Raw genomic sequence first — 115,343 nt, 5'->3', positions numbered from 1 at the left:
GGTTGAACCCGGTGAATTCGTTGGCATCATGGGGGCGTCTGGTTCAGGGAAGACGACCTTGTTGAACATTCTCAGTACGCTTGACCGCCCAACTTCTGGTGCTGTTCGCATTAAAGGCGAAGATGTGACTAAGTTAAAAGGCAATGCACTTTCGGATTTTCGGGCCAAGAAAATCGGCTTCATTTTCCAGGACTTCAATTTATTGGAGAACCTGACAGGCCGGGAAAATATTGCCTTGCCGCTGGCGCTACAGAATGTCAGTGCCAAAAAGCAACAGGCAGCGGTTGATCAAATTGCGGCAACGCTTGGCATTGCCGCGGTGTTGGATCATTATCCGACCGAGTTATCCGGCGGCCAAAAGCAACGGGTGGCCGCGGCACGGGCCTTGGTTCAACAACCGGACATTTTGTTTGGGGATGAACCGACAGGCGCCTTGGACTCCAAAGCAGCGCGCGAGTTGCTAGACACAATGGATGATTTAAATAAGAATCACGGGGTTTCGATTTTACTCGTGACGCATGATCCGTTTTCAGCGAGTTATGCAAGTCGGATTCTTTTCATTAAAGACGGGCAAATCGGATCTGAGTTGGTGCATGGGGATAAGAGCCAAGAAGCGTTCTATCAGGAAATCCTGGAAACACTTGGCACATTTCAAAAATAAGGAGCGGCATCTATGTTAAGCAAACTTGCACTTGGCGGCTTAAAGAACCGCTTCCGCGACTATGCGGTGCTATTTTCTGGACTGGTGATTGCCAGTGCCGTCTTTTATATGTTCATGGCGCTGGCAACGAACACCAGCTTCTTAAAACAAAATTCGCCGATTAGCTACACGCCGTTTATTTTTGGCTTTGGGGCAGTGTTGCTGGCGATCATTACGTTTGTCTATATTGTTTACGCCAACAGTTTCCTGCTGAGCATGCGGCAGCGCGATTATGCGATGTTTATGATGCTCGGGGCAAAAGGGCGTAAAATCGGACAGCTCATTTTTCTTGAAACAGTTGCGATTGGGATTTTCGCAACGTTTGCGGGCGTTTTAATTGGGTTAGTCGGCACCAATTTTATTGGTAAATGGTTGATTAATGCCCTGCACGCCCAAGCAACCGGCTTCTCAGCTATCTGGGTACCGGCGATTTTATGGACGTTCGGATTCTTCGTTGTCTTGTTCATTTTATCGGCGATTTACAATACGGCTAAGTTGCTAAAAATGCCGATGATGCGGCTATTGCGGCAAGCGCAAACGCCGAATCGGGTTAAACAGAAGAAGATCTTTTTCGCTTTGCAAATCGTATTAGGCTTAATTTTACTGGCGATTGGCTATTACTGTATGGGTAATGCGCTTCATATTGGCATTAAAGCCATCCCGACTGCATTGGTTACCATCGTGATGGGGACATATTTCTTATTCAACGCTGTCTTTGTGGCCTTGATTGCCTTGTTGAAGCGCAACCATTCCTTTGCTTCCAAACAGCTGCACACTTTTACATTGTCGCAATTGAGTTTTCGGATTCGCGACTATACACGGATCCTGTCCGTTGTATCCATTTTGGTAGCCTTGGCATTAGGGGCGATCACTGTTGGACTAGGGTTTACCCACGATATTCCGGTGCTGGCAAGTCAATACACCGCTTATGATTTGACGGTTGCATCACCAAATGCCCAAACGCAAGCTGAGATCAAAAAGCTGCAAGGCGTCACGGAGAAGCAGCAGTATACGCTCAAGTCAGATGCCAAAACGGTTTATATCAGCCAGCGTGCACTTGACGCTCATCCGTTAAAGGTTCAGATCCGTGATCAGAGTAGGAGTGGCAAGTTGCGCTCGGTCACGTTAACAAGCCGCAACTTTAACAAAATCGCAACGCAATACTCAGGCGCTATTGGGATCTTTATTGGTAATAACCGCGGAAAACAAATGCGGGTTGCAGATGACGCGACCTTTGCCAAACTCGGGAATGCCGAAACATTGACGACATTTAGAGTCAAAAACTTCAACCAAAATTATGACACCATTGAAAAGATTATAAACTTGCAAAATAAACAGTATCCCAAGCTGTGGGGACATGAAAGCGATCAGAAATTCGTGTCGTATTCCATTCTCAATGGGATGTACTCTGGCCTTGCCTTTATGGGCTTCTTCTTAGGGCTGTCGTTCTTGGCAATGTTGGCTTCGACCTTGATGTTTAAGATTTTATCCGGCGCTAACTACGACAAGCGCCGCTACCTGATGTTGCAGAAAATCGGCGCACGTCCCCAGGTGCTACGTCGCTCCATTCGGCAAGAAATCGGCGTGCTCTTCCTTCTACCAGGTATCGTCGGCATGATCCATGTTTTGTTCGGATTACAATTGTTCAAAATGATTCTGCAGGCACCTTATGACAACCTAATCGTGCCGTTCGGCGTATTCATCGTACTTTATGGTTTATACTATCTGATCACCACTTGGATGTATCAGAGTATCGTGATCAACAAGGATCTGGCTACTAAAGGTTAAAACTGAGACTTGGTCCCAATCAGTCAGATCAACTATTAAGGGCGTTAGTTTTCGACTTAGGAAAACTAGCGCCCTTTTCGCGGTGTCTTTCACTTAATGATAGCTTTATCGCAAGCGTTGCGTTGATGTTCAGCGACTTTTGACGGCATGCCGTTGATCGGTTGTTATCAGTGTTTCCATAAACTTCAAAACGCCTTGTTCTTCGTTACTTGTCGTCGTGGCATCAGCGATAGCGGCCACACGCGGATCGGCATTGGCCATGGCCACACCTAAACCGACTTCTTGCAGCATCTCCAAGTCATTACCGCCGTCACCGAAGGCACACATTTCGGACAAGTCAATCCCAAGCTTTTGCCCAAGCAGCGCAAGCCCTTGCGCTTTGTTCACGTTTGGACGAATCAAATCAATGTCGCCGTGACCGCTGCTAGTCGGGGTCGCAACGCCAGCCAGCGCACTGCGCAATTCAGCAACAATCGCATCTGTACGCTCCGGTGGACAGCCGATGGAGAACTTAAGGATTTTGTCGTCGAGTTCATGGTAGTCATGTAGTAACGTCAGCTTAGGATAATATTTTCGCATGATTGCCAAATGACCTGGATCCATGGTGTCCAGTGTGTAGGCGCCGGCTTGACCACTGACGGAGATTTTTAAATCAGGAATCTGTTCAAGGTGCGTTAGGATCGGATGGATAATCGAGGGAGCAAAGGCATTCAGGGCATAAATGTGGTTGACATCGCGAATGTAGGCCCCATTTTCCGCGACAAAAATGGTTTCGGGATAGTCTTTAAAGAAAGACCGTAACTGAAAGTACTGGTTGCCGCTTGCGATGACCCAATAAATGTGGCGTGCTTGCAGCTGGTGATAGAGTCGGTCGAACCAGTTGCGATCGTAGCTCATGTCATCCCGCAAGAAAGTGCCATCCATGTCGGTTGCGATTAGTTTAATCATCATCAATCCTCCGTCAGTCTTGTGCGTTGATTCCGGCAGGTGACCGTTATCAACGTTGTTAACCAGCCATTTATCATTGAAAGTTGTTGTAGTTCTGCGTTGATACTTCTATGACAATAGTACCTTATTTGCCGATGATTAAGCTAGAGCCGACTTAACTCGGAAAGGCGGCTGATAAACAATCGCATTATTCATTAACCACTTTTTCAACTAAATAAAATTTGCAAATTTGTAATAGACTATATTCAAATTAGATAGGCACAGGCAAAACTAAACGCCGTCTGGATTGCGCCCTTTTTCCTTAACCGACTGCAACATATACCTATCTTCCCCAACGGCCTGCTTAGCGCCTTGTTGCCAAAGCCGCCCATTGACGTGATGCATCAATATCTTGGCAGTCTGATGATCCACCAGCACTGTGTGTTCATGCTGCGGATCGTCAGCTAACGGTGCGTGACCTGCGCTGATCCGCGCCAGTTGTTCCGTCACATCCATCAAAAGCCGACTGCCTGCCAAAATTTCCGAAAAATGCGCGGCATGATAAGTCGTCGGTAAAGTCATTTTCATATTCCCGCAAAATTTGACGGTAATGATCTGCTTGCCTCCGCGACGCTGAATGGCATGGTCAACTAGGTGATGGGAAGCAACCCAAATGACACTGCGATGATCAGGCGCAGATAACGGAATAAACGCATAGCCGGGACCGGCAAGCATCTTCGGCAACTTTTCAGCGTTACCATGATATAATTTCGTCACGATAACTTGATGTACCGATTGCGAATAAATAGATTCGTCTTCGTGATAACGGACAAAGCTTAAAGAGGTATTCGGCAACAGATAGTTGGCAGTTGCTGTTAGCGCCAGCATTTTCCCGGACAGAAAATTGGCTGGCAAGGGAAGAATCGCAATAATTTCCCTTAGCGGCAACTGTACGCCATCCGAAACCAAAGCCTCCGCGGCAAGTCGTTTAACGAAACATTCATGTTCTTCATTTATGGCTTCGTCCATAGAGCGTTATGTATAGCTTGAATATTATCGTAAACGTTTTCAAAAAGAAAGCCAAACGACTTACCGAGTTAACATATTGGTCCGCTTTAGAACGCTATCCATAGGAAAACTATTTGACGCGCGGCATTATCCGATTACTGCCACCTCAAGACAATCAAGCCAAGTTGGTGGTGATCAAGTTATGTATAGGTTGATCCAGCGTGAGCGGTAAACGTGAGACATCAAGTTAGGCGGTGGATAGTTGATCAGGCACAATGATCTTAGGATCGTTGTGTTTTTGTTCGCCGATCGATTTCCGTGACGCAGATGATGCCGTTAAAATTATCCGACTTAAAAATAAACAGTCGTAACCTCTCGCAGTCATTGAACTGACAAGTAGGTTACGGCTGTTTTATGATTTCCAATCACTAATGTTCAGGCAAAATGCTCTAAACGGTTAAAGGCAAGTACATGATCCGATCCATGTAATGCGGTCGGTGGAAGAACCAGCCTTCTTCACGATAAGCCTTTGCGCCACTTTCGAAGATAAGGAGCAACTCATTTTGATCAGGGTTAAAGCTGATTTCCTCAACTGAGTTCGGGACATTGATCATTTTATCGCCAGCTTTTGGGGATTTAAAATCTAACTTTTCCCACCCTTTATCCACGGCCATTCGGATCCAGATTTTGCCTGGCGCACTGCCGTTTGACTGGCTAAACAACGTCACGCCATCTTTGGCAATGGCAACGCCTTGCAGTCGATCCCACGCAGGATTGTAAGAGTTGATGATTTTCTTTTTGATGAGGGTTTTGAAAAGAATGTCTAACATTTGGGTCGTGCTTTTATGTTGCGTCTGCGGGGCGAGGTCGGTGACGATCTTGTCAAACTGTTTTTGTGTGATCGCATTTGGCAGGTTCTCGTCATTCAATGGCAAGGCAATCAGCGAGCGGCCAGTGGTTTTTTTGCCGTACTTCACCAAGACCAATTGATGGTTGTAAAGGGTCATGGCCGAGGTGCGGTTAGCCAGGTGGAATGGAATCCGCGTCGAGGCCAGCGGTGCCTGGTTGACTTGCGGCTGATAGGCGTCAATTTCGCGTTGTGCGGCATAACTGATCCCGGCACCGCCTGCTTTCGAATTGTCATCCGACCAAAGCAAACGCTGCTTGTCGAGATCGTAAGTAATCCCGCCGACATGTGCCTTGGAGCGCAAAATAAGCGTCTTATTGTAACGACCGGTTTTGGCATCAATTTCGATAATAATGGAGTTTAGCCGATGATCACCATCATACATGCTGACATAGAGCGCTTTTTTAGACTGAGTAACCCCTTGTGGCACCCAGTTAGTTCCAAAGGCCGCTTGCCGGGTTTTGTTGTCGATTGACCACGCGCCTCGCAACCCCGGGATCACCGCCATCTTCGTCTTCTTTGCCAAGTGCACACTAGACGACGGTTGCCGAATTTCGGTAATTCGTTTTTGTGCTTCACTTTCAGACTGCAAAGGCCGTGGATCCGCCTCCCATTTTTTGACGTCGGCAGGTTGATCAACCAGTTGCTGATAATGATAGTGGTCAATTAGCCACCACCCGCCGATAGCAAGCACTGCCACGCTCACAAGGGTTCCGATTGTCACCCAAATCCATTTTTTCAAAACACTCCGCTCCTCAGCTTTAAGATTGCTAATAAACATCTTTATTTATTGATGCCATAGTGGCGAAATCAAGTCAAACATTTTGCTGTAGCAGCACTTCGCCTTGATTTTTAGTTAATGGTTAGGATCAAATGTATTGAATAAATTTTTCCGAAAATGATTTTATTGTTCTGGAAAAGACTGATTGATAGTTGATGTTGGTTGTTCCGAGCTTTTTGCTAGAACCTCACAATTCCTCTGTGCCATAATGAAGTTGTTGTTGCAAACTATGTGCCAAACACAAGGAGGAATGATTGATGTCTGATGTTAAGTACCCGCAAACCATTGACCAGCTTAACCAATTGATTGCGGATTTGATGCAGCTTCAAACAAATGTGCAACAGATTCACTGGTATATGCGCGGGCATAACTTCTTTCGTCTTCACCCATTGATGGATGATTACAAAGATCAACTAGCCGAAGCGTTGGATGCAATTGCAGAGCGGCTCATTGCTTTAGGCGGCTCACCGTATGCGACCACCCATGAGTTTATCGAACATACTGGGTTGCCTGATGAAAAGGTGGCGTTTGGCCAGTACACGCTGGTGGAGTTAATGCAACGTCTCGTTAAGCAGTTTAAGTATTTGGCTGACCAGTATCAGAAAGCCATTGAAATCACCGATCAAGAGCGCGACTTTCCAACTCAAGACATGATCAACGGGTACAAAGAAGAAACGGACAAAAACATTTGGATGTTAAATGCCTACTTGGGAAAAGGCCCGCTGGATGACTAATTTGCCATAGCGGCTTTTGATAGTGACGACATAAAAACGCCGGCATGCGTTCCACACGTTTATGGTGGAAGGTATGTCGGCGTTTGACGTTATGTGGTTTTATTGGCGTAAATCTGGTTGAATTTGACGAATAGAAAACAGCTAACCATGGCAGAAACGCGCAAGGGTTAAATTGTTAACGCTCCCTGTTTCGGCATAATCCGATCCAGTGTCCATTGCATGGTTTGGCGCCGCTGTCCAGTCAACAGCCAAACGGTCAGCCCGATCATGACAACTTCCACAATGGCTTGGAATAAATAAACCGTTATTGATCCGGTGATTGAAGCTTCGGTGTTGCTGACAACCATGCTAAGAATATCGACCGCCGCGTGGACAAGCATCGGGATACTAAAGGAGCCAACGTAAAGATAAACGGCGGCGATAAACCAGCCGAAGACAACGGCAAACTGAATCTGCGAAAGTGTATCAAACCAATTTTGTTCCCCCAAAACATTAATCAGGTGGGAAGCACCAAACAACAGACCACTTATGAAGATGCTGCCCGATAATGCCAACCGATGTCTGCCCAACCAGACTAGCAGCAAAGTTAAGACCATATAACGGTACTCCCATTCCTCAGCAATACCCGGTTCAAGTCCTTGAGCAAACCAGTTAAAGGTTAGAGGGTTTGAATGCCAAGACCAGATGAACAGGCTTTGAAACGAATCGTTCGTGCTAAAAGCATTCCAGAGCGTAAAGTAAATAATAAAGACAACCAGAATAATCAAGACACTGGCTTGCATATTCGGGTTGAACCGCCAGCTTGGGAGCGGCAGGCCCCACTGATGCATCGCGATGGCGCCGACTAGCACTGAAACAATCGCTGCCAAAACGCCTGCTTCAGCAAAGCTCCAAAGCGGCGAAGCAAAAGCTGATTTAGTCAAGCCTTCAGTAAAAGTTGTTCCTGCGTAAATAACCATAAACGCAACCAGCATCGTGGTGATAACCCGCGTCAAATAATGCTGGTCCGGCGTGAATAGAACTTTTGCAAATGGAACATGAGCCAGTAAAATCAGCACCGCGATCAGAATCAAACTTAAATTGCCTGGCAAAACCCGCAAGAATTGCTGACCGCTGTAGAAAACAATAAGCGGATACACAATAAGTTGAATCAAAACAGCCAGCAGCTTGAGTAAGCGACTGATCCAGTGCTTGGGTGCCGAAATGGCGCTGACCAGTAACAAGCCACCTTCGATAATGGTTAAGACAAGCGCCCATAACCAGAACTGTGTGCCTTGGGCCGCTAGTAAATAACCGGCTGTTAATATAAGTCCCTGGACAAAGTACCACCAAAACCAGGGGGAACTGTATGCTTTCATGTGATTAAATACCTCCTGTTGTTGTTGGTATAAATGGTAGCACAAGTCTGTAGAAGAACGGTAAAATTAGGCATTGAATTCTTTATATTAAACATAGCGCCATGTGTTAGTAACCGTGTCGAAGCGTCATATTTATTAAAATATTTAACTACTTTTTGATCTTTGAATGCCTTGCTAGATCAAGAAGACGGTGCCAAATTAGCCAAGAACTTCAGTGCCGACTATCATTATAAAATATTGAATATAATAACTTTATTAAACGTTATTTTTGGGTTATGATGTAGGCTGTTACAACATATTTTGGAGGAGGGCTAAGATGATACATTACGGCCTTATCGGTACTAACCAGGCAACCGACGATTTTGTCCAGGCGGCGAGTATGACAAAGAAGTGGGAGCTTGGCGCTTTGTATGCTAATGATGTTGATCAGGCTGACAAATACGCTAATAAGTATGGTGCAAACCAAACTTTCTTCGACCTTGCTGACTTTTTTAAAAATGGCAATTTCGACACGGTTTTCATTGCTTCTCCTAATGCTGAACATTTTAGCCAGATTAAGCAAGCGATCGAGGCCGACAAGAATGTCATTGTGCAGCCACCAGCGTTAACCAATCCAGCTGAGTTCTCGGAAGTCGAGAAACTTTTGCTGGATCATCCCCGTGTCTTATTTTTTGAGGGAGCCTACCCAATTCATATGCCGAATTTCAAAAACATTGAAGCGGCTGTTGGCAAGATGGCTATGGTTCAAGGCGCAACTTTCGTGTCAATGCGTGAACGGCCGGCATACGATGCTATTTTAGAGGGCGGCAAACCTGAAGGATTTACTTTGGAATCCTATGGGGGCGCTTTACAGCAACAGGGGATTTATGCAGTTTATGCTGCATTAAAGCTGTTTGGTCGGCCAAGCTCAGCAACGTATTTTGCCACCGCTGTTGAAACTGGCGTTGATGGTGCGGGTGTTGCCTTTTTGCAATATGACCATTTTTACGTAACGCTTCACTTCGGATTTATCACCGATTCATATATGCCAACGGAAATTAACGGTCATCATGAGCTTATTCAGGTTGATGATCTAACCGAAATCCATCTGGTTCAGCATTATGACGCGCAAAAGAAAATTACCCCGCTGATGACGGCGGATTATACGTATCATTTTACTGGCGAGCTGTTAGACTTCACCGAGATTTTGGAACACCCATTTAAAGCCGAAAACCGAAAGCAATACGGGGAATGGTTGCAACTGGCAGAGGATGTCAATAACTTGGTGTATCATTTACGCAAAATGGTTGGCATCAAGTTTCCCACTGATTAGTAACGGTGCGCCATTTCGATGTTTTAACATTTGTGGATGGCAAAGATGAATGGCCCCCGCGTGACAAGTTTATTTATAATGTTGGGGTTCATGATTTTGCTGATAGTGTGGATATGTTATATTAAGTTTGTGCTATATGAGAATAGCTATTGTTATATCGTAATGTTTGGCTTGGGGAACGGATGAAAATTGAAGGATCCTAAATAGTTGAGCATATGTCGCTTTGTCTATATTATTGTGGGATGGTGAAGAACAAAATGATTTTTTTTCTAGATGAATATCTGTTACAGAAAAACTCGAGCGTTGAGCATGCAGCAATCAAACGTTTGGCGCTGTTCAAACGATTCAAACAACCGGCAGTCATTTTGACCCGTGACTTTGACCGTTTGAGCGTCCGCACCCTTAAAAAGATGAATATTGCGTCAACGGATGTGTTGAATATGTTTGATTACTTTCAGCATATTCCGAGTGATATGCCGGAAAAATCGGTATTGAATGATGAAATGAATTTGCCGACGCTTGACGAGGTGTCAGTTGATGCTAATCAAAGCCAGGTGACAGATGGTGATCGGCTTCGACGCCAAGTGGGTTACATACCAGAGACATATGGGCGCGTCTTTTACCAGAATTATTTGGATGATCAAGGCAATGAAGTTGAACGCGATTTATGGGATGCCCGAGGCTTTAGATCTGCTACACAGTATTTTGGCCGTGATGGTCTGCTGACGTTTGAACGATACTATGATTTGCATGGCAAGTCGGTTATTGAGATTTATTACCTAGGTAACAAGGCGGACAACATGCGGCCTTCGCGAGTCGTCTTGAAAGGCGAGAGCATTTTGAAGGATCGTGAGTTTGATGATCTGGATGGCTTATTTACGTATTTCTTAGATGAATTGGCGGATGCAGATCCGGGCGAGACAATCTTCATCAGTGATCGTCCGGGTGTCGGCGTATTACCACTGAAGAATATGCAGCAACCTGCCAAAAAGTTTATTTATATTCCAATTAATCACGTCATGAACAATGGCAATCCGCAAACAGATCCTTTAGATGGATTCCTGAAGCCTGCATTTGCTGATCCGACCAAGACCGATGGCTTCATCGTTCAGACACCAAGTCAAAGGGATGCCATTGCGAAACGGTTCCCAACTGCTAAAGTGACGGCTATTCCGGCGGTAACAGTCGATCCAAATGAGTTGCCGCACGACGCATCGAAAGCTACGACCAGCCCTGACAATAAGAAATTGATGTATGTTGGTCGCATAGCTGAAGAACGGCAGCTTGATCAGATGATCCGAGCATTGGATCTGGTTAACAATAAGGTTGCTGGCGTCGAACTGGATCTCTATGGTTATGGTGATCCTGACTATCAAAAGAAGCTTGAAAATTTGGCTAAGGATCTGAAAGTCGATAAGCAGGTTCATTTCAAAGATTACGTGACGGATTTGGATGAGCGTTATGGTCAATACACGATGTTGCTGAATACTGCTGCTACTGATGGGGGTCCCCTGTCTATGCTGGAAGCTCAGGCGCATGGTCTGCCGGTTATCAGTTATCGTTTTCACTACGGTCCCAGCGATGAGATTGCCAATAAAGAAGACGGTTATTTGGTTGCCAAAAATGATTTGGCGATCATGGCTAATCTCATTGTTGATTTATTGCAGCAGCCGGAGAAACGGGCGGAATTTGGCAAAAAAGCACTTGAAAATGTCAGCCAACGTTTAGATGAAGCCAAGGTTTACAAACAATGGCAGCAGGTTTTAGGTCTGTAATGGAGGTCAGGTCATGTATTATTTTTTAAATGAAAACATGCAGTTCGCTAAATCAGGCATTGAAGGTGCGGAAATTCAGCGACTAAACTTATTCAATCAGCATCAGGTGCCGGCAAAGATCGTCACCCGTGTTTTTGCTATGAATTTGCACGATGTGACTGCTGATGCCAAGATCAGTGATGATCACTTCGTTAATCTGTTTGATTATTTCTGTGGCACAACCAACGTTGAAAAGAAAGTGACAACGGTTGACGATGTTGTTCCTATCGGTGACAATATCACCCAGAAGTCGGAGAACAACAAGATTACTTATCTGAAGAACAACAAACTTTATCAAATTGCGTATTTACGTCAAGGTGCAGCTAATCCGCGTGAAATCAGTAATGTTCAGTATTTTGATGCAACGGGTCGCACCATCAAAATGAGCTGGTGGGATTCACGGGGCATCCTTTGCTTAAACCAATACTTTGATAACGCGGGGAATATTTTTCAGGAACATTATCTAGATTTAGATGGCAATGTTAAAATTGAAAAATTGCATTATCTCAATCGGGCAAATAAGGATAAGTTTTCCTATAAGCTAGACGATTTTGAGGGCGTAGATTATCTGTTTGACGGCATACATGATTTAACGCGGTTTTTCTACGACCAGCTGAACAAAGTCGACGGCGGATACAATGTGTTTATTAGCGATCGGACCACTGAAACAGGTTGGGGGCTGCGGCATATGGAGACGCCGGCATTTAAAGTGTTCCATCTGCATAACAATCACTTGGCTGATGACAAAGATATCATGCATGATCGGTTGAACAACTTCTATGCAAGTTCATTAAACAACTTGGACAGGTGGGATGGCATTATTGCGCCATCTGCGCAACAAACCAAAGATGTGGCAGCACGCTGGGGAACTAAACCGCCAATTTTTACGATTCGGGTTGCATTTGTTAGGGCTGCGGATGTTGAAGCCAATAAAGTACCTTTTACACAACGCGAAAATAATCTGATTGTGCACGTTGCACGCTTGGCCACAGAAAAACAACAAGACAGTTCTATCAAAGCATTCGCAAAGGTACTCAAGGTCATTCCTGATGCTAAGCTTGAGTTGTGGGGTTATTCTAATGGCGATATGGGGGACAAGATGCGCGCGTTGGTCAAGAAAATGCATCTGGAGGATAGCGTTCTCTTCAAAGGATATACCAGTAATATTGCCGAGGTTTATAACCGCGCACAAGTCGGACTGTTACCATCCAGAGCTGAAGGCTTTCCGTTAACGTTGATCGAAGCTCAGTCGCATGGGTTACCCATGATCGCAAACGATATTCATTATGGGCCGGCAGACATTCTCGAAGATGGTAAAAGCGGCATTCTGACTAAAAACGGCGATATTGATGGCTTGGCAGACGCCATCATTGATTTGCTTACGCATAAGGACAAGCTGGCAGCCTTCAGTGAGGAAGCTTATCAAAATGCGTTGCGCTTTACGGACGATAATACGTTTGAACAATGGCAGACGCTGTTCGACTACGCTGCGAAAAAGCGTGCGAAAGTGTTGGCAGCAGAAGCACTATAATTTCAAAATTTAGGAACCCTTAGAATTGAATTGTTAACGTATGGAAGAGATGGCGATGACCATCTCTTTTTTTACCTTAAAATTTGAGGCGAATGAGTAAGCAACTAGAATTCGAAAGCAGCTAGATTGAATGCATCAAGAATTCCAGATAGTCAAAAAGTTGGAAAAATAACATTCAGTTAAGATTCTGATATTTTAGATTTTGAAATATTAATAATTATAAAATAGTGGCGTTAATGGATTTTTTAAGAATCTTTGAGAGCTCAAAAAATCGTAAAAGGTTCATAAATGGCCAATAAAAGGCTGCTATTGTCAACTTTTGGCAATATTTTTTAAAGTAAATAACACGTTGTCAAAATACTAAAAAATCTTTTTATAACATTGGAGTTGTGATGGTATGAAAAATGTTATAACATGTGAATGTGTCAAAATAACAGGCATAATATCTGGGGGTGATCGTAATTACAGGCAAATGAATAGTGACTTGCCTGTCATCAAATTTTAAGCGAAACCACAAATGCAATCATCAAGCTGTCTGACGTATACCAGCTCTTGGGTGGGTTGCTGTGGGCTTGCTGATCGCCAAATGCTAGCAATATTGGTCATTCTAGAACGCCAATACCTGACTAGCCTTTTTCGGATTTTAAAACATCACGTAAGACTAATGGTGGTCGGCCGGCTTAAGTCGGTATTTCAGCAGCTTTTGTAAAAAATGGTAAATCGAACTTGAGACTCGATTTTGCCACTGGACCACAGATTTATGCGACATCGTTTTCACATTTTTAATCAAGAATGTGGTCAATGGTGTCCCAATTTTTTAATTAAGTGGGGCGAGCAAATGGAAAAGTTCAATAAAAAGCAGAGGCTCGTAAAGAAAAATACGAACTTCAAAATGTATAAGGCGGGGAAGCGTTGGGTATTTGCTTATAGTATCCTTGCGTTCTTAGCCGGCGGTGCTGGCGTCGCTATTTCTGAATCGGCGCCGGTTCATGCGGACTCGAATGTTGAGCAGTCCATTGCGGCAGCGGCGGCACTCAGCAATACTTCGACGCCAACATCATCTGTTGCACAACAATCAGCAGCTTCCAGCGCGCAGAGTCGTGCGCCGCAAAGTGCGGTTGCCCAACAGAGTCAGGCTAATGATGCTGCAATTCAGGCAAGCGTTCAGGTAGCTTCCCAGGCACAAGCGGCTGCACCAAGTTCAGCAGCTGCTACCAATGTGCAGACACAAAGTACGGCGTCACAGGTGCAAACAGCAACGACTCCGGCATCTGCGTCGGCTTCATCAGCAGCTGCAAGTTCAGCAACTGCAAACCCAGCAGCCGCAAGCTCGGTTACGCTGGCTTCGGGGTCTGTCGCGAGTGATAGCGGTGATTTTCCCAAATCGCTGACCATGGATCAAAATGGCGATAAGTCTGTTTTGATGACTGCCAACAACTTGACGATTCATGCGGGGGACGCAGCTTTCAAGAGCGCCTTTCCTGACAATGCGGTCGCGAGTGCTGCAACACAAGGCGAACAACTTGTAACCTTTGACTTAGGTAATGGGGTGACGCTCAGTGCAAGCTTAGCGGAAGGTGTCATTGACTATTCACAGACAACCGATGTCGGGGATGGCGCGTTTCATGGACCATTTGCGGCGATCACGCCTTTACCTAAGATCAGCACAGAGCTTGCCAAGCAAGTTGGTCGTCCAGAGACAGATGCCAATATTCCAGTATGGAACAGTGTTGAAGACTACAACAAGCCGGGTACGTATGCAGTTGTTTATACCGTTCAAGCTGCACAGGCAACCGGTGCGACAGAATTTGTCGGAGCCTTTACTGGGTATTTCTTTATTCGGGTTATCCCAGCTGCAGACACAACGAAACCAACGTCTGATGCTTCTACAGCAAGCACTTCAGCAAGCCAAGCAACGGTGACGGCAAATTCCGCCGCTGATATTGCAAGCACGGCAAGTACAGCTGCCAGTTCTGCGTACGCCTATACCTCTGGTGCTGCATCAAGACATCCAGATAACAAGGACCTAGCAGATCTCAATAGTGTTGCGTCTGCTGCTAACACTAAGACAGCAGGGCTTGCGTCAGCAGCAGCTAGTGACGCTGCAGGCGCTAAGGGACTGGCTACTTCGGTTGCGGATGCAAATAAGGCGGTTGAGAGTGCAGTTGCTCAAGTAGACGCGGCCAATAAAGCCGGCGACTATGATGCTGCTGGTTCGTATGCTAACGAAGCAGCAAAAGCAGCAAGTAACGCCTCGTCACTTGCTGCCAAAGCAAACGAACAAGCTGCAAAAGCTTTGCAAGAAGCTAATGATGCATCTGATGCCGCCAAGGTTGCAACCGATGCTATGAACAAAGCTAAGACAATTGCCGCAGCTGCAGATGCAAAAGATTTTGCAAGTAATGCTAAGAAATCTGCAGAAGCGGCATCGGATTCAGCAAGTCAAGCAAGCACTGACGCTAAAAAGTATCCTTCCGATACCTTGATTTCTAATGCGGCAAGTACCGCATCTTCTGCAGCGGCTAAAGCGTCTGATGCTGCAACTCAAGCGTCTGATGCAGCAAAGAATGGCAATGAATCTGCTGCTTCCAATGCAGCGAGTGACGCGGCGAGCGACGCAAAAATTGCTTCTGATGCAGCTGCCACGGCTCATAGCCAGGCAAATGCCAATGAGGCGCGAGGCTATGCTGACAATGCTAAAGCTTCTGCAAATCAAGCCTCGACATCTGCAAGTCAGGCAGATGATTTTGCCAAAAAGTATCCTTCTGATGCGAAGGTTTCCGCGGCTGCTGCCAAAGCAGACACCGCTGCCAAGGTAGCTTCTGATGCAGCTAAGGCTGCTGATGAAGCCGCTTCAAAGACCGATCCGCATACTGCATTCAGTCAGGCTGCTATTGCTTCCCAAGCGGCCGCAACTGCATCTGATGCAGCGGCTGAAGCGGCAAAAGCAGCGTCTGCAGCATCAGATGCGAACAGCAGTGCTGCCGTTACCGATGCCGGAAAATTTGCAGATGCAGCTAAGAAGTCTGCAGATGATGCTGCTACCTCCGCTAAGCAGGCAGGATCAACGAAAGATAAGTATCCAAGCGATCCACTGATTGTTCATGCTGCGGATACCGCAAGCAGTGCTGCAGCTAAAGCTTCCGATGCTGCTACAGCGGCCGCAACCGCCGCCAAGAACGGCAACGTTTCCGGAGCATCTGACGCGGCTAATCAGGCTGCTGGATTTGCAAAAGATGCTTCCGATGCTGCAAGCTTGGCTACAAGTGAAGCTAATGTGGTGCGAGCAAAAGAATTGGCTGGTCAGGCAAAGAATTCTGCTGACCAAGCCGCGGCCTCTGCGACTAAAGCAGAAGGTTATGCAAAACAATATCCTTCCGATGCTGCAATTTCTAAAGCCACAAGTACTGCGACCTCTGCCGCCGCTGTTGCATCCACTGCAGCAAGTGATGCAGCAAACGCCGCAAAGAGTGGTGATGTGCCAACCGCACTTGAGAAGGCTTATGAGGCTGCCAATGCTGCTCAGGTAGCTAGTGCAGCTGCCAGTGACGCTGCGAAGGCAGCTACTGCATACGGTGACGGTGGCAATGATAGTGGCGGCAGCACTTCTAATTCGCAGGCAGGTATCTATGCCGATGCTGCTCGAAAAGCTGCCAATGCCGCATCTGATTCTGCAAAACAGGCGGAAGCAAATCACAACAAGTACCCTTCTGATAGCACTGTCTCTACTGCAGCAAGCACAGCAAGTTCAGCGGCTGCCGACGCTGCAAAAGCAGCTGATGCTGCAAGTGATGCTGCCAAAACGGGGGATGTTGCAAAAGCAAGTAATGCCGCAAGTACAGCAGAAAGTGATGCGCGCATTGCTTCCGATGCTGCTAACACAGCGGCTAAAGCTGCAGAAGCTGCAAGTCAGGCTGCTTCTAAGGCTGCCAGTGATGCTGCCAAAGCAGCGGCAAATGATGCTGCCAAGGCCAGTGACGCAGCCAAGAATGCTTCAAACGATGCCGCTAACAACAAGTCTGATGCCAATATCCAAAGTGATGCAGACAAAGCAAGCGCGGCAGCAAGCCAAGCAAGCACTGCAGCAGCCAAAGCAAGTGATGCCGCAAGCAAAGGCGATAGTTCTACGGCTTCAAAAGCGGCTGCGGACGCTTCGAACGCTGCCAAGACAGCAAACGACGCAGCCAGTGATGCTGCATCGCGTGCTGCAAGCAATGCTGCAAAGGCCGCAGCCGATGATGCCGCAAAGGCAAGCGACGCGGCAAAGAGTGCAGCCAGTGATGCTGCCAACAATAAGTCTGATGCCAATATCCAAAGTGATGCGGATACGGCAAGCACAGCAGCTAGTGCCGCAAATTCAGCAGCTGCAAAGGCAAGTGATGCCGCAAGCAAGGGTGACAGTGCAACTGCCTCAAAAGCGGCCGCGGATGCTTCAAACGCCGCCAAGACGGCACGTGACGCAGCCAGTGACGCTGCATCACGCGCAGCAGCCAATGCGGCGAAGGCAGCGGCAGATGATGCTGCCAAAGCCAGCGACGCAGCTAAGAAGGCTGCGAGTGACGCTGCAGGCAACAAGTCTGATGCCAATATCCAAAGTGATGCAGACAAAGCAAGCGCGGCAGCAAGCCAAGCAAGCACTGCAGCAGCCAAAGCAAGTGATGCCGCAAGCAAGGGCGATAGTTCTACGGCTTCAAAAGCGGCTGCAGACGCTTCGAATGCTGCCAAGACAGCAAGCGACGCAGCTAGCGATGCTGCATCACGCGCGGCAAACAATGCAGCAAAAGCAGCGGCAGATGATGCAGCCAAAGCTAGCGATGCAGCTAAGAAAGCTGCGAGTGACGCTGCGAACAACCCGTCTGATGCCAATATCCAAAGTGACGCGGACAAAGCAAATGCAGCAGCAAGCCAGGCAAGTACAGCAGCAGCCAAGGCAAGTGACGCTGCAAGCAAAGGTGACAGTTCCACGGCTGGCAAAGCAGCCAATGACGCTTTAAACGCTGCAAAGACAGCGAATGAAGCCGCAAGTGATGCTGCATCACGCGCAGCGAACAATGCAGCAAAAGCAGCGGCAGATGATGCAGCCAAAGCTAGCGATGCGGCCAAGAAGGCTGCGAGTGACGCTGCGAACAACCCGTCTGATGCCAATATCCAAAGTGACGCGGACAAGGCAAATGCCGCGGCAAGCCAGGCAAGTACAGCAGCTGCCAAGGCGAGTGACGCTGCAAGCAAAGGCGTTAGTTCTACGGCTTCAAAAGCGGCCACGGATGCTTCGAATGCTGCCAAGGCAGCGACTGACGCGGCTAGTGATGCTGCATCACGTGCAGCAAGCAATGCCGCTAAAGCTGCAGCCGATGACGCAGCCAAAGCGAGTGATGCTGCTGCCAGTGCCGCTTCAAATGCTTTTGATAATCCGTCAGATGCCAATATCCAAAACGATGCAAATAACGCAAGCGCTGCAGCAAGCACAGCAAGTTCAGCAGCTGCCAAAGCGAGTGATGCCGCTCGTAATGGCGATAGTTCGACAGCTGCTAAAGCGGCCACGGACGCTTCAAACGCAGCTAATGCTGCAGTGAAGGCTGCGAGTGACGCTGCATCGCGTGCGGCAAACAATGCCGCATCCGATGCTCACAAATCGGCTGACGCAGCCTCTGATTCAGCGAGTCAGGCAAGCGACTTTGCAAATAATTATCCTGACAATGCTGCTGTTTCAAATGCTGCCAAGAAAGCGGCTGATGCCGCAGCCGATGCTGCAAAAGCAGCTAAAGATGCTGACAGTGCTGCCAAGAACCATGATGCAGCTAGTGCTTCTGAAGCGGCCAAACGCGCAGCAAATGCTGCCGCGAAAGCAGCAAATGCTGCAAACGACGCAGCAAAAGCAGCACAACGAGCTTCTGAAGCAGCTTCTCAGGCAGCTACAGAATATGCTGATGATGCGCATAGTTCAGCAAACGATGCCGCAGCCGCTGCAAGCCAGGCAAGCGATTACGCCAACAAGTATCCTGATGATGCGGCTGTTTCAACTGCTTACAAGAAAGCTTCTGATGCTGCGACCGATGCCGCCAAAGCTGCTCAAGCAGCTGACAAGGCAGCTAAGAGTGGTAATGTTTCAGACGCATCTGATGCAGCAAGTCGTGCAGCGGACGATGCGTTGAAAGCATCCAATGCCGCAAACGACGCGGCCAAGGCTGGCGCAAAAGCCTCTGAAGCAGCATTGAATGCTGCAAAAGGTTACGCGGATAATGCACACAGTTCAGCGAATGATGCTTCCGACTCAGCAACTCAGGCTAATGATTATGCAAGCAAGTATCCTGACGATTCTGCTGTTTCAAATGCTGCCAAGAAAGCATCTGACGCTGCAGCTGATGCGGCCAAGGCTGCTCAAGCCGCTGACACAGCTGCCAAGAGTGGCAATGTGGCGGAAGCATCCGATGCAGCAAGTCGTGCCGCGGCTGATGCTGTGAAGGCATCTAATGCTGCAAGCGATGCAGCCAAGGCAGCCGCCAAAGCTTCTGAAGCAGCATTGAACGCGGCAAAAGGTTACGCGGATAATGCACACAGTTCAGCGAATAATGCTTCCGACTCGGCAAACCAAGCTAATGATTATGCAAGCGAGTATCCTGACGATTCTGCTGTTTCAAATGCTGCCAAGAAAGCATCTGACGCTGCAGCTGATGCGGCCAAGGCTGCTCAAGCCGCTGACACAGCTGCCAAGAGTGGCAATGTGGCGGAAGCATCCGATGCAGCAAGTCGTGCCGCGGATGATGCTTTGAAGGCTTCTAATGCGGCAAATGATGCAGCCAAGGCAGCCGCCAAAGCTTCTGAAGCAGCATCGAACGCAGCAAAAGGTTATGCAACCGATGCTCATAGTTCTGCAGATAAAGCAGCAGATTCAGCAAAACAGGCTGCCAACTACGCGAATGAGTATCCTCAAGATTCGGATGTTTCAACCGCGTATAAGAAAGCTTCAGACGCAGCGACCGATGCCGCCAAAGCTGCTCAAGATGCTGACGTGGCTGCTAAGAGTGGCAACGTTGCTGATGCGTCGAACGCGGCAAGTCGTGCAGCAGATGATGCTGTAAGGGCTTCCAATGCAGCAAATGATGCGGCCAAGGCAGCAGCCAAGGCCTCTCAAGCTGCATTGAACGCGGCTAAGGATTACGCAGCTAACGCCCACAGTTTTGCAAATCAGGCATCTGATTCAGCAAATCAGACAAGTGATTACGCTAATAAGTACCCTGATAATGCAGTTATTGCTGATGCGCTCAAGCAGGCGTCCGCTGCCGCCGCTGATGCTGCCAAAGCGGCACAAGATGCTGATACAGCTGCCAAGACTGGCGATGTATCAGCTGCCTCAAACGCAGCAAGTCGTGCTGAAGCCGATGCTGTGAAAGCAGCCAATGCGGCAAAGGATGCCGCGAAGGCCGCTTCGTCAGCCGGCGATACTGGCACAAGCACAGCCGCAAATGGTTATGCCGATGCTGCAAATAAGTCTGCTAAAGATGCAGCTGATTCTGCTAAGCAAACTGGTTCATATGCAAATGAATATCCAAATGACAAGACGATTGCGGACGCAAACAAGACTGCTTCCGATGCTGCCAGTCATGCGGCTGATGCTGCCAAAACTGCTGAACAAGCAGCTAAAGCAGGCGATGCAAGCAAGGCTAGTGATGCAGCGAATGTAGCAGCTAGTGATGCCAAGACGGCAAGTGATGCGGCACGGACAGCTGCTCAGGAGGCAGCTAACAATGCTGCCAAAGCTGCCGCCAACGATGCCGCGAAAGCAAGCGATGCCGCGAAGAATGCTGCAAATGATGCGAAGAACAACCCTTCTGATGCGGCCATCAATAGTGACGCCGCTAAAGCGAGTGATGCCGCCTCAAACGCAGCAGATGCTGCCGCTAAAGCGAGTGATGCAGCATCTAAGGGTGACGCATCTGCAGCTTCTCAAGCAGCAAGTGACGCAGCTCAGGCAGCAAGTACAGCAACCGACGCGGCGAATGACGCCGCCTCTAAAGCTGCTAGCAATGCTGCTGCGGCGCAAGATTATGCTGGCGCAGCAGCCAAGGCTGCAGAAACTGCTAAACAGTCCGCGGCCTTGGCCTCTGATGCAGCAGCATCCACTGCCGCTATTGCAAAGAATGATCCGAATAATAAGCAAATCGCATACTTGAATACTGATGCATCGACAGCTAGTTCAAATGCTGCATCTTATGCAACAGATGCCGCGACCAATGCAAATTCAGCCAAAATTGCTCAGTCCTTAGCTGGCGTCTTTAAAGAAGCTGGCAAGGCTGATGAAGCTGCTAAGTACACAGCAGCTGCTAAGCGGTACGCCGATGCTGCGATTGCTGATGCTAACAATGCTGCAAATGCGGCAAGTCGTGCTGAAGCTGATCGCGATCTTGCTAAGGATCTGGCTACTCAAGCTAACAATGGTGCACTTCCTGATACTAATGGCAATGGTAGTGGTACGAATAGCGGTGGCAATAATGCCAATGGTAACGGGAATGGTACAAATGGTTCCGGTAGTAATAGCAATGGTTCTACTAGTGGCAACGGTTCGAACGGTAGTGGTAACAACGGTCAAGGAACTGATACTAATGGTACGGGCACAGGCGCTGATGCTAATCACAACGGTGGCAATGGTTCTACTAGTGGCAACGGTTCGAACGGTAATGGTAACAACGGCCAAGGGACTGGTACTAACGGTACAGGTACCGGCGCTGATGCTAATCACAACGGTAGCAATGGCACTAATAATGGCAACGGTTCGAACAGTAATGGTAACAATAGCCAAGGGACTGGTACGAATGGTTCAGGTGCTAATACGACCAACAATGGTGGTAATGGAACCAATGGTACTGGGACTGGCCTGAACGGCAATGGCACGAATGGCAACGGTTCAACGATCGGTGCCAGTGGTGTGGGTACATTGCCAGCAACTGGCGGTACGAGTGGATCAACCACGAACAAAGGAAATCAGTTTAGCAAGGGTTCTACTAGTGGCGACCATTCATTACCACAAACAGGCGAAGACGAAACTGCAGGTGCTATTGCATTAGCCGGTGTTGGCTTGATGGCTGCATTATCTCTTTACGGTGCAACACGTCACCGTCGTCATGAAGCGTAATGTAGTCTGAATTTGCTTGAATGAACTAAGAGCAAACAATGAAAAAGTGGGGCCGAATCATATGAAGAAAAATTTACAAAGACAAAGGGGGAACGAAAAAGCGCAGATTAAAAATACGCATTTTCGTTCTTGGAAAAAAGGCAAGAAGTGGTTATTCGCTTCTTCGCTGGTGGTTTCAATTATCGGCGCGGGTGCCTTAGAATCAGGGAAAACAGTTAAGGCCGACGTCACAACCGACACGATTCAAGTGGCACAGCAAGTCGACCAGGCTGCAGCAAGTGCTAAAGCTGCTTCATCGGCGGCTGTCCAAAGTGAGGCTTCAGCGGAGACAACTAAAAACGTTGAGCAGCCTTCTGCGCCATCAGTGGCAACAGAGACAGTCAAAGCAGTGGAAAGTTCTGCAGCAGCGCCAGTCGCAACTTCGACACAGGCGCCGAGTGCAGCAGCTTCACAAGCTACTGTTGCAACGGCTGCAACACCTGCACCTGCAAACAGTGGCGCAGCAACCACGACCAATGCGGCATCCTCCGCTGCTGCGGTTGCCGCTACAAAGGCAGGAATGGACTTTGCAGCATCAATTGATGCCACAACAGCAAGTTCCAGTGCACCAACATCGCAACAATTTGCTGATCTCTTATCATCAGCGGCATCTTACGCGAAAACACCGGCTGGCAGTGCTGCTTTTGCCCAGCTTGGCGATAAACTCAAGAGCGCGGCAAGTCTTTTGAGTGAAGCTGGCTCGTTGGCGAATGATCCTGCTGTTTTGGCTTTTAAGAAACAACTTTCAGATGCAGCTGCTGATCCTGCCAAGCAACGGGCATTGATTGCTGAATTTAACACAACGTCGCAAGGCAAGGCGTTAAATTCGTTAGCAGCCGTCAAAGCATCGTTGGAATCATTGGCAAATAAGCCTGAAGCAAAAGCAATGCTGAACTCATTGTCATCGAGTATTTCGGCGGCATCTGCTAATGCTACAAAAAAAGCAGCCGCTAATTCTGCCGCGGTAGCTGAGTTCATGAAAACCGACGCAGGTCAGAAACTCCTCGATGAAGCTAAATTAGCAGCCGATTCAGGTGCTGCCCAAAGCTCTGCGGCTGTGACAGCTTATCTACAGACCGCTGATGGCAAAGCATTATTGGAAACCTTGAAGTCGTATGCGGACATTCCTGAATTTGCTGCATTTAGCAAGGCTATGACGGCGGCAGAAAAGGCTTCCGATGCGACAGCGATTCAATCCTTAGCTGCATCGTTCTTTGCAACAGATATTGGTAAGGCTTTTGCTGATGATTTGCAGAAATACGAAGCCAAGGATTCTTACAAGGCGATGACCAAGCAAATTAATGACGCACAAGATGCTGTTGCCAATGAGCTGAAATCATCTATCTCGAAGGCAAGCATGTCAACCTCGCTCGCCGGATTTGATTTAGGCAGCATTACAAGTGGCATTACCGGAACGATCTGGAACGTGGTTTCATGGTTGGCAACGAATATTAACCCAGTGCGACTTGTTCCGGATCTGACGGGACTTGGTGAAATCGGTAAGTTTATTGAATCGTTGGTTGGTGGTGCAATTGGTAGTACGTTCTATGGCACAATCGCAACGGCTGTAGGGGGCTTTGGTGCTTATCTGGTTGCGGGGATTCCCGGGACCATTCTGAACTCAATCCTTGGATTAATTCCGATCGTTGGGATGGTTGCCAATCCAAGTACGGCCGGTGACCTTGGTTGGGCTCCTGGTATCACGGGCTGGCTAACCGGGTTGATTGGTGCTCCACTTGGTGCTTATTATGGGGCCACCTCAGGGCCAGGATTAGCTGATAAAGATGGCAATCTTGATACTGTTGTCAGCGGGACAGCCTTAGGATCTGCCATCGGTGCACTTGTCGGTGAAACTTTAGGCGACTGGATTATCTCATTCCCTATCGGCACGCTTGTTGACGGGATTGCAGGTTTCATCGGTGGTGTTATCGGTGTTATCGGCCTTGGGATTATTGTTGATCCAATCATGTTCTTTGTAGTTGGTTGGGTCACTGCCTTGACGGATACGATTGCAACGCTGGTTGGGACACCAATCGGATCGGTTATAGGCGGTGCCATTGGTGGTGGAATCGGTGCGGTCGCAAGCCTACTTGGTTTGAATCTTCATTTGCCAAACCTTCAGTTGTTGATCAAGGATGTCGGCTCATTGCCAGGAATCTCTGATTTGATCAACACGGTCCAAAGTCTTGCTTCTAAGGCTGGCAAGTTGAAGACGAAGGACATTAAGTTGTTCCGTGGTGCACGCTTTAATCCTTTTGATGCGATTGTCAGCGCTCAGGATGGTAATGGTAAGGATATTTCAAAATCTAACATCAAGGTTGAAGGAAATATCTATACTAATTTGCCAGGTAAGTTTTATGTTAAGTACTCCTTCGTTAATGAAATGAACGATAACGAGGTTGTTACCGGTTACGCGACAGTCACGGTCGCCTAGGTGATATTTATGCAAGAAGAATTGAAACTAAAACCAATCTCGCTGCCAGTTGGATTGCGGTTTGATCCAAGCGATGTCGTTGTAAACGCTACGTATTCAGATGGTGCCAACGTGCCATCAGCTAAGCTTGAATACGAAGGTCAGGTTTGGCCTACTAATCCAGGTTTCTATCCTGTTAAAGTTGCATTTTATGACGAGGTATCTGGTAAGAGAGTTGAAGAAAAGACAATTGTCACAGTCCACGAAGTTGAGTAAGAAAGTTTTTATGTGAACAGTCACATCAGTTCACTGAAGGCGGGAAAGAAGTTAATCCGAGCTTTTGGGTTGACTTCTTTTTTTAAGTTTCAGTGCAAAAGATCATGAATCGAACAAGGAGACTGTTTTTGCGGTTATGAGCGAACTGCTTAAACGTTGACGCTGACAATTATGGAGAAGGAGATTAGATAATGGGGAATCATAGCGGGCAAAGGTGGCTTAATCAACAAACCAAGATCACCCGGTTTAGAAGATGGAAATCTGGGAAAAAGTGGTTGTATGCTTCAAGTGTGATTGTAACTTTTGCAAGCGGGGCGTTTTTGGCGGATGCAGTCATGACAAATCACGTCAATGCAGATACACAATCAGATATAGAAACAGCTATTAAAGTGACGGATCAGGTTCAGAAAACGGCTACTCAAGCTGATAATTTACAGAACTCTGAAGTGACAAGGGACAAGAATGCTGGTTTTCAAGTAACTCGCGAGCAAAATAATCAACCAACTGTTGACAACCAAGAAAAAACAACAGTATCGCCGCAGCAAGAGACACAACAAGTTTCGACAACAAAAGAGGCATCACAGGCAAGTGCACCTGTCTCGCAGCAAAAGAATGAAACGGTTGCAACAACGACAGAAGAGCCGGTTGTTCACTTAGCTTCCACAACTTCCGAAAACGATCCAAGTCGCAGTGCACAAAACGTTTCGCAGCCTGCCGCCACCGCCGAATTAACTAAAAACGATAAATATACTGAAGAAGGGTCTTCGTTGAGCGCTGAACTTCAAAGTATCGCTGAAAGTGAAACTAAGACTAGTTCTAGCTTCACTGAAGGTTCCACATCAATCACTTCTAACGCAACCAGCGATGAAGTAGAAAAAAATCAAGAAGCTAGGGTTCGTCAAGCCATCAATGCCAGTCTTCACATCGACCAGTACGTATCCAGTATCAATCAGGGTCAGGATGAAGCAAAGTTAGAAGAAGTCACATCATCATCAGTTGCTGATCACGCGTCAGCAATCATACTGGGCGCAACGAGTACGTCAGCGGCGCAACCGTGGCTTACGGCTCCGGACCTGAGTCAACTGGTTAAGCAAATTAGTGACGTCTACAATTTGACACTTGGAGATGCGGTTAAGTGGGCCATCAAAAATGGCGTTAACGGTGCTCTAGATGGGCTTTCCGCAATCGTTTCCGGGTTGCGGTCCGTAGCAGGATCGCTGCCAATTGTTAATGTGATTTTGCCACTTGCCAGTGGTGCAATCAAAGCTGCTCAAGATGCAGTTACTGTTGCTAATTCACTTGGCATTGACCCAACCGGTTTGGTTTCCGGCGCGCTAAACCTTGGCATTAACACGATTGGTAAAGCGATTCAAGGTGTGATCTCACCAGTATTAAAAGCCATTCCATTTATTGGTCAGAATCTGGCAAACTCCATTAACCCACTTTTAGATACTGCGACGAATCTAGGACCAGCTTCGATCGTCAAGGCGGTGGCGGGGGTTGTTGGACTTTCAGGTGTTTTGACCGGCGTTTCAAACATCACGGCCACAGTTGCACCAACAATCATTAACGCACTGCAAGGCGTTTTGAATATCAGTGTGTCAGTGGTCAATGGGATTGCTTCGTTTGCCGGATCGGCAATGACGATGTTTAAAGATGTTCTTGGCGGCATCATGGCACCGATTCAATGGGTGATTAACCAAGTGAAAACAACGATCCAAGGATTGTTTCCGGGTTCATCCAGTACCGGTGCAGCGACAAATAACAATAATGGCAAGGACCATCAAAATGGTGACTCAAAGACGCCTGCCCCTAAAACCCCTGACGCCACCGATAGTGACAGTACAGACACATCGAAGAGCACCACGCTAACACCATACATTAATCTTTTCGATATGAGCATTCCCTTGGGCACGCGTTGGAATCCAACTAAAATGTTAATAGCTGCTGTCAATTCCACCGGGAAAGCGGTTAGCTTGTCAGACATCAGAATTGATGGTACGGTTCCGGTAACATTACCAGGAATTTATTTTCAACGTTTCGAATTTACCGATCCCGACGGCACTATCGTTACCAAAATGGGAAAAGTCAGAGTGGGAGGTAAAGAATCGTACACCATCCCTTCTGACAGTGCCACACTTGCTAGTATAAAGAATGCTATCCAATCCTTACCGCACTCTGACAGCAACCCTGCCTCCAGATTCACTTCCACCACTAACTATCCGAGCAAAGAAGCAGTTTATCTTGCCGTTAATCCGGACTTTAAGCCGGACGCCAAAGAAATCGCCGGTGAATTTCTACAATATGTGAATCAGTTGCGCACGTCAAATGGCCAGAAACCGCTGAGTTATTCAGCCAGTGAAGAGGCTTTTGCCACTAAGCGGGTTCAAGAGATTATGACGAACTTTAGTCACGATGGTTCTCACGGATCGACTGAAGATATTGGTGCCAGCAAGGGGATTATCGAGGGCATGCACTCTAATCAGGAAATTGCCTATTATCTGGTCATGGATTGGTATGATGAATCGGATAATCCGGAGCCAATTGGCGATGGGCATTATGGACATCGGGCAAATTTGCTGTATGGCGGTCCGACGATGGGGTTGGCATTTACCCAATCACCGAGCGAAAAAAATCAGTACAGCTATTATTACGCTTTTGAAGCCCCAACCTACAGTGATAAAAGTCTGTATGATAAAGCTTTGGCAATGGCCAATGCGAAAACTAATCCCCAGACGGTGCCGCTTCCAGACATAACTTTTGTTTATGTTGACTCGCCGAAATTTGCAAGCCTTCAAGCACAATTGAAGCAGTTGCAAGCTGAACAAAAAGCGATCGCACCGAATGCTGACCCTGCGATTAAAACCGTGGCGGTCGCGTAATTTGGCTATTTGCTGCAAAAAATTAACGTTGCGAGATAATCTCACACGTCATTGCTTTAAAAGTTACTGACAATGAAACGTGTGAACCGATTTTAGAAAGGAAGATGAAGATGGGCCTATTTGCTAAGAAAAAAACGTCAGATCAGGATGATCTTCTCGGTGCGTTGGAGAAGCAATTGCGTAGGGCTGGGGATGACGGTCTCGCAGGCCTTGCGGAGTTGTTGCCTCGAACGGACGCCAACGGTTTACAGACAGGGATCGCAGGGACAGCGACAGCCAGTGAATTAGAGCCATCCGGTAACGCGGAACAAGCTCAGGCGGATGACGTTCCTGAAAAGTCTGAAGTAGTGAAAAGCAAAAACTGGACGATGAACATTTCCAAAGGTGCGCAACTGAGCTTTGCTAACGACCAGTTAACACTTTATGTTGATTCTGAACAATCTGCGAGCAGTCAATCGGCTTCAGCGGCTGATGCTAATGATACTGCGGATTTGAAAGTAACTGCTACTGAAAAAGAGAGAAAAGAAGGCGAGGCGTCAACTCCGGCAGCAGGCATGGCCTTTAAACCGGACAATGTGATTGACATTGATCATTTCAATCATAAAAGTCTCTCTGAAGCTGATGCGCAAGCTTCCGATGCTGCGGCCATTGCATCAGCAGGTGATACTCGTACCGAGATAGCCGCAACCGCCTCATCGGATCCGGCAAAAACAACACAACAACTTCAGGATGGGGAGAATGGCTCGACGCCGGAAATGAATGTAGCCAAGTCAGCTTCACAAGCCGCAGTTGAAAAAGTTATTGAAGTCTCATCAGAAAAGAATGAAGAATTGAGTTCAACAGCAAACTCAACCCATTCACAGGCTCCAACTGAGGGTAACGCTGGCGCATCTGTACCTAACCAACAGATGACACAAGTTTCGGAGAATCAGCCGAGTGTTGAGCACGTCACTACTGAAAAGCCAAAGGTATCTGACCAAACTTCCGACTCAACTGAAGTGCATAGTGCCACAGGTCGCAGCTCAGAGACAGAGACCGCTGTGATGGTCGCCATCAAAGCACTTCAACAACAAAGCCAAATGAACCAAGAACAAATAGCGGCTCTATCCACAAAACTTACGCAACACTTGGATGCTTCCGCTGAATTCGAGCGCACACATAGCAAGACGGTCAATAAACTCAGTGAGATTTTAATCAACCTGATTGTGACTAAGAACGAGCTGGAAAACACCAAAAAGGATTTAAATGATACTAATGAAGCGCTTGGCAAGATTCGCGAGCAGGTCAGACAAACCCATGAAGAGGTGCTTGATCGCCAAAAAGTTCAAAGCGAAAGCCAACAAGCGTTTGTGACTGAATTGCAGGCCAAACTCCAAGAGGCACAAAAGTCGATCAAGGCATTAACCGACAAGTATGCAGAAAGTCAAGAGCAAACAAAGATATTGCAAGATAAGGTCAACAATCTGCGTTTTGAAAATTTGCAGTTACAACATCAGATTGAGGACAGTAAAATGATTCAAGCTGAATAAACGATCTTTTCGGTCAGTACCAGAAGAGACAACAATAAGAACCCAGCGCGGCAAGCTCATCCAAGTGAGCGCCAGCGCTGGGTTCTTATTACGACCGGCTTGCAGCCGAGTCCTTTTTCTATGGAATTTTTGGTTAATGATCAATCAGCGGGCATCGAAAGTTGAACCGGTAATGGTGCCTGATTGAGAACATTAACATAAAGTGGCAGCTTGGCCTTTTTGGCTAAGGCACTTTGTGTCGTGACGTTGTTGGTGATAAAGGCCTGTTGCTTGTGATCGGCCATCCAGCGAGTAAAGTCGTCCGTGTCAACAACGGCTTCATCGACAAATGGCACTAACTTGACGCCGGATTTGGCGGTCAAATCACGGTAGGCTTTGGACTTGAAGTTGCCGATCATAGCGCCTTCCTGCGGGAATGACTTTTGTAGCCACCAAACGTTGAGAGCCGTAAGGGAGTCGAAAGAGTTGATTTGCAGACCGGCCTCGTTGAAGACACTAATGTCGCTTAACTTCTGACCTTCATAAGTTGCTGAAACGACGAGCAAACCGTCACGACGGTAGAACTCTTTGCGTGTGATCCCGTTGGCAACGTCATAGAATGTGTTGGCCGATAGCACACCATTCTTACGGAAGAAACTTTCTTTCGTGAGTTTGTCACCTTGGCGATAGGCAATCTTCGCAATGAGCTTGGTCGGCTTCTTTTGGGCGTCGAGTTGATAGGTGACAAGCATGTTGGTTTGACCATCCGGCATGGTGATGGTTTCGGCCGTGTGGTTTTCATTCCATTGGCGATTTTTGATATTAGCAGGTAACGTTGCGGCATTCTCGGCGCCCTCGCCAGCATTTTGCAATTGATAAAGGCAGTTGATGATTTGGATTTCATCCGGATTGAAGTTGTTAGCCGTTGACCAGGCATCGATGGTCGGAACCAAATCGATGTTGAAATAGGTCGTGAAAATACCGACCTGTTTCTTTGGCATTGATTGTAACATGTCACTTAATGGGGCCAGCGCTTCAAAATCATGTGCAGAGAACGAATCAATATCCAGAATTAATGGTGCATAATCAGCTTCACCCAAAGCATGAACCGGCTCCGAGAAGTTCAACCATGCGGTGATGCCATCACTGAGCGTATGCAACTGGTCATGCAAACGTTTTGACTCGTCTGTTAAATCGGCCTGTTGATGCTCAAGTTTGTCTAATTGGGCTTTGTCGTCAGCCTGATCACTGGCCATTTTAGCCTTTAATGTATCAAGCTTGCGTTGCGCATTGGTGATGGCTTGGCCATTGGCATTTTGTTCGCTATTGATTTTGGTGATTTCATCTTTAGCTTGGTTAATTTCATTGATAATATCTTCAAGCTGCTTCTTCAAGCTGAGCTGCGTTGCGGTTAGCTTTTTTTCACCGGCCTTAATGTCATCGATTTGCTTACGATGAGCATCGGCAAAGGCGAGGACTTTTTCCGGATCTTTGATGTCGGAAAAAGCGGCCATGATTGCCTCTTCATCCTGCTTGAATTTCTTACCCTGCTCAAGGGTCATTTGCGCTTGCTTTTCTAGAGATCGGCGTTGGCGGTTGAGATCGTCAAGGATGCCTTGCTTGGACTTGAGTTGGCTCGCAATTTTATTGGCTTGGTTTTGCAAATCGCTAATTGTATTTTGCGCAGGAACTAACTCACTACCATCATTTTGGGCCATGCGTTTTTGCATGACTTTGATGTCGCGTTGTGTTTGGGCCAACGTCAACTTGTTTTGGGTTAGGGCTGCCTGCAAATCGGCACGTTTAGCAAACATATTCGTTTGAAGCGTTCGCCGTGCCTCATTGTATGTAGAAATTGCTTGTTTCAAGGTGTTCTTGGCATTGTCAATTTTAGCCGAACTGGCGGTGATGTTTGTTGCTTCGGTTTTTGGAGCCGAACTTGGTACCTCTCCTGATTTGCGCTCGCTCTGTGTTGGTTTTGCCATCGCCGGTTTGCTAGCCTCTGGTGACTTAGCTGACATCGTTGACTTTGCAGAAGTTGCCACACTGGTGCGTGAAGCGGCTGACGATGATTGCGAGCCTGTGTGCATGTTAGAGGTTGATGTTGAGGCAGATTGCGTTAGTGACGAAGATGTCGACTTGGCAGTAGTCGTCGTTGTGGTAGACGCAGTCGCAGAACGCAAATTGGCAACCGGACGATCCGTCACTGCGGTTTTCGTCCCGGTTTCCGGAAGCACACGCGGTTTGGAGGCAGCTTCTGGTTTGGACTTAACAGATGATGCAGACGAAAACAGACCAGTATAGCTATCTCCTGTCGCCGCGCTCGAGTTTTGTTCGCTTTCCTGTTGGAGCTTGTTTGGCTGATTGCGCAAAAACTGGATCCGCCCTTTTTTCCCAAAGATACTCATTTTTAAACCACCCCATAAATTAAGTTTTCTATTTCTACTAAACAATTGAAGCATTATTTCTCACCTGCTAATTGTCTTGTTCTTTGTGCCAGTCCGGCATCGTTTTCGCCCAGATTGCTGATTCCAGTTGACACATTACCTAATCTCAATCGTATTATAAGGCATAATTGCATGACCGATGCACGTATTATTAAACTTGTTGTCTTTAATCTCCAGAGGTTCTGGCGAAACATTAGCATCAAGCAACAACATTGTCTGACTAACCGACGTGATGACGATCAGCCAAATAAAACCGTTCATTTAAGTACAATTAAATAATGAGAAACAGGCAAAATCCCATGTGCTTATTTTACAGCAAAGAGCCAATTTAAAAAAGAATTTTATTGTTGAATATTAATTATCCTAAAATTGAAAATTCTTTTCGACTTTTTGATCTTGACTGACGTTTCAAGAGATATCCAATCCAAAAGTGGGTGTAGAAGTGCGTTCTGAATCACGACCATGTTATAATTATTAGTGTCGTTGACTTTTGTCATTTACTATGGAAGATGCAAAATATTTCTTTGTTCATAAGCATTAAAAGGTTGCCAAATAATGAGTACATAAGTGACTTTTGGCGTTTTTGTTTGTGACAGTGACATTGTTTTGGCCATGCGCGTCTGGTTTGTTTCACCAAAGAACACTCATTAAATGAAGGTAGGGTGCAGTCATGGGCTGGTTGTCGAATAGATCAAAAAAGAAACAGGAAACAACGAATGCGACTGAAAAAACGAATGATTTCATAATAAGCGATGATAAGCAAGACTTTTTTTACTTAGAGACTTTGCCAGAAGATATGTCACAGCAGCTGTGGGCAAAGATTGCAACGGTGATGAATTATTTTAAAAATAAAGGGTTGGCCCCAGCGATCATTGATGGCGGGTTCGGTTTTGGCAAAGTTTCCCGGTTCATGCGTTATCGTGACAAAGAAAAGCTGTTTTTACCGCCAACGTCATACCATAATTTTTATACATCCTTACACCAACGCGGCAGTGTCAGTCGCGCAACGGCCACATTTGGTAGTGAATTCACCAAGGAACTGACGCCTAAGCAAACTTTGGGCAGTCATGTGACGCGTTATGTCGATCAAGATGGGCAAACTGCGATTAAAGTCGAACGTGATGACCAGGAGCGGGTGCAGGTTGTTAGTTATTTTCGCGATGGTAAGTTGCGTCGCGAAGATAGCTACGATCACCAAGGGCGCTTGATGATGACTGAACGTTTCGCTGAAATGCCGAATATCCATCGGCAAAATGCAACAGATCCGTTTTTTGTGACGACTTCGGTGCACCGTATGCTGGTTGACATGAGCGGGCGTCCGGTCATTGTGGCATTGCCGACTTTTAATCAATTTTGGGTAGAGTCGGAAAGTGGGGAGCCAATTAAGGCATTAGATGATCAGGATGAACTAATGGTTTGGTGGTTGTTGCAAAACTTTCAGCATACAAAACGTAAACTTTATATCGATGCTGACAGTGACCTGTTTGCGCAACTTATTGACGAGCCGGCCATGCATCCGCATTTGGTGCCAATTGTTTATGACAAACCTGACACTGCGCTGCTGGCGAATGTGAAGGTACAGGCGTATTTAATCAGTCAGCAATTTGTCGATCAACCGGATGTTAAGAGGTTGGCAGGCGAGGTGTTGCCGATCTTGAGTTGGCATGAATATATGCCTCATTGAGCGGGTTGGTATCGGTAGAATGAATGCGGAGGAGAATCATGGTTTATTTTTTAACATATCGATTTGAAGGCGATACACCTAGTGGTAAAGAGCAGGTACAACGACTCCAATTATTTGCGGATCACCAATTGCCGGCAAGTATCATTGTCGTGAGCGCGCAAGAAGATCTGGATGAGCAGGTTCAAAAGGCCCATTTACAGTCGGATCAGGTTATGTCACTGATTGATGCTTTGCGTGGCGTTGATACTAGTGAAGGGAAACCACTTTACACGATTGGCGACATTATGAAGCTGAACGATTATCAAACCAAGACGGTCGACCACCATTTACAATTTTTGAATGGTGACCATCTGATGTATGATGTCACAGCTTTTGACGATGAAGCTGAGTTGACCGCACAGCGGATTCATACCATTACGTTCTTTGGCGCTAACAACCGTAAAAGTTATGCCGAGGTTTATGATCGTCAAGGCAATAAGGTGAAAACCGTGTATTTTCAAGCGAATGGGCAAGTGCGACTAGCCGTGTATTTTTATGCGAATGGAATGCCACTTTTGTTTTGTCAATATGATGGTAACGGCATTTTGCAACATCTGACCGTGTTGGACTTGGCTGGACAATCAGCTGAGTTTACGGATTGGACGTCGTTTGCCAAATACTGCTTAGCACATGTGATGAAGCAACATCCGGGTAAACTATTAGTGGATCAACCAAGCCGCGTTTTTCCCATGTTAGGACAAGAAATGATGACTGATTCTGTGCCAGTTGTCAGAACCGAAGATGATGTTAGCGTCGTCAAGCAAGCCGAGCAGTCAAACGGCGGTCGTGCTACTTTTGGACAATTAATTGCTGATCCTCATGCGTCCTTTGCGTCGTCTTTAACCCAATATGCAAAAGTTGTGCCCATTGCGGCAGCAGTGAGCCAGCAGTCCGCCGTTCCTGAGGTGAAGCCATGGGCACAGCGCTTGCCAGGCCGAGTGGCGATGGAGCTGGACAATCAAAACTTGGCGATTTTTGAACAGCTACTGAGCACGTTAGCAATGGTTAGGGTCAAAGAAAATCAAGTGAAGCTTGATCTTTTCGTCAAGCATCAAGATCAAGCGCTGGTTCAGCAATTACAAGAAAGAATTGAGACGCTTGGATTATCTTCGCTTCTAGATATTCAAACCCAATCATTAGCAGATTCAGGCGATTTGGCGCGGGTCTTGGCATTTATCGTGGCAGATCTAGGCAACTTGGGGGATGCTGATTTGTTGAGCTCGCTCACTTATGGCACGCCGGTCATCACGTTTGCAAAAACTGCCGATCAGATGCTGAATGGCGCAACCAATGGCGAGCTGGGAATTGTCAAGCCGAGTGAGCAAGTGCTTGACGCGGCGACTGATATATTGAAATTATTGACGGATCAAACTTGGTGGCAGGAAGTCAGTGATCATGCGCTTGCAGCGGCCAAACCATTGCAGGGCTTGACTGGCTGGGAGCTATGGAAAATGGTATTGTAGCCATTGACATGGTGAAATTATCAGGCATGCAGAAATGACAACGCATTGGAGGAATGGAACGTGCGAAAATTAATGAGCTTATTGGTCTTAATGGTGACGATTGTCGGCATTGCTGGCTGTCAGTCAAAATCGTCGGATTCGTCGGCAAAAAAATCTTCGACGATGGTCACAACCAATAAGTTTGACCAAAAGGCACTTCAGAAACGCTACACCAAGATCTCGGATACTGTGATCCAAACCTTAACCAAAATCACGGTGAAAGACGACCAAAAAGATATTATGGCGTCGGCTAAAAAAGGCGTTGACGATTTAGATAAAATTACCTTGGAATTGCAGAACAATCAGCCCGCGTCGGGGATTGGCACAAAAAATACCAATGGTGACTTAACCAAAGCGCTGATTACATACAGCCAAACCGCCACCGATGCCTTGAAGAGCCTGCAAGGGAATGATTCCAATGCTTTTCAGTCGGACGTCAAGAACTTCTTCAGTCAAGCTGCCAGCATCGGCAAGCAGTACTTTAACGGCCAATTGCCGGTCTCCATTCAAAACTTTTCCCAGAATCGCCAGGCCGTTACAACGATTCCAAGCAAATAAGGGGCTTCTACAGAGATATGATTAGAAGCTAAATTTGAGTTTGATCGGAAGATGGCGCTATTTAAAAAGTTCCTATTTTGCGACATTGACTTTCCGTAACTTTGACACTAGTATAAAAGCAATTTAATCCTTCAAAAATGCAGAGAAGAGTAACGGCGATGCAGGTGTGCAGCGAGTCCGGGAGATGGGAAAGGATAACCGAGCGAGCCGTGAAGATGAGCTTTGCGATATTGTTAGCTTGTTGACGCAGGCTAGCCGGTCGGAACCGTTAACTTTCCGGACCTCACAATGGGTGCTGCAGCGGCATTCTATTGCGGCGTCGTTGAGGCATTGCTTGTGAAGGTAATGTAAATTTGGGTGGTACCACGTGACAGCACTCGTCCCTTTGATAATAGGGGATGGGTGCTTTTTTGTGTGAGCGTGAGCCGGCGCGGTTAGAAGTCGGAGTGTAAGTGGCCTTGGGCGTGATGGCCCGGGCTTAGGCCATTGCGACCAAGGTTCTTACACGCAGACTTCTGCGCCGGGGAGCGCGTTATAGAACACAAAATTAACAGTTAACCGTCCTCCCAATCTGCGCAAATATTCCCACAACGCAAAAAGAAAGAGGCCATTCATATGAACTTTATCGTAGATCCAAGAGTACTAGCACTTGGTGTCAAAATCCGCGGCGTTGAATTAACTGGCGTGGATAACCACGCGTATCCGCAGGCGCTAAAAGAAATGATTGCTAACGAGATTAGACAAGTCCTGACGACGTTGGATCGCGACCAAATTAAAACGGATCCGGTCATTCAAGGCTTTTGGGATTTGCATCGCGCGGTGCATTTGCCAAAACGCAATAACACGCCGGCACCGGCAACGTTGCTGAAGCTCATCCTGAAACGTGGTGAGTTGGCACCGATTAACCCGGTCGTTGACTTATATAATTTGATTTCGATTCAAAGCCATTTAGCGCTTGGCGCCCACGATGTTGACCGCATAGATGGCAATGTCAATTTGCGACTCACGACTGGCACAGAGAAATTCATCCCCATCGGTGCAAATGGTCAACCCGAGCCCGTCAAGGCAGGCGAATATGCTTACATTGATGACAGCAACGAAATCATTTGCCACTTGGAGACGCGCCAGGTGGAAAAGACAAAGGTGACCGCAGAAACAAATCATCTGTACTACATTGTGCAAGGCAATCAACAGACTAGCCAAGAGTTTGTGGATCAAACGGCTGAACGGGTCATTGCTTTGACGACCAAGTATCTTGGTGGGCAGGGGAAGTTGCTGAATTAATTGTGGCAGTGACCGGTTTGCTGATAGAACCTCTTGTTAAAATTGACGGCATAAACTAAAAAAGCTGAACAGTGGCAAAAAGTCGCGCCGGCTGACCGAGGCTTTCTGTCACTATTCAGCTTTTCTTTTCTACTCCAGGACTTCATATTCCTTTAAAAATCTTCTTCGCGACACCACACGCTGATTCGTTGCGTCCAAAAAATCGCCTGTATACCCATATGCGTAGACGCCAAATCCAGCATCAGTGTCATTGGCGGTAAAGTTTATTTTCTTAATAATTGGCGGTCTCAATGCTGCCATCAGAATGCGAACGCGGTTGTCTAACCAATAGATTTGATTTTTGGCTAAAGCATCCTTTACCCAATCAGGACGTTCACTGGTTTGACTGATCTCCCAAACAGAGGCCGGTTTGCCTTTATAGAGGACTCTTATGATTGTCACCATCCTTGCTGATCAAGTGAAAAAAGTGGTGGACTCGGGGTAACTAAATTAACCCACGTCACGATAACATCCCACCTCTTCGGTAGCAACAGATTTCTTCAGCAGAACCCAAATATCGACAACTAATCCTCTGATGAAGACCCAATCGCAATCGTGCGGGAGCATTCCTTGGCCACCAACGGATCATGGGTCACGATAATGACAGTTTTTCCTAGCCGATTAATGTTCTTGAGTTCGTTTAAGATGAGGCTGCGATTGTCGCCGTCCAGTGAGCCGGTTGGTTCGTCGGCAAGGATGAGCTTGCTGGGTTTGATGAGGCAGCGGGCGACAGCAACGCGTTGTTGTTCGCCACCGGACAATTCGAATATTTTGCGGTCAGCGTAGCCACTCAGCCCGACCGTTTGAAGCGCATCGTCAATTTGTTTTTGCCGTTGCGCTTTATTTAGCTTGAGGTATTTCTGGGCGATTGCCAGGTTTTGCCCGACTGTTTCATCATCGATGAGGGCAAAGTTCTGGAAGATATAGCTTATTTTCTCGCGGATGGTGCGATTAGCTTGGCGGCTGTTGGGCTTAATATTCTTGACACCATCGAATTCGTAGGTGCCTGAGGAAAAATCGTCAATCAACCCGATGATGTTCAGTAAGGTTGACTTGCCTGAACCACTTGGCCCCATGATGGCAACCATCTCACCTGTATCAATGTGGAGATTGAGGTTATCAAAAATTGTTTTAGAAGCGAACGTTTTGGTGACATTGGTCAAGTCGATCATGGCTTATTCCCCCTTCAGAACCTGGACGATATTTTTATTTTCTTCGTGATAGAGCATGGCGAAAGACACGAGTAGATCACAAGCAGCCAAAATGAGGCCAACAATGATGGCGAGCGCTGATTTCTGAAGCATAAATGCGACGATGATTTGCGTCACGTACATTAGAAGAAGGAAGCCGATAATCTGTTGGTAGCGATCAACCAACTTGATGCCTAGCACGCGCAGAACCGATAATTTGAACTTGTGCGTTTCGAAGTACAAAAAACTGGCAAAGGCAGAGACGATAAGCGAGATCAGGAAGGTGATGATCAGCAGACCGGCTGAAATCTGTAAGCCTAGGCGCGAAGAATCGGTTTCGTTGTTTAAGATCGAGCCGATAGTGGCAAAGCGCAGTTCGATGCCGCCAAGCTTTTGCACGTTTGTCATGGCCTTGAGTCTTTGCCGGTTTTGTTTAGTGTTCGTGATTCTAAGCGGGTTTGAAACGTCTGCAGTTAGCAATTGATTTTGGCTCTTGTAATCGAGCTTTTTCGGGTCGATCACTTCATAAATGGGATCCGAAGTGGCGTGCCATTTGCCATCACTGGAGAAGTATTTAGCCTTTTCACTGGTCGGCGTGTAGTACTGGATAGTGACTTTTAACTGGCTAGGCGTCGTTTTCTTTTGTTCAGCTTCGGACAGTCGATCGTAGGCGAGTAGCTGACTCAAAAGCTTGATATGCCGATCATTTTTGCGAGATATTGGGGCTAAAAACTGGTTAGACAAATGCTTTTTAGTAGAAAGATTGAGTGAACGCAGGGCATTTTGATTTACCCGAACAACTTGATAGGCGTCTTGTAGTTTGAAGGTACTTGCTGCGGGGTACCTAGTCAAATTTCGCCGCGGATACACAGTGCCTCCGGATATGAATTCCGCGCCAAGTTGCGTGTTCAATTGCGAGAAAACGGCGCCGAGCTTGGCTTCGTTTTTGCCGTTGTTCAGCTCGAAGTTTTTCAGTGCTTCGCCTTCAAATCCTAATGAGTTAATGGTGAGTTTTTTCCCGACTTCAGCTACCTGATTGTAGCGTTTCGTTGCGGCGACAATGTCTTTGATGTTGGCCAGACTGCCAATCAAGAGAACAGTGGTCAAAATAATCATCACGGCTTTCAAAATGGCAAGGAGGCCCGTGCCGAGTTTGAAGCTAATCGCATTTTTAAGAAATCGGACGACCTTAATACTGCGGATCAGTACGAGGACAATAAGAATGGCAATTACAAAAATCAATAGAACAGCTGTCTGGGAGGCGCCCAACAATGTCCAGAAACCTTTGGGAAAATAGTCAAAGTAAAAGTAGCAAGCCGTCAGCACTAGCAAGCTTGATACAAGTGTCGTGATGATTGGCAGTTGATAGAGTTGAAGCAAAATATCGCGAGTTGACAGACCGACAATCTTCCAAACGCCAATCGGTTTGATTCGGCCCATGGCTAAGGCGAGCATGCCTAATAAAGACAGCAGCGCCAAAACACCAAAAGCAATCGCGTACATTAACAAGTCACGATTAACATATTCTTTTTCAGATTGTGTTTTTGGTGTCAGCAACTCTGACTCGGGAACGTCGAAAAATACCGCAAATTCCTTGGTGATGGCATCTTTGGAAGCGCCAGTGGCGGGGATGATAGTGTAAATACCGTTGGCCGATTTGTCACCGTTCTTAAAATATGCTGCCATGCTTTGGAGGCGAATGTTGATGCTTTTTCCGAAAACCGGAATATGCGGCTGACCTTTAGAAGAAGCAGTCTGGGTATAAGTGGCATTGGGCTTTTCGAAAAGCTTAACGGGTTGAGGATTCTGGAAGAAGTTGGTGTAAGGGAAACTTGACTGATCAACAACGGCGGATTTTAAAACAGTTTGGTTCGGAAAGTCAGTTCGCACAATTGAGGCTTGCTGTCTTTTGGCCAATTGCTCGAAAAAGCTTAGCGTTGCTTGGGAGCTTTTAGTGGCGTTGGCCAGATAGACCTTAAATGAAGTCGCCGTTGACTCAATGTTTTCGACCCGGATCTGATCGTTAGTCTGGAAAATATTAATAACGAATAAAGACGCCAGTAAAACCATGAATGAAAGAAAAACACTGGCAATCCGTTTCATGAACGTGCTCCCCCTTAAATGCAGTTTGACGCTGCCATAAACGCAAGTTCGAAGTATAGCGATCACCCTGATTACCCCAACAGCAAGACATTTTCCTTAGTGTACTTCAGGTTTTATGAAAGCGTCTACAAAAACGAACTGTCACAAAATCTTTTGGCTCTTCGTGATTTAGCAAAACGGCTTTTAAGGGATAAAACCGTTATTTTCGTTTCCCTCAACCCGCTCATTTACTGGCCCAACGCCGTTTCCCGCCCGAAAAGACATTTTTTCATGACGGTTTGGTCATAAACTCTTCAAATTGACTTAAGTCAGCTTTAAGTCGCTGCCCGTAGTATGAACACCATCAACTTAAAGGAGATGGCGCTGATGCAAGAAGTAACGACACTGACGCAACAGCCAAAAAGGCGGACGAGACGATCCGTGAATTGGTTGAAGGTACTGCCATGGATCGTGCCACTGGCGGTGCTGATTGGCTGGCAGGCTGCAGTCAGTTTTAACTGGGTCACCAGTTCATTGATCCCGGCTCCGACGACCGTTATCCAAGATGGCATCACGTTGTGGCAAAACGGTGAATTGCCAAAGAACATTGCGATTAGCCTATATCGGGCCACGGCCGGTTTTGCCATCGGCGGCAGTGTCGGCTTTGTGCTTGGCCTCATCAACGGCTTGGTCAAACCGATCCGCGCGCTGCTGGATAGTCCCATTCAGATGTTGCGCAATATCCCTCATCTGTCATTGATTCCTTTGATGATTATTCTGATGGGGATTGGCGAACCCGCTAAGATCGCGTTGGTGGCGATCGGGGTCATGTTCCCGATGTATATCAATACGTATCAAGGGATTACCGGCGCTGACCCGGAGCTACTGGAAATGGGCCGAGCTTATGGACTTTCCAGACGGGCATTGTTCACCCGCGTGATTTTCCCGGGCGCCTTGGCCAACATTCTGATGGGTGTTCGCTACGCACTTGGTGTCATGTGGACGACCCTGATTGTTGCCGAGACGATTTCGGCCACTTCCGGTTTAGGATACATGGCCACCAACGCCCAAGAATTTATGCGCATGGATACGGTTCTACTTTGTATTTTGATTTACGCCTTGCTAGGAAAACTTTCTGATGTGATTGCTAAGAATCTGGAACGACTTTTCCTCAGCTGGCGACAAGGAGGCGTTGACGCATGACCAACCCAATTGTGAAACTGCAACATGTGGAAAAAGTATACGGTGACAAAACCGTCCTGAACGATATTCAGCTCAACTTGTACCCGGGTGAGTTCCTGGCCTTGGTTGGGATGAGCGGCGGCGGAAAAAGCACGATTTTACGCTTGATCGCTGGGCTTGAAGCGCCGACAGCCGGTCACCTAAGTCGTGAAAAAGGCTTAGTGATGCGGGTGATGTTTCAAAATGACCGCCTGTTACCGTGGCTGACCAATCTGGATAATGTCTCGTTTAAGAATCGGGATCCGGAGGTCATCAGCGAGGCGAAAAGTCTCTTGCATGCAGTTGGCTTAACCGATAAAAGCACCGGTTATCCGGCCCAGCTTTCCGGCGGGCAGAAACAACGGCTGGCGTTGGCCCGGGCGTTATTGGCTAAGCCGCAATTGTTGCTCCTCGATGAACCGTTGGGCGCGTTAGATGCGTTGACGCGGCAACGGATGCAGGATCTCATCTTGAAAATTTTTACCGAGCAAAAGCTGAGTACGTTGCTCATCACCCATGATGTCAACGAAGCAGCCCGCATGGCGGATCGGATTATTGTCGTCAGAGATGGCCAGTTGGTCGCCGAAACGACCGGGGCCCGCGGGCAGTCGCCTGAAGTAGTGGCCCAAACCGCTGCCCAGGTATTGCAAGCAATCCTGTCAGAAGAGCCGGTGACCTCATGAAAGAGCCAGTATTAACCGTTACTGCTGCCAAGCCTGCTAAGAAACATCGTTACCTATATGAAATTGACTTGATGCGACTGATTTTCATTGCCGGGGTCTTGTTGAATCATACGACAACCGCGTTTGAGCATCAGCTGTCATCTGGATTCGCAAGCACCGCCTTACTTGCTACGCACTTGATGATCCACTTCACGCGGATGGGCTTCATGTTCATGACCGGACTGGTTCTGACCATGGTTTACTATTCGCGGAAACGTAATTGGCCGTTGTTCTTCAAAAAACGGTTCACAACTGTCGGCATTCCCTATGTTTTGTGGAATACGTTGCTGATGATCGGATCCATCTTGCTTGGTATTGGCGGTTTTACCATTGCCAACTTCTGGCCGGACTATCTCAGCGCTATCCTGCATGGCGATCAGTTCTACCTATATTACGTCTTAGTCACGTTGCAACTGTATCTGTTGTTTCCGGCGATGCTTTGGCTGTTTAAAAAGACAGAAGGACATCACGGCGCTTTGTCACTGGCCAGTTTTGGCTTACAACTGCTGATCGTGGCCGGGATTAAATACGGCCTGCCTCACATCGATACCAGTGGTTGGCTATGGTGGTTCCGCGCTTATGGCGTCAATGTCTTTACGTATCAATTCTTCTTCATTGCCGGCGGTCTTTTCAGCTTACATGCTAAGGCGGTCAAGGCTTGGTTGTTGGATCATCAGCCACTCATCGGCATCAGCACATTGATACTCAGTTTTGGCACGATTGGGCTTTATGTCGTTAATAAACAGATTTTAGGCATGACCCATAGCGCCGCCGTTTCACCGCATCAACCCTACATGTTGGTCTACGACGTGATGATGATTGCCTTTGTGGCGCTGCTTGGCCAAAAGTATGCTAGCTGGCATGCCAAGCAGCCCGCACACTGGTTCGCCCGCTTAGTTGGTAATGGCGCCCAAGTTTCTTTTGGGGTCTATCTTTGCCAAACGATCGCACTGTCGTTATTAAGCGGGGTGCTGGGATTGATGCATCTTAGCAATCTGACCCTGATGTTACTGTTGCCGCTTGGTTATCTAGGTATTCTCGGCGTCTCTTTTGGGATCGCCTGGTTCTGTTACAAAGTTTCACCGTTTGGATGGTTAATAGGCCGTCCGCAATCGTTGTCGTTATCTGCGAAAGGAGTCCTGCATCATGAGCAAGCTCACCGATCAGTTATCTCAGAATCTCATCAATCATCGTGATTATCCCTTAGTTAAGTCCGTTGCTGCCAATACGTGGTACACGGGGCGCGACTTAGAAGAAGATGTTGCTGCCTTACGCGAGCAATTTGCCGAACAGAAAATCGGCGCTGGGGACCAGGTTTTGATCGTCTTGCCGAATTCACCGGTCTTCCTGCCGCTTAATCAGGCGCTTTGGGAAATTGGTGCGGTCGCCCATCCGATCGCGGCTAAAACGCCGGTACCGGAATTGCTTGACGAGTGGACCACTTATCACTATCAAGCGGTCATCACCCTGCCAGCCTTGGGAGAAGCCATGGAAGCACCCTTGATCCCATGGGCGCGGGTTCGCTTGCATACTATGCCGGAATTGGCGATTCTAACCGATGCAGGCCAGCTGGCTTATCGCATCAACGCCCCGCAAATGGCGCCGCGCGAAGATGATCTGGCCTTAATTCTGAACACCTCAGGCACCACCGGTAAACCGAAACGTGTCGGGCTGACACACCGAATGTTGGTTAACGCCGCCCACTATGACATTATGAGCCACGCACTAACGCCAGATGACACGGCAATGGTCGTGATGCCGATGTTTCATATCAATGCGCAGGTGATTTCGGTTTTGGCCACCCGACTATCCGGTGGTAAGTTGGTCATTGCGCCTAAGTTTTCGGCAAGTGCCTTTTGGCCAACTATCGAAGACAATCACGTGACCTGGGTGTCGGTGGTTCCGACGATCATTTCGATTCTGCTCATGAACCAAAATGCCTTAAAAGCGTATCACGACAATATCCATTTGCGGTTTGTCCGCAGTTCTTCTTTCGCCTTGCCAGAAGACAAACTTGTGGCGTTTCAATCGCGGTTTCACACGCAGGTTTTGGAAGGTTACGGCATGACGGAAACAGCCAGCCAGAGCACGCTAAATCCGATTCAGGCACCCAAAATCGGGTCAGCAGGCAAACCAGTTGGCACGGACCTCCGTATTAGATTGGCAGATGGCACGTTAACCAAAAAACCATTTGTCGAAGGCGAGATTGTCCTTCGCGGCGACCACGTGATTCACGATTATCTCGAGCCGCATCCTGATTCATTTGCCGATGGCTGGTTCTTGACCGGCGATATTGGCTATCTGGATCAAGACGGTTACCTGTTTGTCAAAGGCCGCCGCAAAGAGATGATCAATCGTGGCGGTGAAAAGGTGGCACCAGCCAAAGTCGAGAATGTGCTTAATGAATTGGATTGGATCGCACAAGTGGCAGTCATTGGGTTACCGGACAATCTGTACGGAGAGGCCGTCACGGCTGTGGTCATTCGGCAGGATCCAACTGCTGATCCGCAACAAGCCAAGGCTGACTTACTCGATTTTGCCCGCCACCACCTTGCTGCTTACGAATGTCCGACCGAAGTCGTGTTTGTTAAAGCTTTTCCAGTGAATACTACTGGCAAGGTTTTGCGACCGAAACTACGCGACCAACTCATGCGAGGCGGGAAACTTTATGAAGCGTAAATTTCGATTCATTTTACTGTTAGTCGGTCTCTTTGCGTGGTTCAGCGTTGCCGTGTATGGCTATACCCAAACTACCACGGCTTCGACCAATCAGGAAACCGTCACGATTGGCTACCAAAAAGCCGACCCGGTGGACATCTCCCGTCAGCGCGGCGAACTAGCCAAGAAATTGAAGGCAAAAGGCTATCAAGTGGTCTTCAAGGAATTCTCGGATGGCGCGGCACTGATGACCGCTCTTAAAAGCGGCGCCATTGACTACGCGCGAGTCGGCGATACGCCACCGGTCACGGCTAAGGCATCCGGTACCGACATCGCTTTGATTGCCGCAGGGGCCACGAAAGAATACGGCAGCGGCATTCTGGTTGGCAAAAATAGCGGCATCACCAGTCTCAAGCAACTCAAAGGCAAGACGATTGCTTATCAAAAAGGCACTGCTGCCCAGTACCTGATCATCCAGGCGCTCAAGAAAGCCGGACTATCAACCAGCGATGTCAAGTTGGTGAATATGGATCAGAGTTCGGCGTCGGTTGCTTTTGCTAAAGGCAGTGTGGATGCCTGGGTCACCTGGGATCCGTACACGGCAACCGCGCAAGTAAACAACAATGCCAAGTTGCTGACCAACGGCACCGGCCTGTCCAAAAACCGGGACTTCCTGATTTCGACGCAAAGCTATGCCAAGAATCACACGTCATTAAGCAAGTTGCTGACCACAGCGTTGAATGACGACATGACGTGGGCGAATGCGCACCATACCCAACTGATTGCCATGCTAAGCAAGACCCTCAAGCTTTCAGATGCGGTGATCCAAAAGATGGTCGAACGGCGAACCTATTCCATGACCCTGATTAACGGCAACAGCACGATTGTGGCTGAAGAAAACGCCATTGCTAAGGCGCTGTATCAAGCTGGCGTTGTCACTAAAGAAGTGGATATGAAAACAACGTTAGTCGACGAATAGACCTAATAAGTGAAAGTTTACGATAAATCGCTAAGTATCACTAAGCGGTCAATCCCTTTGGTATGAAGGAGTTGGCCGTTTTTTCGTGCTTATAACTGTCAAAGAGTTTGGGCCTTTTTCGCTTAGCTTTCTTGCATATGATATTATATGACGTATAATATAGGCGACGATGTAATAAGGAAGGAGGTTGGGTTCATGAGTATGCCGCTCAGTGCGGAACTATTAGATGGCATTGTGCTCGCCGTGTTGCAACAATCCGATGCATACGGATACGCACTGACCCAACAAATACAAGCGGTGATCAGCATTTCCCCTTCCACGTTGTACCCAGTGTTGCGCCGGTTAAAAGCTCAAGGTGCGTTAACGACATACGATCAGCCATACGAAGGGCGCAATCGTCGCTATTATCGGATTACGCCTGCCGGAACCAAGTTGTTACAGGAAACCGAAACCAATTGGCAAACTTTCAAGCAGCAGATTGAGCATTTTCTGCCCGACGCAGGTAATCAAGCGAAGAAGGAGGACCAGTCATGACGAGTGAAGCTTATTTTCAGGCACTAACGCAAATACTGTCACCGCTAACCAGCGATGAACGGGCAGAAGCCGTTGCCTTTTTTCAGGATTATGCCGAAGATGGCGGCTTGACGGACGGTGATGCAATTACCAAGGCGCTCGGCACACCGCAGCAGCTTGGTCGTCAGATTTTGGCAGATTATGCGATTAAAAGCAGCACGGCTTCTGGCTCCGCGGCGTCGCCTAAAGCAAATGCTCGGCAAATCAAGACCATTGTATTAGCGATTTTGTCAGCACCGATGACGGTTCCGGTTGCCATTGCGTTGTTTGTTATCGTTTTGGCACTGCTGATTGTGATTGCCGCAGTCAGTTTGGCGATTCTGCTGGTGCTTGCCGGTGCCACTGGCCTAGGCTTGGGCGTCGGTGCCTTCTCGATCTTCGCCGGACTGTTCCTGCTGGCTCATCCCATGGTGGCGTTGAGCTACGTGGGCTTAGGGATCGCAGCCATTGGCGTGGGACTTTTCCTGATACCGTTATTGAAATGGACGACGCAAGGCATGTTTAACGTGGTGGCCCGCTTCTTCCGGTGGATCTATCGGCGTGTCCGCAAGCAACATTTGGAGGTGACTCAGCCATGATGAAAAGATTCCTGGCAATTGGCGCGCTGCTAATTGTGCTTGGCTTGGCCATGCTTGGCATCGGTGCTGCCCATGATGGGTTGCAGCCAATTGCGGTGGTACACGGGCAGCCCATCATCGCCAACCCGACGACCAAAACGCAACAGGTCAAACCGTTCTCACGACTCTCGGTGACTGCTAATGATATGGACGTGGTCGTGAAAACCGGCGCGCAGTATCGCGTTGAAGTCACCTCAGTTGGATCAGGACACGTTATGCAGACGGTTCGTTCCGGTCAGCTCAAGTTAACGCAAAAAGGAAAGCCGATTTTTGGCATGATGCTCGGCCAGACACGCGCACCGCAAATTACGATTACAGTTCCGCGCGATCAAGCCATCACAGCGGCAACGGTCCACACTAGCTCCGGTAACTTGACGTATGCCGTTGCCAAAACCACTCGACTTAAGCTCAGTGCAACCAGCGGGGATATGACGGTCAGCCATGTTCAGCAGGCGCAGTTGCAATTGCAGTCCGATTCCGGCAATGTTCGCGTGACGAACGCAACATTGCGTGAGCCAAAAGTCACGACGAAATACGGCGATCTGTTTGTCACCGACAGCACGATCACCCAAGGACAATTCACCTTGAGCAGTGGCGATTTTCACATGGCGCACACTGAGCTGAAAGGAAAAAATCAGGTTAACAATACCTATGGCGATAATGTCGTCACTGGCGCAGATAAGCAGAGTGGCTACGCATTACAGACCGGTTCCGGTGATAACAAGGTATTTACACGCGCCACAACTGAAAACAACGTCACTTATAACCGACGAGCAGATACGCAGCTCCGCTTAGTCACGCACAATGGCGACAATCAGGTGAAATAACGCGTTCGCCAGCGCAGAAGTCTGCGTGTAAGGACCTCGGTCACAATGGCCTAAGCCCGGGCCATCACGCCCGAGGCCACTTACACTCCGACTTCTAAACGCGCCGGCTCACGCTCACTTTACGTTTGGAGGTTTGATTTTTTATGAAACTTACAACGAAAAATTTGACCATGCAATTTCACAATAAGATGGCCTTGAATCATGTTTCGGTGACAATTGAAAGCGGCGGCTTAGTTGGCTTGATTGGGCCAAATGGCGCCGGCAAGTCAACGTTCATGAAAATTTTGGCGACGTTAATGCGCCCCACGGCTGGAGATGTTTTGCTGAACGGGCAAAGCATTTTACGGCATCCTGGCAAAATGCGGCGGGTATTGGGTTATATGCCGCAAACCGTACCGATTATTCCCCAGTTGACCGCAACGGAGTATTTGCAATACTTGTCCGCACTCAAAGGGTTGCCAACGACCAAGGCTAATCGCCAAATCAAGGCATTGTTGCAGCAAATGCATTTGCAAGGTGCTGCCCATGCACGTTTAGGTGGTTTTTCCGGTGGTATGCGGCAACGTGTGGGCTTGGCGGCCGCACTGTTAGGCAATCCGCAAATCATTATTGTCGATGAGCCGTCTGCCGGACTTGATCCGATTGAGCGGATTATGATGCGTAATTTGTTAAGTGAACTGGCCCAAACACGAATCGTATTGTTGTCGACGCACATTGTTTCAGATGTCGAAGCCGTTGCCAGTCAATTATTGTTGCTAAAAGACGGGCAGTTGGTCTTCCAAGGCACCGCACCGGCGCTGATTCAAGCCGCAACGGGTCACGTGTGGGAGTATGTGCTGCCGCAAGGGACGGAACCGCAGACCGATCAAGCGATGAGTGAAATGCGGCAAGCCACTGATGGCATTCATATTCGGACCGTTGCCAAGCAATCACCAACACCTCGGGCAGTAGCGGTGACGCCCACGTTGGAAGATGCAACGTTAAGTGCTTTGGAAAGCCGGTGATCAGCATGTTAACCATGATCAAAACATCGTTCAAAGAAAGAGCCCGCCAGCACTCATTCTGGCTGATGATCGGGACAGTGGTCGTGTTAGCGATTCTGTGTACCCCGCGGTTTAACACCGGTATAAAAGTCTTATCGTTAGATCCTAAGATTTTTCGGCAGGCGGATAACCCGACTTGGTTGCCCATCTGTGCTGCGCTGATTTTCGGATTCACGTTGCCATTCTTTGGCGTTGGCGCGGTTGAAAATGCGCTGCAAACCGATCGCACCAGTGGCGTATGGCCATGGATTGCGACAACGCGGTTTGCGCGGCTATCGTATGGACTGGCTTTATTTGTTGGCAACTTTTTGGTGTTGCTGTCAATGTGGTTCGTAACACTGCTGGCTACCGGTTTGATGGTAGTGATTCGGTTTCCAGGGCAAGGTATCAGTTTTGCCACCTTCTTGTCGCCGTTTCTGGCCTTGCTGCCGAGTATGGCCTTGATTGCGGCGCTGGCGTTGCTCGTCGAAAGCGTCACGGCTAAACGCAGCAGTGGGTTAGTCACAGTCTTTATGTTCGGCCTCTTGTATGTGTATGCCTCCCAGCTATCGGAGCCGCACGCATTTTGGCATCGCTTGTTGAGTCTCAGCGGATTGACGTCACTGCAAGATACGGTCAGTCGCGCTAGTGAACATGTCATCGGTCGCCCGATCGATGGGATTCAAATGTTCAGCAGTTATGCAGGGCAGCAAGGCAAGCTGTCGCTACATTTTGGCCCCGTGGCATTTGACGGGACAACACTGGCATTTATGCTTGGTGAGGTGTTGATTGCAGTAGGCATTGCGCTGGTGGCGGCATTGCTGATGCACAAGGCGCGGCAAACCGGTGGACTAAAAGTAAGGCATCAAGTCCAAGCACCAGCATCTAGCGCTTCAGTACCAGCGGACTATGTTCCCATTCAGGCTGGACATTTTCAGTGGCCGCAACTCCTGCAAGTGGAAGCAAAACGTCAGTGGCACATCGGTTCGTGGCGTTATCGCGCGCTTTTGCTAGGCAGTTGGTTGCTTGTCTGGTTTGTTCCCACCGCAGCACAACAAGAAGCGGGTTTACCGATCGTATGGCTTTTGGCCTTGCCATGGCTGAGTGCATTAGGCTCATCACCACGCGGCTGGCAGTCATGGCTGCATACGGTTCCGGCAGCGAATCAGCACCAAAAATGGGCCGAATTGTTAGTCAGCGGCGGATTGGCACTGGCTATCATGTTACCTTTCATCGTCCGGACGCCTAGTGCTGCGCTTCAGCTAGTACTTGTGGCTGTGGCGACAGTTGCATTGGCGCAGGGGATGGGAAGCTTGCTGAACTCAGGGCACTTGCTGGCGTTGCTGATGGCGCTATTCTGGTTTTTCTACATGAATGGTCTTACCGGAATGATCAGCCCAACGCACTTTTCCTTGATCGTTTGCGTTGTCTTTGCAGGGTTGTTCATTGTTGGCTTGGCTTTGACGGAGCTTGCGAACCGCCGGCGAAGTTTGGCTTGATGGTGTGAATATTGGGAAGGGGTGAATGCTTAATATGATGTGCTTGCCAGGGTGGAAGTCCTCTCACCCAAAGCTATCTTCACGCCGCCTTCTAATTGCGTCGGTTCACGCTCACCATAACGCGCTCCCCGGCGCAGAAGCCTGCGTGTAAGGACCTTGGTCGCAATCGCCAAATAGTTTCAGTGGAAGATGGTTCTATTTTAGACAAATGTGAGACCAGACTTCCGCTTTCTATAACGCGCTCACAGTCGCAGAAATCTACGTGTAAGGACCTCAGACCTAAATGGCTGGTCTTTGGCCATTTAGGTCTGAGGCCACTTACACTCCGATTTCTAGGCGCTCCTGTTCACGCTCACCATAACGCGTTCGCCAGCCCAGAAACCTGCGTGTAAGGACCTTGGTCGCAATGGCCTAAACCCGGGCCATCACGCCCAAGGACGCTTACACTCCGGTTTCTAAACGGGCTGGCTCACGCTCACGAAAAAAAGCAACCCCATCCAAAAGGATAAGGTTGCCACTTTGGCTTGTTTATCAAGCCACAGAAACGCCTTTCGCCATCATTATGGCAGGCATCAAGTATCGTTGCCGATACTACGGACTCGAGGTCCACTAAATTTACACGGAGTCTATGCTCCGGTAAATTTATGATAGCGTTTTCCGGATGAAATTGAAAGTTATTTGACCTCGGTATTTTTAAAATTCCCTGAATTCGAAAAGTTTAAAGTCAGGGCATCAACCTAGTGAGAATCTCAGGATATAAATAACGAATAATTTATAGACGCTCTTTTTAATATACGGTACTTGGATGTTGATAGTTCGGCAATAGAAGACTGAGTATAATTTGTTGACCGATATGAATGAATGGGTATAAATTACGCTTATACAAGACCTTTTACTTTGAAGACCGGTGTCTGACACGACTAATAGGCAGGGAGCTGACGTAAATGACTGTCTGGGATATCGTTCAAATTATGTTCGCCCCAGTCGTGATTATCTGGATTATTGCCACGTCGAAGGGCAAAATTGATCGCAGAACTAAGGAACTAATTTGGATTGTTGTTCTCTTAGTGATTGTCGGGAATGTCGCAGGTTATATCATTGCGACTGAACGAAGCCATTGGGCAATTGCCTATAACTACACATTTGCCTTTATCCAGTTAGTCATCATGTGGTCGTTTGCGCGAAACTTCTAAAGGTTCATTTTAAAAGTCTGAAGTCACTTTCGGAAGACGCGCGGTGAACGGCATCACTTAGAGGTTAGGGGTGGGCGAATGAATATTGGTGATGCAACTCAAATTGTTTTTACTACGATTGTCATCATTTGGATTCTTAAGACATCCAAAGGTAAACTTGATAAAAGGACAAAGGGCTTAATCTGGATTATCAATGTTCTGTTGATCACTGCAAATTTTGCTGCGTATTTTCTTACAGCGGAAAACAGCAAATGGGCGTTGACCTATGATCTTACTTTCACCTTTATTCAACTTGTCGTACTTTGGTATTTTGCGCAGAACTTCTAAAGAGTTTGTGCAAGAGCCTACAGTTACTTTCAGTAGTCACCCTTGAGCTATATTTCATTAATTTTCGTCCGGACACAAGAAGATACCATAATGCTAAAGAGGCCAAGCGAGTTTTTGTCAGCATTTGCTAAGGGCGACAATGTAAAATCAGCCAGTAAGGTTCAGCAATGAATCAACGAGCTTGATGTACTACTGAAACGGGAAAGAGTTAGGTTTTGTATTTCGCGTTCGAAAAATCCCAACACCGCTCAATTGCTCGGCTGATGAAATCAAAAAAATCTGGTAACTAACCCCAACTACGCAACGTGTTTTTGCACGAATTATCGCAGTTTCACCGAAAACTGCTGACGCATGGGAATCCGGTAGGCGTCGTTCAAAGGGGCCCACACGTAAACTTATTCAGATAATTGCACAGAATCCCAAAGAGGCAAGAACGTTCATCTGACTTTCTTGAAATAGAGCGAAATATGAATTTCTATGAGCCCGGGAAAAAGGCTCGGTGACATATTCCGGCTTCAAACTAAAATGCCCTGAAACTCCTAGCAATTTGGAATTTCAAGGTGTTTTTATGCAGATGCAGAGTTGATTCTGTTTTATACTCAGAAAGTAGTATATAATGAGTACAAACCACAAGAAGGTGATGTTTACCATGGCGGTTCAAGAGAAGAAGCGGATACAGGTTCAAGTTGATAAGGAACTAGCCGACGATACTGAGCAGGTCTTGGAGCGGCTCGGATTGACGCAAACGACAGCAATCACGATGTTGTATAAGCGAATTGTTGCTACTGGTGCGCTACCGTTTAAGCCGGCTTTAACCGAGAATGAGAAAGCGACTTTACATTTCCTTAAAAGCACTGAAGATACACCAGTAACAGTTTTCAAGGACGCGAAAGAAGTCGATGAGTGGCTCAATGAAGACGAATGATCTCGTGAGTCTTTATGTTGCTTTTGTCGAAGGTAGCGGAGGTAAAAAGCGGCCGGTGTTAGTTCGAAGTGTGACAGAAACGCGCGTCACAGGTTTCAAGATCACGACTAAGTATGCAAATAAGTCAGCTTTTATTCGACGACAGTATTATCAGATTCAAGACTGGCAGGTCGTCGGTCTTAGACAACCCTCGTGGATTGATATTGGCCGTCTTTATAGTTTTCCTAAACACGGCTTGCATTTTAAAGAAATCGGACATTTAACGCCGCGTGATCAAATCGACCTAGACCGTTTCAATACGCGCTTCAAAGAAGCTCAAGAGAAGCGGTCCAATCGTTAATCGGTCTTAGCTCAACGAGATAAACACATTAGCCATCACTTGTTGGTCGTTTCGAGTTTCTTCGGTGCGCTCTGTTTGTCTAAGTACCGGAAAGCAAAAAGCTGAGGGGCGTTTAGAATGAGTGACAATATAAAATCAATCAGCAAGGTTCAGCGGGGAATTAACGAGCTTGATGCACTACTGGATGGAAATGATCCCGGTTTTGAATACCACATCCGGAAAATCCCAACGCCGCCTAGTTATTCAACCGAGGAAATCAAAATATCCGAAAACAAATTAAAACCAAGTCAGCAGAACTATGACTCACTCTCGTAACACTAACTTCAAACTAAAATGCTCTGAGATTCCATTTTGTTTGGAATTTCAGGGCATTTTTTGCAGACAAAGAAATTACATACCAAACTCAAGGGACTCCGCATCTTCTTTTTTTGATTACGTTCCCTTTTTCAAACGCATGCGCATCACTTACCCACAGTACCTTGTTGATAAGTAATCCGGTAGCTGCCGGCCGGGATGGTCAAGGTCTGATCATCGTGCTGGACAGCGGTTGTCCAATCTTTGCCGAATTGATCCTGCACGGCCACTTGGTGTGCTTGGGCGGGGAGTTCGACTTGTGCTTTTGCATTCATCGGTACGGCAACTTCCAGGGTTTGGTTGCCTGTGTCCTGCTGATAATGAACGGTGATGAGGCCTTTCGCAGACGGGGTAGTGAGGTTCAGGTGGGTCAGGTTGCCTGCGCGAACTTTGATTCTGAATGTAGAAAATCCGGGTTCGAGTGGCATGATGCCGACAATGCCTTGAACGATGGTTAATCCCGGGGTGGCACCCCACGGATGGGACAGCGTCAAGTTCGGCTTGTAGTGATTGCTCCAAGCTTCCGGGGCGATGGTGGCTTTTAGACTGTCGAGAATCGCGGCGAATGATTTGTGATCCTTTTGATCGTTCGGGTCTGTCAGCAACGTAATCGCGTCTGCCGCGTGACCGGATTCGAACAGGCCTTTGAGCATGAAGTAGATAAAGTAAATGCTACCGACGAATTGGCCGTCGTTAGCGACAAACTGGCTCAAGCGATCAGCCATTGCCTGATTAGTATACACGCCATAGCAAAGCGCATAGGCTGAAGCATGGTGCGAAGTATGGCGGTTGATGGTTTGGTCAGCATTCAGGGAATCAAAGAATCGGCCGGTCTGGTCATCGTACAACTTATCGATCAGATTCTTTTTAATCGTCGCTGCCCGATCTTGATAGTGCGCTGCGTCGTCGTCATGATGCAGCACCTTGGCAATTTTGGCCATGGTCGAATAAGCACCGTAGAAAATGGCGTTGAACGGGGTATTATACGTGCCTTCCACAAAGCCATCGCGTTCCGAAATCGGCCAATCGACCAAGCCGTCGTTAGTCACTAATCCGACTTTTTCATCGAAGTTGTCGACACCTTTGCTATTTTTCAGTGAGCCTTTGAAACTTTGTGATGCGCCGTCAAAACTTTCGGCGGATTTGCCGCGGTTCAGCTTGTACTGCAAGGCCGTGTAACGGGTCTTGAGTAGCGTATCGTCGCCGGTGTAAAGAAAATCAAGCCAAGCCATTTCAATTGCGAACAGCTTGTAATCTTCCGGCCAGGTCGGGTTGTCGATTAAATAATCCAGGGAGTGGCGGGCCAGTGAATAATTTGCAGATACCGTGTAACTTGTATTCGCGTTAACCAACAAGTCGCCTTCATACGGCCGCCGTTCACGAGCCTGCGAGTCAACAAAAACATCCTGATTAGTGGCCTTAATCGTGTACTTAGATAGCTCGTATTCACGGTTTAGCAGGTCGCTATCGCTTTGGAAGTTGCCTTCGTTGTCCGGGAAACGCTGCTGCATGGCCCAACCATTAATGGCATCGAGGTGTAGGTCACCTTCGAAACCAAGTAGTTCAACATAGCGGAAATTTTTCATTTGCAAAGTGGTGAAATGATTTTCACCCTTGACCAGCGTCCAATTTTCAACGTAGTCAGGGCCGCAAGCCATGTTGTGGCGGACGTGGCCGTTGTCTTCGAGTTGTTCACCCATCAGCACAGTCACGCGTTGATCCGTATCACTGGCAAGATCAACGGTCAGGCCGCCGATAATTTCTTTACCTAGATCGATTAACCGATTTTGCGGTGAAAAAGTGACGATACGTTTATTGGCGTCATGGACCTCAATGCGCTCGGTATTTTCACTGCGATAGGGAACCAGCACTTCGTCATCAGTGATCATCGGTTGCGGGTTGCGCCAGGCAACTGGCCAATCATGGTCATCGAAGGTCTTGCTTGCCCAGTTTTGTGGGTAGTAGCGCATATCGATATTTTCACTGACCATGCCAAAATATTGGGAGCGGATTTTGACCCCGAAGTCGCCAAAAGCACTGCTGCCGTCCAGCGCCCGCCAGCTAGGATCAGCTGTGGTGACGACTTCTTTGGTACCGTCATGTTTGTACACAATCAACTGGCACCAAAAAGCGCGTCGGTCTGAACTGCCGGTTGCCAGCGCTGCTACCGTATTGGTGCCACTTTCCAGGTAATCAGTGGCGTCGTAGACATTATAGTAAACTGCCGTGCGGTCCGTGCCGTGATCGTGTTCTTGCTGACGCGCGGAACCGACCCCGAGGCAGTGGCCATTAACGTATAGGTCAAAGCTTTGGGCAAAAATCGGTTCATTGCCGCGCGCGAAGGCAACCACAACTGCCGTGTCGACATCGTTCGTGTCAATGGTCAACTGCGGACTGCGAAGAAAGACGACGTTACCGATATGGGCTAGTTCTTCACCAGATTTTGGTTGCGATTGCCGCCAGATGCCTTGCTGAACGGGCAGTGCGGGGTCTGCGCAAATGAATTTGGCTGGTTGTGAGAAATCGCTGGTGTGGTCAAGATTGTCTTTAATCCGAACCTGCCAGTAATAGAGATCACCGGGATGTAAGCTGTCTGCTAAGTCTGCGGCAGTGACGGCTGTGTTTTGTGCTGAATGGACCCAGCCGCTGTCGTATAGGTAGGTTTGGTGATCGCGATCCTGAAGCCGCTTGAAGACAACTAGCTGATACGCCGCTTGGTAGGCATCAGAGAAACTACTATGATTCCACCAACTGAAGCGGGGATGTTGCTGAACGTTATAGGCAAAGTGCTGCAAGTTAACGCTTAAATGATCTGGCGCGTACAATGCTGCTGTTATGTTTGACATGATTTAACTTACTCCTTTATAAGTAAAGAACGCTTTTTCTTAGCGTACGTTGTAAATATTGAAAAATCAATATGGCGTTTAAGCGTTTACTAAAAATCAAAGCGACTAGGCGAGCATAAATTGCGTAATATCACCTATTCTCGAGAATAGTAGGATTGGCGAAATGTGTATTTGTTCCAAACTTAGTATTTCATTGTCCCAAAGTGAAAATACGCGACCAAAACAGGCGCTTTTTTTGACGAACAGCGTGAAGAGAAACTTCGAAACAATGGTCGATACCGGTAAATTCCGGGTCATTCTAGTAAAAAGGTCTATGTTTTAAGAAGCACTTGCCGCATGTTTCACAAGTTTTCGCGGCAGGGATTATAAACCCTGCCGATTGGACAGATGGCTATTAGTGAGTAAGTGGTATCGATTTTTGGCTAGTCGTCATTGTTAAACAAATATGAAGACAGATGGCTCAAAATGAACGGACCCTGTAGATTTGTTCCGGTTTTGGGACATATCAATAGCAATCGCATCTCTTTTACTAAAATCTCCTAATTTTGGTAGCGGTTTTACGAAAACGATGTTAATCTCATTTTTGTAAACGTTTACGAAAAGCGGATTCGGATTCATATTTGTTGTTAATCAAACAGGGAGGTCTTTCATCGTGAAGAGGAAAGTCCGGTGGCGTAATGTTATTGGTTACGGTGCCGCAGATTTATTTGGTAATGGGGCGCTAACGGTTGCCTCAACGTGGATGCTTTTCTTCTACACATCCTTTGGTGGCTTATCACCAGTCCTTGGTGGTACGATTCTTGCCATTGCTCGTGTAGCTGACTCATTAATTAGTCCATTGATGGGGTATTTAACCGATCATTTTGGCGCAACTAAAATGGGACGGAGATTTGGACGCAGACGATTCTTCCTGCTGATCTCCATTCCGTTAATGTTTATCTACGTTGTCATCTGGGTTTCACATATGGGCTTCTGGTATTATCTGTTTACCTATCTGCTCATGGAAGCATTCACGGCGCTGGTCATGATTCCTTATGAGACCTTAGCTGCTGAAATGACAGATGATTACGATATGAAGGCTCGTTTGTCCAGTTCCCGGATGCTTTGGTCAGCGCTTGCAACGTTCCTTGCATCATGGTTGCCAGGTCGGATCTTTGCTATTATGGGTAAAAACAATCCCAACGCGTTCTTAACTCTTGGTATTGTCCTAGCCATCATCTTTATTCTTGCGATCGGCTTAACCTACTTCTCCACTTTCGAGCGGGAAACTGACGGTACGCCTGAAGAACGTAAAGCGATCATCGAAGAAAGCCGCAACAAAGGCGAAAATCCTTTGGTAACGCTTTGGAACATGATTAAGGATATGGGTTCGGTTTTCCGAATCAAGTCCTTTGCACTTCACTTAGTTATTTATCTTAGTTCATTTACCGCCCGCGATATTGTGGGTGCGACGTATGTCTTCTACATTGTTTATGCGATGCAGAGTAACCCAACCGAAGCTTCGAACATCCTGACAGTTGGTTCAATCATTGGTATTCCATGTAACCTGTTCTGGCCGAAGATCATGAGCAAACTTGGCCCGTCTAAGTTATTGCGGATTATGTACTTAATGATGTTCTTTACGGTTGCTTGCTATGCCGGTCTTTATTATGGTTCGGCTGCAGGTACCAGCTGGGGCATCATGACCTTGTACGCACTTCAGGTTACGTGGGGCATTTCAAACTCTGGTACCGGTTATGTTCCGTGGACGGTTTACACCTTCATTCCTGATGTGGATGAAATGGTCACCAAACAACGGCGCGAAGGTATTTTTGCCGGCATCATGACGTTTGCTCGCAAGACCACTTCTGCACTGGCACCGTTCTTAACCGGGATTGTGCTATCAGCATTTGGCTTCAATGAATCAGCCAAAAGTCAAAGTGCAGGTGCGTTAAACGGTTTGATCTTATGGATGCTGCTTGGTACCGCCCTCATGCTACTCTTGGCATTTGTCACTTCTTACTTCTTCAAATTGGATCGTGAAAGTCACAAGGTTCTGCGTGACGAAATCGATCGTCTGAAGGCCGGTGGTAAGATGTCCGATGTTGATCCGAAGGTTAAAGCGCAAGTTGAAAACCTAACCGGATTTAAGTATGACCATCTTTGGGGCCACAACAACATCGTCTGAGGTGTTCACGCAGCCACTCAAAAACAGGTTTTAGAGAGCGTTGCGTTTGATTCACTCCCAATTCAATCAATCCTGCCGCAACGAGCGGAACAACGCACAACGTAAACCACGGCCATTGGAAACATGAATCCGATGTACGTGCTAAGATGAAAAACCCGCGTTCAGATGAATGCGGGTTTTTTCGTGCTGTTTTTGCGGTGCAACTTGTTGGCAAAAGAAAAAAGCCGCCTCAACCAACGTCGAGACAGCCACAACTGTGGTAACCATCAATCAAAATCTTGCATTTGTTTTTGGTTGTAGGCTACTGAGATTTGTGTAGAACAAGTCAGCCTGCAAACGGGCTTGTTCTTCTTCGTGGGGATCGCGTGGTGTGGCGATCAGATGCTCAACGCGTTTAAAAGTATGCTTGATCAGTGACATTAGAAACATCTCCCCTTTGGTTGCTCCTGTTTACAACTACATTGTAGGAGCTATGTCAAAGAAATTCAATCGGTCTAGGACAAATGAAAGCGTATTCATTGCAAAAAGTTTACGAAAAGATTGCAGATGTTACAATGCTTCACAAGCGACCAAGAAAAGTTCCTAAAATAAACAGCGAAATCGGAGCGATTGGTGGTCAAAATTACTTAGCAGCTATTTGGTTTTGAATCTTTTCTAACTGCTGATACTGACTGAGCATCCAGCTGCGATAGTTTTTGCCTTTAGGTAAGGTTTCGGTGACATTAAGAACCGGAACCTTATTTTCTTTTGCGAGTTTAATGAAACTATCGACAACTTTAGAACTGGCTTGACTATTGTTAACGAAAAAGGCAATTTTCTTTGTCTTAATGTCTTCTTCGACGCTATGAATATCTTTAGCGCTATAATCGGTACCTTCTTCAGTCGCCTGGGCAAAGTGGCGGTTGTTAATCTGATAGCCGAGGTAATCGAGCGCATAACCGAAGACCGGTTCGGAGACATCTACTTTCTTGCCTTTGGCGTTTTGCCTAAGTTTTCCGATCAGGTCATTGAGTTTACCGAGTGAAGCAATATAGTGCTTGGCATTAGCTTTAAACGTCGCCTTTTTGTCTGGATTCTGTTTTGCAAATCTGGCAGCTAGCGCGTTTGCGAGTTTCGGCATGGTTCGCGGATCGTACCAGATGTGCTCATTGTCGCCTTCATGTTTACCCATGATATCTTCCGCGACCCGTAAAGACTGTTTAGACTTGTTCTCGGACTTGATCAATTTGGTCATCCAGCCATCATAGCCGATGCCATTAGCGATCACCACATCGGCAGTTGCCATCTGCTTGCCAACTTGGGTGGTTGGTTCATAATCGTGGGGATCAATTGCCGGGTTGTCAATAATCGAAGTGACTTGCACCTCTTTGCCGCCGACAGCTTTGGCAACTTCACCATAAAAATCAACAGAAGCGACGACTTGAATTTTATCATTGTCACCGGACTGCTTAGCGGTTGTGCCACAAGCGCCTGCCACAACCGACAATAATAGTAGACTGATGACTGTCAATACTCGTTTCATCATTCGTAAAACCCCTTTAACCGTAATCGTTACGAGCATAAGCGTAGCGTACTGAGGGCTATAGACGCAAGTAAAATATTCGTTTGATCAGCTGTCAGTCTTGAGGGATCCATAATCGAATCAAGGATGACCGCGGTTTTGTTTTAAAGACGAGAAAAAGAATAAGCCCTTGATTTGGCCTATTCTTTTCAGTAAAAGCGTTTGAATTGATGTTTATCGATGATTCTTAAAGAACAGAACGCTACCGACTACAGTTAACACGATGCCGATCGCAGTGGACAGGGCGCTTACAAGGCGTTCACCTGTCTTGGGTAGGATCATCCATCGCTTGGAGGCGTGCTTGCTGTGGGGATTAATTGTTTCAGTTGAGGAATCGTCTTGCCCGAATTGCGTGTTCGTGTCTGAGTCCGTTGGCAAAGCTGTATCGGAACTGGCTACCGAAGAAGTTACTGCAGATTTGGCTGGCTGAGACGTATGACTTTCAGAGGTCGAACTGGCGGATTCTCTAGTAGGGGCTGATGAAGAAGCGCCCATTGATGGCTTAAGACTTGCTGATGAATCACTTGACCCAGTACTGGAAGCTGATTCAGGAACTGACGAACTCGATTTAGAAGAGGCAACCTGATGGCTTGAGGAAGATGCAGACGACTGCGCGCTTGATGGCGTTGACGGCGGGTTAGACGGCTTGGTGCTTGAGGATGGTTTCGACGGTTTGACGCTGCTCGATGCCTGAGATGACGACTCAGACGGCTTGGTGCTGCTGCTCGGTGCTTTAGATGAAGGTTCTGAAGTTTCTGAACTGCTGGATGCCTTAGACGAGGGCTCTGATGGTTTTGAACTTCTTGAGGCTTCAGACGAAGGTTTTGATGGCTTAGAGCTGCTCGATGCTTTAGAGGATGGTGTTGGCAAAGATGCAGACGAATTGGAAGTGCTCGATGAATTTGATGATGAAGCTGGTGCTATCGGCATATCCGCCGACTTGACGGCCACTCGCGGATGATCTTTGGTCAAAGTGAATTTAATTGGCTGTCGGTTGAGTCGGTAGCCAGCGAGTGCTTTGGTTTCGACAAACTGATACTGACCAGCCAGTAACTGAGAAATTGATAAGCTGCCATTCTTGTCAGTCGTCAGCCCGTTTTTAACAAGTTTGCCATCATTGCGGTAAAGTGCAAAAGTTTCCCCTTTTAATGGTTGCTGCGGTCTTGTCGCACCTACTTTAGTTAGCTTCACCTGACTGACTGATCCAATACCAACACCAGTGTTGTTCCAAGTGATTTCACCCTTGGCAGTTGGATTCAGCCCGCTATTTTGCGAGCCTGTTGCCGTGACCTGATTGTTCCAGGTGTTCTTGTCACCGCTAAAACTGCCAAAACTGGTTGAAAGCGGATTGGTCCATAAGCTGACTTCAACGGCTGTGGTAATGGTGCCTAAGGGGATCGTCATTTCCCGATCGTTTACTTGAGGAGTAACTTTAATCGTACCATTTTGATGAAAGGCGTTCTGACTGTATGTGCCAGTGGCTACGGTCAATGCATGCGAAGCATCAAATGTCTGACCTGCATCCAAAGTATCATGCAGGACAACATCGTGGATAGTTTTGCCTTGAGGGTTTAACGTGATTTGCCATTGAAAGAGTTTTGGTCTGCCCAGTGAATCGACATATTGGTTCGAATCCGCTGCATGATTACCCTTAGGCGGCGTCACCACCCAGCCGGCTTTATTGATATACCAGCTAACCTGCTGGTGATCGGGATCGTTAAAGCGGCCATTGACTTGGAGTTTTAAGGTGCCTTCGCGTTTAACCGTCTTTTGGCTGAAAAAGTCGGTAAAGGTGATGAGCCCTTGGGAGCTGCCTGCTTTAACAAAAACATTGCCAATCGTTTCCTGGGTGCCGGGGTTTAATATTTTGAAGCTAATGTCGGATTGCGGCAACACCGATGATGGCAGTGAAAATTCGGCAGTGTCGCCGGCATTAACGGTGACCCCATCGGAAATTTGCCAATGGTACGTTAAGTAATAAAGCTGGCCTCGTGAAAGACGCGCTGTATGGGTCACATCTTTTTGATTAATGTCGGTAATCGTTGCATCATTGCGATTTAAACCAGAAACTGAGACATTCTTTCCCGCATCAACGACGGTCGGCGGGCTGATTAGCGGGCTGAACAAGAACGTTAGACTTGCAAGCAGCAGCGTTAACAGTAACCAACTCGACGTATATTTTCGGATGCGGTTTTGAATTTGCATAGATACATTCCCTCTTAAAAATTAGATTCCAATTTATTTATATCAGATCGCGGTTTATGGAATTAATAATATAAAAAAATTCGCCGAGTCCTCTTAAAAAGTTGCTACCTACTGATTAGGCTTCCGGTGAAATCTTTTTTAATTGGCAAAGAACGGGTTTCAATAGAAGGAAGGTTTGTCACCTTGCGTATTCGGTTGGTCAACCCCAAGTGATTGACCAATGTGCTGGCTAGGATCGTTGATTAAATTGACGACTAGATCCGCGATGCTGCGACGTGAAACCTCTGTTCCCTTGAACGGCTCACCTTTTTGGGTGATCTCGTAGCTCACGATATTTTTGTTGGACAGCCATGCCGGACGGATAATCGTATAAGCTAAATCAGACGTCTCAATGACTTTAGCGGCCGCCGCATAAGTTTCCAGATAGCCACCGTCTAACATTTTGTGATTCCAGCGGCCAAATGCACCGGGAACTTCATCATAAATGCCCAGCGTTGAAATCCAGATTAACCGTTTAATGTTGTTGGCATCCATGGCTTGGACCACTGACTTGGCTTGGTTTTCAATGCCTTTGTTGCCTAGATTGGCATAGACAAGATCACTGCCGTTCATGGCTTTTGTCAGAAGGGGAGTGTCGGTGACATCTCCGTCAACAACGGTTTCCCGCTGGTCATTAACGTTTTGCAGCCGCTCAGCGTGACGCAGAAACAAGTTAAGATGATGCTGAGTTTCTTTCAACAGGCGCTGGCGTACCAATGTTGCAATTTGTCCGTGGGCGCCTAGAATCATGACATTTGCCATGGTCATCTTCCTTTCTTGTTCGTAAGTCAATTTTATTGTAACACTGTCGATTTTGGGTGGAAGGCGGCGGAAGGGAGGTGTGTTGGCTTCTATAACGCGTTCGCTGGCGCAGGAGTCCGCGTGTAAGGACCTCAGTCGCAATGAGCAAGCCCGGGTCATCGCGCCTGAGGCCGCTTACACTCCGACCCCTAAACGCGTCGACTCACGCTCACACAAAAAAAGCACGCACCGTTTACGATGCGTGCTTTCCTTCTGGCCGGGGTTGTCCGGTGCTTTTGACCCGGAGCTATGGTTTGTCATGTAATCAAAGCTAAGCGATTGACGAATTCGACAGGGGATGTGTCTTGCCGAAATTAAAAGTAAAGGAGAAAAAGTGTGGCAAACCCTCGTGGCCAGAAAGAGCTTATTTGCTTACAGATGTGGCGCTGGATGATGACTGATCCTGGATTTTTTCAAGCTGTTCATATTGGCTTGTCATCCAAGTCCGGTAGTTTTTACCTTTTGGCAGCGTTTCGGTAACCTTTAAGACCGGAACATTGTTCTGTTCGGCTAATTTAACCAAACGTGTTACAGTCTTGGAAGATGCCTGGATGTTATTAACGAAGAAGGCAATCTTCTTTTCTTTAATGTCGGTTTCGATACCGTGGATATCCTTGGCACTGTAATCGGTACCGTCTTCAGTAGACTTGGAGAAGTGTTCATCGTTGACTTTATAACCCATGTAATCCAAGGCATAGCCGAAGACTGGTTCGGAAACGTCAACGAGTTTGCCATTTGCATTAGCCTTTAGTTTGTTGATTAAAGCGTTGAGATCATCCAAGGAGGCGATATACTTCTTCGCGTTGGCTTTGAACTTAGCCTTGTCAGCCGGGTCCTTCTTGGCGAACCTGTCGGCTAAGGCATTAGCCAACTTCGGCATGGTTCGCGGATCATACCAGATATGTTCGTTGTCGCCTTCCTTTTTGCCCATCAGATCGTCAGCAACTTTTAAGTAATTTTTCGACTTGTTTTCGGACTTAACAACCTTGTCCATCCAGCCGTCATAGCCGATACCGCTGGCAACCACTAAATCGGATTTTGCAACTGACTTGCCGACTTTAGTAGTTGGTTCATAATCGTGCGGATCCACGGCCGGATTGTCGATAATCGACTGAACCGAAACCTTGTTACCACCAACTGCTTTGGCAACCTCACCATAAAAATCGACACTGGCAACAACCTGAATTTTGCTGTTGCTAGTGCTGGATTGCTTTGCGGCACCATTGTTACCGCACGCTACGCCGAAAATGGCTAGCAGTACGACACTGATACCTGCAAGTAATCGCTTCATCATAAATACCCGCTTCCTTCCAAAACGTAATCATTACGCTTTAAACCATAAAGCAAGCGGAGCAAATTGACAAGCAAAATTTTTAAATTCTAATCCGAAAACAATTGCTGCCAAAATTTCATTGACAGCAAAAAGGCCGGCATGATAAGGTTAAATCCGTCGTTTAAGCGTAATGATTACGATTAAAAGGAGCTGAAAAATTTTGGAAAAAACCGATTTGGCGAGTGCACGGCGGCGTATGAAAAGCCCAAACATTAAAACCCGTAAGCGCGCCTTGAAGATTTTACATGAGGCAAAACGCAAACAACAAAAGAATCGATAAAAGGAAGTATACGCCTGTCAATTTGCGAAACCAACAATGACAGTGGGGTCACTTCATAACAGAAAGAGGTAAGCGAATGGCAAAAAAATCAAAGATTGCCAAGGCCAAGCGCCAGGAAAAATTAGTTCAACAGTATGCGGCGAAGCGTGCGGAACTCAAAGCAAAAGGTGATTACATCGGACTTAGCAAATTGCCGCGTGATTCGAGTCCGGTTCGACTACACCATCGTGATGCATTGGATGGCCGACCACATGCGTATCTGCGTAAATTCGGCCTTTCCCGACTCAACTTTCGCGAGCTGGCACACAAAGGACAGATTCCGGGTGTCCGCAAAGCTAGTTGGTAGTAGTGGCGTACCGCTGAAAAGATTCATTGCTTTTAGCGAGACATTGAGCCATGAAAATGCTTAAAATAACATAGCGATAAACATAGTCCTATGAACAATCAATGAGATTGCTCATGGGACTTTTTTTATGACTAATAGCGATGAATTTATGTATTCGATTTCATTGCTTATTAATTTAGCTTAATTAGCGGTCATCACGAAGAAATTTGGTTAACGAGTTATAACTTTAAATGGGTTACCAATATTTTTAAAGTATGCCTTAAAAAACACTTGTCAGTAGGTGCGGTTTTCTGTAAGCTAAAGATGAAAGCAAATTAGGTCACCCTAAAATTGGAGGTTCTTATGTTAACAGTCAAGAACCTGACCGTTGCCTACGCTGACACACCGGTGTTTGCTGATGTTGCCGTTCATTTTAACGCAGGCAAGATCACCGGGATCATTGGGCCTAACGGAGCAGGTAAATCGACCTTGATCAAAGCCATACTGGGCTTGATCAAGGTCCAATCAGGAACAGTGGACTTTTCTGGCAAAACACTCAAAGAAGTCCAGCAAGCCATTGCTTATGTTGAACAGCGTAAAGATCTGGATCTGACATTTCCGATTAATGTTCTGGATCTGGTGCTGACCGGGACGTATGGGCGCTTGGGTTTATTGAAAAGTCCCGGAAAAAGAGAACGTCAGGCAGCCTATGATGCGCTTGAACAAGTGGGATTGGAGGAATTTACCAAACGTCAAATCAGCCAGTTATCTGGTGGCCAGCTGCAGCGGGTCTTTGTTGCGCGGGCGATCGTCCAGCAAGCTGACATCATGATTCTCGACGAACCATTTGTCGGTATTGACATGAAAAGTGAGCAAGAGATCATGACGATTCTGAACCAGTGGCGGGATGCCGGTAAAACATTAATCGTCGTGCATCACGATTTGAATAAGGTATCGAATTATTTTGACGAACTTGTCGTCATGAACCACGGCATTATTGCTGAAGGACCGGTTGAAGAAGTTTATACGGCCCGGAATATTGAACGGGCATTCTCGGCGGACCTTTCCAATGTATTGTTTGCAACTAAGGAGGGGGCGAGCGCATGAACTCATTGATTGAATTTTTTAACGCGTTAGGCAAGTATGACTTTCTGCAAAGCGCATTAGTGACCGCGATTATGGTCGGTATCATGTCCGGATTGATCGGTAGCTTCATTATTTTGCGCGGCATGTCGTTGATGGGCGATGCGATCTCCCATGCGGTGCTGCCGGGTGTGGCGGTTGCCTATATGCTGGGCGTCAACGTGATGATCGGCGCGTCGGTGTTTGGGATTATTGCCGCCTTATTAATCGGTTTTGTAGCCGCTAACAGCAAGATTAAAACCGACACCTCGATCGGCGTTGTGTTCAGTGCGTTTTATGCCTTAGGATTCATTTTGATTTCAATGGCAGAAAGCGCCACGAATTTACACCACATTCTGTTCGGTAACATTTTGGCGGTTAGCGATAGCGACATCATGACCACCGCGATCGTCTTAGGCATCGTCGTCCTGTTCGTGGTTCTGTTCTATAAGGAACTGTTAATCACGTCCTTCGATAATACCTTCGCCAAGACGTATGGGTTAAACACCACGGCCATTCACTATGCCTTGATGCTCGTTTTGACTTTGGTGACGGTTTCAGCCTTACAGACAGTCGGCATCATTTTGGTGGTTGCGATGCTGATCACCCCGGCGGCAACGGCCTTCTTGTGGACCGACCGCCTCGAAACCATGCTTGTCATGGCAGCTAGTGTGGGTGTGATCTCATCCATCACGGGCCTGTACTTCAGCTTTACTTTGAACTGGGCATCCGGTCCGGCCATCGTGCTCGTAGCTGCCGTCCTATTCGCTATCTCATTTATTTTCTCGCCAAAACAAGCATTCTTTAGTTTTAGCAAGCGTCAGCGGACCAAGGAAGCCGCGACGACTCAGACAGCGGAGGAGATTGTTCGATGAAAAAGATTTTAATCACAGTTGGCGCGTTAATTGTTATGATCGGTGGCGTGTTTTGGTTCGTCAATAGCCGCAGTAATGCGCAAAAAGACGCTGCCAGCACCGGCCAAAAGTTACGGGTTGTGACAACCAACTCGATTCTCGAAGATATGGTGCAAAATGTCGGTGGTGAGCGGATCAAGCTTTATAGTATTGTGAAACGCGGTACCGATCCGCATGAATACGAACCGCGACCGACCGATGTGGCGGCGACTAGCGAAGCCAATCTTGTTTTCCACAATGGCTTGAATCTCGAAACCGGTGGCAATGGCTGGTTCAAGAAACTAGTCAAAACCTCACACAAAGCGTTTGGCAAGGATGTCTTTTCCGCAAGTGCCGGGGTTACACCAGAACATTTGACAACCAACGTCAAGGAAGAAGATCCGCATGCGTGGCTGGATTTGGCTAACGGGATTCAATACGTTAAGACCATCACCAAGGTGCTTAAGGAAAAAGATGCCAAGAATGCTGATTACTATCAGAAGAACAGTGATCAGTATGTTGCCAAGTTACAAAAGCTGCATAAAACGGCGCAATCACGGTTCCTGGACATTCCGGAAAAACAACGCGTTTTGGTAACATCAGAAGGTGCTTTTAAGTACTTCTCCAAGGCTTATCACGTGACTCCGGCCTACATTTGGGAAATCAACACCGAAGCTCAAGGGACGCCAGAGCAAATGCAAACGGTTTTGGCTAAGATCCGGGCGTCAGAGGTTAAACATTTATTCGTCGAAACATCGGTATCACCGAAGTCGATGAACAAGGTAGCTAAAGAAACCGGACTTTCGATCTATTCCAAGATCTTCACCGACTCCCTTGCGGCGAAAGGCAAGCAAGGCGACACGTATTATACGATGATGAAGTGGAATCTCGACAAGATCCACGATGGCTTGGCGGGGTAGTGCTCGAAGCCTTTGATAAAGTACAGAGACATGCTCATGTGTGAAGTCGGCTAGTAATTGGTCGGATTCACATCAAAAACAGCGCTGCTCGCGGATTTTCGTAAAGGAATCTGCGGGTGGCGCTGTTTAGTTGGCATAAGGGGGCCTTGCTACGCGTGTTGTTACTCACCATGTCGTTTACCACGGGCGACGTGGTCGGCGTGGGCGAGCATGGCGTCGATCACCGTGATAATGTGAGGATCGTCCAAGCGGTAGTAATTCGCCTTGCCCACTCGCTTGGCGCTGACCAGCTGATGCTTACGCAGGAGTGCCAGCTGATGGGAGACAACCGATTGTTCGAGCCCCAATAAGTCGCCGAGCTTGCTGACGTTGAGTTCCTGCTGTTCGAGTAACTTCAACATCTGTAGTCGGATCGGGTTGCTCAGCAGCTTAAAAATGCGTTCGGCTTCAGCAAGCTTAGCTGATTCGACTAATTTTAACGAGTTGGCAGTCATAAATGTCATCGCTCTTTTCTGAAATGGGTTTGGCGGATTGTTTTTTGAATATAAAACGACCTTAAAGCAAGATGTCTTAACATTCAAGGCATGTTACTTTAAGGTCATTTTGATTCGAGGTGGTAATGAACCATGAATTCAATCACGGTCTAATCCCGTTTGTAGGCTTTCCCAACCTTCACTCGCAACAAAGTAAACCAGAATCAAGGCAGCCACTGAATCAGCCCACCACCAATTAAGCAGCCAGGTTAACAAACTGCCAAGCAAAACCGTAGCGGCCATATACGCACAGGTGATGTTGCACATGCCGTCTTCGACTAATGCTGCAGAAGCCAGCTTTTGGCCAAGATGGCGTTTTTTCAACGTCAGAATCGGCATCAACAACACAGAGGCAATGGCAATTCCAATCCCGCTAAAGCTGCTTTCAGCGGCAGCATGGGTCACAAGGTTGAAGCCGGAAACACCGACTACATAAAGACTCAGCAGTAGCAAAACGCTGCCGACCACAAGACTCGAGCGCCGTTCAGCCGCGGCTACAACTGCCGCGGGTGCACCGCTGTTTTCTTTTTTAAGTCGCCAGATTAAGGTTGCTCCCGAAATGATTTCAAGAAAACTATCTAGCCCAAACGCGATTAATAGAATCGAACCGGCTTGAAGACCTGACCATAAACCGATGATGAATTCAAAAGCCATCCAAGCCGTCGAGAAGTATTCAACCCGAATGGCTGCGGTCATATCATGCTTTTCAGTAATGGAAAGTGGTTGCATGCCCGTTCCCCCGTTGTTCATCTTGATTGTTAACACATGATACATTTAACATATGTATGTGTCAACATATATGATTGATCAAGGGGTTCATTGATGGCCAAAATCGGGCACCTGGTTGGGTACATTAATGTTGCGGAGCGTGGCCTTGATGATGGGTTTCGCGGTCAGCGTGATAGGCTGAGATTAACCCCGAGATGGCATCAAGCGACATGATAATACCCATTAACCACATCGCAGCCATGTTGTGCATGGTAGCAATTAGCACCAGCAGCACGACATTGAGGGCCAGCATGAACCAGCCCATTGACTTTGACATTGTTTGCATGTTCATTTCCTCCTTTTTCAAAAAAGTTCCCCAAACAACGCTGATAGATACGCGTCTAGTTTAGATTAATTCTAAATTGTATTTATGGCAACCCTAAAAAGTGCTAAAATTCAAATTAAGGGGGGACCGATGATGAAAACCTATACCGACTATTTCTTTGATGAGCCGGCGTTTGACTTGCACGATGGCGGCTATGTGCCGCTTGAAGTAAGCGATGCGCCAGCCAAACCCTTGAACGTACCGCCTTTGTTGAAGCCTGACAAAGAAACGGCAACTGATGTTTATTACACAGTCACGGCAGAAGCGGGCGAGACGCAACTGTTGCCGGGACCCAAGACCAAGACTTGGGGATACAATGCCAGCTTGTTGGGGCAGACCATTGTCTATCGTCGTGGTCAGCACGTTCACGTGACGTTGAAAAATGCGTTGCCTGAAGTAACAACGTTTCATTGGCATGGGGCCGATGTGAGTGGCCCTTATGTGGACGGCGGCTGCCATGCCCCTGTTTATCCTGGTGAAAGCAAGCAAATTGATTTCACGCTGGATCAACCGGCTACAACGCTGTGGCTGCACGCTCATCCGTGTCCGGAAACGGCGGAGCAGGTATGGCATGGGCTAGCGGCTATGGTCATCGTCAAAGATGATCACGAGGAGCGTCTGCCACTGCCAAGGAACTATGGCGTGGATGATATTCCAGTCATTTTGCAGGATCGGCGCTTTCATGAGAATAATCAGTGGGATTACCGCGCTGATTATGATCCTGATGGGGTGGCCGGCCCGACTGTTATGATCAACGGGACGGTTAATCCTTATTTTGACGTGACGACGCAAAAAGTTCGGTTACGCTTTTTGAACGGGGCCAATCGCCGTGAATGGCGTCTGCATTTTTCCGATGATCTGCCATTTACCCAGATTGGCGGGGATGGTTCATTATTACCCGAGCCAGTTTCATTGACCCATTTGATGATGACCTGTGCTGAACGGGACGAGGTCATTGTTGATTTTGGTCAGTATCATGAAGGCGACGAAGTGACCCTGTTCACGGATGACGTGCCAATCTTAAAGTTCCGGATTCATGCATTTAAGCCGGATCACACCCAGTTGCCGGATAAGTTATTTACCGTGAATGCGCCGGCAGTAGATCCTGCTTTGCCGATTCGGCATGTGGTCATGCAGGGGATGGATGAAAGTGTCGCCATTGACGGCAAGAAATTTGAAATGCAGCGGATTGACGCTACTCAACCGATTGGCAAGGCCCAGTATTGGGATGTCACCAACAGTAATGAGGCGCCGGGCATGGTTCACCCGTTCCATGTGCATGGCACACAATTTTTGGTTCTGTCACGTAACGGTCATGCGCCTTATCCGAATGAGCATGGCTACAAAGATACCATTGGCGTTAACCCAGGTGAAACGGTTCGGCTACTGGTTCGGTTTGACTTGCCTGGCGTTTACATGTATCACTGCCACATCCTCGAACATGAAGATGGCGGCATGATGGCGCAAATCGAAACGTTTGATCCGAATAAGCCGAAACAGGAATACAAGTTGATGGACATGGATACGTTGATGAAGGCGTTGGCAAAAGAACGCGGCATCAAGCCATCTGAATTATGGATGGGCGGTATGCAGTCCTATGAAAAAATGGGCATGAAAATGTGAGGCTCCAACCATACTAAATAGAAATCGATGATGTTATGAGTGTTTCAACGATAAGACATCGCGGTGCGTTTGTGGCAACTTTGTTGACAGGAACGTTCTCGATGTCAATTTCGCAGTCTTCTTTGAGTACCGCGTATCCGGCGTTTATGAAGGCATTTGGCCTAGGCGCGGATACGGTCGCGTGGCTGACAACCGGTTTTATGCTGGTGATGACATTGATGATTCCGGTTAGCCCGTGGCTTTTGCACAACGTTCCGTTTCAACGGTTATTTCAGGCGATTGAACTGATCTTTGCAATCGGGACCGGACTATGTATCTGGGCGCCGAATTTTACCGTTTTGATGATCGGGCGGTTGCTTGAAGCAGTTGCTGTCGGGATTATTTTCCCTAGCTTCCAGACCGTCTTGCTAACGATTACGCCGCATTCGGAGCGTGGCAAAGTGATGGGTACAGCCGGCCTGGTAATGGGCTCAGCGTTGGCAGTTGGCCCGATTATTTCCGGCGTCTTGTTGACGTGGTTTCCGTGGCAGGCACTGTTTTTGTTCTTCCTGATCGTGTCGCTGTTGGTGCTGGCAGTTTCGACGGTGACGATTGCTTCGGTGATGCCGATGGCGCCGACCCGATTGGACTGGGTTTCGTTTATTTTGTCTGCAAGTTTTCCAATCCTGTTGTACGCCTTGAGTGCTTGGTCAAAACAAGGCTTACATGCCGGGGTTGTTGGCCTGTTGATTCTAGGCGTTTTAGCGGCAGGCATTTTCGTGGTCCGACAGTTAAACCGGCAGCCACCGATGCTGCAAATGCGGGTGTTTGCGACCGGAATGTTTACCAAAGCGGTGTTCTTAACCGGCATTTCCTATATCGGGTTAATTGTCACGACGATTCTAATGCCGCTTTACTTTCAGACGCTGTTAGGCCTATCGCCACTGGTTTCGGGACTGTCCTTGGTTCCGGCGGCAGTTTTACTGAGTCTGCTTAACCCGGTTAGCGGTCGGCTACTTGATCGCTTTGGGCCGCGCCTGGTTGCGATGATCGGGATGGTTCTGATTACCGGCGGCTTTGGCTTGCTGGCTATTTTTGCCCACCACCTACCGTTAATCGGCGCTATCGTGCTGGCGATGGCGACGGAAGCCGGTAATGCGTTTGTGATGATGCCATCAGTGACCGCTGGTGCAAACGCCTTGCCGAATGACTTGGTGGCGGATGGCACCGCCGTCACCACGACCGCCCGGCAACTGTTCGGTTCGGCGGGCGTCATGTTTGCAACGGTCCTGCTGGCTAACATGCAAACCACGCTGCACAGCAATGCTGGCGGATTTGCCGTTACCTTTGCCGTCTTTGCTGGCGTAGGATTCATCGGCTTGTTATTGGCGCTGACGTTGCCGAAAACAGTCGCAAAAGCGCACTAAGACGACAAGGACGACTTCCTTTGGGCGGAGAGTAACCTCCCGCAAGAAAGCCGTCTTTACGTAATATAGAACCTAGACTTAAAAACATTTTCATACCTGTATGAACAAAACGCCGCCTAACTTTTTCGGGTTAGGTGGCGTTTTGTTGCAACTAAGCTGCTTGACTGAATGACTTAGCCGCAGTGATCAGGAGAGAAGCCGTGATGCGACTAGGAAAGGAGGTAACGCGGTTGCTTCAGTCAACAAAAACCAACTCGATTTCCGCGTCGGCCGGTTTAATGTTGACTGACAAATGACGGTTGAGGTCGGCAACCAGTTTGCGTGCAAATGCCATTTTTTCATCGAAATCAGTCATATGCGAGGTGAAAGGAACGCTTTGATAATCGAAATTTTCCCCGATGAACGCTGGGTCAGTCACATAACGCAAATTATTTTGGTCATGCCGGCTGCCTGGCCTTAAAACGGTATCCAAATACTGATACAAAATCGTTGGCTCGTAGTTCAGCGGTTTATCAAGGGTCGTGGTAATCTTATAGCCACTTGCTTCACCAGCAAATTCTTCGTTAATTTGGACTTGCGTGAGACCTTGGTACAATTTCAAAACGATCAGCTCCTCTTCTTTTCACTTACAGTATACCAGCTGTATTTTTATTTAAAAGACCGAATTTAGGATTGCCTGAAATATTTTTTGGTGACACGATGCGGATGTGCTCAACCTCGTCACTGGTACTGAAAAGAAAAAAGCACTCAAAAAACCCGCCAAGTCGGGGGATAATTAACCAACTCGGCGGGTTTTCTGAATACGCATAAGGTTTGTTAGGGAAACCTTACTTATATTATTACCATTGTTATCGCAAAAAGAAAAGAAAAAGTTTAGGGCGTCCGAACATTATTCATTGGTTTTGGAAACAGAAGGGAAGGTACCATGTCCGTGCAGCCGGTCCCACCGGATGCGAATGATTTTATCGATTTCCGTGACGATCAGGATGATAGACCCGGCCGCAACTGCCAACCCCCATTCGCGCCAAGACATAGGAGCGGTTTGGAAAATATCCTGCATAAACGGTACGTAAGTCAAGAAGCATTGGAGAGCCAACATGACCGCGATGATGACAAACGCCATAGGGTTACTGAAGAAGTTCTTGGAAAGCGCCAAAGTGTTTGTGCGGATGTTGAAGAGGTAGAAGATTTTACCTAAGACAATCATGTTGACCATCATGGTGCTGGCAGTCACGCGGTCGGTCAAATGGTTGGCAGTCAACCAATCAAACGCCCACAGCCCGATACCAGCGATCATCATGGCGACATACGCAATCTGGAAAACATCGTGCTTGTGCATCATCGAAGCGTTCTTCTTTCGCGGCGGACGATCCATCGTGCCGGCTTCGGCGGGTTCGAAGATGAAGGCAAACTGGATGGTAATCGCGCTGACCATGTTAATCCACAATAGTTGGCTGGCACGCAATGGCATGGCTTGTTGCGTCAGAATGGTGAACACGATCACTAAGCCTTCCGCAAATGATGTCGGCAGCAGGAACAAAATACTTTTCTTGATATTTTGGTAAATCCGGCGGCCTTGAGCAATCGCCGTTTCCATGCGGGCAAAGCGATCATCGGTCAAAACCATGTCGGCCGCATCTTTGGCGACATCGGTTCCGGATTGACCCATAGCAACGCCGACATCTGACTTTTTGAGGGCCGGTGCATCATTGACACCGTCGCCAACCATGGCAGTGACGTTCCCGGCATCCTGTAAGGCGGTCACAATCGTTAGTTTATCTTTTGGCGTGGTTCGCGCAAAAACATCGGTGTCCAGAATGGCCTGTTGCCGCTGGTCATCTGATAGTGCGGCTAACTGAGCGCCAGTCATGGCTTTTGGAGAATCGGCCATATCCAGTTTCTGTGCAATTGCCAGCGCCGTTTCTGGATGATCGCCCGTAATCATTTTGACTTTAACGCCAGCACGCCGCATTTGCTTAATCGCTGAAATGACTGATTCACGCGGCGGATCAATGATCGCGGTGAGCCCCAGAAAATCAAGCCCTTGTTCTAAAAGAGCCGGAGTGATCTCGGTGGTGTCAGGCCCGACGACACTTTCGGCAACGGCAATCACGCGCTGGCCTTGAACACTGAATTGACTGGTTAACTTTAAATAATAGTCGGTGTCGAAATCCGGATGAGCAGTTACGACCAAAGGCAGCAGCTTATCGGGCGATCCTTTGACAAATAAGCGGGTTTTCCCGTCAGCACACTTTGCCAACTTGGCCATATAGCGATTGTTGGAATCAAACGGCATTAAATCGCGTTCGGTGTTGTCCGGATCCTTTTTAAAGACTTTGTAATAGACAGTGAGAAAAGCGCCATCAGTAGGCTCGCCGTTGATCACATACCGGCCGTCTTCTTGATGCAGCTCGGTGTCGTTCGCTTCAAAACCGGCCGTCAACAAAGCAATTAAATCCGGATGGGCGGTCGGCTGAATCGTTTTGCCTGCAAGGGTAAAGGTTCCTTTCGGCGTGTAACCCGAACCACCGACCTCATAGGTAGCCTTTGGCGTGACAACGGTGGTAATGGTCATCTCGTTTTTGGTCAGCGTACCGGTCTTGTCAGTGCAGATGACATCAACGGAGCCTAAAGTTTCGGCAGCCGGTAACGTTTTGACGATGACGTGCTGCTTTTTGGCCATGTTGGAAACACCCATGGCCAAGATAACAGAAGTGGTGGCAGGCAAGCCTTCTGGCATCGAGCCGACGACCATCGTGACAATGGCGAGTGCCAACACAGGCAGGCCGTACTTGCCGATGATCAGGCCGAAAATGAAGAGCAGAACCGCCGCAGCGATGATCGCATATGAAATGCCTTTCCCGATGCCATCAATTTCACGCATCATCGGGGAGCGGCCTTTGCGAACGTCAGAAACGGCTTGGGAAATTTTACCGAATTCCGTGTCGTGGCCAGTGGCGACCACGATCCCGATGCCGCTACCACCTGCAACGGCTGTCGAAGCAAAAGCCATATTGCTTTGATCGGCAAGCGGCGTATCAGCCGGCAGCGTGGCGGTGGTCTTAATGACAGAATTAGCCTCGCCGGTCAAAACGGCTTCTTGAATGGTGAGGTTATCGATATCAACGAGGCGCAAGTCGGCAGGTACATTGTCGCCGGCTTCTAGAAACACGACATCACCAACTACCAAATCCGCGCTGGGGATGTCGAGGCGTTCACCGTCCCGATAGACAGTGGCTTCAGGCGCCAGCATTTTTTTGATTTTCTCAAGCGAATCGCTGGCATTGCTTTCCTGATAGTAGCCAATGATCGCGTTGACGATAATCACCAAAACAATGACTGAAGTATCGGTGACATCACCAATAATCGTGGTCAAAATCGCGGCAATCATCAGAATATAAATGATCAGGTTGTTAAACTGCCGCAGAAAAATCAGCCATTTGGGCGTCGGATGCGATTCAATGGCGTTCGGGCCATTGGCTTTTAAACGTTCAGCGGCCTCGGCTTTAGAGAGACCGTGGTCAAGGGATGGGACCTGCAACTGCTGCTGCAGATCCTTGATACTGTGTGCCGTGGCGGGCGGTTGCGCATCAGGAACTTCTTCCATACGTAATTCCTCATTTCGTGATATAAATTTTCTGTTACTATCCTTATCATATGGGATGCCTAAACCTGATGCAATAAATTTGTATAACTGATTTAATACGCAGGAAAATTTTCACATTCTCCAAGTTTTAAAAAAAGGTCACGGTGAAATTGAAAAAAGTTTTCTGAAAGCAAGCTGGGCAAGGAAAAGCCGTGGAATGCCCATAAATCGGCATTCTTGAGGCAGCATTATTAAATTAACTAATCACAATTTGTTCACTGAAAATACAAATTATTTTCATGAAACGGTTGACGATATCAGCTTCAAGGCATATTCTATTAGAGGATTAAGTTAGGGAGACCTAAAAGGCCTTGTTCCCCAGGGACTTAACTTTTTTCAGAGCGTGAACCAGCCCGGTTAGAAACCGGAGTGTAAGTGGCCTTTGGCTTAAATGGCTGGGCTTTGGCCATTTAAGCCAAAGGTCCTTACACGGAGGTTTCTGGGCTCGTGAACGCGTTTTAAAGAAGAGAGCGTGAACTGGCGCGGTTAGAAGCTGGAGTGTAAGTGCCCTCAACCGCAATGACCCGGGGCTTAGGCCATCGCGGTCAAGGTCCTTACATGGAGGTTTCTACGCCAGTGAACGCGTCTACAAAAAGCACTTACCGGCGCAATCTCCTGCACCAGCAAGCGACTTCAAGAGGGGGAGACATATTGTGAGTGATGATCACAAGAAGAAACATTCCATGAAGCTCATCCAATACGCGAATGGGCCATCATTGGAAGAAATTAACGGTACTGTCGAGGTACCGCACGGGAAAGGCTTTTGGCGCACTCTATTTGCTTATTCCGGGCCAGGGGCGCTGGTTGCCGTTGGTTACATGGATCCAGGTAATTGGTCCACTTCCATTACCGGGGGACAAAACTTTCAGTACCTATTGATTTCCGTTATCCTAATGTCAAGTTTGATTGCGATGTTGCTGCAATACATGGCAGCTAAACTTGGCATTGTGAGTCAAATGGATCTTGCCCAGGCGATTCGGGCAAGAACTTCGAAGACATTAGGGATTGTCTTATGGATTCTGACAGAGTTAGCGATCATGGCGACTGATATTGCCGAAGTTATCGGTGCCGCCATCGCGCTTTATCTTTTGTTCCACATTCCGCTAGTCATTTCGGTGCTGATTACGGTGCTCGATGTCTTGGTATTACTGTTACTGACCAAGATTGGGTTCCGCAAAATCGAAGCCATTGTTGTTGCACTTATTCTTGTCATCCTGTTCGTGTTCATCTATCAAGTTGCCTTATCGGATCCGAACATGGGGGCATTGTTAAAAGGTTTCATTCCGACAAGCGAAACTTTTGCCAACTCACCTTCAGTGAATGGCATGAGTCCAATTCAAGGGGCGTTGGGAATCATTGGTGCGACGGTTATGCCGCATAACCTATACCTGCACAGCGCGATTTCCCAGACACGGAAAATCGATCACCACGACCCAGATGATGTGGCCCAAGCGGTTAAGTTCTCCGCATGGGATTCCAATATCCAGTTATCATTTGCGTTCGTTGTTAACTGCTTGCTGCTGGTCATGGGGGTTGCGGTCTTCAAGAGCGGTGCGGTTAAAGATCCTTCCTTCTTCGGTTTGTTTGAAGCATTGTCAGATTCCTCAACCCTTAGCAATGGGGTTCTGATTGCCGTTGCCAAGTCCGGTATTTTGTCCATCCTGTTTGCGGTTGCACTGTTGGCATCAGGTCAAAATTCAACCATTACCGGTACGTTAACTGGGCAGGTTATCATGGAAGGCTTCATTCACATGAAGATGCCGTTGTGGGCACGCCGTCTGGTTACCCGGATTATCTCCGTCATTCCGGTTATTGTCTGCGTTATGTTGACTGCCAGAGAAACACCGATTCAGCAACATGAGGCACTCAATACATTGATGAATAACTCGCAGGTCTTCTTGGCCTTCGCGCTACCGTTCTCAATGTTGCCACTGTTAATGTTTACCAATAGTAAGGTCGAAATGGGAGATCGGTTTAAGAACACCGGCTGGGTCAAAGTGCTTGGCTGGATCTCCGTTCTCGGCTTGACCTATCTGAACCTTAAAGGCCTACCAGATTCAATCGCCGGGTTCTTCGGGGACCATCCAACGGCTGCACAAACTGCCATTGCGAACGACATCGCGTATGCGTTAATTGTTGCGGTGCTTGCTTTGCTAGCCTGGACTGTCTGGGATCTCTATAAAGGTAACAAGCGCTACGAAGCGCATCTGGAAGCTGTAGCCGATGCAAAAGAGGCGAAAGCAAGTAATGACGTACAATAATCTCGTTGCATCTTTGGTGATGAGTTGCGATGGAATTGAAGAGTCAGTAGGTTACGATCCGTGGCTATTTGCTATTCTCGGATTGGAACATACGCGAACCCAAGTCCCTTCGCATGAACGTACTTGACTGACCCGATAACGGAACTTGGTCATCATGGTTAAAGCCCGGCCATCCCGTCCAAGCTCCGCACACTCCGAATTCTAATCGGGTGAGTTGACACGGTGACATCAAAAGATAGTTGAGATAGTTGTTAAGCATTGTTGTATATCCAAAAAGCCGCCTTGATCAGCTCAACATGATCAGGGCGGCTTTTTTGGATGATGCATGATGAAAGTGGGGATGGAATGGAATCATCGAAAGAATTAGGGAATGATGTTGAAACTGACGAGGAGACAGCCATGTTGTCGCAACACGCAACGGATTTGCTGATTGGGTTGATGTATGCTGATCATCTCGATGTGGAAAGTAGTCACGAACAGCGCACGATTTTTCGCGGTGGCAAGGATTTCTTTGCCACCTTTGCGCCACTGACAGGGATCAAAAATCGTACGACCTTAAAAAGAGCGCGGTGGGAACTTCAGGCTTGTGGGGCGTTGCTTTCGGATCAACAGCAAACTCACAAGCACTACCACTTAGCGCAAACGCCTTGGCAGATTTTCAAGCAATTTAACGGCATCATGGCGTCACCGGTGCGGGCCAGCCGAACCTATGATGCTGGCACGTTTGCCGAATTATTGAAGCTTAGCGGCGTTGATCGCAAGAACTTTCCGCTTCATACAGAAGGTGTAGTCATGCTGCAAGCCGCAACATTTGGCAGCGACCAGCCACTCATGTACGCCGTTTCGCAATCAGCTTATGACCGCTTGTTGAAAGCCGAATTAGCGCTCAAAATTGCGGGTTCAACGCCGAATTATCCTGATCGCCGCTTGGTCAGCATCCAAACCTGGTCAACCGACCCAGCCCTGGTCAGTCGCTGGTTGCACGCTGGAATGCCAACGCCGCAAGCTGATCCGCTTCATTATTATTTGTCGGTTTTATCCTCGTCTTCCGTTGAATTGAAAAAAGATGCCGCCCAGCTCGTTGCGACACTATTACACTGAAATTATTTAGAAAAGTACGCCGAAGTTCTGGAAAAATCATCTTCTGCGGCGTACTTTTTTGCTTACTAGGGTTCGCTTGGTTGGCGGATCGTGTAAAATAGGACTATCAATCGCGCGACAGGCATGGTGGCCAATGCAGACGGAGGCAAGGATGACAAAAACACGCACCGAATCAGATACACTAGGACCAGTTGAAATTCCGGAGACTGCTTTGTGGGGGCCGCAAACCGAGCGTAGCCGGCACAATTTTCAAGCGGGTCCGCTGATGCCGCTGGCGGTGATCAAAGCGTTGCTGCAGATCAAAAAAGCGGCAGCGCGCGCCAATGTGGCAGCCGACGTTTTGCCTGCGCCTAAGGGTCAACTCATTACCCGCGCGGTGGATACGCTACTGGCCTTGCCGGATAGCCAGTTACGCCAGGACTTTCCGTTGCACGTTTACCAAACCGGTTCCGGCACGCAGACGAATATGAATGTGAATGAGGTCGTCAGTCATCAGGCGGCGAAACTCAATCCTGATTTGCCGATTTTGCCTAACGACGATGTGAACCACAGCCAAAGTTCCAACGATACCTTTCCAACGGCCATGAACATCACGGCAGCCTTGGCTGTGGATGAATTGTTGAAGGCAGTGGCCGAATTACACGCAGCTCTACAAACAAAGGCCGAAACATATGCCAAAACGGTTAAAATCGGTCGCACCCACCTGCAAGATGCAACGCCAATGACGTTTGGCCAGGAAGTCAGCGGATGGGCGGCCATGCTGGACCACGATCAGGCGGCAATCAAGCAACTGCAGCCAGCACTTTTTCGATTAGCCATTGGCGGCACGGCGGTGGGAACGGGACTAAATGCAGCGCCAAACTTCGGGCGAATTGTTGCTGGCCGGTTGAGCGATGTTTATGGGTTGCCGTTGACGGCGCAGACCAATAAGTTTGCGGCTTTGGCGGCGCATTCCGAAATCAGTCTGGTTCATGGCGGCATCAGAACTTTGGCTGCTGATCTTTTAAAAATTGCTAACGACATTCGGTTTCTGGCCAGTGGTCCGCGTGCAGGCTATGGGGAGCTGACCATTCCGGCCAATGAACCAGGCAGCTCGATCATGCCAGGCAAGGTGAATCCAACCCAGGCTGAGGCGTTGACCATGGCGGCTGTGCGCGTGTTGGGCAACGACACCACCATTGCCGTCGCGGCTTCCCAAGGCAACTTCGAACTGAATGTTTATAAACCGGTGATCATCAGTACCTTCCTTGAATCAACCACGCTACTCACCCAAACCGTGACGAGTTTTACGACCAAGCTGGTAGATCAGCTAGCCGTGAATGCGCCACGAATGAAAGCACTGGTGGCGCACTCGCTGATGACAGTAACGGCCCTCACGCCGCACATTGGGTATGAAAAAAGCGCTGAAATTGCGCAGCTAGCTGAACGTGAAGGAACCGACCTCAAAGCCGCCGCGCTTAAATCCGGCTATGTCACTAGCGACCAGTTCGATGCTTGGGTGGATCCTGCTAAAATGACCGGCATCTGACACGCGTCAGGACGATTGCAACGATTACTAGCGGCACATATGGAGGACAATATGAAAAATCAAAAAATGGGTTGCGCAGGCCTTTTTGCCATTCTGGTCGTCATCGCCATTCTGATTCAATTTTGGTATATTGTTTTGGCCATTGTTGCCTTGGGCATCGCGCTTTACTTGTACTACCACCGCAAGCAGCAGGAAGCGGCGGCCCAGGCAGCCAAAACGGCCCAGGAACAAGCAGATGAGCAGGCGACGATCGCTAAGCTGAAAGCGTATAAGGACCTGCTCGACACTGGGGCGATTACGCAAGACGAATACAACAAGAAAAAAGCCGAGCTATTACGGCTCGACTCGCATGACGAACTTAAATTTTAAATTGCAACGGCTTAGTGGTCGTCAGCTAGTGCGGTCGTCAAAGGAACACCCTTGGCGCCGCCGGAAATACTTTCGATGAAGTCAAGGAAAGTCGGAGCAATCCCTAACTCATCGAGATCTTCAGGGGCGATCTGGTAACGGATCGCCTTTTCGTCGTGGGCTAACACTTTTTGAATCCAGTGTGGCTCGCGGATCAGCTCGTGGCCGATAGCGACAAGATCAAATGCCTGCGCAGCTTTTTCGGCATCGGCAGGCGTTTTGACATCGCCGACCACGATGATCGGGAAGGCACCGGCAACATGATCCCGAATGACTTCGTTCACAATCGCCGGGTTATTCGGTTGCCGCAGCGAAGTTCGCCAGACGTCGGATTGCGAAACATGCAGATAATCAATCTTGGTGGTTTTCAAGGCGTCAATAAGGGCGAGCGTATCATCCAACGTAATGCCCGGCTCTTCCAATTCCTCGGGTGAAATCCGGTAGCCCAGCAAAAATCGCCGATCAGCGGTTGCCGCAATCACTTTTTCGGCTTCATGAACAACAGCCAGCGGGAAGCGCATCCGCTTGTCCCGATTGCCGCCCCATTCATCGGTTCGCCGGTTAGAGTGCGGGGAAAAGAATTGCTGAATCAGATACGTGTTGGCACCATGCAATTCCACGCCATCAAATCCGGCGAGAATCGCGCGCCGCACCGCCTGACCAAAATCATGAATCGTTGCTTCGATCTCGGCAGTCGTGAGTGCGCGCGGCGTTTCATAACCGGGACGTGGGGCGGCGACGGCACTGGCGCTGACCGGTTGCTCGCCGCGCAAAATCTTGCTGCTGCTCATGCGGCCGGCACTGAAAATCTGCAGAACCGCCTTGGTGCCACCGGTTTTCATGGCAGCCGCCAGTTTACTGAGACCGGGAATGAACCGATCGTCCGCAACGCTTAATTCGCCTTCAAAGCCTTTACCCAGCGGATTAACGTTGGCGGTTCCGGTAATAAAAAGCCCCACACCGCCAGCGCGTTCTTGGTAGTAGCGAATTTCATCACTGGTGACCGTGCCATCTTCAAACGAAAGGCGCGTGGTCATCGGTGGGATCACAATCCGATTTTTCAACTGGATTGCTTGATGTTTAAAAGTGAATGGTTTCAAAAAAGAATACTCTGACATTTAAAGCTCCTTTTGCAAAAGACAAGGGTACGGGTTAACGCTGTTGGGTAACTGGGCGCATCAGAACCTCGTTAACGGCAACGTTGGCCGGCTGATCGATGGCGTACAAAACCGCATTGGCGACATCGGTTGCACTGAGGCCGTTATTCTTTTCATCGGACTCAACTGCTTCGCGCCGTTTAGGATCACTGATGGTGCTGAACAGCTCGGTATTAACAGCGCCTGGCGAGATCATCGTGGTTTTGATATGGTTGGCAGCCTGTTCTTGCCGCAAGCCATCCATAATTGCCTGAATGGCCCACTTGGTTCCGGAATAAACTGCGGTGCCGGGATGAACGATGTGGCCGGCAACCGAATCAGTCGTAATAATCTGCCCGCTATGCTGAGCGATCATATGTGGCAAGACGGCGGCGATCCCGTAAAGGACGCCTTTGATGTTGACGTCGATCATCCGCTCCCATTCGTTGACCTTCAACTCAGAAAGTTCCGACAGCGGCATGAGGCCGGCGTTGTTATACAGCACATCAACGTGGCCGAAGGTGTTAATGGCCAAATCAACTAAGGCTTTAACTTGTTGCTGATCGGTGACATCGGTTGCTTGATAACGAACCTGATCGCCAAAAGGCTTAGCCAATTCGGCGAGCCGCTCCGTGCGCCGTGCCCCAATCACCAATTTGGCACCGGCTTGCGCCAATACTTGCGTGGTCGCGGCACCAATGCCGCTGGATGCACCGGTAATAACAACGACTTTATCTTTAACAGTCATGAAAATTGACCTCCTAATAAGGGACTTTTGCTGATAAAAAATAAGTGACTATATATTTAAATTACCGCGCGAAAAAGATGATGACAAGTCGTTATATTGAAATTCTAATAATGGCTTGACCTCAAGTGGACTTTAGGGGCTAAACTAGAGGCGGTTACGGTTGTGATAGATGATATCACGATGGTTAAGTTTGCATTGAAAGGGGTTTTTAAGACATGAAACAAGTGCGATTAGGCGGTTCTAACTGGCAGGCTTCAAGCGTGGCACTGGGGATCATGCGCATGAATGTACTTTCGCCGGAAAAAGCTGCGATCGTTTTAGACAGTGCGTATAATGACGGCATTAACTTTATTGATTCCGCGGATATTTATGGTCAAGGCAAGTCGGAAGAAGTTTTCGGTGAAGCCTTGAAGCAATCCGGTGTTACCCGCGATCAACTCTATATTCAGTCGAAGATCGGTATCGTGGTTGACCCAGATCGTTCACACGGCAGTCTTGTTTTTGGACGGCGCTATGACTTTTCAAAGGAACACTTGCTGGGCGCAGTTGATAAGATCTTGGAGCGCCTGCAAATCGACTATCTCGATTCAGTGTTATTGCACCGGCCGGATCCATTAATGGAAGTGAACGATGTCGCGGCGGCATTTGACGAGTTGCAGCAAAGCGGCAAAGTTCGCCACTTCGGCGTTTCAAACTTCAATCCCGAGCAAATTGCCTTACTACAAAGCGGCATTCACCAGCATCTGTTAATCGATCAAGTGCAATTCTCGGTCGCTCATACTGGCATGGTCAATGCAGGCATGCACACGAACATGGAAGACGACCGGTCCATCGACCATGATGGCAGTCTGTTGCCTTATCTCCAGCGCAAACAGATGACATTGCAGGCATGGTCACCGTTCCAATACGGAATGTTCGAAGGCACCTTCATCGACAGCCCGAAGTTTAAGGATCTGAACGATGAACTGCAAAAAGTCGCCGACCACTACCACACCAATAAAAATGCCATCGCCGTTGCCTGGCTCTTACGCCATCCGGTTGGTGTCCAGGTTATCCTCGGCTCCATGAATCCTGAGCATATTAAGGAAAGTGCAGCTGGCGCGGACATCACGCTGACGCGGCAAGAGTGGTACAACATTTACTTTGCGGCAGGCAATGATTTGCCGTAAGCCTCAGCTAGCGTGTTAAGGGCACGCAACTGAAGTATTTTAATTTTACGTGGCTCGTTAAAAAGCCCGACAAAATTTGACTAAATGTCAAAATCTTGTCGGACTTTTTGGTTCGTTGGAATCCCTTAGCAAAATGGAAATTTGCAACCGTACATCAATTCTTACGCGGCAAAAAGCTATGCGTTGATCTTTTCATTCTTCATCGATTGATGAGGCAAAATATGAAATCAGGGCTGATAACAATAGCATCGGGACGACAAAATCAGATGAAGGCAGCCATTTGAACGCGGCAGCAACGATATACAGCACCAAGGAAATGGCGCTGATCCATGTAATCACTCTTAGTACCATATCTGAAGTTATGATCATTTGAAAGTTCCTCCAGACTTCTTTACACCCAGTATACGATGACAGCATGACTTCAGGAATCAAAAAAGTTTAACGTAGGTAATTTGGCAATTTTCGTCGTGTGAGGTCTTTAAAATGCAAAATGACGACGAAAAAAGGAGGTTTTGCCGCGTTTAAAAAGTTAATGTTTTGCGCCTGCCTAAGAGCGCCGAGTTTGCACTTGCAATCATTAATCTCTCGGCGCATCCTATGAGTACTTGAAAAGCACACAAGATTTTAGAAAAGTGAAACTACTCAAGCTAATTTTCGGGAGGAAGTGCAAGATGCCAGACAAACGTGAAACCTTATTAGACTTGTTAAGCAAGGCTTATTCGAGTCCAACGATCAAAGCACAGGCAGATTTACAGGCGCTAATCAAAATCAATGCCAAGAAACTTGATGAAGGCGATGATGACAAAGCTTATGTGACTGCGGTGACCCAGTTGTCCCACGATATTTCAAAGTATTATCTCATTCATCATACGATGCCAAAAGAGCTGGTGGACATTTTCAACTTCATTAAGAAAGATGTCGCCATAAGCGAGGCTGACGCCGCCCGTTATCGAAAACAGGCGCTGGCGGCGGGATTAGGTGCCATGCCGATTGTTTGGGGCGGCCATTAGTATCGGCATGAAATGTTAGAGCGCGATCGGCCAAACTCGCTGATCTGGCTATGGGCTCAGATCACGTTTGGTTGAAAAAAGTCGTTACAAATAGCCACTTTATTCAAACCCCCGTACATGTTGCGTTTGGATGAAGTGGCTTTTTCGATCTTATGGCAAATTTAGAAATTGAGGATGGTAAATCTATTTTCAATGAAGACTGTTTAGACGGAATCTGATGAATCGCTTAGAAGTCGAGTTTCAGGAAAGATGGTGCTTTATCAGCGGACGAGGCAAAATAATTAAAAGAAAAAACGTTGCATGATACAATGGTAGTCCAAGTAGTTAACCCCATTGCCTAAAAAGACAAGGAGTAAGCCCATGAAGTTTTTCGCTAAAATCGCACTGGTTTTTTTCATGATGACGGCTGGTTGGTTTGGACTTCAAATAAATCGCCAAGCTTCAGTCGCACAAGGTCAAATAGGTAAGACCAATCAAGTGCCGACTTTATTTGTCCATGGTTTTGGCGGCAGCTATGCCTCGGAAAAAGGAATGATTGACGGGCTTAGTCAGTATGCCGGCTTTCAGGAAGTGCTTTATTACCTGATTAAGAGGGATGGCAGGTTGGCGGTTAAGGGAAAATGGCGGCCAAACGTGAAGCATCCGTTAATTGCGGTCGTTTTTGAAAGTGGCAATCCGGAAGATGCCTCTGCACTCGGCAAAATTCTCAAACAACTGAAGACTCGTTATGGTGTCAGGTATTTTAACGCGGTTGGCCATTCTGCCGGTTCGCTGGGATGGACATACTGGACGTCGCAAGCGAATAAGACGGGTATGCCAAGTTTGAAAAAATTTGCGGCCGTTGGTGGCCCGTTTAATGCCATTCCGGGAATGGGAGCCAATAGCGGTAAGACAGTTACCAAAAATTCGAAGGGGCAGCTTCAAAAGATGTCGAAGCAGTACGCCGATTTTTACCGCAACCGCCAGTTTTTCCCAAAAACGGTCAAGGTGCTCAATCTCTTTGGCAATCTTGGTGACGGCTCCGATGGCCGAGTACCAATTGGCTCGGCCAAATCACTAAGGTACCTTGTGGCTGATCGAGTCAAAGAATACGCGGAACATGAAATACGATATCGGGCGCAGCATAGTCAGTTGCATCAGCGGAATAAAGTTGTGAATGGGCATCTCTACAAATTTTTGAGTCAGAAATAAGGTTGAGCCGTCAACACAATATGTTCCTTCGAGCTTTACCTGAGATTTGAAACGAGTGGTCTTTATTAGATGATCCACGGGAAAAATGTTTCTTATTAGGAAAGATTTGCAAGAATCAAAGCTTATTTTGGCCTCGATTTGACGTTAAATGGTTAAAATCATACGTTTAAATCTTTTTAATTCATCGCTCTGTTTTCACGGTATTATGAAGACACAGAAAGGTGGTGAATGTATGACTCATGAAGTGAAATGCCCAAAATGTATAACAGGTTTCGTGGCTTTCATTCTCTCCATGACACTCTTGACGACAATAATGAAACCTAATGTTGTTGATGCTAGTAATGTGGGTCAAACAGATGTTTTGGAAAAGCAGTTTGAAACAGATGTTACTGAGACTCAATATGTGTCAAATATCCAGGGTGTCGTCAAAATTGACGGTTGGAAGTTGATTGAATTATTAAAATCAAAAGCAAGCTTCTATCTGTTTATAGGTTACAAAGAATGTCCATATTGTCGGGAGTTTTCTAAGGTTCTCAAAGACTTTATCCCTCAAATGGATCGTCCGATCTATTATATTGATTTGGACACTAGTTTAAATGATTTTGAAGGTTCCAAAGAAGCAGTGATGTTAAACATCTTAAATAACCAGATTCATTTTTACGGTACTCCAACTTTTGAATTGCTTATAGATGGGGTTGCAGAAAAGGAGTTTGTCGGATCAGCAACAACTCTAGCTGATCTTCAATATTTAAAAGGAATATCGATGAGCTATGCAAATTGATATGATTCCTAAAGAGTATAGACAACTTTTACCCCTAAATTTGCTTCTATTGATAGGATTTGTCACTCTTGGCAAGTTGTTCTATGCTAATCAAATTCTATCAGCAAACGGCATTCTAATAATTACTGGATTGCTTTTGGTTATTTATGCAGAAATCATCACTTATCGACGACTAAAGAAGAGGAGAAATTAATATGAATGAGTTATTTGTAGAGATGAATACCGAAGAAATGGCGAACATTATGGGTGGAAAGAATTGGGTTAAATGTTATGCGGGAACGATCGGGAGCGCTTTATTAGGAAGCGCTGGCGGACCAGTTGGATATTGGGGTGGAGCAATGGTGGGTTATGCTACTTTTTGCTAATCTTTTCTGAAACGTATTTTTTTGGAAAAAGTTGCTTCACCATTGTGCCAAATGAATAAGAGAAGTTTCATAGTCGCAAGATAATTGCGTAATTGACTGTGAAATTTCTCTGTTTTTGTGGATTTATAAGTTCTTTGATGCAAGTGAATAGAAGTTTTAAAATAGTCTTGACTTAAAGGGTGTCGGTGTTTGAGTGATCAAGGATATTGGTACATAACACGGTGGAGTTGACGAAGTAATATTGATTGACGTGTCCGAAAATACTATGGATTATCGCAACATCTGACGAAGAGCGACCATTTTCCTGAAACTAACTTCAACTTTGTCGTGGTTGTCCATGTAAGCAAATCGTTCTGAGGTGTTTACACTGATGACATGTAAGGGATTGAGAAGAATGCTTTTGTGACAACGAAACAACGTAGGATATTTTAAAGTCAAATCCTTAAGGTTACCAGAGAAAGGTACGGACTCACTTTTTACGTGGAACTCTAACATGCTTGATTTTTCTGGGATTGTTTGTATATAAATTATTTCATTCAATGGAAACGAGAAGACGCTTGAATCCATGCTATAACTAAATAACCTCGGGGACATTAGCTTTCGGGCTCTAAGGCGTTTAAGGGAATATTCAACATTGTCTTGAACGAGTGAATCTACAGGGATCGAACTGTCCTTGGTGATCAGATCCAATGGAGCAATCTTATGCGATAGAATCGTCAATGCTTGCTCAGTGTGACCGGTAACGAAGATGATATCTGCATATAGTGATTTCTTTCTAATGGCAAGTGCAACATCAACACCATCCTTCGATGAATTTGTGAACCCAAAGCCGAGAAAAAATATACTATCGTTTGCAATCCGCTGATCAATATTTGAAATTAATTCATTTGGTGATGTGGTGGCAAGCTCAATTTTGGCGGGCCATTCCTCAAATGAAATGCGACGCTGTAACATCTTATACAAAAATGTAAGATAATCAGGATCATCTTCGAGAATGTAAATATGAAGTACGTTTTGACTCTGCAACATATGCAATCCTCCAGCGAACACAACGGTTGTTAGCTTAATCCGGAAGTAACCTTATGGAACATACTGCTAAACTATTTATTAATAACGACTACGGTTAACATGGAGGTTCGTTGGGCATAATGAGACTTTATAATTAAGCATTGGTCTGGGGTGTTAAAAACCGTATTCATTAAGCGCAGCTATTCGAATACTATAGCAAAGACGGAATTAGCGTTTTAAGACCCTTGAAATAAATTTTTAAAAGGGGACAAAGACTTACTGATCAAAAATATGCTTACAACATTTAACGATTGGCCATTGCCTCTACCCAGTAAATATAATAACACACAAAATAAAAATGAGCATGTATTTAGAACTATTTTAACCATAAAATAGCCTCCATTAGATTGGTGTAGTTATTTATTAACGCTTGCCTATGCTTGAAGTTAGTGCAAGGCCGAAGTTTCAAAGAAAGGTGAATCTTAATATGATTAGGGATCGAAGAGAGCCTATGGCGGTAACCGGTTGAATGGGGAAGGCTGATTGGATGTTAGTGAAGATGGATTTGGCGTGAAAATTTCAGAAGACTAGCGTACTCACAAAGTAAACGCAATGAAAAGCACTTTTTTCGTCGTCTTTTGACGCCTTTAGAAAAGAAGGCAACGAAAAAACGGCAAATTTCAACGTTTAAAATTTGAGAACCTAAAAGTATGCATTAAGTTGTATGTTGTGTGTAGGGAAGCTAGCCTACTAATTTGATTCGAGAGGATCTCGTTGTACTGCATGGGTTCACAGTTTGGGGCTTTTAAGTAGGAGTATCGTCAATCGCAATTAACGGAGAATTTCTATGAAAATAAGAACAGTTAGCATTGTTCTGGTTTGGGCCGTGTTTTTAACCGCAACTATGTGGTTAATGTTAAGTGATTTAAAAGTATTGCCGCGGGTTTCATTAATCGATCGTTACTATTGGCTTTTACTCGTTCTGTTCATCCTTATAGCCGGGACGAATCTGATTAATAGATTAAAGAGATGAGCCGTATGCGAATGATGGTCGAGCGATGACATTCAACGCTGAAGATAAAAGTGGATAGAAAGTGACAATTGGGATGGCTAAGAGACACTAACTAAGGTCATTACGTTAAAATGCCTTTTAGTCTTCAACATCTCCAATTTTGAGAAAGGTGATTCTAAATGACTAAACTGAACGGTGAACCATTTCATGCGTTAACACGACGTACACTTGAGAAAGTCGTGGGCGGCAATGCGTTCACGAAATTTGACGATCTACTTTGGAATAAGACCTTGATAGAACCAGTCCATTTGCCAGGGAAAAGATACGGATTGCCAATTGTTCATCCAATTTTGCAGGAGAGTTAGCGGCCGAATTGCCAAGTTCAGTCACTGACCGGTAATATTTTGCTGAATAAATGCTAGATTGGGGAATTTTTCATGGAAATCTTGAACGGGTATTTAAAAAACTGGCGTGGCATGTGGTCGTTTGCGAATTGGCGATTACCGATTAGCAAACGTGCCTTTCTACAGGTCACTGTGACAGAATTTTTGCTTTATTTTGTCTGTGCGTTAGTTGCCAATACTATTGGTGTACTATATGCTCCGTTATCGCTCTTGATCGGACTGTCGCTTTTTGCATTCGCGCTGTTCTCGATGCGAAGATTCATTTCTGTGGGAATTCCGCGAATACTGGCGGTTCCGATGTTTATTGTACCGTTTTATCTTTTCAAATACCTAGGAACTTTTGGCTTGATTGTTGGATTCATCTTACTTGGACTTCATTTTTATATCACGGTATTTTTAAAGCCGAGAAGAAGGGAAATACAAAGATGAAAAATGAAGAGCTAATTTGAATGCATTTAGCCACAAAAGCGTTCGCCATGCCGGCTGCCGACATGCGAACGCTTTTTTATGGAAGGGGAAGTGTCGTTGAATCCAAGGATAGATTCTCATGGCGGAGTAAGCAATTTAAGATTTCCAATATGGTTTGGGCTAGTGGTGCCTCAAATAGCGCTGGGGTTCATTGGATTTATTCGTCCGAATAATCAGATCTTTTTGGTTATTTGGTATGTGCTCACTTTCTTTTATATGTTCGTTTCATATAAGTATCTCGCTGCAGCGTCTTATCTAAAGCCTTCACCCTCGAAAATATTCGTCGGTTTGCTTGGCGGTGTATCCGTCTTAATCCTAGAGGTGGCCTTTTCTGAACTGTTTCCGAATATTCAAGGTTCGCAATTTAGCCCCAACATGCTACCATTTATTCCGTTATACGCATGTGTTTGTGGACCGGTTTGGGAAGAAGTTTTGTTTAGAGGCATTTTGAGCAAAAGGATTTTTGACGGATCAATTTTTGGACTGGTCGTGTCATCGCTTGGCTTTTCCCTGCTACATGGCTATCTTTCTCCGTTCATCATCTTGTATTTTTTAATGGCTTTGATTTTCAGTTTCTGTAATCGTGGTAAGACAGATGTCAGCGCATCGATTGTTGCCCACATAGTTGTCAACACAGTCGTATTTTTCCTTAACTTTTAGGCACTTATAGGAGTTGCCTACCTGAAAAAGTTAAGTGACTCGTTATTGCCATGGCAAATCTGGCTGTCGATAGTGTCTAATCCCTGATGGTTCTGTTGTGCTACAGCGCATTATACCAACAGCATGTTCGTTGAAAGCGGCGATTAATTCCAGCAAGGCGTTACCTGCTTGTCGAATTAATCACCGCTTTTAATGCTCTGGCGGCGACTAAAGATGATCCAGCCAAAAAATAAACGTCGCAAAATCGGCTTTTTTCGTTGAATTTTGTCGTCTTTGGTTAAATTCACTACGAAAAGTTCAAAAATACCGACGTTTAAAATTAATTAATCAGATGAACTCAAACCTCGTATATTGTGTTTAGGAAAGCTAGCACCCATAAAAAGTTTAAATATATCGACTGTGAATAAGTCGAAGAAATGGAGGAAACGCCATGCAACAATTCGTGACGTTGGATGATAGCCGACTTGGTCCGCTTCATCATCAATCAGCACTGAGGCAATGACGCCGTCGTCCATTTTTTTGAGCCGTTGGTTGGCTTTTAAACGGACGATGAAGTAAAAGTTGCGACTTGTACAGGCTTCATAAAAAGTGGGAACCGCAAACCCTGAATCGCCACGGACGATGACCTCGATGGCGGGATCCAGTTCCTCAAGGTGATCAAATGTCCGTTGAATAAACGGATCGGCATCTTTGCCAGTATAGGTATTTCCCGGGCGCACGCACGCATCAAGCAAGATACTGCTGGTATTGTCAAAGGCGACCTGCGGATGATAACCCTTCGCCATATAATGCGCATTAAACGCGGTCGCTTCTTGATGGCCATAGGTATCTAAGTGGGTCGAATCAATGGCCAAAACAAACTGGCGCTGCCCAGTGAGCTGAAAGGCCTTAACCGCTACCTGCCAAAGCATCTCGCGCAACTCATCGAGATTTTCCGGTGTGATCATGGCAAAAAACGAGAAATTGATGGTTGCGAGACAAGGTTTTGTTTACCTAGGATCGCTGTCAGTGCCGGATCACGTTGAAAATCATTGGCATGAACATTGTGATGATAACCGGCCATGCTAAGCAAGATTTTTTGAAAACAAATATCGGCGTAACTGGCAGTGAAGCACTTGCGTTGATCGACAAAATGAACCGTTTGGCGCAACAGTTGGTCGAGATGAAGTCGATGGCAAAAATCGATCAGCAGGGACAAGCCGGCATCATTGGTGAGTTGACCGCCATCACAAGTAAGTTGGATATTAGGATTGCATTGAAGTTGTACAGCAGATAGAGTATACATTGTGTTAGGTCTCCCGTTTGTTTATTTCCTAGTCGAATCTACAATACCACGAGACCGTACTCAGTGGGTGAAAAACACAGACGGCGCAACTTCATGCCAGTCGTGAAGTTGCACCGTCTTTTTGTAGTTGTATGAATTATTCAGGTTAACTATTGCTTTTGTAAAGTGTGTGCATGCAGAGTAACACGCATGCAACAGACAGGGTGAGACCAATTCCACCGATGCTAACAGTGTTGTTAGCATCGAAATTGATGGCTGCAATTAGACCGGAAAATATAAGCAAAAAGTTGATATAAATGCCAGCATGCTTTTTGTCCTTATACGTTTTGACTGAATATGTCATTGCAAGGATGAACCCTGCCAAGGAAATCGCAATAGTTACATAATTCATTATAGTTCTCATTCAGTTTACCTCTCGTTCTACTCTCACTAGGAGGTGTGATTTTGATTATTATAGCAAATAAATTCCCTACAATCATGGATTCCGAACTTACTGACGCTGTAGGTGGACGTAATACATGGCAGCAGAATGTTTCTGGTGTTGCAGGTGCTGCTGCTGGTGGTGCCGCGTTAGGTGCCGTCGTAGGTGGCCCTGCTGGCGCTTTCCTAGGTGCTCATTACGGTCCCATCCTATGGACGGCTGTAACTGGATTTACTGGCGGATTTTAAATCAGGAGGTTTTATTTATGAACACTGTTTCCGATCGTTTTAACACTGTTACGGAAGACGAATTGAGCGTTGTGTCTGGTGGCAACGCTTGGGGTAATGCAGTAAACGGAGCTCTAAATGGAGCAGCGACCGGAGCTAGGTTCGGTAAGAATCTCGGTCCTTGGGGAATGATCGGTGGAATGGCGCTTGGCGCCGGTATTGGCGGTTACTTCGGTTACAATGGATGACAAGTTAGAGATTAAAGAAGCTTCCCCCAACCGGGAAGCTTCTTTTTATATTCAAAGCTTCATCCGATCATTTCAAATGGCACCAGAACACCAGAGCAGACGTGGGATTTCAATAAAGACGCGGGCATGTTCGTTTGTCCCGCCGGTTTTATGGCGACACGGGTTGGACGAACAGGGAAGAAAAACCGAGGCGCTAATCAGGTACGGACCTACTTTTTTGATGTGAACAACTGTCAAGTATGTCCGCAACGCCAAGGCTGTTATAAGCCCGGCACAAAAACAAAAACTTACAGTGTTTCGATTAAATCCCAAGAGCATCAAGAGCGGCTGATCTTCCAGGCAACCCAAGTCTTTCAAGAGACCGCCAAGTTGCGGTATCGAATTGAAGCAAAGAATGCCGAACTCAAAACCAAACATGGCTATCGACAAAGCTGGTCGAATAACATCGAAGCCATAACGCTCTTTTATGCCAATATGGAGCGAATCATGAAACTAATGGAAAAAAAGTAAGGGGTAAAAGTCCCCTTTAAAGGACAAAAATCCGGAAAGATCTGACACAGAATCAGATTTTTCCGGATTCGTTTATAACACCTAGCTGAAGAAAGACTACTTTTCCAGCAACCTCGTTTTTTTCATCAATTTTTGAAGTACCTTGACGCGGCACACATGATATCAACAACATATTTACGAAAGCGGCAATTAATTTCAGCAACCGGCAAAGGGACTTGCTGAAATTAATTGCTGCTTTTTTAAGTTCTCCGGGGACGGATGAAGCTAATGGATTCAAAAATTAACGTAGCAAAATCGGCTTTTTTCGTTGGATTTTGGTTTGTTTGGTTAAAACCACTGCGAAAAAACTGAAAATACCGACGTTTAAAATTAATTGATCAGATGAACTCAAACCTATCGTATATTGTGTTTAGGGAAGCTAGCACCCTAAAAGTTTAAATATATCGGCTGTGAACAAGTCGAAGAAACGGAGGAAACACCATGCAACAATTCGTGACGTTGGATGATAGCCACCTAGAACGAATCAGTGGTGGCAGCACTGATAATTTCTGGACTTACATTGGCATGGGACTTGGCGCGATTGCCAGGAACTGGGCTCAAGGAGGTTATTTATCACCTGCAATGAGCTATGGCATCGATATGATCAATGAACTCAAACGGAAGGGAAGGCTGGCGTAAGGCTAGTCAAAAGAAAGGATGAGCGTGATGACTAACTTAAAAGACTCCGAACTTTGCCAGATTAATGGCGGTTTCGCCCCTATCGTGATTCCGGTAGCAACGATTCTAGGCATTCTGGCGACAGATGCGTTTAATCATGCTGACCAGCTGATTGATGGGTTTAAAAAAGGCTGGGAGAGGCCGTAACGAGTTCAGGATGGGGTTATGAAGAGAGACAAAAGGGGTAGCCATTTTAGGAAAATGTGGCTTTGGGGCTGCAAAAGAAGGAGCTATTAGATTCCTCTCCGGTGCATCTATCGGGTCTCTCTTTGGTTTTGGTGACACTGTCGCAGGAATAGTTATAGGCGGCATCGGGAGCGAATTCACTTATATGGGAAAAACGGCTGTGTTTGATCATAAGCGACTAAAACAACCGCCTTCTATGTGGATAGTCCAGCTTTGTTTGTTCATACTACTGTGGATAATCTGTGATAGCGAAAGTTGGCAGATATTTGCGATTATTCTTGTTGCAATCCTAGCCAATTCGTATGATTTTTTGCGAAAACTATTCACAATGACATGGGAGTATGAACGTCAACGAAACAACAAGGAATGATCACATTTAAAAATATGTTTATATGCAACAAGGCTTGGAAGGACTTAGTAGAAATCGTACGGCGATCATCTGTGAATGCCATTCAGAAGGATGAAATGAGAGGAAGATACAATGTGTTTCGCGAAGGCTTTCGTGCAAATCATGAGCTGGGAATGCCATATCATTTTTATTCTGCGCTAAAGGCGGTTACTCTTGCAATCCCAGTAGCGACTTTTGTGGGAACATTAAACGGGTCTTGGTCAAATTATGGGTTGATTCCAGGATTGTGGATGTGGGTATTCTTATTTGGAAATTATGAGTGCGGCATTGTAAAGCGCATCAAAGCACGTACGCTCCAAGAACTGAGACCGTCGAAGAAAGAATGGGTCCTCAGAGCCTCCATTTCTGCAGGAAGTTCATTGCTCTTTGCAACGATCAATCTCAGTTTGATCAATGGTTAATTGCAAAAACACGTTAACTGATGGTGCGTAAGATGAACTGAGAAGTTGTGCTTGTCTTAGCTTCAAATGCTTGCGTTGATTTTTAGTAGTGGTGGTTTCGAAAAATGACGGATATTTTGTTAGTGACAGGAGTAGCGATTGCTGTTTTATTCTTTTCTTTCCTGGATGTTGGTTACGCACTTTATCTTACATGTAAAATGAAGAAATGCATTATCGAAATCCAGTCGATTCAAATGCGAATGAAATTAACTGACTGGCAAGTGAACGAGATGACAGCCGGACTTTTTCATGAAAAGGTGCGTGTTAAGTCGGATGGGTCGTTGGACTTGTCAAACCTAATTTCTCGCAAAAAGATCAAAATGTTATGCGAATTATTGCAAACGCTCGATAGAGTCCGCTAAAAGTATCTGAGCAATTTGGGCGAGAGTCATGGTGGGAATCTAGGATTCTTTGACCAGAAGACGGTTTTAAAGATGATACGAACAAAGTGATAGCAGGAGAGGAAAAAATGGTATCTAAGGATAGGCTAATTGGAACTATGGAGAAGCTAAGCATTGAGTTGAATAGGCATCACACTCATTCAGAAACGGCAAGGTTTGTTAGCCAGGAATTAGAAGTGCTGAAAAAAAGCAGTGGACTTGCTTTCCCTAACAAACTTCAATATTTCTTTAACCATGCGCCCGTCGTAAAGTTTTCTGATAGCATTTCGTTTAGTGAAGCAGAAAAAGACCTTTGGGATTGCGTCTTCGAGTATAAACAATTGGGCAACTACAGCTGGATTGCAAGTGAATGAATTGATGTTGGTGTTTCTTAGCATTAATTCCTCCGCTATTGTTTGACTTGTCGATAGCACGTGATCCAGTATCGTCATCCAGTATCAAGAAGCGCCTTGAATCAATAAACTTTCTAAGGGCCCCTAAATTTTTTGAAATGGAAGAAATTTCGGGGCCCTTTTTTGCATTCGCCGCGATGGACTGATTATGCGCATTATATCGCGGGCGTTGTAAAATAGAGCTCGAATCGTGTCAATGCCATGACAGCAGAAACTGTAGTAGTGCCTGTTTACACGTTGGTGGTGATGGCGAATCTAACTGATTTTCTAGTATCACGTGGAACAAGTTCGTTCATAATAAGACGAGAGACCGTACTGTTTTAAATCAATTACAAAGTGATCGCGGGTCTGGCAATTTAGCTCCCAAAAGTACCATCCACTAAGATATACTGCCAAACAACGCGGCATTTAGTTCATGCAACTAGAAAACATCCCTTCCCCAAAAATGCGAAAGACAATTAGGAGAGCAAACATGACAACCCAACAAAAATATCAACTTGGATTATTTGTTTTTCTTGGCCTTATTTGTACGTTCAATTTTGTAACAGCCACTGCTCCATCCTCAAGATCACTCAATATTGTGTTAATGATTTTTTGTATAATAGAAGTTTTTCTTACTATTCGTAGCAAGAAATAGACGGGGATGCTGGACAAGTGACAGAGTTAGTTGAAAAAACCAGTAAAGATCGCATCAGATCGCTTAATGAGTAAACAGCTAACCAAATAACGAATTGACGAAAAAATAATGCAAGGTTATGCCAGTGTCGAAACTGTCACAACCTTGCATTATTTTCGTTTTTAAGCTTTTTACTGATTTACTTTCTTGTTTGTCGCAAATGCCGTGGCAAGCGGTCTCCCAGAGCGTGAGAGCTTCGGTATAGAACGCGATCCATGAGCATATTGAAAAAATTACGAGTACCCAAAATCGCGACTCCGATCAGAAAATGCTTAAGTTGTTTTAAACGACCAAATATGATCTACGCTCTTTCTGATATTGCTACAAAAGATGAGCAACGGTTAACGTGTAAGCTCTCGCAGCCGTTTTTGTTAACTTCTGCAACCGTCGATTGCAGAGATTCCTCCTACTATCCATCCGAGAGGGTTTCCGGGAATAGATGCAAGTCCTCCCAAGATTCCTAGGCCACACTTTTGTCCACCCTTGCCAAGGGGTCTGATACCTGGCGAATAATCCACGCCATCTGTCATCTGATCTCTTTTCACAATATGATGTGCGGACGCACTTGTTCCCGCCTCGGAGGCACTTACGGAAACGATTGGTGCACTCGTTAAGCATATGAAAGTGATCGTTGCGAATAATAATGTTTTTTTCATATAAAAACCTCTCCTTTAAATCTTTTCTCATGTACTTTCATGGTTACGAAGTTGCGGTTCATTCTTAATTGAAAAACCAGTAGTTTATGTGGCGCTCCCTCCATTTTCTCCGACTGATTTACAGCCGGTATATTTTAAACTTTTAGGGTGCTAGCTCCCTAAACACAATATATGATAGGTTCGAGTGCCCGTGGGCAATTAAATTTAAACGTCGGTAATTTCGAGTTTTTCGTAGTGTTTTTGGCGGAAAGAACCAAAATCCAACGAAAAAAGCCGATTTTGCAACGTTTATTTTTGACTGTTTCGAAAATGATATTACAAGCAATGCGCATAAAAGGTGTTTTAGACAGGAGAAAATTTCGAGAGCTTTTTTCTGGAAACCTTCAAGCTAAATCATAAAGAGTTACTTGTCTCAGAAGATTAATAAACGTCACGCCTAAGCGTCATCCGCCAGATTGTTATCTTCAGCATGTGAACGATTAGCCGCGGCCATGAGTCTACGTAAAGCTGAAACCTTACGAATACTGACTTCAAGTTTATCCTGATTATCCATGTAAACGAATCGACCAGTTGCGTTCAATTTGTGAACGTGAAGGGGGTTAAGTAGGAAACTTCGATGGCAGCGAAATAAGGTTGGATATCGACTTGCAACTTCTTTTAAGTTTCCCGGGAAAGTCGTGGTTTCATGTTTGGCGTGCAATTCGAGCGTGCTAGGTGTACCAAGCACGGTTTGAATGTACAGCACGTCGTCTAGCGGAAGTGAAAAGAGATTGGCTCCAATCTGGTAGCTGAATAGCCGTGGAGATTCGAGTTGACGTGACCGTAATCGCTTTATCCCTTGAACAAGATTGGTACGCAGCCGCGTTTCAACTTCTGCAGGCACACTTTTATCCACTAAGTCTAAAGGCAGAATCTTCTGGGATAGAATGGCCAGTGCTTGTTCGGTGTGGCTGGTAATGAACATGATGTCTGCATATAGGGAATGTTTCCGGACAATGTTGGCAATATCAATACCATTGATAGAGGATCCGGGAATATCAATGTCCAGCAGAAAGAAGCTGTCATTAATTTGCTGCAAATCAATGGCGTTTAACAGATCTGTAGCAGATTGTGTAGCAATTTTAATTTCGGCATGCAATTCTTCAATCATGATGTAGTTGTTTAGTGTCTTTTCGATGAACCTCAGGAAGGTAGCATCGTCTTCCAAGATGAAGATTTTTAAGGTTGTACGGTTGGTGGTCATATCATGAATCCCCTATGAATAAAGTGATTTTCAGCTGTTGGTTAATAACAGATTTTCTGATAAGGATATTTTTGTTTTGTTGCATGAGCTCATTGATGATGGACAAGCCATTGCCATGTCCGTCGCCCTTAGTCGTAAAGTCCTTCTTTTCGAGATTTGCCAGATTAAAATCAGGATCGACATCGTTTATGACGCTGACTTCTAGACCTTGCTCCAAGGCAATTAACGTGACGTTGAAGCGATGATGTTTAATTCTGACCGTTTCCTCTAGAGCATTGTCGATCAAAATGCCAAGCGCCCTGATAATGGCAAAACCAAGGCCACTTTCTAGCGGTTGAATGATTCTCTCTGTTTGGACATTCATGATGACATTGTGGTTCATTGACTCAGCCCATTTTAAATAAAGGAGGCTTTTCAATGGAGCACTTTTAATTGATGTAAAGGAACTTTTGCCTAATTCTGCCTGATTCAGCGATGCTTGGGCTCGGGAGAGGATGGCTTGGGTATCCGGAGAGATGGTTGAAGAGGATTGCTGCAGAGACAGTTGAAGCGAGGCTAACAAATTTTTGTAATCGTGTAGAAGCTTATTCGTGTTTTTTTGTTGTTGGCTCAAGGTGGTGTAATACGCCCGCTGAGAAGCCTCGGCGCGTTTGATCCAGGTGAGTTCAACATAGTAACTGAACGACTTCAAAATCAAGAAAAGTGAATATAAGTTGATGATAATTGACAGCGTAAAGATACCGAGAATAAGCAAGTCCAACATGATGCCGATGTTGACTAAATTAGATATCGCCTCAAAGCAGTACAACGAAACGCATGTGGCACCTGTATAGAGAATAACTGATTTCTGGAGATGGTTTTGCTCCCTGATGAGCATTCGTAGCTGGTCAAGTTGCGTTTGTTTCTTTACTAAGAGCCATATCACAATCACTGCTAATATTGCAGTTAGAATCAGTGTGGTAACCACACTGATTAAAATTAGGTGTTTTATACCTGCCGCAGCGAAAGTTCTTATGACACAGGTTTGAATCGTGATGATGATGAGATTAACTTCCATAAAGATAAAGACCCAGAATTTGTCAGAACTTTGGTTCGTTTTGGATATATACCATGCATAAATTAAGCAGAAACTGATTTCTCCATAAGTTAGAAAAAACAACGAAAGCGTCGTTCCAGTAATTGACCATAAAGCAACGTGAAGCGGACGGATACGGCAAAAGAAGATATACGAAAGAAACCCAATGCCAAAAATGAAGACTGGCCAATTTATAAAAAAGTATATATGACCGGGAAGACTGACCATAATAAAAACACCCATTTCCTTGAGAATAGGCCAATTTATTTTTTGCATTCGTGTCATAACACGACGTTAATTGGCCAAAACACGACGTTAATTTTTTGTTTAACAACAGCTGTGCCATTCATGCTAGGCTGATGGTATCAAAATAAACTGTCTAGGAGGAACTTACCATGACTGACCAAAAGAGTATTCAGAAGGAGACAACCATGTCCGATTACAACCTTTCGCAAGTGCGCGGAGGCACCAATCGTGTCTCGAGTCAGCCGTTTGAGGATTTAAAAAGTTGGATTGCTGGTCTTTTTCGAGGAAAACATTAAGGCGTGCAGGAAAGAGACCTGCTTTTGGGCCTGATATCTTCGTCAAGGATGCATGAATGAAGCAGCGGATAAGCCACTTTTATTAAATAAAAAGTAAATTGTGATTTTTATTTAATATTAAATTCTCTATTTTAAGATGCTATTGGTTCTCAGCAGAGTCATATTACCATAAATTTGTTTTCGTGGCAGTTAATATGCTTAACCTTAACAACTATGATAAAAGGGTAAGCTCCGAGCAAACTTGTCGCATCTCTCTGCGAACTGTTGACGTGGCAGTCTTTACAATCTGAAATCCAATAAGAGGAGGCCGTGGATGTTCAAATACAAATTCAAACTAGGCCAAGCAACATACTACAAACGTCATTACACGCCTCAGGTGGATGAGCGTGATTGCGGCGTTGCGGCGCTTAATATGTTGCTGAAGTTTCATGGGTCCGACTATTCGCTCGCCCATTTACGGCAATTAGCGAAGACCGATCAGGAAGGAACGACGGCGTTAGGCATTGTTCGGGCTGCCCAGGAACTTCATTTTGAAACCAAGGCAGTTAAGGCGGATATGACGTTGTTTAATTTAGATGATGTTTCATATCCGATCTTGGTACATGTTTTGAAGCGTGGCGAGCTGTTGCATTATTATGTCGTGTTTAAGGCAACGAAGGATCATATCTTAATTGGTGATCCTGACCCTTCAGTCGCAATGACCTGGCTTTCAAAAGAGGAGTTTGCCAAGGAGTGGTCGGGGGTGGCTATCTTTATTGCTCCTGAACCGCAATATCAACCGCGCAAAGAGGACAAAGGCAGTTTGTTTGCCTTCGTGCCGTTGCTCGCGCGGCAAAAAGTGATCATTGCCAATATTATTGTGGCGGCTTTGTTGATCACGGTGATTAGCATTGTTGGGTCGTATTTTCTGCAATCGATCATTGATACCTACATTCCAAGTGCCATGCGGACGACGTTAGGGATGATCGCCAGTGGGCTGATTCTCGCTTACATCCTTCAATCTGTTTTGACGTATGGTCAGAACTTTTTGATGGCGGTGCTGGGCCAGCGGTTGTCGATTGACGTTATTTTGGGTTACGTTCGGCATCTGTATGAATTACCTATGTCTTTTTTTGCAACACGTCGAACCGGGGAGATTGTGTCGCGGTTTTCGGATGCCAATAAAATTATCGATGCCTTGGCGAATACGATTATGACCCTGTTTCTTGACGTTTGGATCGTGCTTATTTTAGGCATTGTTCTGGGCATTCAAAATACTACATTGTTCCTGGTGTCCTTAATTGCGGTGCCTTGTTACTTGGTGATTGTTTTCGCGTTTCAACGTCCTTTCAATCGGCTGAATCAAGAGACAATGGAAAGCAATGCCATTTTGAGCTCATCGATTATTGAGGATCTGAACGGTATTGAGACCATTAAGTCGCTGACAGGTGAAAAGGTCAGTTATGAGCGGGTTGACCGTGAATTCGTCACGTATTTAAAAAAGTCATTCAATTACACGAAAGCCGACCAGCTTCAACAAGCTATCAAAGGGTTGCTGAAGCTCGTCTTGAATGTGGTGGTGTTGTGGATTGGAGCGAGTCTGGTGATGGCTAACAAGATGAGCTTGGGGCAGATGCTGACGTTCAATGCGTTGCTGTCGTACTTCACCAATCCGTTAGAAAGCATCATTAACTTGCAACCTAAATTGCAAATGGCCAAGGTGGCGAATAATCGGCTGAATGAGGTTTATCTGGTTGAATCTGAGTTTAAAGAACAGCGCCATCTGACCGATCGCCGCCTGATCGATGGTGCCATCAACGTGGATGATGTTTCCTTTAAGTATGGGTTTGGGCAGGACATTTTAAAGCATGTCCATCTTGAGGTGCCCGCAAATGCCAAATACACGATTGTCGGCATGAGTGGCTCGGGTAAATCAACTTTGGCCAAATTATTGGTCGGTTTTTACCCGATCGAAACAGGCAGGGGAAAAATCACCTTTAATGGCGCGCAGATCAATGATGTGGCGCTCACGACGCTGTGGCAATATATCGAGTATGTGCCGCAAGAGCCGTTTATTTTTTCCGGATCGGTGATGGAAAACTTAACGTTAGGCAGTCGTGCCGATTTGACGCAGGCGCAACTCGAAGACGCATGTGCCGTTGCGGAAATTGCCACGGATATCATGAATTTGCCGCAAATGTGGCAGACCAAGCTCACGGAAAGCGGGAGTATTTTATCAGGCGGGCAGAAGCAGCGCTTGGCGATTGCGCGGGCGTTGTTGTCGCCGGCCAAAGTGCTGATTTTTGATGAGTCGACTAGCAGTTTGGATACCATTACGGAGCGGCGGATTGTGGATCGGTTGTTGGCAATGAAGGATCGAACGATTATTTTTGTCGCCCACCGACTCACCATCGCGGCTAAAACCGAACAGATTGTGGTGATGGATCATGGAGAAATTGTTGAGCAGGGCAATCATGCCGAACTGCTGGCGAAGCAGGGATATTATGCGCGGTTGGTGAGTGAATAAGGAGGTTGACGATGATTGATCTTAAGAAACTAGAGACCACCGAGTTTTATAACCATCGTTACCGCAATTTTTCGACCATGATTATCTTGCCGACAGCGATTCTGTTTATAGGCCTGTTGCTCTTTTTCATTTTTGCTAAACGCGAAGTGACCGTGACAACGGCGGCGGAAATTGCCCCAGTTAAAACGGCCGTGACCATTCAGGGGACAGCGGCGAATCGGATTGTGACGAATCATATGAAGGAAGGCAAGCGGGTCAAAAAAGGCGAGACGCTGCTGGTGTATCACGACGTAGCCAATCCTGCACAATTAAAGGTGTTGAACCAACAGTTGGCCACGTTAAAAGATCAAAAAGCCCAATTGGACACACTCAGCCGGAGTATTGCGGCCAATAAGGATCTTTTTAACAGTGCCGACAAGTTCGGCTATCAACAACAAGTGCGCGACTATCTCAATCAGCGCCGAGTTTATGAACTAGAGTCGGAGGCCGTGAATGCGACTCAAAACGTGGCGAATGCCAAGAACAAAGAAATTGATCAATTGTTACGGACTAGTATGCAAGCCAGCGAGGATAAAATAGCAGCGATTCGCGAAGCTCAAAACGCCATCCGAACCGATCAGCCGCTAAAAGCCGATCATGCTTACAGTTATCTTTATGGGCAATATCAAGCCGAAGCGGAAAACACGGAGTCGGCTAATCTTGCCAACTTAAAGGGTCAATACCAGTCACAGCTGCAAAATCTGCTGACAAGTGAAAAAGAGGCGCTTGCTGCACTGAAAACCCAACGCGCCAACCAAAAGCAAGCCGATCTGTCTGCACAACAGACGAGTCAGAATGAGGCGAAGTTGGCTTCTTTACAAAATAAAATGCAGCAAACCATCGCGGCAGAGCAGCTGAAAGTGCAACAAGCCACTCAAGAAGGTGAGGCAAAACTCACGGCACTTAAAGATCAGCGCAACAATTATCAAGTCAAGGCACCAGTCAGCGGTATTCTGCACCTTGAAGCGTCTTTAAGTGGCAACAAGTACATTCCGACCGGCACTGTCTTAGCCCAGATTTTACCGGACTTGGCTAAGCAAAAAGAAGCTGATTTGAAACTGGCAATTTCGCCGGCCGAGGTCATGAGCCTAAAACGTGGCCAAAATGTGCGCTTACGAATCGCTCGGAACGTACCGACGCCTATGACGATAACCGGCCGGATTTATGCAGTTGACGTTGCACCGACCGTGAATCCCAAAACCGGCAACTACTTTAAAGCCCAGGCTAGGGTGCACTTGTCTAAAACACATCAACAGTCGCTCTACTATGGCATCGCTGGAGAAGCAACCGTTATTACCGGCACAAAGACGTATTGGCAGTATTTTGTTGATAAAATGTTCAATCGCCAGTAACAAGTGCGGCGATATTTTTAAAATAAGCCAGCAAAAGTTGTGCTAAAATAGTGAATGTTTCTTTTCATTTTTCAAAACGAATATTCCTATAAGAAGAAGGATTGGCACAAGTTATGACGTCAAAAAGTCATCAGGCGGCGCAGGGGAATCCACCGCTTTCAGAAAAACACCATATGCAGATTCCTTGGTATGACGTCATCGTTAGCGAAGAACGTCAGGCGGATCATGCAACGCTTGAAGAACGGGCATCACTTGTTGGCCGAGTTGGCATTATGTTGCTAGCGTGCGGCACGGGAGCGTGGCGGGTTCGGGAAGCCATGAACACGGTGGCGCGAGCCTTGCGGATGTCGTGTTCGGCTGATATTGGGTTAATTTCATTGTCGTATACCTGTTTCAGCAATAACCACGCTTATTCCGAAGTGCTGTCGTTGCCGCAAAGTGGTGTGAATACGGACAAGTTGGATGCGCTAGAACGATTTGTGCGCGAGTTTGATGCGCAGTATGCCAAAGAGACGGTACGAGATATTCATCACCGGCTTGATCAGATTCAGAAAATGTCCGGCAACTATGATCCGCTTCGTGCAGGTCTTGCTGCGGCATTGGCCTGCTGTGCCTTCGTTTTCCTGCTTGGTGGCGGTCCGATTGAGATGATTTGTTGTTTTGTCGGTGCGGGTATCGGTAACTGGCTGCGTGGGATCATGATTCGGCGCAATTGGACGTTGTTGGCGTGCATCGGGGTCAGTGTTGCGGGTGCCTGTCTGGTTTACTTTCTTGTTTTCCGAGGCCTGGAAATGAGCTTGGGAATTGCTGCACGGCATGAGGCTGGCTATATCGGTGCCATGTTATTCGTCATTCCAGGCTTTCCATTCATCACCAGTATGTTGGATATTTCCAAGCAGGATATGCGCTCAGGCATGGAGCGGCTGTTATATGCCTTGATGATCACGATTGTCGCTTCATTGGTTGGGTGGTTAGTGGCCATGGTGGTGCACTTGCGCCCAGAGAATTTTGCCGATTTAGGCCTTAATCCGGCACTTTTACTGGTTTTCCGACTCATCGCCAGTTTTTGTGGGGTTTTCGGTTTCTCCGTGATGTTCAACAGCCCGCGGCGCATGGCAGTTCAGGCTGGTTTGATCGGAGCCGTCGCCAACACGTTGCGGCTTGAACTAGTGGATTTAAATACGATTCCGCCAGCTGCGGCAGCGTTTATCGGTGCCTTGGTGGCTGGTTTGATTGCCTCGGCGATCAACCGGGTTGACGGCTATCCGCGAATTTCGCTGACCGTGCCATCAATTGTGATCATGGTTCCGGGCCTTTATATTTATCGGGCTGTGTATAATATCGGTCTTAACAACATCGGGGTTGGCGCGGAGTGGATGACCCGCGCGGCGCTGATTATCATGTTTTTGCCACTGGGCTTATTTACCGCGCGTCTGATTATGGATTCGCGGTGGCGGAAAAGCGATTGAGCCTCTAGTCATCCGAAGCACACAAACAACCCCCACTTTGCCTGGCAAAGTGGGGGTTGTTGCGTTGATTGCTTGAATGATTTGATTTGTCAGCAATGAAACAAATCGTTATGTCGCAACAGCGCTGTTGCCAAAGAAAGCTGCCGGCAGCGATGAGTGGTGCATAAATCCTGATGCCACCTAGCTAACATGTGAGCTGGCCTTGATCACACTTGGGTGGCGTGTAAATGTACCCTTACATCAATATAAATCGGTGAGCGGCAGCTTTTGACAACAGTGATGAAGCTGTTACCATTCGTATCCAACTGGATTTTTGATGAGGCGATCATACACATCTTTGACCACTGCCATCTGTTCAGGCGTCAGTGGCGGCACGTCCGCAGCATCGGTGTTGCGTTCGATTTGGGTAGGGTTGCTGGCGCCCGGGATGACGGCTGAAACAGCATCATACATTAAGATAAAACGCAATGCGGTTGCGGCGAGATTATCGGAGCCAAGTCGTTCCTTAAGTTCACGGGCAGCTTTAACGCCGGTCAAATAATCGACGCCAGAGAAAGTTTCACCTTTGCTGAAGTGCTCGCCGTGGCGATTGTTGGCTCGTTGATCTGTCGGGGCAAATTTGGTGTTTTCATCGAACTTGCCGGTTAGTAAGCCGCTTGCTAATGGGACGCGAGCGAGAATGCCAACATCATGCTGCTTAGCAAGCGGGAAGAAGGTTTCGGCAGGGCGCAAGCGGAACATGTTGAAGATCACTTCAACGACAGCCGTGTCATAATCCAAAGCCTTAATACCTTCCTCGGCGCGCTCGATGCTGACACCGTAATGCTTGATCTTGCCGGCTTTTTGCAAGGCATCCAGTGCAAAGAACGTTGCGGGTTGGTAATAGACCTGCATTGGCGGGCAGTGCAACAAGACAATGTCCAGACTGTCCAAGCCCATATTTTGTAATGATTCATCGACATAGCGGCGTACATGATCAGGATCAAAATGCTCGGCAGTCAACGGTTCTTCTTTACGGCCGATTTTGGTCGTGAAATGAACGTCGGGATGCTGTTTGACAAAAGCGCCGACCATTTTTTCGCTTTCACCGCCTTGATAACCATCGGCAGTATCAAAAAAGTTGACGCCATGAGCATAAGCTTCTTCCAAAGTTTCGCGCGCAACCTTGGCATCAAACGGCGCACCCCACTTGCCGCCTAATTGCCAAGTGCCAAGGGAAACTTCACTCACTTTGTAGCCGGTTTTGCCTAATAAACGATATTTCACTTGAAAGATCCTTTCTTAACCTGAATACGATTTCCAATTTTTGTAACAGCAGGCGCGACACTGATTAAAAGCGGATCGCGCTGTCTTGGTAGCTATCCATTGCACTAAGGTTCGGTCCCCAAAAACTTCACGAAGCGAGACGTAACACCATCTCAACTTTACAAATAATTTTGTGTCGATGCAATACGGATTTAATAGGATTGGCTGCAAGAGGATTAGGGAGTTTCGGGCAGACACGAGAATTGGACATTCAAAAACCCATCGCAATAAAATCCGCGATGGGCTCAGGCTCGAACAAGATTTACGCCTCCTTATGGAATAGGTATCCCGAGATCCAGACGATCAAAAAGAACACGACTCCAGTAAACAGATTTCTGAAGACCTGAAAGTGGCCGCCTAAAAATAAATCAACGCCAAAAAGGAAAACCGTGAAAACACAGGTACTGATAAGCGCTTCTTTTGCGTTCATGATGAGCAGCCACCTCGTAAATTTTGCCCTAGGGTTGGTTCGACAGCGAATTTGTAGGTTGAATCGGTCATATGCGCCCTCCCGTTGCTTTGCAATGAATGCTTTTACTAACCCTCAGTTTGCGACAAAACCGCCGCGTTGTGACAAAATTTAAATAAACGTTGGGTTTTCCAAAATAAACGTTGCGTTATTTTTCAAGTTGTCAAAACGACACGTTCTTCTAGACAAAAAGCGATGTAACATTGCATCAAATACGGTAAAGCGCTAAACTGCACTCATCCCGGAGGTGCCCAAAATGAATAAAAAAGAAACCCAGTTATTTCAGGCGATTGACACAGCTTACAACGATCCTGAAATGACGGCCTACCCACAAATTCGGCGTGACTTATTAATGGCAGCCCAAGAATTGCAAAACGGGACGGCTCATCAGATAGTTGCGGTTAAGTTGAAGCGGACGATTTCGCGGTACGTTTTGCTGAACCATTTGCAAATGCCGGCTGCGGCGGGACGACTCTTTACAGCAATTGGACCGATGGGTGAACGCTATAACGGTGAGGCGAGTGTTTTTAGTCTATTTTTTAGATAAAGATGGAAAAGGCGACTAAGAATGGATGCTAGTGCCGTTTGTTGATGAATGCAGCGGATCGGGCCGGTAGAAAAGCAAGCCAAGCGCGCAAACGATTCCGGCGATGCCCAGGATGACCGTTAATTCAGAAGACGGCAAAGCAAGGCCGAGCACGGCGATTAGCCACACGCCGGTCCAGCCGAGGAAGATGAGAAAAATCGGCCGTAACCACAGTGCGCAAGCTAGATTAATAGCACAAAGAATCGCAGAAAATCTGATGAGTGTCGGACTGGAAATAGCAAAGGGTGCCACGCCACGGAACAGGTATCCCGTCAAAAAAGGCACCACAAACATAAGCACTAATAATATCCATAATCCAGCGATTGTCTTCCGCGAAAGTTTGTTAAAGAAAATGCCACGGGCAAACGAGGCGCCAATCATGAGTAAGGCAAAGAAATTAATGCCGATCACATCGCTTAGGCTAAAACGCAAACTGGGGCTAATCAACATGATTAATATATTTTGAATGAGCAGAAACATGAGCAGTGGCCAATACATCGTGAAAAGATAAGTGATTGAGATGTGTGGCAGCTCTTTTAAAATATTGTCGGCTGCCGCTTGAGGATCGTCACTAAAGAAGGATGCTACTTTATGACCATTCTGTTGTGCGTCAATCAACGTTGCCAATAAGTCGCTAATAGCCTGTTCAATGGCATAAGGGTCTTTGCGCAGATCACCGCGTAAATATTGGATGACTGTTTCGGTGTAGGTGTAGTCCGTACCGTGAATCTTTTTGAGTTGTTGATCATTGGCGGTGCGAAGTTGGGTTAATTTTTTCATGAGGTGTCGCCTCCTTGAAACTTGGCTGAGTTAGACAGGTAACTGTGATTTCGGCTCGGGATGATAGAACAGCAAAAGGGTGGCAACGAGCACGCCGGTAATCGCGATTCCCACAGTTAATGCCGAAGTGGTCAACAACATGCCAATGAATGCCAGCAACCACACGCCGGCCCACGCGAGGAACAAATAAGCAATTTTGCGAAAGCCCAAAGCACCGATTAGATTCAGCACGAGGAAGCTAACGCTGAAGAGCATAAGCGTTGATCTGGAAACTGAAAAAGGTGTGCGTCCAGCTACCAAATAGCTGAGTATCAGTAACGCAATTATCATCATGGCAAAGCCTAACATGGCACTATAAACGGTTTTACGCGAGAGTTTGTTGAATGAGAGGCCGCGGGCAAATGGCACATTGACGAAAGCAAAGGCAACCGTTAACAGTGCAGCAATATTGCCTAAGGATAGCTGAGTTTTTTGACTAGCTAACATGATAAAAGAACTAACGGTAAAGAAGAACATGATTACTGGCCAATATTGATTTGAGAGGTACCAAGCAGGCACAGGTGGTAGCTCCTCTAGAATCTGATCCGCGGCCTTTTGAGGGTCATCGCTGAAAAAGCTTGCGACGCGGTGGCCGGACTCTTGGGCGTCAATGAGAGTCGCCAGTAAGTCGCTAATAGCCTCTTCAATGGCATAGGGATCTTTACTTAACTTGCTGCGTAAATAGATGATGACGGATTCCGTGTAGCTATAGTCCGTCCCGTGAATCTTTTTGAGTTGCTGGTCATTGGCAGCTCGGAGTTGGTTTAATTTTTTCACGACGATTCGCCTCCTTGGTTGAGATTGGCCATGGCCTGAACCAGTTGATGCCATTGTTGTTGAAAAATGGTGAGTGTCTTTTCTCCTTCATCGGTGAGATGGTAGTATTTGCGATCAGGGCCATTGCCGGTTGGTCGGCGGACACCGATGATGAGTTTATTTCTCTGCAGCTTCAACAGTAAGGGATAGATGGTGCCTTCAGGAATGTCGCCAAACCCAAGCGCGGCCAGCTTTTCGTGTAAAGCGTAGCCGTAAATATTGCCTTGCTGAATAATTTTCAAGATGGCGCCTTCTAGAATGCCCTTCAGCATTTGCGATGAAGGTTGCATGGCCTCGCCTCCCTTGATACCTTGTTAAGCATAGTATAATCATGACGAGATACCTTGTAAAGCAAGATATCTTAGTTAAAAAAACCAGCGCAATTGGCTGGCTTTGGGATGCTGTGAATATTGGAGGGTTAAGGCTTTTCTTTGAGTTCGGCGAAGCCAAAGATCACAAAAATAATACTGAATGTTTCGGCTACCGGCTTCATAAGCAAGCCTGAATAGTAGCCGAATAAGTAAGCAGCCTCGTCAGAAATTGATTTATAAATGTGAAGTGTCATGCTGCCTTCCACGCTAATAAATATTAAGACAACACCTAAGCCAATCCCCAGTACCGTCAGCAGAAGCTTATGAGAGAAGCTGTCAACCCAGGCGTGATAATTAGGATAGTGAGTCGCTAAGATTACTAGATTAATGATTAAAGCGATGGCAAGCCATCCTGATAATTGCCGTGTGTTAGCTGGAAAACTTTTAACCGCCAAAATTCCTAAAATAAGTATGACGTTCAAATAATATGTAACTTGAAAGTACCGGTTGTCTCGTTGCGCTTGTTTGCTGATTGTCTCGTAATGATCCATCATTGTACGATCCTCCCTAAGTAATCGATCCAAAGAAATGTTGTAAAAGTCACTGATGCTGACCAGTGTTCCGACGTCGGGGAAGCTACGTGCGTTTTCCCAGCTGGAAATTGTTTTTGCTGAAACATGTAGTTGCTCGGCAACTTGAGTTTGGGTCAAGTGCTGTTGTTGCCGAGCCAATTTCAGCTTGTCGCTAAGTTGCATATTCTTCACCACCTGTTGCTATTGTTAAGGTGTGACTAAAAATGTACAAGTCTTTTTGTGAAATAGTGGCTCTAAGAATCGTAGAGTTGTTGGTGTGACGCAGGGTCTGAGCGATTTTTCGCGGGACATCCAAATTGACAAGCAACTAAAAAAAGTCCAGTCCAAGACTAAGCTGTGGACGGGACTATGATTTTTGTGACGAAAGGACACTGTGAGTAAAAGGCTAATTCTTGTCCAGAATATCTTCAGAACCGAAAACGATGAAGATGGTACTGAGAGTCCCAAGGATGATTCTCATAGCAATGCCTATCTTTGCACCAGCGAGATAGCCTTGAACAGCTTGGGCAGAGTAAGCAGAACTACTGACGTCCGTTGGAATGGTAGTAGGTTGATTCAGAAATGTCAAAGAAATGATCGTGGCAATGCCTATGATAAGGGTGATTAACAAGATTCGCCGCGGCCATGACCGAATCCATAGCCGGTAATTGGGATAGTGCGTGGCCAATACAATCAAATTAATAAAGAATACCAAACCTACCCAGCCAAAATAACGATTCAAGACAGGCGGTGTATTATTGACCATCTTGAAAATCACAATCACCAATAGAAGCACAAGGTTAACAAAGTAAGTGACTTGAAAAATCCGTTTGTCGCGTAGTGCATGTTTGTCAATAGCTTCATAATGATCCATCATGGTTTGATCCTCCCTCAATAGACGATCCAATGAGATGTCATAGAGATCGCTGATTCTGACAAGTGTGCCGATGTCCGGGAAACTGCGCGCATTTTCCCAACTGGAAATGGTTTTGGATGACACGTGTAATTGCTCGGCGACTTGTGTTTGCGTGTACTGATGTTGTTGGCGCGCCAATTTGAGTTTGTCGCTGAACTGCATACTTTTTACCCCCTTGTCACTATTGTCAAAGCGTTATTGATTTTGCACAAGTATTTTTAGCTGAGAGCTTGTCTAAGAATCATAGAGTGTTGATGTAACGCGGTTTTTGGAACATTGCCGCGAGTGGTTGACAAGAACATATCGCTTAAAAATTAGTTTGGCATCGGGTACAAAAAACGTTCCGCAAGACACTCTTTGTCTCACGGAACGTTTTTGCTTAGGTCTCATCGGCGACTTTCAATGTGCATCTTGCTACCCAATGCCGGCATTTAATGGGTTTGCACCAACGATCCCGCCATTGCACCAAGCAGACCGCGGAATGAACGGCCTAGCTGTTTGCGATGATGTTTGTCCAAACTACGGAAGGCGTGGAAATAGTGGCGCCAGTGGTTTTTGGTTTTCGCCAGATCATCAAGTGTAATGGCGTTGCCGCTGCGAAGAATTCGGTACAACGCATCGACCGTGATGGCAGTTGCCGTAGCATCGAGACCGGCTAACCACAGGGCAAAGGTTTTTTGAAAATAGCGCGAAACCCACGTCGTTGTCGGCAAGTGCGTGAAGGTATCGTCTGCAATGCTCCAGGTGAGCACATCATGCTGACCGAATAATTTAACGCGGCTTTTAACGACTTCGAAGTTGGTTGCCGGATCCAAACTGACGCCGATGAGCGAACTTTGCGGCACAAGCTTGGTCACGCGGTCACGATGGCTGGGGTCGAGTGGGACACCACTTGGCCCATCAAAACTATAAACATGCGCAACTTGATCGGCGAGCGGTTCTGGCAGATGGTCGAACGCGTACGTGGCGAGGCTGCCGCCCTTGGAGTGCCCAGTCAGATAATAGGTGCCAGGATGACGGCTGATTTGCTTAGTCAGATAGCTCAACGCCCGTCGCTGCGCCGGAATGGTCGGCATGAAGCTCATATTGAGATCTTCTTTCCAACCAACCAGTTTATTCGTTGTGCCACGGAAGCTAACGCAATACACATCCGGTGCCAGCGTAAAGGTGATGGCCGCAAAATCTTCTTCATTGCGGTGGCTGCAGGTTTCAAGCCAGTTGGTCCACGCAACCCGGGCAAATCGTTTGCTCTGATGCATCGCATGCAGCATGGCTTGATGTGTCGGGATGGCCCATGTCGTTAAGGTCGCTTTATGCAGCCGCATACTGTCATTTAAATCGGCAAACCGGGCATACGGCTGGCCAATGAGGTAATTAAAATTCAAATAACCAAGCTGCGCAAATAAACCGGCGTCCAACTCGGTCAATGGGGATTGTTGAAATGACGCCAAACTCGGGCGTTGTGGGTAATCAGCAATTGAAGGCATATTAAGTACTCCTAGTTCTTGAATAACAGTTCAAACTCGTTACCTATAGTTTAACCGCTTTATATGAATAAAGTGTGTGATTTGCTTTACAGATAGGTTTCTTTTAGTGTTCTTTTTGAAAATACGGCTCATTCAGCTATCTGGCGAAGACGTGTGGCAACTTAATTTGAAAATGCTATATTAATTTCGGAGGTGCTCATATGCCGGACTTAGCGCAGTCAACGTTTATTTTGCCACAGGATGCAGCCTTGACTTCAGCACAGGCTGCCTTGAAGCAACACATTCATGACTTCATCACTACCAATTATCCAACGAGTCAGACGCATCTGCTGATCATTTCAGGCGACGCGGGATCCGGTAAAAGTGTGGTACTGGACGCGGCGTTTGCCCAATTGCAACAAGCCGCACGTGCAAATAATGGGCCACTTTCAGGAACGGACAATAAGCTGTTGGTCAATCACAATGAGATGCTGAAGATTTACAAAGAAATTGCCGGAACTAAAGCCTATTTCCACAAAAAGGATTTCATGAAGCCCACGCCTTTTATCAACGCTTATCGAAAAGCGGGCAAAAAGGCTGATGTGGTATTTATTGACGAAGGCCACTTGCTTTTAACCGCGCCAGATCCGTATAACAATTTTCGGGACACCAATCAGTTGGCAGATATCCTTCACTTGGCGAAACTGGTGGTGTTGGTCTTTGATTTTCATCAGCTGGTAAAACTCAAAAGCTTTTGGACCCCAGCGCTGCTCAAACGAATTACGCGCGATTATCCCGTGACACATTATCGGCTAACCGAGCAGATGCGGGTAGGGGATGCGGCGGTGAATCGCTGGATTGATCAGTTTGTTCGTGGCCGGATCGCGCCACTTCCGCAACCGGCAACTTTTGACTTCCGGATTTTTGCGGATGGCCAGCCAATGTATCAATTAATTCAGCAACGCGATGCAGCGGTGGGCCTATCGCGCATGATCGCGACCGCAGACTATCCGTTTACGGTATTGGACAACAAAACCTGGTATGTCACTGCGGGATCCTTGCGTCTGCCATGGGACAAAATCAACTTCACCGATCGACCATGGGCACAACGGCCGGAAACGCTCCATGAGGTCGGCTCGATTTATACGATTCAAGGATTTGACTTAAATTATGCCGGCGTGATTTTGGGACCAAGTCTCGGCTACGATAAGCAACGCGATCGCCTGACCGTCAATTTGGCACAGTACCAAGACAAAGAAGCCTTCAAAAAGCGGCCGGATCTGGCAGACACGCAGGATGCCAAAGCCGCGATTATGATGAATGCCATTAACATTTTGCTGAAAAGGGCAAAGCATGGCTTGTACCTATATGCGGCCGATCCGGCACTGCGGGAACGGTTGTTGGAGGTTGCAAAGCGGTAAAAAAGTAAAGCTATGTCAGTTTTTCAAGTTGAATGGTGCGTATCTTGGATTTCCGTAGATAAAAAATACTGATCAAGATTTCCAAAACGTCTGCGATCACGATTGCGCCCGTGAGAGCCACGGGGATATTGAACAAACTGGGGCGTACGAGATTTAAAATAAAATCCCATAGGCCGTGCACAATCATCGCCATCAAGATAGTGCCCGTTCGCAAATAAACCGCACTATAGAACACACCACCAAGACATGCGGAAATCATTTGCAAAATTGTGGTGTTCAGTGATTGGTAGCTGAGATTGATGGCATGCAATAACCCGAACAGCAGACTTGAGATAAGAACTGCCATCCAGATCTGGGTCACTTTAGAATGGCGATTAAAAGTTTTAAGTAACAGGCCTAAGAGCAACCCGCGACAAAGATACTCTTCAAAAGGGCCGGCAGCGAGCCCCACGGAAATGGCAAAAGGCCAATCGTAGTCCAGATGAAGTTGTTGCGAGCCTATATACGTGACATAGCAAACAAAGAGATAGGTCGGAATTCCCAGTAGCAAAGCGTTGAAGATGGTTAAGCTTGGCTTCCAGCCAACTTTTTGATGAATGAACAGCCAGTTGAGGAGCAGTAAAATGCCAAACAGA

The 115,343-nt window shown here is 46.8% G+C and carries 98 protein-coding genes and 2 pseudogenes (2 of these 100 cut by a window edge); 64 read left to right on the top strand and 36 right to left on the bottom strand.

Annotated elements, in window-relative coordinates:
* On the top strand, positions 1-661 hold the 3' portion of the coding sequence (locus LACSTY_RS11885; protein WP_049170238.1) for an ABC transporter ATP-binding protein. Its footprint begins 98 nt before the window's first position; 661 of the gene's 759 nt are visible here — the last part of the coding sequence; its start codon lies beyond the left edge, outside the window; it ends in the stop codon at positions 659-661.
* Between the two features lie 12 nt (positions 662-673).
* Positions 674-2,488 (top strand): FtsX-like permease family protein, encoded by a 1,815-nt coding sequence (locus LACSTY_RS11880; protein WP_039639980.1) that lies wholly within the window; start codon positions 674-676, stop codon positions 2,486-2,488.
* Between the two features lie 129 nt (positions 2,489-2,617).
* On the opposite strand, the gene LACSTY_RS11875 is transcribed toward LACSTY_RS11880, so the two are convergent.
* The 3 genes from LACSTY_RS11875 to LACSTY_RS11865 form a co-directional block, all read right to left on the bottom strand.
* Positions 2,618-3,436 (bottom strand): Cof-type HAD-IIB family hydrolase, encoded by an 819-nt coding sequence (locus tag LACSTY_RS11875; protein WP_087912808.1) that lies wholly within the window; start codon positions 3,434-3,436, stop codon positions 2,618-2,620.
* 270 nt (positions 3,437-3,706) lie between these two features.
* The gene (locus LACSTY_RS11870; protein WP_087912807.1) at positions 3,707-4,444 is read right to left on the bottom strand and encodes a hypothetical protein; all 738 of its coding nucleotides are present in this window, start codon (positions 4,442-4,444) and stop codon (positions 3,707-3,709) included.
* A gap of 428 nt (positions 4,445-4,872) precedes the next feature.
* Positions 4,873-6,111, bottom strand: a complete 1,239-nt coding sequence (locus LACSTY_RS11865; protein ID WP_191981859.1) for a YncE family protein — start codon at positions 6,109-6,111, stop codon at positions 4,873-4,875.
* Between the two features lie 257 nt (positions 6,112-6,368).
* Here LACSTY_RS11865 and LACSTY_RS11860 point away from each other — a divergent pair, with 257 nt between their 5' ends.
* A complete protein-coding gene (locus tag LACSTY_RS11860; protein WP_025012590.1) occupies positions 6,369-6,845 on the top strand; it encodes a Dps family protein in 477 nt (158 codons plus the stop codon).
* Positions 6,846-7,012: 167 nt separating this feature from the next.
* Here LACSTY_RS11860 and LACSTY_RS11855 read toward each other — a convergent pair whose 3' ends face one another.
* A complete protein-coding gene (locus LACSTY_RS11855; RefSeq protein WP_087912805.1) occupies positions 7,013-8,203 on the bottom strand; it encodes a CPBP family glutamic-type intramembrane protease in 1,191 nt (396 codons plus the stop codon).
* A 316-nt stretch (positions 8,204-8,519) separates the two neighbouring features.
* Between LACSTY_RS11855 and LACSTY_RS11850 the strand changes: the two genes are divergently transcribed.
* The 9 genes and pseudogenes from LACSTY_RS11850 (at position 8,520) to LACSTY_RS11815 (ending at position 29,129) form a co-directional block, all read left to right on the top strand.
* A complete protein-coding gene (locus LACSTY_RS11850; protein ID WP_087912804.1) occupies positions 8,520-9,515 on the top strand; it encodes a Gfo/Idh/MocA family protein in 996 nt (331 codons plus the stop codon).
* Between the two features lie 257 nt (positions 9,516-9,772).
* Positions 9,773-11,290, top strand: a complete 1,518-nt coding sequence (locus LACSTY_RS11845; RefSeq protein WP_087912803.1) for a glycosyltransferase — start codon at positions 9,773-9,775, stop codon at positions 11,288-11,290.
* A gap of 13 nt (positions 11,291-11,303) precedes the next feature.
* Positions 11,304-12,860, top strand: a complete 1,557-nt coding sequence (locus LACSTY_RS11840; RefSeq protein WP_087912802.1) for a glycosyltransferase family 4 protein — start codon at positions 11,304-11,306, stop codon at positions 12,858-12,860.
* 838 nt (positions 12,861-13,698) lie between these two features.
* Positions 13,699-21,990, top strand: a complete 8,292-nt coding sequence (locus tag LACSTY_RS11835) for a Ser-Ala-175 repeat protein (protein WP_161492248.1) — start codon at positions 13,699-13,701, stop codon at positions 21,988-21,990.
* A 61-nt stretch (positions 21,991-22,051) separates the two neighbouring features.
* Positions 22,052-24,463, top strand: a complete 2,412-nt coding sequence (locus LACSTY_RS11830; RefSeq protein ID WP_087912800.1) for a KxYKxGKxW signal peptide domain-containing protein — start codon at positions 22,052-22,054, stop codon at positions 24,461-24,463.
* A gap of 9 nt (positions 24,464-24,472) precedes the next feature.
* Positions 24,473-24,718: a bacterial Ig-like domain-containing protein gene (locus tag LACSTY_RS11825; RefSeq protein ID WP_025012831.1), complete on the top strand. Its 246-nt coding sequence runs from the start codon at positions 24,473-24,475 to the stop codon at positions 24,716-24,718.
* 191 nt (positions 24,719-24,909) lie between these two features.
* A pseudogene (locus tag LACSTY_RS14705) lies at positions 24,910-25,017 on the top strand (KxYKxGKxW signal peptide domain-containing protein); the annotation flags it as partial.
* Between the two features lie 36 nt (positions 25,018-25,053).
* On the top strand, positions 25,054-27,600 hold the full coding sequence (locus LACSTY_RS11820) for a CAP domain-containing protein (RefSeq protein ID WP_162494846.1): 2,547 nt from the start codon (positions 25,054-25,056) through the stop codon (positions 27,598-27,600).
* Positions 27,601-27,710: 110 nt separating this feature from the next.
* On the top strand, positions 27,711-29,129 hold the full coding sequence (locus LACSTY_RS11815) for a hypothetical protein (protein ID WP_087912798.1): 1,419 nt from the start codon (positions 27,711-27,713) through the stop codon (positions 29,127-29,129).
* A 140-nt stretch (positions 29,130-29,269) separates the two neighbouring features.
* Here LACSTY_RS11815 and LACSTY_RS11810 read toward each other — a convergent pair whose 3' ends face one another.
* On the bottom strand, positions 29,270-31,516 hold the full coding sequence (locus LACSTY_RS11810) for a hypothetical protein (protein WP_087912797.1): 2,247 nt from the start codon (positions 31,514-31,516) through the stop codon (positions 29,270-29,272).
* 709 nt (positions 31,517-32,225) lie between these two features.
* Here LACSTY_RS11810 and LACSTY_RS11805 point away from each other — a divergent pair.
* The 4 genes from LACSTY_RS11805 to LACSTY_RS11790 all read left to right on the top strand — a co-directional run bounded on the left by LACSTY_RS11805 (position 32,226) and on the right by LACSTY_RS11790 (position 36,622).
* The gene (locus LACSTY_RS11805; protein ID WP_087912796.1) at positions 32,226-33,239 is read left to right on the top strand and encodes a hypothetical protein; all 1,014 of its coding nucleotides are present in this window, start codon (positions 32,226-32,228) and stop codon (positions 33,237-33,239) included.
* Between the two features lie 38 nt (positions 33,240-33,277).
* The gene (locus LACSTY_RS11800) at positions 33,278-34,741 is read left to right on the top strand and encodes a hypothetical protein (RefSeq protein ID WP_087912795.1); all 1,464 of its coding nucleotides are present in this window, start codon (positions 33,278-33,280) and stop codon (positions 34,739-34,741) included.
* A gap of 60 nt (positions 34,742-34,801) precedes the next feature.
* Complete coding sequence (locus tag LACSTY_RS11795; protein WP_025012840.1) at positions 34,802-35,338, top strand: hypothetical protein; 537 nt, start codon at positions 34,802-34,804, stop codon at positions 35,336-35,338.
* Positions 35,339-35,953: 615 nt separating this feature from the next.
* Positions 35,954-36,622 carry a B3/B4 domain-containing protein gene (locus LACSTY_RS11790; protein WP_087912794.1) on the top strand — a complete coding sequence of 223 codons (669 nt, stop codon included), beginning with the start codon at positions 35,954-35,956 and terminating at the stop codon, positions 36,620-36,622.
* A gap of 129 nt (positions 36,623-36,751) precedes the next feature.
* On the opposite strand, the gene LACSTY_RS11785 is transcribed toward LACSTY_RS11790, so the two are convergent.
* The 3 genes from LACSTY_RS11785 to LACSTY_RS11775 all read right to left on the bottom strand — a co-directional run bounded on the left by LACSTY_RS11785 (position 36,752) and on the right by LACSTY_RS11775 (position 39,954).
* Positions 36,752-37,054 (bottom strand): hypothetical protein, encoded by a 303-nt coding sequence (locus LACSTY_RS11785; protein ID WP_047105596.1) that lies wholly within the window; start codon positions 37,052-37,054, stop codon positions 36,752-36,754.
* 131 nt (positions 37,055-37,185) lie between these two features.
* Positions 37,186-37,833, bottom strand: coding sequence for an ABC transporter ATP-binding protein (locus LACSTY_RS11780; protein WP_087912793.1), 648 nt, complete (start codon positions 37,831-37,833; stop codon positions 37,186-37,188).
* Positions 37,834-37,836: 3 nt separating this feature from the next.
* Positions 37,837-39,954 (bottom strand): DUF1430 domain-containing protein, encoded by a 2,118-nt coding sequence (locus tag LACSTY_RS11775; protein ID WP_151466745.1) that lies wholly within the window; start codon positions 39,952-39,954, stop codon positions 37,837-37,839.
* A 366-nt stretch (positions 39,955-40,320) separates the two neighbouring features.
* Here LACSTY_RS11775 and LACSTY_RS11770 point away from each other — a divergent pair, with 366 nt between their 5' ends.
* From LACSTY_RS11770 to LACSTY_RS11700, 15 genes and pseudogenes are all read left to right on the top strand, one after another.
* Positions 40,321-41,136 (top strand): ABC transporter permease subunit, encoded by an 816-nt coding sequence (locus LACSTY_RS11770; RefSeq protein ID WP_087912791.1) that lies wholly within the window; start codon positions 40,321-40,323, stop codon positions 41,134-41,136.
* A complete protein-coding gene (locus LACSTY_RS11765; RefSeq protein WP_087912790.1) occupies positions 41,133-41,837 on the top strand; it encodes an ABC transporter ATP-binding protein in 705 nt (234 codons plus the stop codon). The genes LACSTY_RS11770 and LACSTY_RS11765 overlap by 4 nt, the downstream gene beginning before the upstream one ends.
* Complete coding sequence (locus LACSTY_RS11760) at positions 41,834-43,072, top strand: acyltransferase family protein (RefSeq protein WP_087912789.1); 1,239 nt, start codon at positions 41,834-41,836, stop codon at positions 43,070-43,072. Before LACSTY_RS11765 ends, LACSTY_RS11760 begins: the two co-directional genes overlap by 4 nt.
* Positions 43,023-44,555 (top strand): AMP-binding protein, encoded by a 1,533-nt coding sequence (locus LACSTY_RS11755; RefSeq protein ID WP_087912788.1) that lies wholly within the window; start codon positions 43,023-43,025, stop codon positions 44,553-44,555. The genes LACSTY_RS11760 and LACSTY_RS11755 overlap by 50 nt, the downstream gene beginning before the upstream one ends.
* Entirely contained in the window at positions 44,545-45,513 is a 969-nt protein-coding gene (locus tag LACSTY_RS11750) for an aliphatic sulfonate ABC transporter substrate-binding protein (RefSeq protein ID WP_087912787.1), read from the top strand. Before LACSTY_RS11755 ends, LACSTY_RS11750 begins: the two co-directional genes overlap by 11 nt.
* 195 nt (positions 45,514-45,708) lie before the next feature.
* Positions 45,709-46,047, top strand: a complete 339-nt coding sequence (locus tag LACSTY_RS11745) for a PadR family transcriptional regulator (protein WP_087912786.1) — start codon at positions 45,709-45,711, stop codon at positions 46,045-46,047.
* Positions 46,044-46,664 carry a DUF1700 domain-containing protein gene (locus LACSTY_RS11740; protein ID WP_087912785.1) on the top strand — a complete coding sequence of 207 codons (621 nt, stop codon included), beginning with the start codon at positions 46,044-46,046 and terminating at the stop codon, positions 46,662-46,664. The genes LACSTY_RS11745 and LACSTY_RS11740 overlap by 4 nt, the downstream gene beginning before the upstream one ends.
* Positions 46,661-47,530, top strand: a complete 870-nt coding sequence (locus LACSTY_RS11735; protein WP_087912784.1) for a DUF4097 family beta strand repeat-containing protein — start codon at positions 46,661-46,663, stop codon at positions 47,528-47,530. Before LACSTY_RS11740 ends, LACSTY_RS11735 begins: the two co-directional genes overlap by 4 nt.
* Before the next feature lie 143 nt (positions 47,531-47,673).
* Positions 47,674-48,534 carry an ATP-binding cassette domain-containing protein gene (locus tag LACSTY_RS11730; protein WP_087912783.1) on the top strand — a complete coding sequence of 287 codons (861 nt, stop codon included), beginning with the start codon at positions 47,674-47,676 and terminating at the stop codon, positions 48,532-48,534.
* A gap of 5 nt (positions 48,535-48,539) precedes the next feature.
* Entirely contained in the window at positions 48,540-50,051 is a 1,512-nt protein-coding gene (locus tag LACSTY_RS11725; protein ID WP_151901595.1) for a hypothetical protein, read from the top strand.
* Positions 50,052-50,995: 944 nt separating this feature from the next.
* On the top strand, positions 50,996-51,244 hold the full coding sequence (locus tag LACSTY_RS11720; protein WP_025012854.1) for a hypothetical protein: 249 nt from the start codon (positions 50,996-50,998) through the stop codon (positions 51,242-51,244).
* Between the two features lie 78 nt (positions 51,245-51,322).
* Positions 51,323-51,571, top strand: coding sequence for a hypothetical protein (locus LACSTY_RS11715; RefSeq protein WP_025012855.1), 249 nt, complete (start codon positions 51,323-51,325; stop codon positions 51,569-51,571).
* Between the two features lie 649 nt (positions 51,572-52,220).
* On the top strand, positions 52,221-52,496 hold the full coding sequence (locus LACSTY_RS11710; RefSeq protein ID WP_025012856.1) for a type II toxin-antitoxin system RelB/DinJ family antitoxin: 276 nt from the start codon (positions 52,221-52,223) through the stop codon (positions 52,494-52,496).
* Positions 52,483-52,774: pseudogene (locus tag LACSTY_RS11705) on the top strand (hypothetical protein); the annotation flags it as partial. The gene LACSTY_RS11710 and the pseudogene LACSTY_RS11705, both read left to right, overlap by 14 nt.
* A gap of 179 nt (positions 52,775-52,953) precedes the next feature.
* Positions 52,954-53,151 (top strand): hypothetical protein, encoded by a 198-nt coding sequence (locus LACSTY_RS11700; RefSeq protein ID WP_087912780.1) that lies wholly within the window; start codon positions 52,954-52,956, stop codon positions 53,149-53,151.
* A 146-nt stretch (positions 53,152-53,297) separates the two neighbouring features.
* On the opposite strand, the gene LACSTY_RS11695 is transcribed toward LACSTY_RS11700, so the two are convergent.
* Positions 53,298-56,036: a family 78 glycoside hydrolase catalytic domain gene (locus LACSTY_RS11695; RefSeq protein WP_151466742.1), complete on the bottom strand. Its 2,739-nt coding sequence runs from the start codon at positions 56,034-56,036 to the stop codon at positions 53,298-53,300.
* 652 nt (positions 56,037-56,688) lie between these two features.
* Between LACSTY_RS11695 and LACSTY_RS11690 the strand changes: the two genes are divergently transcribed.
* Positions 56,689-58,203 carry an MFS transporter gene (locus LACSTY_RS11690; RefSeq protein WP_087912778.1) on the top strand — a complete coding sequence of 505 codons (1,515 nt, stop codon included), beginning with the start codon at positions 56,689-56,691 and terminating at the stop codon, positions 58,201-58,203.
* 270 nt (positions 58,204-58,473) lie between these two features.
* On the opposite strand, the gene LACSTY_RS11685 is transcribed toward LACSTY_RS11690, so the two are convergent.
* The 5 genes from LACSTY_RS11685 to LACSTY_RS11665 form a co-directional block, all read right to left on the bottom strand.
* On the bottom strand, positions 58,474-58,623 hold the full coding sequence (locus LACSTY_RS11685) for a hypothetical protein (RefSeq protein ID WP_041084771.1): 150 nt from the start codon (positions 58,621-58,623) through the stop codon (positions 58,474-58,476).
* Positions 58,624-58,825: 202 nt separating this feature from the next.
* Positions 58,826-59,728, bottom strand: coding sequence for a metal ABC transporter solute-binding protein (locus LACSTY_RS11680; RefSeq protein ID WP_087912777.1), 903 nt, complete (start codon positions 59,726-59,728; stop codon positions 58,826-58,828).
* A 210-nt stretch (positions 59,729-59,938) separates the two neighbouring features.
* The gene (locus tag LACSTY_RS11675) at positions 59,939-61,969 is read right to left on the bottom strand and encodes a SpaA isopeptide-forming pilin-related protein (protein ID WP_087912776.1); all 2,031 of its coding nucleotides are present in this window, start codon (positions 61,967-61,969) and stop codon (positions 59,939-59,941) included.
* A gap of 159 nt (positions 61,970-62,128) precedes the next feature.
* Positions 62,129-62,770 (bottom strand): NAD(P)H-binding protein, encoded by a 642-nt coding sequence (locus tag LACSTY_RS11670; protein ID WP_010492451.1) that lies wholly within the window; start codon positions 62,768-62,770, stop codon positions 62,129-62,131.
* A gap of 403 nt (positions 62,771-63,173) precedes the next feature.
* Positions 63,174-64,103: a metal ABC transporter solute-binding protein, Zn/Mn family gene (locus LACSTY_RS11665; RefSeq protein ID WP_087912774.1), complete on the bottom strand. Its 930-nt coding sequence runs from the start codon at positions 64,101-64,103 to the stop codon at positions 63,174-63,176.
* Positions 64,104-64,302: 199 nt separating this feature from the next.
* On the opposite strand from LACSTY_RS11665, the gene LACSTY_RS11660 reads away from it, so the two are divergent.
* From LACSTY_RS11660 to LACSTY_RS11640, 5 genes are all read left to right on the top strand, one after another.
* The gene (locus LACSTY_RS11660) at positions 64,303-64,422 is read left to right on the top strand and encodes a putative metal homeostasis protein (RefSeq protein ID WP_010492447.1); all 120 of its coding nucleotides are present in this window, start codon (positions 64,303-64,305) and stop codon (positions 64,420-64,422) included.
* Between the two features lie 76 nt (positions 64,423-64,498).
* A complete protein-coding gene (rpsN, locus tag LACSTY_RS11655) occupies positions 64,499-64,768 on the top strand; it encodes a 30S ribosomal protein S14 (RefSeq protein ID WP_087912773.1) in 270 nt (89 codons plus the stop codon).
* Between the two features lie 342 nt (positions 64,769-65,110).
* The gene (locus tag LACSTY_RS11650; protein ID WP_087912772.1) at positions 65,111-65,854 is read left to right on the top strand and encodes a metal ABC transporter ATP-binding protein; all 744 of its coding nucleotides are present in this window, start codon (positions 65,111-65,113) and stop codon (positions 65,852-65,854) included.
* Positions 65,851-66,744, top strand: a complete 894-nt coding sequence (locus LACSTY_RS11645; RefSeq protein ID WP_049171910.1) for a metal ABC transporter permease — start codon at positions 65,851-65,853, stop codon at positions 66,742-66,744. Before LACSTY_RS11650 ends, LACSTY_RS11645 begins: the two co-directional genes overlap by 4 nt.
* Positions 66,741-67,682, top strand: coding sequence for a metal ABC transporter solute-binding protein, Zn/Mn family (locus tag LACSTY_RS11640; protein ID WP_087912771.1), 942 nt, complete (start codon positions 66,741-66,743; stop codon positions 67,680-67,682). The genes LACSTY_RS11645 and LACSTY_RS11640 overlap by 4 nt, the downstream gene beginning before the upstream one ends.
* 161 nt (positions 67,683-67,843) lie before the next feature.
* Here the strand turns inward: LACSTY_RS11640 and LACSTY_RS11635 are convergent, their stop codons facing one another.
* From LACSTY_RS11635 to LACSTY_RS11625, 3 genes are all read right to left on the bottom strand, one after another.
* Positions 67,844-68,176, bottom strand: a complete 333-nt coding sequence (locus LACSTY_RS11635; RefSeq protein WP_087912770.1) for an ArsR/SmtB family transcription factor — start codon at positions 68,174-68,176, stop codon at positions 67,844-67,846.
* A 138-nt stretch (positions 68,177-68,314) separates the two neighbouring features.
* Complete coding sequence (locus tag LACSTY_RS11630; RefSeq protein ID WP_087912769.1) at positions 68,315-68,944, bottom strand: cation efflux transmembrane domain-containing protein; 630 nt, start codon at positions 68,942-68,944, stop codon at positions 68,315-68,317.
* Between the two features lie 124 nt (positions 68,945-69,068).
* On the bottom strand, positions 69,069-69,269 hold the full coding sequence (locus tag LACSTY_RS11625; protein ID WP_010492431.1) for a hypothetical protein: 201 nt from the start codon (positions 69,267-69,269) through the stop codon (positions 69,069-69,071).
* Positions 69,270-69,401: 132 nt separating this feature from the next.
* On the opposite strand from LACSTY_RS11625, the gene LACSTY_RS11620 reads away from it, so the two are divergent.
* Both LACSTY_RS11620 and LACSTY_RS11615 read left to right on the top strand, forming a co-directional pair.
* Complete coding sequence (locus LACSTY_RS11620) at positions 69,402-70,931, top strand: multicopper oxidase family protein (RefSeq protein WP_087912768.1); 1,530 nt, start codon at positions 69,402-69,404, stop codon at positions 70,929-70,931.
* 35 nt (positions 70,932-70,966) lie between these two features.
* Positions 70,967-72,337, top strand: a complete 1,371-nt coding sequence (locus LACSTY_RS11615; protein WP_087912767.1) for an MFS transporter — start codon at positions 70,967-70,969, stop codon at positions 72,335-72,337.
* 235 nt (positions 72,338-72,572) lie between these two features.
* Here LACSTY_RS11615 and LACSTY_RS11610 read toward each other — a convergent pair whose 3' ends face one another.
* Together LACSTY_RS11610 and LACSTY_RS11605 are read right to left on the bottom strand one after the other, a co-directional pair.
* Entirely contained in the window at positions 72,573-72,938 is a 366-nt protein-coding gene (locus LACSTY_RS11610) for a hypothetical protein (RefSeq protein WP_010492426.1), read from the bottom strand.
* Positions 72,939-73,226: 288 nt separating this feature from the next.
* The gene (locus LACSTY_RS11605; RefSeq protein WP_087912766.1) at positions 73,227-75,944 is read right to left on the bottom strand and encodes an HAD-IC family P-type ATPase; all 2,718 of its coding nucleotides are present in this window, start codon (positions 75,942-75,944) and stop codon (positions 73,227-73,229) included.
* Between the two features lie 692 nt (positions 75,945-76,636).
* Between LACSTY_RS11605 and LACSTY_RS11600 the strand changes: the two genes are divergently transcribed.
* The 4 genes from LACSTY_RS11600 to LACSTY_RS11585 all read left to right on the top strand — a co-directional run bounded on the left by LACSTY_RS11600 (position 76,637) and on the right by LACSTY_RS11585 (position 81,242).
* A complete protein-coding gene (locus LACSTY_RS11600; protein WP_087912764.1) occupies positions 76,637-78,244 on the top strand; it encodes an Nramp family divalent metal transporter in 1,608 nt (535 codons plus the stop codon).
* A gap of 345 nt (positions 78,245-78,589) precedes the next feature.
* Positions 78,590-79,345 (top strand): hypothetical protein, encoded by a 756-nt coding sequence (locus tag LACSTY_RS11595; protein WP_087913297.1) that lies wholly within the window; start codon positions 78,590-78,592, stop codon positions 79,343-79,345.
* A 151-nt stretch (positions 79,346-79,496) separates the two neighbouring features.
* Positions 79,497-80,873: a class II fumarate hydratase gene (locus tag LACSTY_RS11590; protein ID WP_087912763.1), complete on the top strand. Its 1,377-nt coding sequence runs from the start codon at positions 79,497-79,499 to the stop codon at positions 80,871-80,873.
* Positions 80,874-80,924: 51 nt separating this feature from the next.
* Positions 80,925-81,242: an SHOCT domain-containing protein gene (locus LACSTY_RS11585; RefSeq protein ID WP_087912762.1), complete on the top strand. Its 318-nt coding sequence runs from the start codon at positions 80,925-80,927 to the stop codon at positions 81,240-81,242.
* 11 nt (positions 81,243-81,253) lie between these two features.
* Here LACSTY_RS11585 and LACSTY_RS11580 read toward each other — a convergent pair whose 3' ends face one another.
* Positions 81,254-82,399 (bottom strand): NADH-dependent flavin oxidoreductase, encoded by a 1,146-nt coding sequence (locus LACSTY_RS11580; RefSeq protein ID WP_087912761.1) that lies wholly within the window; start codon positions 82,397-82,399, stop codon positions 81,254-81,256.
* Between the two features lie 34 nt (positions 82,400-82,433).
* The gene (locus LACSTY_RS11575) at positions 82,434-83,165 is read right to left on the bottom strand and encodes an SDR family oxidoreductase (RefSeq protein ID WP_047105472.1); all 732 of its coding nucleotides are present in this window, start codon (positions 83,163-83,165) and stop codon (positions 82,434-82,436) included.
* 215 nt (positions 83,166-83,380) lie between these two features.
* Between LACSTY_RS11575 and LACSTY_RS11570 the strand changes: the two genes are divergently transcribed.
* Positions 83,381-84,334, top strand: a complete 954-nt coding sequence (locus LACSTY_RS11570; RefSeq protein WP_087912760.1) for an aldo/keto reductase — start codon at positions 83,381-83,383, stop codon at positions 84,332-84,334.
* A gap of 192 nt (positions 84,335-84,526) precedes the next feature.
* On the opposite strand, the gene LACSTY_RS11565 is transcribed toward LACSTY_RS11570, so the two are convergent.
* Complete coding sequence (locus LACSTY_RS11565) at positions 84,527-84,703, bottom strand: hypothetical protein (protein ID WP_087912759.1); 177 nt, start codon at positions 84,701-84,703, stop codon at positions 84,527-84,529.
* Positions 84,704-85,005: 302 nt separating this feature from the next.
* Between LACSTY_RS11565 and LACSTY_RS11560 the strand changes: the two genes are divergently transcribed.
* From LACSTY_RS11560 to LACSTY_RS11545, 4 genes are all read left to right on the top strand, one after another.
* A complete protein-coding gene (locus tag LACSTY_RS11560; RefSeq protein ID WP_087912758.1) occupies positions 85,006-85,344 on the top strand; it encodes a bacteriocin immunity family protein in 339 nt (112 codons plus the stop codon).
* A 360-nt stretch (positions 85,345-85,704) separates the two neighbouring features.
* Complete coding sequence (locus LACSTY_RS11555) at positions 85,705-86,535, top strand: alpha/beta hydrolase (protein ID WP_087912757.1); 831 nt, start codon at positions 85,705-85,707, stop codon at positions 86,533-86,535.
* 232 nt (positions 86,536-86,767) lie between these two features.
* Entirely contained in the window at positions 86,768-87,316 is a 549-nt protein-coding gene (locus LACSTY_RS11550; RefSeq protein ID WP_087912756.1) for a PedC/BrcD family bacteriocin maturation disulfide isomerase, read from the top strand.
* A 194-nt stretch (positions 87,317-87,510) separates the two neighbouring features.
* Positions 87,511-87,681: a bacteriocin class II family protein gene (locus LACSTY_RS11545; RefSeq protein ID WP_049171943.1), complete on the top strand. Its 171-nt coding sequence runs from the start codon at positions 87,511-87,513 to the stop codon at positions 87,679-87,681.
* 270 nt (positions 87,682-87,951) lie between these two features.
* Here the strand turns inward: LACSTY_RS11545 and LACSTY_RS11540 are convergent, their stop codons facing one another.
* On the bottom strand, positions 87,952-88,710 hold the full coding sequence (locus tag LACSTY_RS11540; protein ID WP_162494871.1) for a response regulator transcription factor: 759 nt from the start codon (positions 88,708-88,710) through the stop codon (positions 87,952-87,954).
* Between the two features lie 1,428 nt (positions 88,711-90,138).
* On the opposite strand from LACSTY_RS11540, the gene LACSTY_RS11535 reads away from it, so the two are divergent.
* Both LACSTY_RS11535 and LACSTY_RS11530 read left to right on the top strand, forming a co-directional pair.
* The gene (locus LACSTY_RS11535; protein WP_087912754.1) at positions 90,139-90,534 is read left to right on the top strand and encodes a hypothetical protein; all 396 of its coding nucleotides are present in this window, start codon (positions 90,139-90,141) and stop codon (positions 90,532-90,534) included.
* A 78-nt stretch (positions 90,535-90,612) separates the two neighbouring features.
* Positions 90,613-91,233, top strand: a complete 621-nt coding sequence (locus tag LACSTY_RS11530) for a CPBP family intramembrane glutamic endopeptidase (protein ID WP_087912753.1) — start codon at positions 90,613-90,615, stop codon at positions 91,231-91,233.
* A 323-nt stretch (positions 91,234-91,556) separates the two neighbouring features.
* Here LACSTY_RS11530 and LACSTY_RS14770 read toward each other — a convergent pair whose 3' ends face one another.
* Positions 91,557-92,180 carry a transposase gene (locus LACSTY_RS14770; protein WP_087912752.1) on the bottom strand — a complete coding sequence of 208 codons (624 nt, stop codon included), beginning with the start codon at positions 92,178-92,180 and terminating at the stop codon, positions 91,557-91,559.
* Positions 92,177-92,518, bottom strand: a complete 342-nt coding sequence (locus LACSTY_RS14765; RefSeq protein WP_087912751.1) for a transposase — start codon at positions 92,516-92,518, stop codon at positions 92,177-92,179. Before LACSTY_RS14765 ends, LACSTY_RS14770 begins: the two co-directional genes overlap by 4 nt.
* 444 nt (positions 92,519-92,962) lie before the next feature.
* Here LACSTY_RS14765 and LACSTY_RS11520 point away from each other — a divergent pair, with 444 nt between their 5' ends.
* The 8 genes from LACSTY_RS11520 (at position 92,963) to LACSTY_RS11490 (ending at position 96,430) form a co-directional block, all read left to right on the top strand.
* On the top strand, positions 92,963-93,187 hold the full coding sequence (locus LACSTY_RS11520) for a Blp family class II bacteriocin (RefSeq protein WP_225362697.1): 225 nt from the start codon (positions 92,963-92,965) through the stop codon (positions 93,185-93,187).
* Positions 93,188-93,204: 17 nt separating this feature from the next.
* Entirely contained in the window at positions 93,205-93,414 is a 210-nt protein-coding gene (locus LACSTY_RS11515) for a Blp family class II bacteriocin (protein WP_087912749.1), read from the top strand.
* Between the two features lie 126 nt (positions 93,415-93,540).
* A complete protein-coding gene (locus LACSTY_RS14700) occupies positions 93,541-93,924 on the top strand; it encodes a transposase (RefSeq protein ID WP_087912748.1) in 384 nt (127 codons plus the stop codon).
* Positions 93,925-94,404: 480 nt separating this feature from the next.
* Positions 94,405-94,602, top strand: a complete 198-nt coding sequence (locus LACSTY_RS11510) for a ComC/BlpC family leader-containing pheromone/bacteriocin (RefSeq protein WP_087912747.1) — start codon at positions 94,405-94,407, stop codon at positions 94,600-94,602.
* A 27-nt stretch (positions 94,603-94,629) separates the two neighbouring features.
* Entirely contained in the window at positions 94,630-94,788 is a 159-nt protein-coding gene (locus tag LACSTY_RS11505) for a class IIb bacteriocin, lactobin A/cerein 7B family (RefSeq protein ID WP_087912746.1), read from the top strand.
* 405 nt (positions 94,789-95,193) lie between these two features.
* Positions 95,194-95,637 carry a hypothetical protein gene (locus tag LACSTY_RS11500; RefSeq protein WP_087912744.1) on the top strand — a complete coding sequence of 148 codons (444 nt, stop codon included), beginning with the start codon at positions 95,194-95,196 and terminating at the stop codon, positions 95,635-95,637.
* A gap of 104 nt (positions 95,638-95,741) precedes the next feature.
* Entirely contained in the window at positions 95,742-96,038 is a 297-nt protein-coding gene (locus tag LACSTY_RS11495) for a hypothetical protein (protein ID WP_087912743.1), read from the top strand.
* A 107-nt stretch (positions 96,039-96,145) separates the two neighbouring features.
* On the top strand, positions 96,146-96,430 hold the full coding sequence (locus tag LACSTY_RS11490; protein ID WP_087912742.1) for a hypothetical protein: 285 nt from the start codon (positions 96,146-96,148) through the stop codon (positions 96,428-96,430).
* A gap of 1,807 nt (positions 96,431-98,237) precedes the next feature.
* On the opposite strand, the gene LACSTY_RS11485 is transcribed toward LACSTY_RS11490, so the two are convergent.
* Together LACSTY_RS11485 and LACSTY_RS11480 are read right to left on the bottom strand one after the other, a co-directional pair.
* Entirely contained in the window at positions 98,238-99,044 is an 807-nt protein-coding gene (locus LACSTY_RS11485) for a response regulator transcription factor (protein WP_087912740.1), read from the bottom strand.
* A gap of 1 nt (position 99,045) precedes the next feature.
* Complete coding sequence (locus tag LACSTY_RS11480; RefSeq protein ID WP_087912739.1) at positions 99,046-100,347, bottom strand: GHKL domain-containing protein; 1,302 nt, start codon at positions 100,345-100,347, stop codon at positions 99,046-99,048.
* A 167-nt stretch (positions 100,348-100,514) separates the two neighbouring features.
* On the opposite strand from LACSTY_RS11480, the gene LACSTY_RS11475 reads away from it, so the two are divergent.
* The 4 genes from LACSTY_RS11475 (at position 100,515) to LACSTY_RS11460 (ending at position 106,027) form a co-directional block, all read left to right on the top strand.
* The gene (locus tag LACSTY_RS11475; protein WP_191981858.1) at positions 100,515-100,661 is read left to right on the top strand and encodes a bacteriocin-like peptide, LSEI_2386 family; all 147 of its coding nucleotides are present in this window, start codon (positions 100,515-100,517) and stop codon (positions 100,659-100,661) included.
* Between the two features lie 313 nt (positions 100,662-100,974).
* Complete coding sequence (locus tag LACSTY_RS11470) at positions 100,975-103,167, top strand: peptide cleavage/export ABC transporter (protein ID WP_087912738.1); 2,193 nt, start codon at positions 100,975-100,977, stop codon at positions 103,165-103,167.
* Between the two features lie 11 nt (positions 103,168-103,178).
* Positions 103,179-104,558 (top strand): bacteriocin secretion accessory protein, encoded by a 1,380-nt coding sequence (locus LACSTY_RS11465; protein ID WP_087912737.1) that lies wholly within the window; start codon positions 103,179-103,181, stop codon positions 104,556-104,558.
* Positions 104,559-104,671: 113 nt separating this feature from the next.
* Complete coding sequence (locus LACSTY_RS11460) at positions 104,672-106,027, top strand: threonine/serine exporter family protein (protein WP_087912736.1); 1,356 nt, start codon at positions 104,672-104,674, stop codon at positions 106,025-106,027.
* A gap of 288 nt (positions 106,028-106,315) precedes the next feature.
* On the opposite strand, the gene LACSTY_RS11455 is transcribed toward LACSTY_RS11460, so the two are convergent.
* Positions 106,316-107,293 carry an aldo/keto reductase gene (locus LACSTY_RS11455; protein WP_087912735.1) on the bottom strand — a complete coding sequence of 326 codons (978 nt, stop codon included), beginning with the start codon at positions 107,291-107,293 and terminating at the stop codon, positions 106,316-106,318.
* Positions 107,294-107,594: 301 nt separating this feature from the next.
* Positions 107,595-107,762, bottom strand: coding sequence for a hypothetical protein (locus LACSTY_RS11450; protein ID WP_155807535.1), 168 nt, complete (start codon positions 107,760-107,762; stop codon positions 107,595-107,597).
* A 295-nt stretch (positions 107,763-108,057) separates the two neighbouring features.
* Here LACSTY_RS11450 and LACSTY_RS11445 point away from each other — a divergent pair, with 295 nt between their 5' ends.
* Positions 108,058-108,348: a bacteriocin immunity protein gene (locus tag LACSTY_RS11445; protein ID WP_087912734.1), complete on the top strand. Its 291-nt coding sequence runs from the start codon at positions 108,058-108,060 to the stop codon at positions 108,346-108,348.
* Positions 108,349-108,363: 15 nt separating this feature from the next.
* Here the strand turns inward: LACSTY_RS11445 and LACSTY_RS11440 are convergent, their stop codons facing one another.
* The 6 genes from LACSTY_RS11440 to LACSTY_RS11415 form a co-directional block, all read right to left on the bottom strand.
* On the bottom strand, positions 108,364-109,167 hold the full coding sequence (locus LACSTY_RS11440; RefSeq protein WP_087912733.1) for a hypothetical protein: 804 nt from the start codon (positions 109,165-109,167) through the stop codon (positions 108,364-108,366).
* Positions 109,168-109,197: 30 nt separating this feature from the next.
* On the bottom strand, positions 109,198-109,983 hold the full coding sequence (locus LACSTY_RS11435) for a hypothetical protein (protein WP_087912732.1): 786 nt from the start codon (positions 109,981-109,983) through the stop codon (positions 109,198-109,200).
* Positions 109,980-110,312, bottom strand: coding sequence for a PadR family transcriptional regulator (locus LACSTY_RS11430; RefSeq protein ID WP_087912731.1), 333 nt, complete (start codon positions 110,310-110,312; stop codon positions 109,980-109,982). The genes LACSTY_RS11435 and LACSTY_RS11430 overlap by 4 nt, the downstream gene beginning before the upstream one ends.
* A 128-nt stretch (positions 110,313-110,440) precedes the next feature.
* Positions 110,441-111,088 carry a helix-turn-helix domain-containing protein gene (locus tag LACSTY_RS11425; RefSeq protein ID WP_087912730.1) on the bottom strand — a complete coding sequence of 216 codons (648 nt, stop codon included), beginning with the start codon at positions 111,086-111,088 and terminating at the stop codon, positions 110,441-110,443.
* Between the two features lie 223 nt (positions 111,089-111,311).
* Positions 111,312-111,983, bottom strand: a complete 672-nt coding sequence (locus tag LACSTY_RS11420) for a helix-turn-helix domain-containing protein (RefSeq protein WP_087912729.1) — start codon at positions 111,981-111,983, stop codon at positions 111,312-111,314.
* A gap of 269 nt (positions 111,984-112,252) precedes the next feature.
* Positions 112,253-113,308: an Mbeg1-like protein gene (locus LACSTY_RS11415; protein ID WP_087912728.1), complete on the bottom strand. Its 1,056-nt coding sequence runs from the start codon at positions 113,306-113,308 to the stop codon at positions 112,253-112,255.
* Between the two features lie 200 nt (positions 113,309-113,508).
* On the opposite strand from LACSTY_RS11415, the gene LACSTY_RS11410 reads away from it, so the two are divergent.
* Positions 113,509-114,708 carry a DUF2075 domain-containing protein gene (locus tag LACSTY_RS11410; RefSeq protein ID WP_087912727.1) on the top strand — a complete coding sequence of 400 codons (1,200 nt, stop codon included), beginning with the start codon at positions 113,509-113,511 and terminating at the stop codon, positions 114,706-114,708.
* 10 nt (positions 114,709-114,718) lie between these two features.
* On the opposite strand, the gene LACSTY_RS11405 is transcribed toward LACSTY_RS11410, so the two are convergent.
* On the bottom strand, positions 114,719-115,343 hold the 3' portion of the coding sequence (locus LACSTY_RS11405; RefSeq protein ID WP_161492247.1) for a CPBP family intramembrane glutamic endopeptidase. It continues 143 nt past the right edge of the window; 625 of the gene's 768 nt are visible here — the last part of the coding sequence; the start codon falls outside the window, past its right edge — the gene reads right to left on this strand; it ends in the stop codon at positions 114,719-114,721.

It is taken from the genome of Lacticaseibacillus styriensis, assembly GCF_030770295.1.
GTDB classification, from domain to species: Bacteria; Bacillota; Bacilli; order Lactobacillales; family Lactobacillaceae; genus Lacticaseibacillus; species Lacticaseibacillus casei.
This window is presented reverse-complemented; position numbering and strand designations above follow the sequence as displayed.

Bases quoted from the DNA above. Each gene is read 5' to 3' on its own strand.
- LACSTY_RS11470 (WP_087912738.1), top strand. From the start codon at position 100,975: ATGTTCAAATACAAATTCAAACTAGGCCAAGCAACATACTACAAACGT.
- LACSTY_RS11545 (WP_049171943.1), top strand. From the start codon at position 87,511: ATGAATGAGTTATTTGTAGAGATGAATACCGAAGAAATGGCGAACATT.
- LACSTY_RS11530 (WP_087912753.1), top strand. From the start codon at position 90,613: ATGGAAGGGGAAGTGTCGTTGAATCCAAGGATAGATTCTCATGGCGGA.
- LACSTY_RS11445 (WP_087912734.1), top strand. From the start codon at position 108,058: ATGAATAAAAAAGAAACCCAGTTATTTCAGGCGATTGACACAGCTTAC.
- LACSTY_RS11765 (WP_087912790.1), top strand. From the start codon at position 41,133: ATGACCAACCCAATTGTGAAACTGCAACATGTGGAAAAAGTATACGGT.
- LACSTY_RS11750 (WP_087912787.1), top strand. From the start codon at position 44,545: ATGAAGCGTAAATTTCGATTCATTTTACTGTTAGTCGGTCTCTTTGCG.
- LACSTY_RS11650 (WP_087912772.1), top strand. From the start codon at position 65,111: ATGTTAACAGTCAAGAACCTGACCGTTGCCTACGCTGACACACCGGTG.
- LACSTY_RS11425 (WP_087912730.1), bottom strand. From the start codon at position 111,088: ATGCAACTTAGCGACAAGCTGAAATTGGCTCGGCAACAACAGCACTTG.
- LACSTY_RS11800 (WP_087912795.1), top strand. From the start codon at position 33,278: ATGGTTTATTTTTTAACATATCGATTTGAAGGCGATACACCTAGTGGT.
- LACSTY_RS11715 (WP_025012855.1), top strand. From the start codon at position 51,323: ATGAATATTGGTGATGCAACTCAAATTGTTTTTACTACGATTGTCATC.
- LACSTY_RS11840 (WP_087912802.1), top strand. From the start codon at position 11,304: ATGTATTATTTTTTAAATGAAAACATGCAGTTCGCTAAATCAGGCATT.
- LACSTY_RS11685 (WP_041084771.1), bottom strand. From the start codon at position 58,623: ATGTCACTGATCAAGCATACTTTTAAACGCGTTGAGCATCTGATCGCC.
- LACSTY_RS11695 (WP_151466742.1), bottom strand. From the start codon at position 56,036: ATGTCAAACATAACAGCAGCATTGTACGCGCCAGATCATTTAAGCGTT.
- LACSTY_RS11880 (WP_039639980.1), top strand. From the start codon at position 674: ATGTTAAGCAAACTTGCACTTGGCGGCTTAAAGAACCGCTTCCGCGAC.
- LACSTY_RS11460 (WP_087912736.1), top strand. From the start codon at position 104,672: ATGACGTCAAAAAGTCATCAGGCGGCGCAGGGGAATCCACCGCTTTCA.
- LACSTY_RS11820 (WP_162494846.1), top strand. From the start codon at position 25,054: ATGACAAATCACGTCAATGCAGATACACAATCAGATATAGAAACAGCT.
- LACSTY_RS11710 (WP_025012856.1), top strand. From the start codon at position 52,221: ATGGCGGTTCAAGAGAAGAAGCGGATACAGGTTCAAGTTGATAAGGAA.
- LACSTY_RS11635 (WP_087912770.1), bottom strand. From the start codon at position 68,176: ATGACTGCCAACTCGTTAAAATTAGTCGAATCAGCTAAGCTTGCTGAA.
- LACSTY_RS11475 (WP_191981858.1), top strand. From the start codon at position 100,515: ATGACTGACCAAAAGAGTATTCAGAAGGAGACAACCATGTCCGATTAC.
- LACSTY_RS11825 (WP_025012831.1), top strand. From the start codon at position 24,473: ATGCAAGAAGAATTGAAACTAAAACCAATCTCGCTGCCAGTTGGATTG.
- LACSTY_RS11770 (WP_087912791.1), top strand. From the start codon at position 40,321: ATGCAAGAAGTAACGACACTGACGCAACAGCCAAAAAGGCGGACGAGA.
- LACSTY_RS11555 (WP_087912757.1), top strand. From the start codon at position 85,705: ATGAAGTTTTTCGCTAAAATCGCACTGGTTTTTTTCATGATGACGGCT.
- LACSTY_RS11700 (WP_087912780.1), top strand. From the start codon at position 52,954: ATGAGTGACAATATAAAATCAATCAGCAAGGTTCAGCGGGGAATTAAC.
- LACSTY_RS14765 (WP_087912751.1), bottom strand. From the start codon at position 92,518: ATGTATACTCTATCTGCTGTACAACTTCAATGCAATCCTAATATCCAA.
- LACSTY_RS11670 (WP_010492451.1), bottom strand. From the start codon at position 62,770: ATGGCAAATGTCATGATTCTAGGCGCCCACGGACAAATTGCAACATTG.
- LACSTY_RS11465 (WP_087912737.1), top strand. From the start codon at position 103,179: ATGATTGATCTTAAGAAACTAGAGACCACCGAGTTTTATAACCATCGT.
- LACSTY_RS11585 (WP_087912762.1), top strand. From the start codon at position 80,925: ATGAAAAATCAAAAAATGGGTTGCGCAGGCCTTTTTGCCATTCTGGTC.
- LACSTY_RS11565 (WP_087912759.1), bottom strand. From the start codon at position 84,703: ATGATCATAACTTCAGATATGGTACTAAGAGTGATTACATGGATCAGC.
- LACSTY_RS11480 (WP_087912739.1), bottom strand. From the start codon at position 100,347: ATGGTCAGTCTTCCCGGTCATATATACTTTTTTATAAATTGGCCAGTC.
- LACSTY_RS11450 (WP_155807535.1), bottom strand. From the start codon at position 107,762: ATGAACGCAAAAGAAGCGCTTATCAGTACCTGTGTTTTCACGGTTTTC.
- LACSTY_RS11850 (WP_087912804.1), top strand. From the start codon at position 8,520: ATGATACATTACGGCCTTATCGGTACTAACCAGGCAACCGACGATTTT.
- LACSTY_RS14770 (WP_087912752.1), bottom strand. From the start codon at position 92,180: ATGATCACACCGGAAAATCTCGATGAGTTGCGCGAGATGCTTTGGCAG.
- LACSTY_RS11540 (WP_162494871.1), bottom strand. From the start codon at position 88,710: ATGTTGCAGAGTCAAAACGTACTTCATATTTACATTCTCGAAGATGAT.
- LACSTY_RS11605 (WP_087912766.1), bottom strand. From the start codon at position 75,944: ATGGAAGAAGTTCCTGATGCGCAACCGCCCGCCACGGCACACAGTATC.
- LACSTY_RS11625 (WP_010492431.1), bottom strand. From the start codon at position 69,269: ATGCAAACAATGTCAAAGTCAATGGGCTGGTTCATGCTGGCCCTCAAT.
- LACSTY_RS11560 (WP_087912758.1), top strand. From the start codon at position 85,006: ATGCCAGACAAACGTGAAACCTTATTAGACTTGTTAAGCAAGGCTTAT.
- LACSTY_RS11570 (WP_087912760.1), top strand. From the start codon at position 83,381: ATGAAACAAGTGCGATTAGGCGGTTCTAACTGGCAGGCTTCAAGCGTG.
- LACSTY_RS11775 (WP_151466745.1), bottom strand. From the start codon at position 39,954: ATGAAACGGATTGCCAGTGTTTTTCTTTCATTCATGGTTTTACTGGCG.
- LACSTY_RS11485 (WP_087912740.1), bottom strand. From the start codon at position 99,044: ATGACCACCAACCGTACAACCTTAAAAATCTTCATCTTGGAAGACGAT.
- LACSTY_RS11410 (WP_087912727.1), top strand. From the start codon at position 113,509: ATGCCGGACTTAGCGCAGTCAACGTTTATTTTGCCACAGGATGCAGCC.
- LACSTY_RS11870 (WP_087912807.1), bottom strand. From the start codon at position 4,444: ATGGACGAAGCCATAAATGAAGAACATGAATGTTTCGTTAAACGACTT.
- LACSTY_RS11490 (WP_087912742.1), top strand. From the start codon at position 96,146: ATGGTATCTAAGGATAGGCTAATTGGAACTATGGAGAAGCTAAGCATT.
- LACSTY_RS11805 (WP_087912796.1), top strand. From the start codon at position 32,226: ATGGGCTGGTTGTCGAATAGATCAAAAAAGAAACAGGAAACAACGAAT.
- LACSTY_RS11815 (WP_087912798.1), top strand. From the start codon at position 27,711: ATGGGCCTATTTGCTAAGAAAAAAACGTCAGATCAGGATGATCTTCTC.
- LACSTY_RS11745 (WP_087912786.1), top strand. From the start codon at position 45,709: ATGAGTATGCCGCTCAGTGCGGAACTATTAGATGGCATTGTGCTCGCC.
- LACSTY_RS11755 (WP_087912788.1), top strand. From the start codon at position 43,023: ATGAGCAAGCTCACCGATCAGTTATCTCAGAATCTCATCAATCATCGT.
- rpsN (WP_087912773.1), top strand. From the start codon at position 64,499: ATGGCAAAAAAATCAAAGATTGCCAAGGCCAAGCGCCAGGAAAAATTA.
- LACSTY_RS14700 (WP_087912748.1), top strand. From the start codon at position 93,541: ATGTTCGTTTGTCCCGCCGGTTTTATGGCGACACGGGTTGGACGAACA.
- LACSTY_RS11790 (WP_087912794.1), top strand. From the start codon at position 35,954: ATGAACTTTATCGTAGATCCAAGAGTACTAGCACTTGGTGTCAAAATC.
- LACSTY_RS11875 (WP_087912808.1), bottom strand. From the start codon at position 3,436: ATGATTAAACTAATCGCAACCGACATGGATGGCACTTTCTTGCGGGAT.
- LACSTY_RS11740 (WP_087912785.1), top strand. From the start codon at position 46,044: ATGACGAGTGAAGCTTATTTTCAGGCACTAACGCAAATACTGTCACCG.
- LACSTY_RS11440 (WP_087912733.1), bottom strand. From the start codon at position 109,167: ATGAAAAAATTAACCCAACTTCGCACCGCCAATGATCAACAACTCAAA.
- LACSTY_RS11595 (WP_087913297.1), top strand. From the start codon at position 78,590: ATGGAATCATCGAAAGAATTAGGGAATGATGTTGAAACTGACGAGGAG.
- LACSTY_RS11575 (WP_047105472.1), bottom strand. From the start codon at position 83,165: ATGACTGTTAAAGATAAAGTCGTTGTTATTACCGGTGCATCCAGCGGC.
- LACSTY_RS11430 (WP_087912731.1), bottom strand. From the start codon at position 110,312: ATGCAACCTTCATCGCAAATGCTGAAGGGCATTCTAGAAGGCGCCATC.
- LACSTY_RS11415 (WP_087912728.1), bottom strand. From the start codon at position 113,308: ATGCCTTCAATTGCTGATTACCCACAACGCCCGAGTTTGGCGTCATTT.
- LACSTY_RS11630 (WP_087912769.1), bottom strand. From the start codon at position 68,944: ATGCAACCACTTTCCATTACTGAAAAGCATGATATGACCGCAGCCATT.
- LACSTY_RS11615 (WP_087912767.1), top strand. From the start codon at position 70,967: ATGAGTGTTTCAACGATAAGACATCGCGGTGCGTTTGTGGCAACTTTG.
- LACSTY_RS11510 (WP_087912747.1), top strand. From the start codon at position 94,405: ATGCAACAATTCGTGACGTTGGATGATAGCCACCTAGAACGAATCAGT.
- LACSTY_RS11645 (WP_049171910.1), top strand. From the start codon at position 65,851: ATGAACTCATTGATTGAATTTTTTAACGCGTTAGGCAAGTATGACTTT.
- LACSTY_RS11420 (WP_087912729.1), bottom strand. From the start codon at position 111,983: ATGCAGTTCAGCGACAAACTCAAATTGGCGCGCCAACAACATCAGTAC.
- LACSTY_RS11500 (WP_087912744.1), top strand. From the start codon at position 95,194: ATGATCACATTTAAAAATATGTTTATATGCAACAAGGCTTGGAAGGAC.
- LACSTY_RS11580 (WP_087912761.1), bottom strand. From the start codon at position 82,399: ATGTCAGAGTATTCTTTTTTGAAACCATTCACTTTTAAACATCAAGCA.
- LACSTY_RS11860 (WP_025012590.1), top strand. From the start codon at position 6,369: ATGTCTGATGTTAAGTACCCGCAAACCATTGACCAGCTTAACCAATTG.
- LACSTY_RS11620 (WP_087912768.1), top strand. From the start codon at position 69,402: ATGAAAACCTATACCGACTATTTCTTTGATGAGCCGGCGTTTGACTTG.
- LACSTY_RS11720 (WP_025012854.1), top strand. From the start codon at position 50,996: ATGACTGTCTGGGATATCGTTCAAATTATGTTCGCCCCAGTCGTGATT.
- LACSTY_RS11835 (WP_161492248.1), top strand. From the start codon at position 13,699: ATGGAAAAGTTCAATAAAAAGCAGAGGCTCGTAAAGAAAAATACGAAC.
- LACSTY_RS11735 (WP_087912784.1), top strand. From the start codon at position 46,661: ATGATGAAAAGATTCCTGGCAATTGGCGCGCTGCTAATTGTGCTTGGC.
- LACSTY_RS11505 (WP_087912746.1), top strand. From the start codon at position 94,630: ATGACTAACTTAAAAGACTCCGAACTTTGCCAGATTAATGGCGGTTTC.
- LACSTY_RS11550 (WP_087912756.1), top strand. From the start codon at position 86,768: ATGACTCATGAAGTGAAATGCCCAAAATGTATAACAGGTTTCGTGGCT.
- LACSTY_RS11810 (WP_087912797.1), bottom strand. From the start codon at position 31,516: ATGAGTATCTTTGGGAAAAAAGGGCGGATCCAGTTTTTGCGCAATCAG.
- LACSTY_RS11725 (WP_151901595.1), top strand. From the start codon at position 48,540: ATGTTAACCATGATCAAAACATCGTTCAAAGAAAGAGCCCGCCAGCAC.
- LACSTY_RS11535 (WP_087912754.1), top strand. From the start codon at position 90,139: ATGGAAATCTTGAACGGGTATTTAAAAAACTGGCGTGGCATGTGGTCG.
- LACSTY_RS11665 (WP_087912774.1), bottom strand. From the start codon at position 64,103: ATGATGAAGCGATTACTTGCAGGTATCAGTGTCGTACTGCTAGCCATT.
- LACSTY_RS11515 (WP_087912749.1), top strand. From the start codon at position 93,205: ATGAACACTGTTTCCGATCGTTTTAACACTGTTACGGAAGACGAATTG.
- LACSTY_RS11845 (WP_087912803.1), top strand. From the start codon at position 9,773: ATGATTTTTTTTCTAGATGAATATCTGTTACAGAAAAACTCGAGCGTT.
- LACSTY_RS11730 (WP_087912783.1), top strand. From the start codon at position 47,674: ATGAAACTTACAACGAAAAATTTGACCATGCAATTTCACAATAAGATG.
- LACSTY_RS11760 (WP_087912789.1), top strand. From the start codon at position 41,834: ATGAAAGAGCCAGTATTAACCGTTACTGCTGCCAAGCCTGCTAAGAAA.
- LACSTY_RS11590 (WP_087912763.1), top strand. From the start codon at position 79,497: ATGACAAAAACACGCACCGAATCAGATACACTAGGACCAGTTGAAATT.
- LACSTY_RS11495 (WP_087912743.1), top strand. From the start codon at position 95,742: ATGACGGATATTTTGTTAGTGACAGGAGTAGCGATTGCTGTTTTATTC.
- LACSTY_RS11865 (WP_191981859.1), bottom strand. From the start codon at position 6,111: ATGTTTATTAGCAATCTTAAAGCTGAGGAGCGGAGTGTTTTGAAAAAA.
- LACSTY_RS11780 (WP_087912793.1), bottom strand. From the start codon at position 37,833: ATGATCGACTTGACCAATGTCACCAAAACGTTCGCTTCTAAAACAATT.
- LACSTY_RS11855 (WP_087912805.1), bottom strand. From the start codon at position 8,203: ATGAAAGCATACAGTTCCCCCTGGTTTTGGTGGTACTTTGTCCAGGGA.
- LACSTY_RS11640 (WP_087912771.1), top strand. From the start codon at position 66,741: ATGAAAAAGATTTTAATCACAGTTGGCGCGTTAATTGTTATGATCGGT.
- LACSTY_RS11675 (WP_087912776.1), bottom strand. From the start codon at position 61,969: ATGCAAATTCAAAACCGCATCCGAAAATATACGTCGAGTTGGTTACTG.
- LACSTY_RS11830 (WP_087912800.1), top strand. From the start codon at position 22,052: ATGAAGAAAAATTTACAAAGACAAAGGGGGAACGAAAAAGCGCAGATT.
- LACSTY_RS11680 (WP_087912777.1), bottom strand. From the start codon at position 59,728: ATGATGAAACGAGTATTGACAGTCATCAGTCTACTATTATTGTCGGTT.